The organism is Cryobacterium sp. Hz7, assembly GCF_004402815.1.
GTDB lineage: Bacteria > Actinomycetota > Actinomycetes > Actinomycetales > Microbacteriaceae > Cryobacterium > Cryobacterium sandaracinum.
Genome location: NZ_SOFB01000053.1, coordinates 1 through 114,304, shown reverse-complemented (window position 1 = coordinate 114,304; position 114,304 = coordinate 1). Strand labels below are relative to the sequence as shown.

Here is a 114,304-nt window from a genome sequence, read left to right as displayed (position 1 = left end):
ATGAAGTGGCGCAGCAACAGAAGCAACAGCCCGGCGAGGATCAGGGGAACGGTGAACGTCATTCGCGCCCGACAGTGATGCGGGGGCGAGGCGAGGACTCCATCCCGCGAGTCTAGGCCGAGGTCTATACTTGAATCGAACACGGGAGTCCGGTCAACCGGGCTGAGAGGAAGCTTCTGAAGCTTCGACCGTCGAACCTGATCTGGATCATGCCAGCGCAGGGAGGCAAATTTTCTCGTTCCCGTGCCCTGGAACCATCTACGGAAAGGGCACGACCAGTGCACGCTACAACAACTCTTCTCACCTCCACCACGTCCCGCCAGCCGCGTAACTTCCGGTGGCGGGTCGTCGACATCGTCATCGCCAGTGTCATCGGCGTGGCCAGCGGGCTCATCTTCGTCGTCTGGAACCAGGCGTACAACCCGCTCAGCGGCCTGCTCACCCCGCTGCTGCCGGGCCTGCAGGCTCTCCTGGGCGGCGGATGGCTGTTCGCCGGCGTGCTCGGCGGCCTCATCATCCGCAAACCCGGCGCCGCGCTCTACACCGAGCTGCTGGCGGCGGTCGTGTCGACTCTGGTCGGCGGCACCGCCTGGGGAGCCACCATCCTGGTCTCCGGCCTGGTGCAGGGTCTCGGCGCGGAGCTGGTCTTCGCGCTGTTCTTCTACGCCAACTACCGCCTCGTCGTGGCCCTGCTCGCCGGCGCGGGTGCCGGCCTTGCCCTCGCCGTCAACGACCTGTTGCTCTGGTACCCCGGATCGGCCGTTCCCTTCATCACCATCTACACCGCCTCCTCGATCGTCTCCGGCATTGTCGTGGCCGGACTGCTGTCCTGGCTGGCCATGCGTGGCCTCGCCCGCACCGGGGCACTGTCGCGGTTCGCCGCCGGGCGATCGAACCGCACCCAGGTCTAGGGGGACGGCGATGACACCGGCAGCAGCGGCATCCGTCTCGGGAGCGTCCGTCGTGGCCCGCGGCTGGGGATGGCGGCATGCCGGGCGGCGGGGCTGGGCCGTCAACGGCCTCGACCTGAGAATCGAGCCGGGCGAGCGCGTGCTGCTGCTCGGCGCCTCCGGGGCCGGCAAATCCACTCTGCTGCACGCCCTCGCCGGGGTTCTCGGCGGCGACGAGGAGGGCGAGCAGCGCGGTCAGCTGCTTGTAAACGGCGCCGAGCCGACCGCAGCGCGCGGCCAGGCCGGGCTGCTGCTGCAGGACCCTGACTCCCAGGTGATCCTGGCGCGGGTGGGCGACGACGTCGCCTTCGGCTGCGAGAACCTGGGGGTGCCCCGCGAAGAGATCTGGCGCCGGGTGAGCGACGCCCTGGACATGGTCGGCCTGAACCTGCCGCTCAGCCATCCGACGTCGTCGCTGTCGGGTGGACAGAAGCAGCGCCTCGCCCTCGCTGGGGTGCTGGCGATGCGGCCGGGGCTGCTGCTGCTCGACGAACCCACAGCGAATCTCGACCCTGGAGGCGTGCTGGATGTGCGCGATTCCGTTGCCCGCGTGCTCGAGAACTCCGCGGCGACGTTCATCGTGATCGAACATCGGGTCGCCGTCTGGCAGAACCTTGTGAACCGGGTGATCGTGCTCGACGCGGCCGGGGGAGTGCTGGCCGACGGCCATCCCGACGACGTGCTGACCAGGCAGGGGGAACGGCTCGCGGCCGCGGGTGTCTGGGTGCCCGGGCGGGGCAACGGCCTGACTGCATCGCGGCGCGAGACCAGCTCGGCGTCGGCGCCCGGCTCGGTCCCTCTGCTCCGCACGCCCGGCCTCGCGGTCGCGCGCACGCGCGCCGACGTGCTCGCCCGGGACATCGACCTCACGGTGCACGCCGGCACCGCTCTGGCAGTCACCGGACCGAACGGCGCCGGCAAATCGACCCTGATGCTCACCCTCGCCGGCCTGCTAAAACCGGCCGGGGGAGCGGTTCTCGCGAGCCCGGAGTTCGCCGGCGGGGCCGACGAGGAACCGATCCGCTGGAAGTCCCGCCAGCTGCTCACCCGCATCGGCACTGTGTTCCAGAGCCCGGAGCACCAGTTCGTGGCCGCCACCGTGCGGGCCGAACTCGCCGTAGGGCCGCGCGCCCTCAAACGGCCGGAGGCGAACATCAATGCCCGGGTCGACGAGGTGCTGCAGCGCCTGCGCCTGGATCACCTGGCCGAGGCGAACCCGTTCACCCTCTCCGGCGGAGAGAAACGTCGGCTGTCGGTGGGCACCGTGCTGGCCACCCAGCCACGACTGCTCATGCTCGACGAGCCCACCTTCGGCCAGGACCTGCGCACCTGGCGGGAGATCGTGGCCCTGCTCGACGAACTCCTGCGGGAGGGCACCGCGGTGGTCGCCGTCTCGCACGACACCGACTTCGTGGTCGCCCTGGCTGACCGGGAGTACCATCTGGCCGGGCGGGCCGGCCGCAGCGTCACGCCGCGGGCGGCGGTGTCCCGGTGAGCGTGCTGACGCCTGCCCGGGGAACCCAGGCCATCTTCCGGATCAACCCGGTCGCGAAGCTGGCCGCCGCGCTGCTGCTGGCGGGCGTGCTCATCCTCACCATCGACTGGGTCTCCGCAGTCGTCGCCCTCGCCTGCGAGTTCGTGCTCTTCTTCTGGGCCGGGCTGTCCCTGAAGGCCTTCGCGGTGCGCACCCTGCCGGTCTGGATCGCCGCACCCACCGCCGGCGTCACCACCCTGCTCTACGGGCAGGCGGCCGGGGCGGTCTATTGGTCTTTCGGGCTGGTGAACGTGACCGAGGGATCACTCGAGCTGGCCATCGCCACGACCCTGCGCATCCTCGCCATCGGACTGCCGTCGGTCGTGCTCTTCGTGACCGTCGACCCCACCGACCTGGCCGACGGCCTCGGCCAAGTCGTGAAACTGCCGGCCCGCTTCGTGCTTGGCGGTCTGGCCGGGCTGCGCCTGGTCGGCCTGTTCCTCGAGGACTGGCGCGCCCTCGAATTGGCCCGGCGGGCCCGCGGCATCGCGGACCGCGGCGTCCTGCGCCGGCTGCTCAGCCAGGCCTTCGCCCTGCTGGTGCTGTCGATCCGGCGCGGCAGCAAACTCGCGACGGCGATGGAGGCCCGCGGGTTCGGCGCCTCGGTGCGGCGCACCTGGGCCCGCCCCTCCAGCTTCCGGGGGCGCGAGGTGGCCCTGGTCGGCATCGGTCTGGCCGTGGCCCTGCTCTCGGTGAGCGTCTCCGTGGCGACGGGAAGCTGGAACTTTGTCCTCACCTGATCTGCCCACGGCCGCCCTCGAACCGGCCGCCCCCGATCCGGTCGGTGACCGACGGATGCTGCTGGCCCCCGTGCTCCGCGACCTTGCCGCCGCCGGGGTGGCGCCCGTCGTTCTCATCGACGGGCCGAGCGGCGCCGGCAAGAGCACCCTCGCCGACGCGCTTGTCGTCGCCTGGCCGGGACCGCTCCGGCCCACCCTGGTGCGGCTGGATGACATCTACCCCGGCTGGCAGGGGCTGGACGCCGCCGTCACGCACCTGCGCGAACAGGTGCTCGCCCCGAGAAGACTGGGCCGGCCCGCCGCCTGGCGGCGCTATGACTGGGAGCGGCGCGAGTTGGCAGAATGGCACCCGGTCGACCCGGCCCGCCCGCTGATCGTGGAGGGCTGCGGAACCCTGGCGGCCGCCCACGCGCCACTCAGCGACATCCGGGTCTGGCTGGCCGCCGACGACCGCATCCGCAAGCAGCGGGCCCTCGCCCGGGACGGCGAACTGTTCCGGTCGCACTGGGACCAGTGGGAAGCGGGCTGGGACGCTTACCGAGAGCGGGAGGCGCCCGAGCGGCAGGCGACGATCCGGCTGGCCGGGACCCCGGACATCCGTCGCCCGTAAGTCGGTGCCCGGGACTAGGTTGGAGGCATGGCTGATCAAGGTGCTGAAAATGTCGTTTACACCGCGGAATTCATTGACGGTCCCCTCGCGGGCCAGGTCGACACCCGGGTGCTGATCCAGGGCAAACATGACGCCCGGGTCAGCATGATGGCCGCCGTCGAGGGGGTCGAAACGCTGTTCTGGTACGACGAGGAGGACGTGCGCGATGTGCAGGGCCGCGTGCACGTGCGCTACCGGTTCGACGCGGGCGAGAGCGACCCGTTCCTGCCGACCGGCGAGCGCGAGTAGCCGCAGACCAGTAGCCGGCGGGCGGTCGCGGCAGCCTTTCGCCGCTAGCGGTCCGCGGCGATCAGCGCCGAGATCATCGGCACGGGGTGCAGGAGCCGCCAACCGAGGCCCGGCGCGCTGATCGTGCGGTCGAGCACCAGCGTCGACGTCACCTCGGTGCCCCCGGTCTCCACCGTGACCCGGCCGACGGTCTTGCCCGCCCGGCCGGTCGACACCGTCTCCAGGATCACCTCCGCGTCGCCCGGCGCCTGGGCCTGCCAGCCGTACGTCGTCGTGGCCGTGCGCACGGTTCCGGAGGCCTCGGCCCCCCACGGTGTGCTGAACTCCACGTAGGCGTCACCCTGGGCGAGGGTTGGCAGCTCGCGTACCCCGGCGCGGGCGCTCTCCATCAGGGCGGTGACGTCACTGGTCAGGGTGTCGTAATCGGGTTCGCCGAGCAGGGCACCGGCAAAGGTGTAGGTCGAGTCCGGGCCCTGCACCTGACCGGTGAAGAGAAAACAGACGCCCGCCCCGTCCGTGTAGCTGCGGGTGATGCCGGTGACGCCCTCCTCGGCCAGGAACGCCGTGGTGTTGTCCACGCCGCGCTGGCCCACCAGGGCGGAGGCCGGCTGGGAGAGGATGGCACCGATCACCGGGTCGGCGGCGGCCAGGCCGGCCAGCCGGGCAAGGTCGGTGGCCGTTCCGACGCTTTCGTCGTTGAGCCCGGTGGCGTCGGCGACACGAGTGCCGTCGAGGCCCTGCTTGCCCAGCCAGGCGTTGGCGGCGGCGCTGTAGGCGTCGAGGGAGCCGAAGGCCCAACGCGCCAGCGTGTCGGCGTGATTGTTGCTGGAGCCGAGGATCATCGCCTGGAGCAGCTCGGTCTCGGTCCACAGTTCGCCCGGGAAGACCACGACGGTGCGGGCACCGGAATTGCCGTAGTCGATGTAGTCCTGGTAATCCGCGGCCGTGATCGGGATCTGAGGCCCCGTCTCACCAAGGGTCAGCGGTTTCGCGTCGAGCACGACCAGGGCGGTCACGATCTTCGTCGCCGCGGCCATCGGCAGCGGTTCGGCCGTGCCGGCCACGGCGAGAGGCAGGGTGGTGGCGAGAGCGTCGGCGTCCAGCGCCGTCGTCTCCGGGAAGGCCGGATCGGGTGTGACCGTGGCCAGGCCGATGACGGCGCTGCCGCCGGTGGCCGGCAGCGCGGGCGGGAACGGAACCGACTCGCCGGCCGCCGGCGTGACCAGCGTGGCGGTGGCCTCAGGCAACGGCCCCAGTAGGGTGGCCGGCCCGTAGACGCCGACGGACAGGATGACGAGGGCGCCGACCGTGGCGCCGATGACGCGGGCAGGCCGGGATCTACTCATGACGCAAGGCTAACGGTGGTTGGTCATCCCCAGCCGAGGTCGTGCAGCCTGTCGTCGTCGATGCCGTAGAAATGGGCGATCTCATGCACCAGAGTGATGTGCACCTGGTCGCGCAACTCCCCGAGATCCGCGCAGAGCTCCAGCAGCGGCTCCCGGTAGAGCACGATCCGGTCCGGCATCTCACCGAAGCCGTACTGCCCGCGCTCGGTCAGGGCAACCCCGTCATAGAGCCCGAGGGTGTCCATCGTGCCGTCTTCGGGTCGGTCCTCGACCACGAAGATCACGTTGTCCAGGCCGTCGACCATGTCGTCGGGCAGGAGGTCGAGCTCGTCGACGACGAGACGCTCGAACTCCTCGTGAGTCAGCTGCGGCATCCGTTCAGCATCTCACATTCGTTCAGCCTCTCAGGGAGCCGGTCAGCCGTTGATCGTGATGGTGCTCAGGCCGCCGTCGGTGACGCCCCAGGTCTTGAGGATCTCGCCGTAGGAGCCGTCGTCGACCATGGACTGCAGGGCAGCCTGCACGGCCGCTGCCATCCCGGAGTCCTTCGCCACGGCCATGCCGTACGGTGCCTCGTCGAAGGAGGTGCCGGCCTTCTGCAGCTTGCCCGCGGTCTGCTGGATCGCGTAGAGGGTGACCGGGGAGTCTGCGCTGAAGGCGTCGGCCTGGCCGAGCACAGTGGCGTTCGTGGCCAGGTCCTGGGTGTCGAACTTGAGCTTGTCGATCGGGGGCTTTCCGGCGGCGACGCATGCGGCGCTCTTGGCCGGGATTTCGTCGGTGTCCTCGTAGGTGGTGGACTGCACGGCGATCTTCAGGCCGCAGGCGTCGTCGGGGTCGACGGTGGTGCCGGTGGCGGAGGCCCACTGGATGCCGGCCGTGTAGTAGTTGACGAAGTCGACCTGCTCCTGGCGCTTCAGGTTGACGGTGAAGGACGAGTTTCCCAGGTCCATCTCGCCGCCGATGATGCTCGGGATTATGGTGTCGAAATTCGCGACCTTGTAGTCGGCGGTCAGACCCAACTTCGCGGCAACCGCGGCGCCGAGTTCGACTCCCCAGCCGATCGGGTTGCCGGAATCGTCCTTGAACTCGTTGGGGGAGTAATTCGGGCTCGTGCCGATCACGAGCGTGTCGGAGGCGCGGACCTTCTCCGGGAGCAGCGCCGAGGCGGCGGCATCTTCGGTCACGGTCTTGGCGGGCGCGGTGGCGTCGGCTCCGGGAACCGGCACAGTGTTGTCGACGCAGCCGGTGAGCAGGGAGGCGGCCACCGCAGCGACGGCGGGGAGGGCGAAACGAGCACGCATGGAGAGATCCCTTTCAGCTGTCCCGGACGCCGTTGGATCGGCGGGGAGGCCGAGGCGAGGACACCATTTCGGTGAGGCGTTTCGATGCCGGAAATGCGAACGCGCGGCCGGATCCGAGGGCCCGGTCGCGCGTTCGATGGACTGTTTCTGCGTGTTTCAATTGGGGTGAGTAACGGGGCTTGAACCCGCGGCCTTCCGGACCACAACCGGATGCTCTACCAGCTGAGCTATACCCACCATGCGCTGCTTTCTCATAGAGAAGGCAACTTGACAAGTGTATTACATGTTCGCAGCGAAAATGTTCACGGCTTCGGCCGCGCTGTTCTTCGCCTGTTGGCTGGACGGCCCGGGGTCGGCCACGAACACGGTTTGGCGGTAGTACGCCAGTTCGCGGATGGATTCGAGGATGTCAGCCAGGGCGCGGTGTCCGCCGTCTTTCGCGGGGGCGTTGAAGTACACCCGAGGGTACCAGCGGCGTGCGAGTTCCTTGATCGAGGACACGTCGACGTTGCGGTAGTGCAGCTGGGCGTCGAGGCGAGGCATGAATTTCATCAGGAAGGCCCGGTCGGTGCCGATGGAATTTCCCGCCAGCGGAGCCCTCTGCTCGGCCGGGATGAACTGCAGTACGTATTCCAGCACCAGGGTCTCGGCCTCGGCGGCGCTGATTCCGTTCGGGATCTCGTTGATCAGCCCGCTGGTCTCGTGCATGTTGCGCACGAAGTCGTTCATGTTCTCCAGCGACGCCTGATTCGGCTTGATGATGAGGTCGAGTCCCGGGTCGATGATGTTCAGGTCGTAATCGGTGATCACTACAGCGATCTCCACCAACTCGTCGGAATCAATGTCCAAACCGGTCATCTCGCAGTCAATCCACACCAACCGGTCACTACTTTTTTTCATGTGCCGAGTCTAACGGCGGACGCCGACCGGCCCTGTTGCGCTGATCCCGGCAGCGGTGCGACTGAGACGTTCGCTCCGTAGACTACCTCGCATGGAATTGACGTACTTCTCCTCCGCCTTCTGTGAGCCCTGCATGCAGACCCGGGCAGTCCTGGCCGAGGTCGAACGCCTCGTGCCCCAGGCGACCGTGCGTGAGCTCGACGTGGTGCGGGACGTCGCGGAAGCCGAGGCCGACGGCATCCGGATCACCCCCACGGTGATCATCCGGGACGCGGCCGGGATCGAGGCCTTCCGGGCCACGGGTGTGCCGACACTCGCCCAGGTGCTCGTGGCGGCCGCGAAGGCCGTTTGAGCGCCGGCGGGCCGGGTCTGCGGTATTGTTGATCGTTCTTCGCCCCCGTAGCTCAGTGGATAGAGCAGCGGCCTTCTAATCCGCTTGTCGTAGGTTCGATTCCTACCGGGGGCACCGCACAACACCCGTGAATCCTGTTGCTCTACCCTCGGTTTGGTAGATTCGGGAAATGCGAGAACTACAGGCGCGAATCATCGCGGAGCTGAACGTGTCCCCCCATATCGATGCATCCTCCGAGGTTCGCCGCAGAGTGCAGTTCCTCGCGGACTACCTGCTCCGAACGGGGGCACAGGGCCTCGTGCTCGGCATCAGCGGGGGTCAGGATTCCAGCCTGGCCGGCCGTCTGTGCCAGCTGGCCGTGGAGCAGCTCGCCGAGGCGGGACATTCGGCCATCTTCCAGGCCGTGCGCCTGCCGTACCGGGTGCAGCGGGACGAGGAGGACGCGCAGCTCGCCCTGGAATTCATTCGTCCTGCGTCGACCGTCACCTTCGACATCAAGCGCGCCGTCGACGGCATCGAAGCGGAATTCGCCGATGCGACGGGCCGCCCGCTGCCGGACTTCGACAAGGGAAACGTCAAGGCCCGGGTGCGCATGGTCGCCCAGTATGCCCTCGCCGGCTCGGCCGGCCTGCTGGTCGTGGGCACCGACCACGCCGCCGAGGCGGTCACGGGATTCTTCACCAAGTACGGCGACGGCGGCACGGACATCCTGCCGCTGACCGGACTGACCAAGCGTCAGGGGCGAGCGCTTCTGGTCGAGCTGGGGGCGCCGGACCGGTTATACCTCAAGGCGCCGACTGCCGACCTTCTCGACGACAACCCCGGCCAGACCGACGAGGCCAACCTGGGGTTGCGGTACGAGCAGATCGACGACTTCCTGGAAGGGCTGCCCGTCGACGATCTCGTCGCCGAGACGATCGAGAACCGCTACCTCGGCACCGAGCACAAGCGCCAGGTCCCGGCATCGATGTTCGACGAGTGGTGGCGCTGACTCGTGAGAGCTGTGAGCCGCCGCCGCCTCGCTCGGGAGCGCGGCGGCGGCTCACGGACGTCTAGCTCTGGAGCGGGGTGGGGCGCACTTCCAGTGCCTGCACGTCGTCGAGGAGGCGCTGGGTCTCCGTCGACGCCGAGGCCGTTCCAGACGCATATTGTAGCGGGGCAGGCACGGGCGCGGCCGGCGCGGCGGTGAACTGGTCGTGGTGCTGCTGGGCGGTCCAGGCATCCTGCTCGGCGAGGAGGTTCTTCTCGGTGCTGTTCTTGGAGACCTTCCACCGGTCGAGGTCGCTCTGGAAGATCTTGCGGGTGCGGCCCGGCTTGTCCTGCCATTCGACCAGGCGGTCGCGGAACTCGAGCAGCGCGGGCTCGAGCTGGTACCCGAACGTGGCCGAGGTGCGCTTGAGCTCAGCGAGTTGATGCGCGGCCCAGTTCGCGGCGACGCCCGAACCCTTGATCGGCAGGAGGCGTAGCTGCACGTCGGCCTGGCCCACCGCGCGGTCCGCCATGACCTGCTCCTGCGGCGTGAGCGAGTTCCAGACGGATGCCTCGGTCGCGGCATCCACGAGGGTGCCGATCACGGCCGCCTTGAGAGCCCGGTCGTTCTGCGCCAAGAGGCGTTTGATCGCCCCGCGGGAGATCACCGCCGCCAGAAGGCTGGCGACGACGATCGAGACGATGAGCACCACGGCGCTGAAAACCATGGACTGATTGCTGGCTGCCGTGAGCCAGGATACGAAACTATTCCACCACTGCATGAGCGCACTTTACCGGCGTCTCGTCCCGATCTCCGGGAGCGGCGCGGCGTGCCCTGCGGAGAGGTGCGTGCAGTCAGCGGAAGCAGTCGGCCGCGTCGTCAATGCGCCAGAACGAACCGACGTTCATTGTGCGGGTGGCGGCGAGCAGGCGCCGCGCGGCGAAGTGGTCGCCGTCGACCTCGGTGCGCCGCTCGATGTGCCCGAGCACCATGCCGGACCGGTTCGAGACCCGCCAGAGGCCGTCTTTCACGGGAACAAACTGCAGACCGCGGATGACCGGCAGTCGGGGAAGTGGGGACGCTGGTGTGGACATGGAATTCTCCGAGATCGACCGTACGCGGGTGAGGGTCCCCTCAGGCTACGGAGAGCCACCGACAGTGGTTTCGGCGCTACCGCAGAGGTCCGTTCAGCAAAACCATGTCCTGGCTGGCCAGGTCGAGGTCCACAACCCGGTTCGGACGTGCGGTCTGGGCGACGACGATGCCCGCGAGCACAAGGACCACCCCCGCCATCTGCAGCCCGTCGAGGGACTCGCCGAGCCAGAGGAACGCGAACGCGAAGGCGAAGATCACCTCTGAGGCAGACACGATGCCGGCCGCCGTGGCAGTCAGTCGGCCGAGCGCCATGTACGAGAACAGATACGGGGCGAAGGAGCCGAACACGCCGTTCCACAGCGTCAGCAGCCACAGCGGGAGAGACACCGCCCCGAGGTTGCCGTTCAACGCGACATCCTGAACCAGGGTCTGCGGCTCGACCTGCCACCAGGCGCTGAACACGAGCCAGAACGCGCTGGCGAAAAGCATGGACCAGAACGACACGGCCAGTGGCGAGGTCGCGGCGACCTGCCGCTCCCCGACCAGGAAATACACTGCCAGGCAGATTGCGGCGAGGATTCCCGCCAGCACACCCAGTTCAGAGAGGGTGCTGGCCCAGATCTGGGCGACGACGGCCATGCCGATCAGAACGCAGCCGATGGCCAGCCAGATGCGGGATTTGACCCGCTCCTTGAAGACGAACCGGGCGACCAGGGCGACGATCAGCACCCCGGTGTACTCGAGCATGAGCGCGATGCCCACCGGCAGCAGACTGATCGCCACTGCGTAGAACCACTGGATCAGGGCGACCCCGGCCACCCCCAGGATGGCCATTACCGCGAGCTGGCGCAGGCTGATGCGGAACGCCCGCCGGTTGGTCACGAGCAACAGACCGCCGGCCAGGAGGGCGACGACCGTGACCCGGAAGAAGGTCAGCTGGGCCGGGGACAGGCCCGCATCCACGATCACCTTGGTGGTGCTGCCGTTGAGGCCGAAGAGCAGCGACGCGAGGAGAGCGTAGAGGTAGCCCACTTCGCTCAGCCCAGACCGGTGCCGTGCACGGCGTACGGTTCGATCTCGTCGATTTCGATCTGGGTGAGAGGCGGGGCATCCAAGGCCGCCACGGTCTGCTCGAGCTGGTTCAGGCTGCTCGCGCCGACCAGCACACTGGTCACCGACGGCTGGCGCAGGATCCAGGTGACCGCCAGCTGGGCCAGCGTCTGGCCGCGCGCGGCGGCAATCTCGTTCAGGGCGCGGGCACGGCCCTGGTAGGTGTCGGTGAGAACGTCCTCCGACAGGAAATCGCTCGTCGCGACCCGCGAGCCTGCCGGAACGGTGCCGTCCAGGTAGCGGTCGGTGAGAAGTCCCTGTGCGAGCGGCGAGAAGACGATGCTGCCCATGCCGAGCTCGTCGAGCACGGGGAAGAGCCCGTCTTCGATGTGGCGGTCGAACATCGAGTAACGCGGCTGGTGGATCAGGAGGGGGATCTTGTGCTCGGCCAGCGCCGCCGCCGCGGCCCGCGTCTGCTCGGGGGTGTAGCTGGAGATGCCGACATAGAGGGCCTTTCCCTGCTGCACCGCCGACGCCAGCGCGCCCATGGTCTCCTCGATGGGAGTCTCCGGGTCCGGCCGGTGGGAGTAGAAGATGTCGACGTAGTCGACGCCGAGCCGGCCCAGGCTCGCGTCGAGGGAGGAGAGCAGGTACTTGCGAGAACCGAAGTCGCCGTAGGGGCCCGGCCACATGTCGTAGCCGGCCTTGCTGGAAATGATCATCTCGTCGCGGTAGGCCCGGAAATCTTCGGCGCAGATGCGGCCGAAGTTGGTCTCGGCGGCTCCGGGAGGAGGACCGTAGTTGTTGGCCAGGTCGAAGTGGGTGACCCCCAGGTCGAAGGCACGGCGCAGGATGGCGCGTTGGGTCTCGATCGGGCGCTCGTGGCCGAAGTTGTGCCAGAGGCCGAGAGACAGCGCCGGCAGTTTGAGGCCGCTCCGTCCGACGCGTCGGTAGGTCATGTCGGCATAGCGGTTCGGAGCTGGCACGAAGGTCATGCCGTTACTCTAGGGGTGTGCAAACTTTTGTGGTCGCAGGTGGATGTTTCTGGTGTCTCGATGCCGTGTATCGGGTGTTGCGTGGCGTGAGCGAGGTGGTTTCCGGGTATACCGGGGGAGGGGCTCAACGGCCAACGTATGAGTCGGTGTGCACGGGCCGTACCGGCCACGCCGAGGCCATCGCCGTGACGTTCGACCCGGAGGTCATCCCGGCCAGCGTCATCCTCGACGTGTTCTTCTCGCTGCACGACCCGACCCAGCTGAACCGCCAGGGCGCCGACGTGGGCACCCAGTACCGGTCGGCGATGTTCTATGCCGACGACGCGCAGAAGCGGCTCTTCGAAACCGCTCGCACTCGCGCCGCCGAATGGTGGGGCGGCGGCGTCGTCACCACGATCGATCCGCTCGGCGAATACTTCGTAGCCGAGGACCACCACCAGGACTTCTTCGCCAAAAACCCAGGTCAGGGCTACTGCATGGCCGTCGCGCTGCCCAAGGTGAACAAGATCCGCAAGTCCTACGCCGAATACCTCCTCTAGCAGCGCGAGTTCGTGTACTCGTAGGCGGCGAGTATCGCCGAGCGCGGCGAAATGAACGGGTTTTCTAGCTGCCGTGCCAGCGCCGCCGAGACCGCCGTGCGGAAACCCGGAGCCAAACGAATTCGACGGAGATTTTGCCCAAAGCGGCACTAGAAACTGGGAAAGAGCGCTTTCACAGGAGAATCTCCGTCGAATTGGTTCGGCATCGACCGCGGCGCGCACCCGGACCCTCTCCGTCAGAAGCGAGCCCAGCCCTCCCCAGCTGCGGGGGGCGGTCATTCGGCACAGGTTCCGGATGCCGCGGCCGCGCGTCGTCCTGCCGCCGCACACTCGGAGTACGCGATCTGGGGCGGCGGAGACGGGCACGAGCCGTCGCTCCAGGTCGCGTGTTCCGGGCATTCGTCCGGGGCTCACAGGATGAGGGAGACCGTAATGAGCGACAGCATCACCGTGACCGGAATCGTGGCCACCACGCCCCGTCACCTCGTGACCAGTTCGGGGCTGGCCATCACGTCGTTTCGGCTGGCATCAAGCCAGCGTCGCTTCGACCGTGTGAAACAGACCTGGGTTGACGCCGAGACCAACTGGTACACGGTGTCCTCCTTCCGGCAGCTCGCCCACAACGTGGAGCGCTCGGTGCAGAAGGGTGAGCACGTAGTCGTGGCGGGGCGGTTGCGCATCCGGCCGTGGGAAAATGCCGACCGCAACGGTACCTCGGTCGAGGTCGAGGCAGAGACCGTCGGGCACGACCTGGCCTGGTGCAGCACCGTCTACACGCGCTCGCCGCCGCCCGGCGCAGCGTCGGCGCCACATCCGACCGAGCCCACGGACGGCTTCCTACCTGCCGATACTGACGACGCACCCCCGATGCGCGACGAGGCAGAGTCCGCGGCGCTAGTCGGGGTCGATTCCTGATGGCGGCAACTCGGCACAGTGTCCGGCACAGTCACCGGGACAGTGACCGGAATAGACTCTCGGGGACACGGGGCATCTGGCAGACTCAGAGGTCTGACCGCACCGCGGTCGCGGAAGGACCACGTGCCGGCACCATCAGATCGGGAAACCCGTAGTCGTCGAACCGGCATCCGTTCCCCACGCACCGGTAGCGCGTTGCTGCTCGGGCTGGCCGTCACGGTCAGCCTCGCGGCCTGCTCGGCGGCACCGGCCGCGACTTCCTCGAGCACGGCCACGGCGTCGGCGTCGGCGTCGGCTCGTCCGACCGCGAGCGCGGCGCCCATACCCGCGCCGCAGCTACAGCCGGAGAAGGATGCCGCGGCGAACCTGGCCTACTTCGACAGCGTCGCCACGGCGGTCGTCACCGCCGACGAGAATGCCGGCGGGCGGGCATTCGTGGACGCGCTGGGGGCCTCCGGCTTCGACCGGGCCCAAATGGAGGTTACCTTCGACGAGACCAACATCGACCTCCCAGCGGACTCTATCCAGTTCTCCGTTCGGTTCAACGGCGAATGCCTGATCGGGCAGAACGGACCGGCCACGGGCGGGTACCACAGCGCGGTCACGGCGATCCTCGCATCCGGAACGTGTCTGGTCGGGGCCACGCGGCAAATAGACTGGTAAGCACTATGGCTGAATTTATCTACACGATGGTCCGCGCTCGCAAGGCGGTCGGCGACAAACTGATCCTCGACGACGTCACCATGTCGTTCTTCCCCGGCGCCAAAATCGGTATCGTGGGGCCGAACGGCGCCGGAAAATCCACGATCCTGAAGATCATGGCCGGGCTGGACACCCCCAGCAACGGCGAGGCGAAGCTCTCGCCCGGCTACTCGGTCGGCATCCTGATGCAGGAGCCCGAACTCGACGAGGCCAAGACGGTCCTCGAGAATGTGCAGGAGGGCGTCGGCCCGATCAAGGCCAAGGTCGACCGGTTCAACGAGATCAGCCTCGCGCTCGGCGAACCCGACGCGGACTTCGACGCACTGCTGGCCGAAATGGGCACGCTGCAGGAGGCCATCGACGCCGCCGACGCCTGGGACCTCGATTCCCAGCTGGAGCAGGCCATGGACGCCCTCCGCACCCCGCCGGGCGATTACTCCGTCGCCGACCTCTCCGGCGGTGAGAAGCGCCGCGTGGCGCTGACCAAGCTGCTGCTGCAGAAGCCCGACCTGCTCCTCCTTGACGAGCCCACCAACCACCTCGACGCCGAAAGCGTGCTCTGGCTCGAGCAGCACCTGGCCCAGTACCCCGGCGCCGTTCTCGCCGTCACCCACGACCGGTACTTCCTCGACCACGTGGCCGAGTGGATCGCCGAAGTCGACCGCGGCCACCTGTACCCCTACGAGGGCAACTACTCGACCTACCTCGAGAAGAAGCAGGAACGGTTGCTCATCGCGGGCAAGAAGGACGCGAAGATGGCCAAGCGCCTCGCGGACGAGCTCGAATGGGTGCGCTCGAATGCGAAGGGCCGCCAGGCAAAGTCGAAGGCGCGTCTCGCCCGCTACGAAGAGATGGCGGCAGCGGCCGAGAGCACCCGCAAGCTTGACTTCGAAGAGATCCAGATTCCCGTCGGCCCGCGCCTCGGTGCCCAGGTCATCGACGCCAAGAAGGTCAAGAAGGGCTTCGGCGACCGGGTCCTCATCGAGGATCTCTCCTTCACCCTCCCGCGCAACGGCATCGTCGGCATCATCGGCCCCAACGGCGTGGGCAAGACCACGCTGTTCAAGACGATTGTCGGACTCGAGCCACTGGACCTGGGTGAACTGAAGATCGGCGAGACGGTCGACATCTCCTACGTCGACCAGAGCCGCGCGGGCATCGACCCGAACAAGTCGCTTTGGGAGGTCGTCTCCGACGGCCAGGACTATATCCAGGTCGGCAAGACCGAGATCCCGTCGCGGGCCTACGTGTCCACATTCGGCTTCAAGGGTCCCGACCAGCAGAAGAAGGCCGGCGTGCTCTCCGGTGGTGAGCGCAACCGCCTCAACCTGGCGCTCACCCTCAAGCAGGGCGGCAACCTGCTGCTGCTCGACGAGCCCACCAACGACCTGGACGTCGAAACCCTCGGCTCGCTCGAGAACGCGCTCCTTGAATTCCCCGGCTGCGCCGTGGTCATCACCCACGACCGGTGGTTCCTTGACCGAATCGCCACGCACATCCTCTCCTATGAGGGCACCGACGAAGACCCGGCGAACTGGTACTGGTTCGAGGGCAACTTCGAGTCGTACGAGCAGAACAAGATCGAACGCCTTGGCCCGGATGCCGCGAAACCGCACCGGTCCGCGTACCGCAAGCTGACCCGCGACTAGGACCCGCGGTGAAGCTGCGCGTGCCGGTGAAGTTGCGCTGGTCGGATCTGGACGCCTACGGCCACGTCAACAACGCCGAGTTGTTGCGTGTGCTCGAGGATGCGCGCATCCAGGCGTTCTGGCCGGATGAAGACGGCGACGGCCCCGGGGCGTTCGCCGGCACCGCCGTGCTGGACGGGCGCCCGGGCGCGGCGACGCTGACCCTGATCGCGCGGATGGAGGCCGAGTATCTGGCTCCGATTCCGTATCTGAGGCAGCCTCTGGACATCCGTCTCTGGCTCGGCAAGCTCGGCGGCGCCAGCCTCGAGGTCTGCTACGAGGTCTGGACTCCGATCGGCCTGGAGCCAGCGGTTCTCTTCGCGCAGGCGAGCACCACAATCGTGTTGGTGGATGCCGCGACCGAGCGGCCGCGCAAGATCAACGAGGTCGAGCGCGCCGCTTGGGCTCCATACGTAGACGAACCCATCCGATTCACCCGGCGCGCGTCCCTGCCGGCTGAGTAGGCCGGCCCGGACGCAGTCCGCCTCAGCCGGCGGTGACGGCGTCGCCGGTGACGGTGACCTTCACCGACGCCAGCGGTTCGGTCGCCGGTCCGGCGAGGGCCTCGCCGGTGGCACGGTCGAACTTCGAGCCGTGGCAGGGGCAGTCGAACTCGTCCTTTACCGCTTTGACCACGCAGCCCTGGTGGGTGCAGATCGCGCTGAACGCCACCACGGTGCCGGCCGCGGGCTGGCTGATCAGGATGGGCTTGCCATCGAGGGAGGCCTCGATCGAACCGCCCACGGGGATGTCGGCGAGCTTGGCTAACTCCACCGGGCCAATGTTGCCGGTGCCGGTGCCGGAGTCTGCGGCGCCGTCGGTGCTGCAGCCGACCAGCGCGACGGCGGTGCCAGCGGTGCCGAGCAGGAGCGCGGTGCGGCGGGAGATGTCGGTGGCGTTCGTCATGGTTCTCCTCGATCGGGCGGGCGTATAGAGATGCTCAGAGACGCTCAGAGCATGTGAGAGAGGCTACTCTGCGTTCGTGGGCACGCGCAGCATGCCCTCCTGCGCGACCGTGGCGAGAAGCAGGCCCGCCCGGCTGTAGATGCTGCCGGTGGAGAGCCCGCGTCCACCCTGGGCGGTCGGGGAATCCTGTACGTAGAGCATCCACTCGTCGACCCGGCCGAAGCGGTGGAACCACATGGCGTGGTCCAGGCTCGCAACCTTGAGCCCGGGTGTGGCCCAGGCCACGCCGTGGCGACGCATGACAGGCTCCATGATCGAGTAGTCGCTGGCGTATGCCAGCGCGGCGCGGTGCAGGTCAGGGTCGTCGGGCAACGGGCCCATGGTCTTCATCCACACGGCCTGGCGAGAGGTGTGCTCGCCGTCCACCTTGAGGTAGATCGGCGACGGCAGGTGCCGCATGTCGAACGGACGCTCGTTCGCCCAGTAGCGGGCGATGGAGTGGTCGACCTGGGCCAAAGCATCCGCCGCCGTCGGCAAGGACTCCGGGTCGGGCATATCGGTTGGCATCTCGATCTGGTGCTCGAGGCCTTCATCACCGTCCTGGAACGAGGCGATCATCGACAGGATCGGATGCCCGTCCTGATAGGCCTGCGTGCGGCGGGTGGAGAAGGAGCGGCCGTCGTGGATGCGATCGACGGAGAAGGTGATCGGCTGGCCCACGTCGCCGGGGCGCAGGAAATAGCCGTGCATCGAGTGCACATGGCGGTCGTCGGGAACCGTGCGCATCGCGGCGACCAGTGACTGGGCGAGCACCTGCCCGCCGAAAACGCGGCCGAGCGGCATCCACTGCGACGGCCCGGTGAAGATGTCCTCGCTGGTGCGGGCGCCCGTGTCGGTGAGGTCCAGGGCGGTTAGAAGGCCCTCCATCGGCAAGTCCATGTGGCCTCCTCAGGCGCGTGGCGGAGCAGACGCGCGCACCGGTGTGACGCGCGCCGTACCTTGGTAGTTTAGGAGCAGATGAGTAAGTCATTTTCTCTCCCAGAGTCCCTGTCCCTTCGCGACCTCCAGGTCTACCTCTCCCGCGCTAGCCGGGTGGAGGACGGTTCCGTGCGCCTCATTCAGGCCGCGGGGGTGCTCGCTGTCTACACCGCGATCCTCTACCCGCGCGGTCTCCTCGACTCCAGCCCGACCGTGCTGGGCCTGCGCACCTTCGCGCTCACCGCACCGGTCGAGCTCGACGCGGTCGTTCCCGTGCGCTCCCTGCTGGACCGCCTCGCCCGCCTCACCGCGGCCGTGCTGGAGGACGAGGCGACAGTGACCGTAACCGTGCCGCTGGAAGTGACCACCGTGACCTGGGCCGGTATCTCGCCGCCCCAAGGCGGCTGGACCCTGCTCGGTGAAACGGATGCCGCCCTGCTCGACGGTGCGGCGCAGGCCGGCATTGAGGAAGTCGCCGCCGTCATCCCGGCGGGAACCGGCGGGCAGATCGTGCAGCGGGTGCGCTCCGAAGTCTGGAGCCGCCCGATCCCCGGCCTGGAAATCGTGCCGGCCGGCGCCGCCTTCGCGGCCGTCAGCCTCGGTTTCCTGCCGAAAAACGAGCCCGTGCGCCTGTTCGAGACGGGCCTGTGGACCCGGCTGAGCACGAGCCGCGGCCACATCCTCGTGCGTCGCAAGCCCTGGTCGCTGAGCCGCTGACTATTCGCTGGGTGTTCGCACCGTGCCCCGAACGAATTCGACGGAGATTTTGCCCGGATCGGCCTTAAACTGGCCGAGAATCGGCTCAAACATCAAAATCTCCGTCGAATTGGTTCGACACCGGTCGCTGACTCGGCGACACGCGGGCGTCCTGCCACAGCCGGGTGAGCACGTCGGCCGCCGGTTCTGCGCGGGCAGAGCGGAAGCCGGTGCCCGCCCAGAGGGCGAGTCCGTCGGCGTCGCCGCGTCGACCCGCATCCGCCCTGAGGCCACTGGTGAGATGGTTCACCTGAGGATAAGCCCGGGGCGCGGTGGCGTCGTGCTCGATGATGAACGCGTTGCGCAGCCCCCGTGCCGGACGCCCGGAGAACGCGCGCGTGACCACGGTGCGATCAAAGTTCGGGTCGACGAGCGCGTCCTTGTGCGCCTGCTGGGCGCCGGACTCCGCGGTGCGGAGGAACGCCGTGCCCAGTTGCACGGCGTCCGCGCCGGCCGCCAGGAGCGTCGCGATCCCGGCACCGGAGTGGATGCCCCCGGCCGCGATGAGCGGCAGAACCACCAGGTCCGAAATGGCGCGGACCAGTACGATCAGGGGAGTGGTCTCCGGTTCTTCGGCCGTCGTGAAGGTCGCCCGGTGTCCGCCTGCTTCCGGGCCCTGCACGCAGAGCACATCGACTCCGCGTTCCTCCGCGAGAACCGCCTCCCGAACCGAGGTGACCGTGGCGATCACGCACGCGTCGACGGCGTGCAAACCGTCCACGGCCTCGGCCGGCGGTAACCCGAAGGTGAACGACACCACGGGGACTCGGTGCCCGATGAGAAGGGACACCTTGGCGGAGAACCAGTCATCGTCCGCGGCCAGTGTCGGGGGCAATTCCACGCCGTGTTCCAGCGCGGTCGCTGCCAGGCTCCGGCGGTAGGCATCGACTCCGGCCTGGTCGGTCAGTGGTGGCCCGGGAACGAATACGTTCACGCCGTACGGCGGCCGCGAGCCCTGGTGCACGTCGGCGATCTGCCGGGCCAGCGCATCCGGGGTCTTGTACCCGGCGGCCAGGAACCCGAGGCCGCCCCCCGCGCTGAGGCTGCGCACCAGGGCTGGGGTGGACGCGCCACCGGCCATGGGTGCCGCGATGATCGGAATGCGAAGGTCCTTCAGACTGAACATTGTCTCTTTCCGGTGTGTGGTTGCTTGCGTCACAGTGTGCGAGCCGCCTCGTGCGTGCGGTGTTTCCGGCCTATCCCGCCGACGCCAGCAGCGCCGCCCAGAGGTCGGCGCGGGCGTGGAAGGCGCCGAGGTCCCGCCCGAGCAACTGCTCGGCGTGGCTGATCCGGCCGCGCACGGTGTGTCGGTGCACGCCGAGCTCCGTCGCGGCCGGGCCGAACTGGCCGTTGCGCTCGAGCCACACCCGCAGGGTGGGGAGCAGCGCCGTGCCGTGGGCGGCATCGTGGTCGGAGAGCGGCCGGAGGGTGGCGCGGCCGACCTCCGAGGCATCCGTTCGGGCCAGGAACGCGAGCACGCCCTGCCGTGAGATCACCTCGAATTCGACGATGCCCGCCGCGCCTTCGTGGGCGCGCTCGAGCGCCTGTCGGGCCTGGGCCGCCGCGTGCGGCAGGGCACGATAGGCGCTCCGGTCGGAGACGCCCACGTGCAGCCCGAGGCCCACCAGCTCGGCGAGCACCGGATCGGCGGCGACATCGAGGATGAGCAGCACCTGGCCGCCGTCGCGGGCGAAGAACAGGTACCCGGAACGTTCCTCGACCCGCAGTTCGAGCAGCTCGGCCAGAGCGTCCAAGCGTTCGGGCGGCGGGGAGACGACGGCGACCCGTACCGGCTCGGCCGGGAGGGCACCCCAGAGCTCCCGGGAGATGCTCTGCACCAGCGGGAGGTCGCCGCCGAGCAGCGCCTGCAGCAGCCCGGACCGCAGGTGGCCGCGGGCGCGACCCTGGGCGCTGTTCTGCTCGAGCGCGAGCCCGGCGAGGGCGATGACGCTGGTCACCACCTGCTGGCTGGCCTGGTCGAGCAGGGTGCCGCCCCCGAGGGCCAGCACCCCGCGCAGCTGGCCCTGCCTCCCCAGGGTCTGCAGGGTCAAAGTCTCGCCGCCCTCGTCGAGGGTGGTGCCGGCCCGCTGCCCGCGGCGGAGCAGCCGGCCGGCCTCCGCCTGCACCTGCGGCAGGGCGGTGGAGGAGGCGGAACCGGAGAACGCGTCGCGGGGGAAGACCCGGTCGAGCGTGCCGCTCGCGTCGAAGAGCGCGACCCAGTGGCCCAGCTGCCGGGACAGCTCGCTAAGAATGTTGCTCAGGCCGTCGGGTCGGAGGGCCGCGTGCGAGATGGCCCGCTGGGCGTCCAGCGCCCAGGTGTTGCGGGCATAGCGCAACTCGGCGACCAGGTCGCCGGCCGCGCGGGCCACCGCGATGAACGGAGTGTCATAGGGCACCTCGATCAGGGGCAGCCCCTCGGCAAGGCAGGCCGCAACGAGGGCCTCCGGCGTGCCGGCGCGCACGACCTCCGTGCCGAAGCCGAGACAGGCGATGCCGCGGGCCGTGAGCCGGCGCACGTAGTCGCGGTAGTAGGCATCCGTCATCGGGTCGGCGAACTGGGTGCCGGTGGTGAGGAGCACCTGGCTGGCGGAGAGAAACGGCGTCGGGTCGGCCAGGTCGGAGCCGTGCACCCACTCCACGGGCTGGTCGAGCGCGTGTGCCGGCAGCTGCGGCTCGGCCGTGAGCAGGCGCAGCTGGAGGCCGGGCTGGGCCAGCAGGCGGCGCACGGTGGGCAGGAGCGGCGGGGCCAGGTTCGGAGCCATGCGACGAGTGTACAACGTGGCGAAAGTTCACCCGCGCGTTGTACACGGTGCCAGATGTTGCGGGTGGCCGCCCTGCGTAGCCTTCTGGAATCGGTATCGTCGCCGGCCCCGCGCCGATGCAACAGCCAGCGAACTGGAGCAGCAATGACCCTCGTAGACGCCCTTTCTGTGATCCCGGTCGGCGGGCCGTCCCTTCCCCAGGAACGCCGCCTCGTCACCGCCATCCCCGGCCCGAAGTCCCAGGAGCTCGGACGTCGCAAGATCGAGGCCGTCTCCGCCGGGGTGGGAGTGACCCTGCCTGCCTATATCGTCGCGGCCGGCGGCGGTGTGCTTGTCGACGTCGACGGCAACTTCCTGATCGACCTCGGCAGCGGCATCGCCGTGACCGGCATCGGAAACAGCGCCCCCGAGGTCGTGGCCGCCGTGGCCGCCCAGCTGGCCCAGTTCACGCACACGTGCTTCACCGTGACGCCCTACGACTCGTACATCGAGGTAGCCGAGATGCTCAACCGGCTCACCCCGGGCGACCACGCCAAGCGCAGCGCCCTGTTCAACTCCGGCGCCGAGGCCGTGGAGAACGCCGTCAAGATCGCCCGGCACTACACCGGCAAGCAGGCCGTCGTCGCCTTCGACCACGCTTACCACGGCCGCACCACCCTGACCATGGGCCTCACCGCGAAGAACCAGCCGTACAAGAATGGCTTCGGCCCCTTCGCCGCGGAGATCTACCGGGCACCCATGTCGTACCCCTACCGCGACGCCGGACTCGACGGGGTAGGGGCCGCCCGGCGCGCCATTTCCCAGATCGAGAAGCAGGTCGGCGCCGACAACCTGGCCGCCCTGATCATTGAGCCGATCCAGGGTGAGGGCGGCTTCATCGTGCCCGCACCCGGCTTCCTTCCCACCCTGGTGGACTGGTGCCGCGCGAACGAGGTCGTCTTCATTGCCGACGAGGTGCAGACCGGATTCGCCCGCACCGGCGACCTCTTCGCCAGCAACCACGAGGGCATCGTGCCTGACCTGATGGTGATGGCCAAGGGCATCGCCGGCGGCCTGCCGCTCTCCGCCGTCACCGGCCGCGCCGAGATCATGGACGCACCGCAGGTCGGTGGCATCGGCGGCACCTATGGCGGCAACCCGCTCGCCTGCGCCGCGGCCCTGGCCACCATGCGCAGCTATGAGACCGAGAACCTGGCCCAGCGCGCCCGTGAAATCGGCGCCATCCTGACCGAGCGGCTGAACGCCATCCGTGCCGTCGACAAGCGTGTGGGCGATGTGCGCGGCCGCGGCGCCATGATCGCCATCGAACTGGTCGACCCGGTGACCGGAGACCCGGATGCCGCCCTCACCGGCCGCGTCGTGGCTGCCGCCCACGCCATGGGCGTCGTGCTGCTCACCTGCGGCACCTACGGCAACGTGATCCGCTTCCTGCCGCCTCTGAGCATCTCCGACGACCTCCTCGTCGAGGGCCTGCAGGTGCTGGTGAGCGTGCTCGCCGCCGCATGAGCCCTGGCTCCGCGGTCTCCTGCCCGAAGCCGACGGGGGCACAGGGCGATCAGTCATACTGGGGGAACGCCGCGGGGAGGGTGGCGGAAACGCCCGTTCTGCACGGCCTCCACCCCTGATCAAAACTTCATTCGCATTTCCCGTATCGCATCGGAAAGAGTCTCATCGTGTCCACTCGTGAAACCGAACTGCTCGCCCGCGTCCCGGACGGCCTCTACATCAACGGCACCTGGCAGCAGGGTGGCGGTAAGGCCATCGAGGTCACCGACCCGGCGACCGGTGCTGTGCTCAAACGGATCGCGAACGCGGATGCCGCCGACGGCATCCGTGCCCTCGATGCGGCCGTCGAGGCGGCCGAGTCGTGGGCGGCTACCGCGCCGCGTACGCGGGCCGAGATCCTGCGCCGGGCCTTCGACTTGCTGCAGGAGCGCCGCGATGATTTTGCGCTGCTGATGACCATGGAGATGGGCAAACCTCTCGCCGAGGCTAATGGAGAGGTCACCTACGGCGGCGAGTTCCTGCGCTGGTTCAGCGAGGAGGCCGTGCGCATCAGCGGTCGCTTCGGGCTGAACCCGGAGGGAACCGGCACGATGGTTGTCTCTCAGTATCCGGTCGGACCGTGCCTGCTGATCACTCCGTGGAACTTCCCGCTGGCCATGGCCACCCGCAAGATCGCCCCCGCGCTCGCCGCCGGCTGCACGGTCGTCGTGAAGCCCGCCGAGCTGACCCCGCTGACCACCCTCTTCTTCGTGCAGCTGCTCGAAGACGCCGGGGTACCGGCCGGCGTCGTCAACGTGATCACCACGTCGACCTCTTCCGCCGTTGCCGGGCCGATCATCGCCGACCCCAGGCTGCGGAAACTCAGCTTCACCGGGTCGACCCCCGTGGGCCGCAAGCTCATTCAGCAGGCGGCCCAGGGTGTGCTGCGCACCTCGATGGAGCTCGGCGGCAACGCCCCGTTCGTCGTCTTCGAAGACGCCGACCTGGACAAGGCCGTCGAGGGCGCGATGCTCGCCAAGTTCCGCAACATCGGGCAGGCCTGCACCGCGGCCAACCGTTTCATCGTGCACGAGTCCGTCGCCGCCGAGTTCGCCCGCCGCCTGACCGAGCGTGTCGGCGCGCTGAAGATCGGCCGCGGCACCGAAGCCGGCGTCACCATCGGCCCGCTCGTCAGCGAGGCTGCCGTCGCCGGCACCGATGCCCTCGTGCAGGACGCGCTGGCCCACGGCGCCACCCTGCTCGCCGGCGGCAAGCGCCCCGAAGGCGCCGGCTCCTTCTACGAGCCCACCGTGCTGACGGACGTGGCCCCGGCCAGCGCCCTCCTGACCGAGGAGATCTTCGGCCCGGTCGTTGGCATCGTCACCTTCGCCGACGAGGCCGAGGGCGTGCGTCTGGCGAACTCCACCGAGTACGGCTTGATCAGCTACGTGTACACCCAGGACCTCGCCCGCGGGCAGCGGATGATCGCCAAGCTTGAAACCGGAATGATGGGTCTGAACACGGGCCTGGTCTCCAACGCGGCGGCACCGTTCGGCGGTGTCAAGCAATCCGGTCTGGGCCGCGAAGGCGGGCTCGAGGGCATCCAGGAGTACCTGTCCACCAAGTACACGCTCATCCCGGTCTCCTGACCGGCGACGTACCTGTTTTTCACCTGCTTCCCCACCACCAGAACGCAATGGAGCACTTCTTGAGCATCATCGAACGTGACATCGTCATTATCGGCGCGGGGGCATCCGGCCTGACCGCCGCGACCGAGCTGCGGAAGGCCGGCCTCACCGTGGCCGTGCTCGAAGCGCGAGACCGCGTCGGCGGCCGCCTCCACACCGACGACATCAACGGTGCCATGCTCGAGATCGGCGGCCAGTGGGTTTCGCCCGATCAGGACGCACTCAAGGAGACCATCGCCGAGCTGGGCCTCGAGACCTTTGCGCGGTACCGCGAGGGCGAAAGCGTCTACATCAACGCCGCGGGGGAGCGAACCCGGTTCGAGGGCGAGATCTTCCCGGTCTCGGCCGACACCGAGCGCGAGATGGTGGCCCTGATCGCCACTCTCGACGAGCTCGTGGACCAGATGGACCCCGACCGTCCCTGGGCACACCCGCGTGCGGTGGAGCTCGACCAGATCTCCTTCCGGCGCTGGCTGGAGCAGGAGACCGACGACCAGGAGGCCCGCGACAACATTAGCCTCTTCATCGCCGGGGCCATGCTGACCAAGCCGGCGCACGCTTTTTCCACGCTGCAGGCCCTCCTGATGGCGGCCAGCGCCGGCAGTTTCAGCAACCTCGTCGACGCCGACTTCATCCTCGACGAACGGGTCGTGGGCGGGCTGCAGCGGGTGCCGATCCTGCTGGCCGAGAACCTCGGTGACGACGTATTCCTCGGGCAGGCCGCCCGCACCGTGCGCTGGGGCGACGCCGGCGTGAGTGTGCTCACCGACGACCTCGAGGTGCGTGCGCGTCGCGTGATCGTTGCCGTTCCTCCCGTGCTCTACACCCGGATCTCCTTCGATCCGCCGCTGCCACGCCGCCAGCAGATGATGCACCAGCACCTCTCGATGGGCTTCGTGATCAAGGTGCACGCGGTCTACGAGACCCCGTTCTGGCGGGAGGACGGCCTCTCCGGCACGGCCTTCAGCCCCTACGAGCTCTCCCACGAGGCCTACGACAACACCAATTTCAACGACCCGCGCGGCACTTTGGTCGGCTTCGTCTCCGACGAGGCCGCCGATGGCGTGTTCACCGTCTCGGCGGAGGAGCGCAAGCAGCGCATCCTCACCTCGCTCTCGCACTACTTCGGCCAGAAGGCACTGACGCCCGTCGTCTACTACGAGAGCGACTGGGGCACGGAAGAGTGGACCCGCGGCGCCTACGCGGCGAGCTTCGACCTGGGCGGGCTGGCTCGCTTCGGCGCGGACCTGCGCACACCGGTTGGCCCGATCCTGTTCTCCTGCAGCGACCTCGCCGGAAAGGGCTACCAACACGTCGACGGCGCAATTCGGATGGGACGCGCAACGGCCGCGGAGATCGTCGCCGAGCTCGACTTGTAAAGCAGGCGCGGCGGCATCCGTCGGCCGGCCTGGTTCGGTCGGCCTGTGTCTCGCGGCGCAGATTGCAGAAGCGGGCGCACGGTAGAACGTGCGCCTGCGTCCCAAGGGTGCGCCGAGAGCGGGTGCGCTGCTACTCGTCGAAGGTATTGAGCATTGCGAAGGCCGCGCGCTCGAGGTAGTCCCAGAGCTGGTCGCGCTGCAGCGGTGCAAGAGCGGCCTTGTCGACGGCGGCGCGCATGTGGTTCAGCCAGCGGTCGCGGGAATCCGGGTTCACCTTGAAGGGCTGGTGCCGTTGGCGCAGCCGCGGGTGGCCGCGCTGCTCGCTGTAGGTGGTCGGGCCACCCCAGAACTGCTCGAGGAACATGGTCAGACGCTCGGCGGCCGGGGCCAGGTCGTCCTCGGGGTACATCGGCTTCAGTACCGGGTCGGTGGCGACGCCGCGATAGAACTCGTTCACCAGATTCTCGAAGAACGGCCTACCGCCGACCTGCTCGTAGAACGTGGCGCCGATCGCGGTGCCGTTCTCGCCCGCGCGCAGGTGGACCGCACCGGGCGTGGCAGGAGTGGGGGCGCCGGCGTCATTCGTCATCGTGAGTCTCCGGATCTGGTGCCGTGTGCGTGGGTGCCTCGGTCTTGGGTGTCGGGGCCGTGGGCACAGCCGGGTCTGTACCGGAAACATCCGCTGACGCTGCGCGTGGGTGGGCCTCCTGGGGCAGCGCGGTCGCGGCGTTCTTGGGTCGGCGGGGTGCGCGGGGAGCCTTTTTCTTCCGCACCGGGATCGGGGCCGTGAACGGGCCGGTGGTGAGGTCCGGCATGGCCGCGGCTGCTTCCGCGGCCGCGTCGGGCGTTCCCTCGGAGCCGGGGTCGGAGCCGGCGGCGACCGTGCCATCCGTGCCGGCCATGACCACGCTGTTGAGCGGAGTCAGACCGATGCCGAGCCCGTCCAGCGCCTTCTTCAGGTGCAGGCGCAGGTCGCGGGCGAAGTCCCACTTCGCCGCCACCCGGGTCTTGACGACGAGGCGCACGACGAGGGCCTCGGCGGAGATCGACTCGAGTCCCCAGATCTCCGGCTTCTCCAATATCACCGACCGCCACTTGCGGCTGGAGGCGAGCGCCTTCGCGACGCGCAGCAACTCGTTCTGCACCGCCTCGACATCGGACGAGTAGGGGATGGCGAGGTCGATGATCACGCGCGCCCAGCCCTGGGACATGTTGCCGACGCGCAGGATCTCACCGTTGCGCACGAACCACAGAGTGCCGTCGATGTCACGCACCTGGGTGACACGGATGCCGACGGTCTCCACGACCCCGGAAGCGAAGCCCACGTCGACGATGTCGCCCACGCCGATCTGGTCCTCCACGACCATGAACAGCCCGTTCAGGATGTCCTTGACGATGTTCTGCGCGCCGAAACCGAGACCGGCGCCGAGCGCGGCCGTCAGCAGGGCGAAAGAGCCCAGGATTTCATTGTTGATGATGTTGACGATCAGCAGGATAGTCACGATCAACAGGGTCACGTTGATGATATTCGAGAGCACCGAACCGAGGGTGCGGGTGCGCTGCACGACGCGCACGGCGGCTAGCGGCGAAACGCTCAGCGCCTGCGTGTCCTCCACGTTCTGTGTCTTCTTGACCCCCGTGACGATCTGTTGCACGACGCGGTCGATCACGAAGCGCAACACCCACCGGATGACCAGCGCGGCCACAATGATGACGACGATATTGATGACCCTGAGCCACAGGTCGATTTTGAAAAATTGAATCAGTTCAAGCCAGATTGCGTCAAAGTCCATAACGATCCGAGTCTACAGAGCCGCGTCCTGTCCAAGTCCTGAGTCCGCGGCTCCGCACCCAGCCGCACCCTGTTGACCCCTGCCACCCGCCCGAACGAATTCGACGGAGATTTCTACCCAGGTGACGAGCTGAACCGGTTTTGTGCGGCTCGGGGAGCAGAATCTTTGTCGAATTTATTAGGGGCGAGGGCGAGGGTGGGAGCGAGAGCGAGAGCGGGGGTGGGGACGGGGGCGAGGGCGAGGGCGGATGCGGCGTGGGGCACGAACGGCGCGGGCGGGCGGATGCCTCGGCGCGGCTACTCCGCGTCGCGCGCCTGGGCGGCGAGGGCGCGTTCGACCCCGGCCAGGTTCTCGATCACCAGGCGACGCAGTGCGAGCGGCTCCGGGTTGGCGTCGAGCCACTTTCGCGTCGCGGTGACGAGCGCCCGGTCAGCCAACGGCGCCGGGTATAGGCCGAGCACCAGCTTTTCCGCGATGGAGAAGCTGCGGGCGGCCCAAACCGGCTGCAACATGGCGAAGTACTGCTCGACGAACGGCTCCAGCAACGTGGTGTCGTTGGCCCGTAGGAAACCGGCTGCCGTGACCCGCACGATGGTGTTCGGCGCGGTGTCCACGTCGATCAGAGACGACCAGGCGGACTGCTTGCCCTCCAGGGTGGGGATGGCGGCGCGGGCCTGCGCGGCCGACTGGGCGCCGGTCGCGGTGTTGTCCGCGGCCAGTGCTGCGTCGATCTCGACCGCGTCGGCCTTGCCGCCGGCTACGAGGGCGATGAGCAGCTCCCAGGAGAGGTCGGTGTCGATCTCGAGGCCGTCGAGCGGCGCCGTGCCACCACGCAGCGCGGCAACGGATGCCAGCTGGCTGTCGGTGGTCGCGATGGCGGCGAAGAACTTCACGAACTGGAACTGCTCGTCGCTGCCGGCGTCGGCGTGGCGGGCGAGGGACCAGAGCGCGTCACCGACCTCCTTGACTGTACTCGTACGGAATTCCTCGGCGACGTAGTACGAGGCGGCGAGCACAACCTGGCCGAGCACGGTGCGCAGCGTGGTGGACTCGGATTCCGTCGCGACGTTGCCGAGCACAAGCGTGATGAAGTCGCGCGCCGAGGTCTCGGCGTCGCGGGTGGCGTCCCAGACCGCGCCCCAGATGATGGCGCGGGCGAGGGGGCTCTCGATCGCGGAGAGGTTCTCGAGGGCCACCTCCTGCGATTCCGGGTCGAGGCGGATCTTGGCGTAGGCCAGGTCATCGTCATTGAGCAGAACGAGGTCGGGTTGTTGGCGGCCGAGCAGTGACGGGACATCCGTCTGCTCGCCGTCGACGTCGATCTCGATCCGGTGAGTGCGCACCAGGGCGCCGTCCACCCGGTCGTAAAAGCCGATGGCGAGGCGGTGCGGGCGGATGGTGGGGTAGTCGGCCGCGGCGGTCTGCAGCACCGTGAAGCCGGTGATGGCGCCGGACTTGTCCACGACGATCTCGGGACGCAGCGTGTTCACGCCCGCGGTCTCGAGCCACAGCTTCGTCCACTCGGTGAGATCGCGGCCGCTGGAGGCTTCGAGCAGGGCCATCAGGTCGGTCAGCTCGGTGTTGCCCCACTGGTGCTTCTGGAAGTACGCGGCGACGCCGGCGAAGAATTCATCGCGGCCGACCCAGGCCACGAGCTGCTTGAGCACGGAGCCGCCCTTGGCGTAGGTGATGCCATCGAAGTTGACCTGCACGTCTTCGAGGTCGTTGATCGTGGCGGTGATCGGGTGGGTGGAGGGCAGCTGGTCCTGCTTGTAGGCCCAGCTCTTCTCCATCACGGCGAAGGTGGTCCACGCTTCGGTCCACTCGGTGGCCTCGGCGGTTGCCATGGTCGACGCCCACTCGGCGAACGACTCGTTCAGCCACAGGTCGTTCCACCACTTCATGGTGACGAGGTCGCCGAACCACATGTGCGCCAGTTCGTGCAGCACGGTGACGACGCGGCGTTCCTTGATGGCGTCGGTGACCTTGGACCGGAACACGTACGTCTCCGTGAAGGTGACCGCGCCGGCGTTCTCCATGGCGCCCGCGTTGAATTCCGGCACGAACATCTGGTCGTACTTGTCGAACGGGTACGGGTAGTTGAACTTGCCCTCGAAGTATGCGAAGCCCTGGCGGGTCTTCTCGAACAGGTAATCCGCGTCGAGGAACTCGAACAGGCTTTTACGGCAGAAGAGCCCGAGCGGGATGACGCGGGCGTCGTTGGAGGTCAGCTCGCTGCGCACGACTGCGTAAGGGCCGGCGACGAGGGCAGTGATGTAGCTGGAGATGGTGTGGGTGGGGGCGAACGCCCAGGTCTTGTGGCCGCTGCCGGCATCCGTCGGCTCGGGCGTGACGGAGTTGGAGATGACTTCCCAGGCGCCGGGGGCGGTGACGGTGAAGGCGAACGTGGCCTTGAGGTCGGGCTGCTCGAACACGGCGAAGACGCGGCGGGAGTCGGGCACCTCGAACTGGCTGTACAGGTAGACCTCGTTGTCGACCGGGTCGACGAAGCGGTGCAGGCCCTCGCCGGTGTTCGTGTACTCGGCGTCGGCGACGACGGTGAGCGTATTCTCGGCGGCTAGGCCGTCGAGCTGAATCCGGATGCCGTCACTGACGAGTGAGGGGTCGAGCGCGGCGCCGTTCAGCGTCACCGAGTGCACGGTGCGGGTGATCGCGTCGATGAAGGTGGACGCGCCGGGCGTCGCGGTGAAGTGCACCGTGGTCTCGCTGCCGAACGTTTCCGGTCCGGTCGTGAGGTCGAGGGTGACCTCGTAGCTCTGAACGGTGATGAGCGCGGCGCGCTCCTGGGCTTCGATCCTGGTGAGGTTCTCTCCGGGCAACGGTTTCTCCATCTCGGTTTCGCGGTCTGCACGCGCGCCGACGCTTGTGGCGCCGCGCACCGACAATCAGCCTAGCCAAGGAATATGGTGTCTGCACGAGGGTAAGCACCGACCCGTGGGCCGCGACGGACGACCGGTACCGTGAGTTTGCTGACATGGGAGCGCGCGGCATGAGCGCCTGCTAAGAGGCGTGGGCGCACAAAGTGTCGGATGACCCGGCGACCTCCGCTCCGATCGCCGGTTCTCGGCTCTGAAACGGCTTCGTGCTCGCGCCCGATGCCGAACTCCTCGCAGTCCCCCGGCCGCATAGGCGGGCGCTGCACTGGCGGTGAGCAGGGACCGTCGCCCCGGCAGGTGAGCGGAGGCGTCGCCCGGTCGTGCGCGTGCGCTCACCCGTCATCCGGTGTCTGGTGTCCCGCGTCCGGTGTCGGGCGTGGAGTCAATTCGACGGAGATTCTGCGGAAAAGGGCGGATTAAGGCCTCCGTGGAGCCGTTTCGCGCAAAATCTCCGTCGAATTCGTTCTGGGCGGCTCTAGGGTTATCCACAATGACAACCCGAGACGCGCTCCGTGATGCCTACGACGCACAGCTTCGGCTCTGGGTTCCGACCGACCGGCCCACGGGCATCCGTTACGAACTGTCGGGCCCGGTTCTGCGGATCTTGGGACGGCACCAGGGGCTCGTCGAGACCGCTCGCGACGTGGGTGCGACCGGCGCGGCGCTCGACGCCCTGATCGCGGAGCACCGCGATTTCTTCGCTGCCCGCGGCGAGGCCTTCGAGTGGAAGACCCGCGGCCACGACCTGCCAGCCGATCTGCCGGACCGCCTGCTTGCGGCCGGCTTCGTGGCCGAGGAGCTGGAGACGGTCGTCGTCGCCGAGACCGAACGCCTGAACGCCGTGCCGGTGCTGCCGGTCGGCGTCACGATCAGGCAGGTCGACACCCGGGCCGACTTCGAGCGCATCGCCGCGCTGCAGTCGCAGGTCTGGGACGAGGACTACGCCTGGCTGGCCGACCAGCTGGAGGCCGGTGTGCGTGATGCCCCGGGCGACGTGCTCGTGTTCGTCGCCGAGGCCGGCGGCGTGCACGGCGGCGAGCTCGTCTCCTCGTGCCGGCTCGAGTTCACCCGCGGCACTGATTTCGCGGGACTCTGGGGTGGGTCGACCCTGGCCGCCTGGCGGGGCCGCGGCATCTACCGGGCGCTGGTGGCATACCGCGCGCGGCTCGCGCACCAACGCGGTGTGCGCTACCTGCAAGTGGATGCCTCCGACGATAGCAAACCGATCCTGCTGCGGCTGGGCTTTCAGGCCATCACGACGACGACCCCCTGGGTCTGGACCCCGCCGGCTCCTGACTGAGGTGCGGTTCGGCGGGGCGCGATCCCGGTGCCGGCACCCAGCGGCATCCGCTCGCCGCACCAAAATGGCCCGCACCATGTCGCCCGCCCGAACCAATTCGACGGAGATTCTGCCGAAACCAGGCCGCAACCGGCCGCCCGGGTGCGCAAACCTCAAAATCTCCGTCGAATTGGTGAGGGGCCTGCCGGCTGTCCTGCTGCCTGTCCAGCGCGCCGACGTGACTCGCCGACTCGACTCGCCGACTCGACCCGCCGACTCGCCGACTCGACCCGCCGACTCGCCGACTCGACTCGCCGACTCGACCCGCCGACTTGCAGGCCGACCCCGCCGACTTGACCCGCCGACTCGCAGGCCGACCCCGCCGACGACCTGCCCCGGCTACCAGGCGCCGGGCTTGTAGTCCTTGAGGAAGACGCCGCAGAGGTCCTCGCCGCCCTCGCCGCGCACAATCGGGTCGTAGACCCTCGCCGCGCCGTCGACCAGGTCGAGTGGGGCGTGGAAGCCCTCCTCGGCGAGGCGGATCTTGGTGGGGTGCGGCCGCTCGTCGGTGATCCAGCCGGTGTCGACGCTGGTCATCAGGATACCGTCGGACAGCATTTCCTTCGCGCTCGTGCGGGTGAGCATGTTCAGCGCGGCTTTGGCCATGTTCGTGTGCGGGTGGCCGGGCCCCTTGTAGCCGCGGCCGAACACGCCCTCCATCGCCGACACGTTCACAATGTAGGTGCGGCGGGCGTCGGATGCCGCGAGCGAGCCACGCAGACGGCTCACCAGCAGGAACGGGGCCGTGGTGTTGCACAGCTGCACCTCCAGCATCTCCAGCGGGTCGACGTCTTCCACGTTCGCGGTCCAGCTGTTTCGGGAGTGCAGGTCGGGCACGAGCCCGCCGGCGTCGATCGCGGTGCCGGCGGCGAGACGCGCGAGAGACGAGGAGCCCGGTGCGAGCGCCAGGGCGGTCAGGTCGTCGGCCGTGAGTGCGCCACTCGCTCCGGCTGCTGCGGCCAGGATCGGGTGGCTGGTGACGGATGCCGCGAGCGCGGTCGGGTGCGCGTCACTGGTGTGCCCGAACGTGACGATCTCCGGGATGACGCCCTCCGGCAGCGGCGACTGCTCGGCCTCGACCAGCATCGAGTAGGAGCCGGGGGAGCGGCGCACGGTCTGGGCGGCGTTGTTGATCAGGATGTCCAGCGGCCCGGCCGCGGCGACGGAGTCGGCCAGGCCGATCACCTGGGCCGGGTCGCGCAGGTCGATCCCGACGATGCGGAGACGGTGCAACCAGTCGGCCGAGTCCGGCATGGCGCTGAAGCGGCGCACCGCGTCGCGCGGGAACCGGGTGGTGATGGTGGTGTGGGCGCCGTCGCGCAGCAGGCGCAGGGCGATGTACATGCCGATCTTGGCGCGGCCGCCCGTGAGTAGGGCGCGCCTGCCGGTCAGGTCGGTGCGGGCATCCCGCTTCTCATGGCTCATCGCCGCGCAGGCAGGGCAGAGCTGGTGGTAGAAGGCGTCGACGAGGGTGTACTTCTGTTTGCAGATGTAGCAGGCCCGCGGCACGAGCAACTCGCCGGCCGACGCCCGGTCGGTGCCCAGGCGCAGCTGGGCGCCAATGGTCTCGTCGTCGATGCGGGTGGCGGCGCCGGTCGCGGTCGCGGCGATGACCTCCCGGTCGGCATCCGCAATCGCCTGCCGCTTCTCGCCGCGTCGCACCATCTTGACGGACTTGAACATCTTGGCGGTGGCCTGCCGCACGGTGACGAAATCGGGGTCTTCGGGGTCGATCTCGCTGAGCGAGGCGAGCACGCGCAGGGCGATCGCCATCTCGGCAGGGTCGATGCTGAGGGTGGACACGGCCCCGGGAGCGGGCTCGGTCGGAGGCGTCGTGGTCATCGAACAATTCTACGATGGCCCCCGCGATGGCCCGGCCCGGTGCACACAGCACACAGACCGGTGGCCCGGCGCGCCGAGACCAGGGTCTCCGCACGCCGGGCCACCGGTCGATGCAGCAGGGTGTCGCTAGACCTTCAGCGGCTCCGGCTCGGTTTCCGGCTCCGTCGCGAGCGATGAGAGATCCATCGACGAGGTCGGCGGCTCATAGGTCTCGTCGAACGGCATCTCGTCGGTGTCCAGGGCAGGGTTGTCATCCTGCGTGGCTACCAGTTCACGGGCCTCGAAAACCGAGTCCACGCTGGGCATCGAGCCGATCAGCGGACGCCCGGCAGACTCGCGCAGGAAGAAGATCGCGATTCCACCGATGACGGATGTCCCCATCAGGTAGTAAGCCGGCATCATGTCGTTCTCGGTCGTGGCGATCAGCGCCGCGATGATGAAAGGCGTCGTGCCACCGAAGATGGCCACCGAGAAGTTGTATGCGATGCCCATGGCACCGTAACGGCTTTCGGTCGGGAACAGCGCCGGCAGGGCCGAGGCGAGGTTGGAGACGTAGAACGTGACGGGCAGGGCGATCAGAGCCAGGCCGAGCAGCGTCGTCCAGATCTCGCCGACGCCGATCAGCATGAAGGCGGGGATGGAGAGCACTACGGCGCTGAGCGAACCCATCCAGAGCACGGGACGACGACCGATCTTGTCGGACAGGCGGCCGGCCAGGGGGATGCAGAGCGCCATGATAACGAGGATCGGGATGGTGAGCAGTGTCCCGTGCAGCTCGTCGTAGCCCTTGGTGGCGGTGAGGTAGGTCGGCATGTATGAGGTGAGCGCGTAGCCGAGCGTGTTGGCCGCGGCGACGAGGATCATGGCGACGATGATGCCGCGCCAGTGGTTCTTGAAAATGCTGACCGGGCTGTTGGACGGGGCGGACTCGTCGGAGAACGACGGGTCGGTCGCGGCCAGTTCCTTCGCGTCCAGGGTGGCCTGGAAGGTGGGGGATTCCTCGATCTTCAGACGGAACCAGATGGCGATCAGGCCGAGCGGTCCGGCGATCAGGAATGGGATGCGCCAACCCCAGTCTTCCATGACGGGCTGCCCGAGGGTGACCTGCAGGATGGACACGAGCGCGGCGCCGATGGCGAAGCCGAGGTAGCTGCCCATATCGAGCAGGCTGGCGAAGAAGCCGCGGTGCTTGTCGGGCGAGTGCTCGCTCACGAAGGTGGTCGCACCGGCGTACTCACCGCCGGTGGAGAAGCCCTGCACGAGTTTGGTGAAGACCAGCAGCGCGGCGGCGAGCATGCCCACCTGGGCGTAGCCGGGCAGCAGGCCCACGGCGAAAGTGGATGCCGCCATCAGGATCAGGGTCATCGACAGCACCTTCTGGCGGCCGATCTTGTCCCCGAGCCAGCCGAAGAACACACCACCCAGCGGACGGGCGATGAACGTCGCGGCGAAGGTGCCGAGCAGGAACAGGGTCTGCACGGTCGGGTCGGACTCGGGCAGGAACACCGGACCCATGGTCGTGATGAGGTAGCCGAACACGCCGACGTCGTACCACTCCATCGTGTTTCCCACGATGGTTCCGCCGAGGGCTTTCTTCAGCCTTGACTGATCGACCACGTTCACGTGCGACACCTTCAAGCGGCGCTGCAGGAGCGGATTCTTGGTCTTCACCGCCGTGCCGTCGGCACCGGAAAGTGAGCTGGTTCTGGGCATGGGAACTTCTCTCGTAGAGATCATGTTGCTGCGAAAAAAAGGGGCCCGCTTTCGGGCATAACGAACAATTTTAGTCGGAAATGGGCAACAACCAGACATTTTGCCGAGGATACCCTCTCTGGACAGGGGTTTACGTTCGGTCTCCGTCGGCGCTTTCCCAGCCGGGAGACACTTAGGCTGGGCCCCATGGCTGACTCTGTGAAGTTCTGGTTCGACCCCTCCTGCCCCTGGGCCTGGATGACCTCCCGCTGGGTGGAGGAGGTCTCCGCCCTGCGCGGTTTCGACGTCGAGTGGAAGGTGATGAGCCTCGCCGTCCTGAACGAGGACCAGGACGTGTCCGAGGAGTACCGCGCGTTCTTCCCCCGGGCTCTCAAGTACACCCGCCTGGTTGCTGCCGCACAGGAACTGCACGGCCAGAAAACGGTCAAGGCGCTCTACGATGCCCTGGGCGCCCGCATCCACCTCGGTGGCAGCACAAACCCCGACGAGGTCATTCCCGCCGCGCTCGCCGAGGTGGGCCTGCCGGCATCGTTCGCGGAGTGGGCCGACAGCGACCACTACGACGTGCAGATGCGCGCCAGCCACTTCGACGCCATGGAGCGGGTGGGCCAGGATGTCGGCACCCCCGTCATCGCCGTGAACGACGTGGCCTTCTTCGGCCCGGTCATCTCGCCCGCGCCGAGCGGAGATGCGGCGCTCAAGCTTTGGGACGGTGTGGTGGCCGTTGCCGGGTACGACGGTTTCTTCGAGCTGAAGCGCTCCCGCACCCGCGAGCCGATCTTCGCCGCGGCTGCGACGGTACCAGCCGAGTAAGCCGAGTAAATATAATCGGTTGCATGCGCATCCACATCGCCACTGACCACGCCGGCCTCGACTTCAGCCACCAGCTGGTCACGCACCTCGCCCTTGCCGGTCACGAAGTCGTGGACCACGGGCCGGAGGTCTACGACGCCCTCGACGACTACCCCGGTTTCTGCATCCGGGCGGCCGAGGCCGTCGTCGCCGACCTGTCCGTCGGCGTCGACGCGCTCGGCGTCGTCTTCGGCGGCTCGGGCAACGGCGAGCAGATGGCCGCTAACAAAGTGAAGGGCGTGCGCGCCGCGCTGGTCTGGAGCCTCAGTACCGCCAGGCTCGCCCGCGAGCACAACGACGCGAACGTCATCTCCATCGGTGCCAGGCAGCACAGCATCGAGGACGCCATCGACTTCATCGACGCCTTTATCTCGGAGCCGTTCCCCGGCGACGAACGCCACTGCCGCCGCATCCTGCAGCTGGCGGAGTACGAGGCGCACTGCACCATCAACGGCACGCGTCTCGCCGACTAGCCGTGCCTGAGGGTCATTCCGTCCACCGCATTGCGCGCCAGTTCGCCCGCAACTTCGTGGGTAAAAGCATCCGACTGTCGTCGCCGCAGGGCCGCTTCGTGGACGGCGCGGCGATGCTCGACGGCCACATCATGACGGATGCCCGTGCCGTCGGCAAGCAGATGTTCCTCGAATTCGACAACGGGCTCTGGCTGCGCGTGCACCTGGGGCTCTACGGCGCCTGGGACTTTGCCGGGGACATCCAAGCGCACGGTACGGACGCCGCCATCAAGGGTCGCAGGCGCCGGACCGTCAGGCGCGACGCGGGTGACGTCATGCAGGGCCTGGCGGGGGAGGACTCGCTGCAGAGCATCGGCGCGCCCCGGCTGACCCGGCTGCGGATGGCGGAAGACGAGAAGGTCAGCGTCGAGCCCGACGGCTTCCCGCCCGCACCCATCGGCCAGGTGCGGGTGCGTCTGCTGGCCGACGACGTCGTTGCGGACCTGCGCGGGCCCACGGCTTGCGTGGTGCTCGACTCTCAGGAGGTGCACGTGGCGATGGACCGTCTCGGGCCGGACCCGATGCTCGACGACAGCCGCGCCGCCGAGGACCGCTTCGTCACGGTGGTGCGGAAGAAGCCCACCCCGATCGGGCGCCTTTTGATGGACCAGTTGGTGGTCAGCGGCATCGGCAACGTCTACCGGGCCGAGTTGCTCTTCCGTGCGCGCCTGAACCCGTATGCGCCGGGCAAGTCGCTCAGCGACGAGCAGTCCCGTGCGCTCTGGCGAGACTGGGCGCACCTGCTGAAGATCGGCGTGTCGACCGGGCAGATGATGACCATGGACGGCCTCGGCGACGCGGCTTATGGGCGAGCCCTGAGGCGACGGGCCGACCGGCACTGGGTGTACAAGCGCGAGGGGCTGCCCTGCCGGGTCTGCGGCACCCACATCACCGTTGAGGAGATGGCCGCACGCAAGCTCTACTGGTGCCCGAAATGCCAGGCCTGACCTGCTCGCCCTGATCTGCTTCACCTGATCTGAACCCACGACCAGAACGGGACACCGATGAGACACAACCCCATTTTTGAGCAGGGCGACCCGGCCGAGATCCGCCGTCTCATCCGGGAGAACCCATGGGCCACGCTGATCAGCCACACCGAGTCCGGTCTGGTGGCCTCGCACTACCCGGTACTGCTCGACGAGGAGGCCGACGAGACCGACGGAATCGTGCTGGTCAGCCACGTCGGACGCCCCGACGAGGCCCTGCACGAACTCGGCCGGCACGAGCTGCTGGTGATCATCCAGGGACCCCACGGCTACATCTCGCCCGGCTGGTACGACGCGGCGCCCGCCGTTCCCACCTGGAACTTCGTCGCCGCGCACCTGAACGGCACACCCGAACTACTCAGCGACGAGGAGAACCTGCGGGTGCTGGACCGCCTGGTCGACCACTTCGAGGAGCGGATGCCTGAACCGCGTCGCCTGTCCGGCACCGAGGCCAACGCCGCCTACGCCGCCCGTATTGCGGCCGGTACGGTCGGCTTCCGGCTCAGGGTGAACCGCCTCACCGCCAAGAGCAAGCTCAGCCAGAACAAGCCGGCCGAGACCGTGGCGCGCATTCTGGGTGAACTCGAGGGAGACGGTCCCTATGCGAGCCCGGGCCTGGCAGCCGAAATGCGCCGGGTGCACGGGGTCGACCGGTGAGCGTGTCCACGCCCGCTCCGGCAACAGCGTCGGCCCCTCCGCTCGTCTTGCGGAACGGCCGGCTGCCGGGAAGCGACGAGATCGTCGACACGCTGATCGTCGACGGCCGGGTGCGCCGGCTCGGGTATCTGAGTCAGTCGGCTGCGGGCATCCGTTCGGTCGATCTGGAAGAACGCTGGCTGATTCCGGGCCTCTGGGACAACCACGTGCACTTCAGCCAGTGGGCGCAGACGAATCAGCGGCTGGATCTGTCCGGCACCGACAGTGCCGCCGCCGCGGCCGACCTGGTGGCCGAACGGGTGCCCGGCGTTTCGAGGGGGGAGACCCTGGTCGGGTTCGGGTTTCGCGACGCTCTGTGGCCGGATGCCCCGAGCCGGCCCCTGCTGGACGCCGCCGCCGGCACCGTTCCGACCGTGTTGATCAGCGGTGACCTACACTCATGCTGGCTGAACTCGGCCGCGCTCGCCCGCCACGGCCACACGGAGCACCCGACCGGGCTGCTCCGTGAGGAGGACTGCTTCGCCGTGGTGCGCACGCTCGCCGAGGTGCCCGATGTCGTGATGGACGGCTGGGCCGACAGCGCGGCCCGGACCGCGGCGGCTCGCGGGGTCGTGGGCATCGTCGACATGGAGATGGACTGGAACCTCGCCACCTGGCTGCGGCGCATCCAGGGCGGCACCGACTCGCTGCGGGTGGAGTTCGGTATCTACACCCAGCATTTGGAGCGCGCCATCGCACTCGGTCTGCGGAGTGGGGCCGGCATCGACGGCACCGGCGGGCTGCTCACGGTGGGATCCTGCAAGGTGATCACCGACGGCTCGCTGAACACCCGCACCGCGTACTGCGTCGACGAGTACCCCGGCCTGGAGGGCCAGCCCGGGTCACGCGGGATGCTCACCGTGCCGCCGGAGGAGCTGCTCGCGCACCTGGGCCGGGCCGTGGCCGCGGGCATCCGCCCCGCCGTGCACGCCATCGGCGACCGGGCCAACGCGCTGGCCCTCGACGCCTTCGAGCAGCTCGGCTGCGCCGGCAGCATCGAGCACGCGCAGCTGCTCACGAGGGAGGACGTCGCCCGTTTCGCCCGGCTCGGCGTGGTAGCGAGCGTGCAGCCCGAGCACGCCCTCGACGACCGGGACGTCGCCGACCGCTACTGGGTGGGACGCACCGACCGGGCCTTCGTGCTGAAGAGCCTGCTGAACGCCGGGGTCACGCTCGCGCTCGGGTCCGACGCCCCGGTCGCTCCGCTGGACCCGTGGGTGAGCATCGCCGCCGCCGTCGGGCGCACTCGCGGCAGCCGCGAACCCTGGCACGCCGAGCAAGCCATCTCCCGGCAGGCCGCGCTCGCCGCGTCCGCGCGCGGCCGGCACCGCGTTCTGGCGGGAGACGTCGCCGACCTCGCGGTGTGCGAGATCGACCCGTTCGTCGCCTCAGTGCCCGACCTGCGACGGATGCCCGTGGCCGCCACCCTGCTCGCCGGCCGCTTCACCCACACCACCCTCTGACCTGGGGGGTTACCCCCGGCGAGATCCGGTTGGCAGCGGGATGTCGTCAACTCGACCCAGCGATCAGGCTGAGTACCGACAGACTTACTGGAGGACACCATGACCGCACCGACCGAAACCCCCGCACGCGCCGGCTATCGCGCGCTCTGGCGGCGCGTGCCGCAGGAGCTGCTCTTTCTACTGCTGACCCTGCCGGTGGTCGTGATCGCCCTCACCGTTCTGAGCACCGTATTCTTCACCGGCATCGGCCTGCTCGCCGCCGTCGTTGGGATCGTCGTCGTCGTGGCGTCCCTCTACCTCGCCCGCGGCATCGGTCTGGTCGAACTCGCCCGCCTGCGCTGGGCCGGCCAGCCTGCCATCACCCCGCCGCGGTGGGCGACGCCGGGGGAGCCGGCCACCACCCTCCGCGCCCTGCTCGGCCCGCTCGTCAACGGGCACTACTGGCTCTACCTGCTGCACGGCATGGTCGTGAACTTCGTGGTCGGGCTTGTCAGCTGGATCGTCACCGTAGTCTGGCTGTCGGTGGGCCTCGGCGGCGTCAGCTACTGGATCTGGGGCCGCTTCCTCCCCGAGGACCGGAACGACGACCTGCACGCGATCATCCTGAACTGGATTCTGCCGGGCACCACGCTCCCGATCGACCCGCTCCTGGCCGAAAGCCTCCTGCAGCTCGTCCTGGGCATCCTCTTTCTGCTGACTCTGCCGTACATCACCCACGCGTTCACCCGGCTGCACCAGTTCGCGGCCCGCGGCATGCTGGGCGCCTGGCGGTCCGAGGCCCTGCAGCGTGAGGTCGCCGACCTCAGCGCGTCGCGCGGGGCGGCCGTCGCCGCGGAAGACCAGTCCCTGCGGCGCCTGGAACGGGACATCCACGATGGTCCGCAGCAGCGCCTGGTGCGCCTGCAGATGGACCTCGCCAGCGCCGAGCGCAAGCTCGATACCGACCCGGATGCCGCGCGCACCCTGATCGTGGAGGCCCGGGAGCAGGCTCACGACACCCTCGAGGAGCTGCGGGCGCTGTCCCGCGGTTTGGTGCCGCCCCTCCTGCAGGACCGCGGTCTCCTCGCCGGCCTCGAGTCCCTGGCCGCCCGTAGCACCATCCCTGTGCGGCTCGAGCTGCAGGTCGACCCGGCGCTGCGGCTGCCCAGCGAAATCGAGCGGAGCGCGTATTTCGTCGGCGCGGAGTTGCTCACCAACGCCGCCAAGCACTCGCGGGCCACGGACATCCGTCTGCACCTGGCCCTGCGCGCCGTCCCCGACGATGGGAGCACCGGCAGCCCTGCCAGCACGGGGGCCGCCGGCGTCATCTGGCTCGACCTCTGGGTGATCGACGACGGCATCGGCGGGGCCCGGCTGACCGATGCCCATGGCCTGCACGGACTCGACGAACGCCTGCACGGCCTTCGCGGGGTGTTGTCGGTGCGGAGCCCCGAGGGTGGCCCGACCGCGATCGGGGCACACATCCCACTGCCCGCGGCCCGGCCGGCGCGAGCGGTCGCCGTATCCTGAACGGATGACCGACCTCGCTTCAGCCATTCTCGCCGCTCCCTCCGCCCCACCCCTGAGGCTCGTGCTGGCCGAGGACTCGGTGCTGCTCAGAGAGGGCCTGATCCGCCTGTTCGACGAGGCCGGGTTTGTGACCGTCGCGTCCTACGGCGACGCGGATTCCCTCCTGGCCGAGGTAGACGCGCTGCGGCCCGACATCGCCGTGCTGGATGTGCGGATGCCGCCCACCTTCCGGGACGAGGGCGTGCGCGCCGCGCTGGAACTGCGCCGCAGGCTGCCGTCGGTGGGCATCCTGCTGCTCAGCCAGTATGTGGAGGGCACCTACGCGCATGAACTTCTCGCCGCCGGCAACGGGGGACTGGGCTACCTGCTCAAGGACCGGGTGGCGTCGCTCGACGAGCTGCGGGACGCCGTGACCCGGATCAGCGCGGGCGGCACCGTGCTCGACCCGCAGGTCGTGCGCGAGTTGCTGGCCCGCCGCACCGACCCGGTCGCGGCCCTCACCCCGCGTGAGCGTGACGTGCTCGGGCTGATGGCGGAGGGGCGCACCAACGCCGGCATCGCCGCGAAGCTCGTGATCGGCGTCGGCGCGGTCGAGAAGAACGTCACCTCGATCTTCCAGAAGCTCGGCCTCGACGACTCGGGCTCCGACCACCGCCGGGTGCTGGCCGTGCTCACCTACCTGCGGCACTGACCCTGCGGCACTGACTCAGCCACGGATATCCGGATACTCGGATCCGGCCCGGTCAGGGGTGCAGAATGAGCTTATGAGCGAGATCGCGAATTCCAAGCTGGCCATCATCGGAGCCGGGGCCGTCGGGTCGTCCCTGGCCTACGCCGCACTGATCCGGCAGTCCGCGCGGGAAGTCGTGCTCTACGACATCAACGGGCCCAAGGTGGAGGCCGAGGTTCTCGACCTGGCCCACGGCACCCAGTTCACGGGTGCTTCCTGCGTGGCCGGCGGCAGCGACCTCGACGCCATCGCGGGGGCGAACATGGTCGTGATCACGGCCGGGGCCAGACAGCACCCCGGTCAGTCCCGGCTCGAGATGGCCGGCGTCAATGTCGGGATCCTGCGGGAGCTGATGCCCCAGCTGGTCGAGCGAGCCCCGGACGCCGTCTATATGCTCGTCACCAACCCCTGCGACGTGCTTGCCTATGCTGCCCGCCAGTTCAGCGGGCTGCCGGCCACGCGCGTCTTCGGGTCGGGCACGGTGCTCGACTCCTCCCGGCTGCGCTGGATGCTCGCGCACCGGGTCGGCGTCGCGATCGCCAATGTGCACGCCGTGATCGTCGGAGAGCACGGCGACTCGGAGTTCCCGCTCTGGTCCCAGGCCCGGATCGGCCCGATCTCCCTGGCCGAGTGGGTGCAGGACGACATCTCGCCTAAGGGTCTGGTGCCGTTCTCGGAGGCGGAATTCGACGCGATCACCGAGAGCGTGAAGACCGCGGCGTACACGGTCATCGCCGGCAAGGGCGCCACGAACTACGCGATCGGGCTTTCGGGCGCCCGGATCGTCGAGGCCGTGCTGCGCGACGAGGGCGCCGTGCTTCCGGTCAGCTCGGTGCTCACCGACTACCGGGGCGTCAGCGACGTGGCGCTGTCGGTGCCGAGCGTGATCAACGCCGAGGGCGTCTCGCGCGTGATCGAGGTTCCCTTCAGCGAGAAGGAGCAGGAGCTGTTCGAGCACTCGGCGGCGACGTTGCGCACGACGCTGAACGGGCTCGGACTCGACTGAGCCGTGTGAGACGATCCGTCCAGGATGTTGGGTGGAGGGGATGACGGGAATCGAACCCGCGCCATCAGTTTGGAAAACTGAGGCTCTACCATTGAGCTACATCCCCCGGGCGCAGTTCCCCGCGCACACACCCAGCGTAGTACACGTCGACGGTCGCCAGCTGCACGCCTCGACCCGCGGCATCCGGACCGTGCAGTAGACTTATCGAGGTCATTCCGCGAATTGCGCGAACTCTGCGCCCCAAGCGGATGCCATCACCGGGTTGAGAAATTGTCCGGGGCGTAGCTCAGCTTGGTAGAGCGCTCGGTTTGGGGCCGAGAGGTCGCAGGTTCGAATCCTGTCGCCCCGACCAACACCCCCTAAATACATCGGTCGAACACAGGAGATTGCCACGTGAAGTCCACGGTAGAACAACTGAGCCCCACTCGCGCGAAGGTCACCATCTCGGTGGCTCCCGAGGAGCTGAAGCCCAGCATCACCCACGCCTACGGCCACATCGCCGAGGACATCAACATCCCCGGCTTCCGCAAGGGCAAGGTCCCGCCGGCCATCATCGACCAGCGTGTCGGCAAGTCCGCCGTGCTCGAGCATGCGGTCAACGAGAGCCTCGACGGTTTCTACCGCTCGGCCGTGACCGAGCACAAGCTGCGCCCTTTGGGCCGCCCCGAGGCAGACATCGTCGCCTGGCCCAGCGACAAGGACTTCTCCGGAGACCTGGAACTGGCCATCGAGGTCGACGTGCGCCCCGAGATCGACCTGCCGAACTACTCCGGGCTGAAGCTCACTGTCGACGCCGTCGAGGTGTCCGATGAAGAGGTCACCGAGGAACTCGACAACCTGCGCAGCCGCTTCGGCACTCTCGTCACCGTCGATCGTCCCGCCACCACGGGCGACTTCGTGCAGATCGACCTGATCGCCGCCATCAACAGCGTCGAGGTCGACAACGCCACCGGCATCTCCTACGAGGTCGGATCCGGCGACCTCATCGACGGCATCGACGAGGCGCTCGACTCTCTCAGCGCCGGTGAGACCACCACCTTCAATTCCAACCTCATGGGTGGGGACCACGAGGGCGAGACCGCCGAGATCACCGTCACCGTCGGCGCCGTCAAGGAGCGCGAGCTTCCCACCGCCGACGACGACTTCGCGCAGATCGCCAGCGAGTTCGACACCATCGCCGAACTGACCGAGAGCCTCAAGGGCCAGGTCGAGCGCTCCAAGGTCTTCGGCCAAGGCACCCAGGCCCGCGAGAAGCTCGTCGAGCAGCTGCTCGAGTCGGTCGAGGTTCCGATTCCGACCGCGATCATCGAGGACGAGGTGCGTCGCCACCTCGAGGGCGAGAACCGCCTCGAAGACGCCGAGCACCGCGCCGAGGTCACCGAGGCCAGCGAGAAGACCTTCCGTCAGCAGATCCTGCTCGACACCATCGCCGAGGCCGAGAAGGTCCAGGTCAGCCAGGACGAGCTCACTCAGTACCTGATCCAGGGCGCAGCCCAGTACGGCATGGACCCGAGCGAATTCGTCCAGGCGCTGAGCGGCAACGGTCAGATCCCGTCGATGGTGGCCGAGGTTGCCCGCAACAAGGCCCTCGCCATCGCGCTGGGCAAGGCCGAGGTCGTTGACTCCAACGGTAACGCCGTCGACCTGTCCGAGTTCGTCGCGGTCGCCGACGAGGCGTCCGGCGAGGACGAGGAAGAAGAGATCGAGGAGGACGACTCCGACGCCGCCGAGGTCGAGGCCGAGGTCGACGCCGAGGTCGAGGCCATCAAGGCCGCCAAGGCCACGGCAGCGAAGGCAGCCAAGGCCAAGGCCACCGCGGCGAAGAAGAAGGCCGCCGCCAAGAAGTAGCACGACGACCGCTCACGCGGGCGTTCGGGTCGGATGTCACAGACATCCGACCCGTTCCGCGTTTCTGCCCTGCCGCCCCCGCTCTCGTCCCTTGCCCTCAGCTCTCCCGCACTGGACCAATTCGACGGAGATTTTCGGGTTAAGGGCCGTTATGCACGATTTTCGGGGCCAGGAGAGCAGAATCTCCGTCGAATTGGTTCGGAGCGACTGATGCGTGGGCGGCGCGTTATCTGCCGAGGGCGAACACAGCCGTTCCGGAGCGTTGGCTCCTATAGATTCAATCTGAAGCGACAAGTGAAACGGAGCGCGACATGGCCGATATGACACCTACACCGGGCGTTTTTGACCGACTGCTGAAAGACCGCATCATCTGGCTGGGTTCAGAGGTCCGGGATGAGAACGCCAACGAGATTTGTGCCAAAATCCTGCTGCTGGCCGCAGAGGACTCGGAGCGGGATATCTTCCTGTACATCAACTCGCCCGGCGGCTCAATCACGGCGGGCATGGCCATTTACGACACGATGAGGTTCGTTCCGAACGACATCGTCACCGTCGGCATCGGACTCGCTGCCTCGATGGGGCAGTTCCTGTTGTCCTCTGGAACCAAGGGCAAGCGCTACATCACACCCAACGCCCGGGTCCTGTTGCACCAGCCGTCCGGCGGATTCGGTGGCACGGCCGCCGACATCCAGACGCAGGCGAAGGTCATCCTGGATATGAAGAAGCGGATGGCCGAACTCACGGCAGAGCAGACCGGCAAGTCGGTCGAGCAGATCCTCATTGACAACGACCGCGACAACTGGTTCACCGCTCACGAGGCCGTGGCCTATGGTTTTGTCGACCACCTGCGCGGCTCCGCGTCGGAAGTGGTCGGCGGCGGCGGCACCGACGACTCAGTGAACAAGAAGTAGGACGGGCGAGACGACATGGAATTCACGAATTTTGGTCACCAGGCCGGGGGCCGCGCTTCGCAGGCTCCCGAGGCCCGATACATCCTTCCCACGTTTGAAGAGCGCACGGCCTACGGCTACAAGCGCCAGGACCCCTACGCGAAGCTCTTCGAGGACCGCATCATCTTTCTCGGCGTGCAGGTGGACGACGCGTCCGCCGATGACGTCATGGCCCAGCTCCTGGTGCTCGAGAGCCAGGACCCGGACCGGGACATCGTGATGTACATCAACTCACCGGGTGGCTCCTTCACCGCGATGACGGCGATCTACGACACGATGCAGTACATTCGTCCGCACATCCAGACGGTCTGCCTCGGCCAGGCGGCATCCGCTGCGGCCGTGCTGCTTGCCGGCGGCACACCCGGGAAGCGCCTCGCCCTTCCCAACGCCCGCATCCTCATCCACCAGCCCTCGGCCGGCGGACAGGGCGGAGGTCAGGCCTCCGACATCGAGATCCAGGCAGCTGAGATTCAGCGGATGCGGGAGTGGCTCGAATTCACCATCGCTCACCACTCCAACCGCAGCGCGGAGCAGGTTCACAAGGATATCGACCGCGACAAGATCCTCGGCTCGGCCGAGGCCCTCGAGTACGGCCTGATCGACCAGATCCTGACCAGCCGCAAAAACGTGCCCACGCTCGTCAAGTAGAAGAGCGAAACCGTGAACGCGACGGATGTCCGGCTCAACGGAGCCGGGCATCCGTCGCGTTTCGCATATCGGAGAGTTCGGGCAGAACGGTGCCTGAACGTTATTCGACAGATGCGGTCAGCCTGCACCCGTGCCGCACAGGCACAGGCTAGGCTCGATGCAGTTGTCAATGGAGGAGGCTGACGGATGGCCCGAATAGGCGAAAGCGCTGACCTGTTGAAATGCTCTTTCTGCGGAAAGAGCCAGAAGCAGGTGCAGCAGCTCATTGCGGGCCCCGGTGTCTACATCTGCGACGAGTGCGTCGAGTTGTGCAACGAGATCATCGAGGAGCGTTTGGCCGAAGCCACCGCTGAAGACGGTGCCGGCGAATTCGAATTGCCCAAGCCGAAGGAGATCTTCGGCTTCCTCGAGGAATACGTCATCGGGCAGGAAGCCGCAAAGCGCGCCCTCGCCGTTGCCGTCTACAACCATTACAAGCGCGTACGCTCCCGCGCCACCCTCACCGCCGCCGACGCCATCCACGACGACGTGGAAATCGCCAAGTCCAATATTCTGTTGATCGGCCCTACCGGCTGCGGCAAGACCTACCTCGCCCAGACACTGGCAAAACGCCTCAACGTTCCCTTCGCCGTGGCGGATGCGACGGCCCTCACCGAGGCCGGCTATGTCGGTGAAGACGTGGAGAACATCCTCCTCAAGTTGATCCAGGCCGCCGACTACGACGTCAAGCGCGCCGAGACCGGCATCATCTACATCGACGAGATCGACAAGATCGCGCGCAAGGCCGAGAATCCCTCGATCACCCGCGACGTGTCCGGCGAGGGTGTGCAGCAGGCCCTGTTGAAGATTCTCGAGGGCACTGTGGCCTCGGTTCCGCCGCAGGGTGGGCGCAAGCATCCGCACCAGGAATTCATTCAGATCGACACCACGAATGTACTGTTCATCGTGGCCGGCGCGTTCGCGGGCCTGGATGACATCATTTCGACCCGGGCCGGCAAGAAGGGCATCGGGTTCGGCGCTCCGCTTCACAGCAAGGGTGACGACGTCAACCTGTTCAGTGAGGTGCTCCCCGAAGACCTGCACAAATTCGGCCTGATCCCCGAGTTCATCGGCCGTCTGCCCGTGGTCACCACCGTCACCCAGCTCGACCAGGTGGCCCTGATGCAGATTTTGACCGTCCCGAAGAACGCCCTCGTGCGGCAGTACCAGCGCATGTTCCAGCTCGACGGCGTCGAGCTCGAGTTCGAACAGCCGGCGTTGGAGGCCATCGCCGACCTCGCGGTCCTGCGCAAGACCGGTGCGCGTGGCCTGCGAGCGATCATGGAAGAAGTGCTCGGACCGATCATGTTCGAGGTGCCGTCGAGCTCCGAGGTGGCGCGCGTCGTGGTCACCCGGGCCGCCGTGCTCGATAACGCCGAGCCCACGATCGTGCTGCACAAGGCCCGCCGCGTCGACAAGTCCGCCTAGGTTCAGCGTCCGGCCTCACCTCGCTTCGGCACCCGACCGAACTGGGCCCGGGGGCCGCCGTGTACCAGCCCGCTTTCGTCGGCGTCGTTGCGGCGGTCACCGGATTCGCGGGTTCATTCGTGCTCGTCATCGCCGGGCTGCAGGTCGTGGGCGCGACCGATTCGCAGACGGCATCCGTGCTGTTGGCGCCCTGCCTGCTGGTCGGCATCGACGGCGTGCTGTATCCCGAAGCCGATCGCCAGTGCGATGCTTGCCGGCATCCTGTTCCCGATCTGCCCGGCCCCGGTGACGGCAGCCGTGCAGCAGCCGCTGCTCGCGGTGCCGGTTGTTCTGGTCTGGCTCGCCGCGGGCAAGCCGGCGCGCGCGTGGATGGTGCCGGCGACCATGGCCGTGGCCGCGATCATCGACGTTCGGCTACCAGCCTCCGCCCTGCGCGATCTGGTCGGCTCCGGTCTGGCGAACGCGGTCGGATCGGTCGTCGGCGCGCTCGGCATCACCCTGACGGCAATCACGACCGCGCCGATGGCCGGCCCCGACGCGCATCCTGACGGCCCGAAGCGGTGGATCGCCACGGCTGCCTCCGGGGCGGCTTGCCTCGTCCTGGTCACCGCGTCGGGCGTTTCGGTGTTGGGCATCGGCTCCGCGTTCGGGGGCTGGTCATCGGCGGCGTGGTCATGCTCTGGCTCGGCTGGATGCCCCCCGGCCGCTCTCACCCACTGCCGTCGCTGCCCCCTAACGAATTCGACGGAGATTTTGCCGAAATCGGGCCTACACGGGCCGAAAGCGGCCGGTTTCCGTAAAATCTCCGTCGAATTGGTTCAGGGGCGGGGCGTTAGGGCGCCGGGCAGGGCCGGGCAGGGCCGGGCAGGGCCGGGCAGTGCCGGACGGTGCTAGTTCAGGCCGCGACGGTCGAGCAGCGGCTGAATGTCGGCGTCACGACCGCGGAAATGGCGGTAGGCGGCGAGCGGGTCTGTGCTGCCGCCCACGCTCAGCAGCCGCGACCGGAAACGGTCTCCGTTGGCCCGGGTGAGCCCGCCGTTCTCTGCGAACCACTCGCCGGTGTCGGCGTCCAGCACCTCGCTCCAGATGTAGGAGTAGTAGCCGGCGTCGTAGCCGCCGGCAAAGGTGTGCGCGAAGTAGGTGCTGGAATAGCGGGTCGGCACGGCAGGATTGTCGAGCCCCACGGCGGCGAGGGCGGATGCCTCGAACGCGGCGACATCCGTCACCCTGTCGTCGGCTTCGATGCGGTGCCAGGCCTGGTCGAGCAGGGCCGCCGCAAGGTACTCGCTGGTGGAGAAGCCCTCGTTGAAGGTGGACGAGGCGTGGATGCGGTCGACGAGGTCCTGGGGCATGGGCTCCCCGGTCTCGTGGTGACGAGCATAGTTCGCGAGCACGTCGGGCCACAGCATCCACATCTCGTTGACCTGGCTGGGGAACTCCACAAAGTCGCGGTACACATTGGTGCCGGCGAATTTCGGGTAGGTGACCCGCGCGAACAGGCCGTGCAGGGCGTGCCCGAACTCGTGGAACAGGGTGACGACCTCGTCGAAACTGAGCAGGGTGGGCTCGCCCGTCGCCGGCCGGGGAACGTTCAGGTTGTTGCAGACGATCGTGGGGGTACCTATAAGCGTCGACTGGGAGCCCAGGGCGTTCATCCAGGCGCCGCCCCGCTTGGAGTCGCGGGTGTAGACGTCGATGATGTACAGGCCCACGGGCGAGCCGTCGGCCTCGGCGACCTCGAACACACGCGCGCCGGGGTGCCAGGCGACGAGGTCGGGTCGCTCGGTGAAGGTGACGCCGTAGAGCCGATTGGCCGCGTAGAACACGCCGTCCTGCAGCACCCGTTCGAACTCGAAGTAGGGGCGCATGGCCGCGGTGTCCACGTCGTAGCGGGCTCGCCGCACCCTCTCCGTGTAGAAGGCCCAGTCCCAGGCGGCGAGCTCGAAGTCCCCGCCGTCCGCATCGATCTGCTCCTGCAGGTCGGCCTGCTCGACGCGCGCATTCCGGGCTGCCGCCGGCGCGAGGCGCCCGAGCATGTCGGCGACCGCCTCCGGGGTCTTCGCCGTCTGGTCCGCGGTCACGCCGGCCGCGTGGCTGTCGAATCCGAGCAGCCGGGCCCGCTCGGCACGCAGCCGCGAGATCTCCAGCACGAGGGCGCGGTTGTCGAACTGCCCGCCACGGATGCCCCGGGACCGTGAGGCGGCCAGCAGCCGTTCCCGCACACCCCGGTTCGTCAGCTGTGCCAAGTAGGGGTGCGAGGTAGCCAGCACCAGAGTGATCACGTAACGCCCGGTCAGGCCGCGCTCGTGGGCGGCCTCGGCCGCGGCGGAGATCTGACCGGGGGTGAGGCCATCCAGCTCGCTCACGTCGTCGAGCACGAGTGCCAGATCGATGGTGTCGGCGAGCAGGTTCTTCTCGAACCGGGTGGTGACCGTGGAGAGCCGCTTATTGTAGTTACGCAGCCGGGCCTTGTCGTCGTCGCCGAGGCCCGCGCCCGCGAGCGTGAACTCGGTGAAGTACCGCTCGATCAGGTAGCGCTCCTCCGGCTCCAGGTCCAACCGGTCCCGCTGCTCCTGCAGAGCGGCGATCCGGGTGAACAGGCCAGGGTCCAGACGGATGGCGTCCGCGTGCGCCGCGAGGAGCGGGGCCAGTTCCTCCTCGAGGGCGTTGGTGAAGTCGCTGGAGTCCGACGAACTCCGGTTGAAGAACACCTCGGCCACCCGGGTCAGCAACGGTCCGCTGCGCTCGAGCGGAACCATCGTGTTGTCGAAGGTGGGGGCATCCGCGCTCGCGCAGATCGCCGCAATCTCGGCCAACTGCTCGGACATACCGTCCAGGAACGCCGGCCGGTAGTGCTCCTCCGCAATCAGCGCGAACGGGGGCAGCTCGAACGGAAGCGTGCTGATGCTGGCGAAGGGGTTCATTTGTTTACCCTGTCACATCCACATTTCGTCTGTCGGAGTATTCCCCCGCACGCCTAGGATCGGTTCATGATCGACGAGCCGGCACGCCCCGAGACCGCGCCCCGGGAGCAGTACACGCACGGGCATCACGAGAGCGTGCTGCGCTCGCATACCTGGCGCACGGTGGCCAACTCGGCGGCCTACCTGATCCCACACCTGGATGCCGGGCTGACCCTGCTCGACGTGGGCTGCGGTCCGGGCACGGTCACGGTCGACCTGGCACGCCGGCTGTATCCCGGTCAGGTCACCGGCATCGATGCGTCGGAGCAGATTGTGCTGCGCGCAGCCGGGCTGGCCTTCGATGAGGGGGTGCGGAACGTGTCGTTCCGGGTGGGTGACGCCTACGCGCTCGGCTTCGCCGACGCGAGCTTCGACATCGTGCACGCGCACCAGGTGCTCCAGCACCTCGCCAACCCCGTCGCCGCGCTGCGGGAGTTCCGGCGCGTGCTGAGACCGGGCGGAATCCTCGCCGCCCGCGACGTCGATTCCGGGGGAGTGATGTACTACCCGAAGCTTCAGGGCCTGCAGCTGTGGGAGAGCGCCTTCCGCGACGTGCAGTACTGGAACGGCGGCGACCCCGACGCCGGGCGCGCTCTCAAAGCCTGGGCGCGCAAGGCCGGGTTCACCGACGTGGCGAGTTCGGCATCCCTTTGGTGCTTCGCCTCGGATGTCGAACGCGAGTGGTGGGGGCAATCCTGGGCCGAGCGGGTGATCGAGTCCGACTTCGCGGCACACGCCATCGAGGTGGGCGCGGCCGACCTCGCCGACCTTCGGATGATGCAAGCCGCATGGCTGCAGTGGGCCGGCGACCCCGATGGCTGGTGCGGTATCCCACACGGCGAGATCGTCGCCAGGAAGTAGCCCGTGCCGTTCCTCGACCGACTCCAACACTGGGCCCAGGTTCAGCCCGACGCCACCGCCGTCGCGGTCGGCGCCGACCGAATCAGCTTCGCCGAGCTCCGCGATGCGGCGGCGGCGATCCTGCCCGCGACGCCCCGGATCTCCAGCGTCTGCCTGCCCCACGGCACCGCGTTCGCCGTTGCCTTCGCCGCGGGCGTCGCCGAAGGCCGCTGCTCTGCGATTCTCAACCCTGACTGGCCGGAGGCGCAGCGCAGGGTGGTCGAGAGCAGCCTGGCGAGGACCGCCGGGTTGGACGGACGGGTCGCCGCCGGCGCGCCCCTGCTCGGCACGGAGCTGCGCGACGGTCCACCCGACAGGGACTTCCTCTACGGGTTCACCTCCGGCACGACCTCCGTACCCAAGGCATTCACGCGCAGCCGAGCCTCCTGGCAGCGCTCGTTCGCGCTGGGCACCGAGTTCTTCGGCCTGACTCGGCACGACCGCACACTGGCGCCCGGCCCGCTCTCTGCCAGCCTCAGCCTCTACGCTTTCGCCGAATCGCTGCACACCGGCTCCGCCTTCTTCGCTCTGCCCCGCTTCTCCGCCGCCGCCGCTGTCGCCTGTGTCACTGTCGAGCAGATCACCCGGATCGTGGCGGCGCCGACCGTGCTGCGTGTGATCGCCGCGCACGCGCTGTCCGTCGGCACGGACGGCAGGCCCCCCACCGGCAGGGGGCTCACCGGCATCGTGAGTGCGGGGGCCAAACTCGACCCGGGAACCCTGTCGATGCTGCGCCTCTGGGCGCCGGACGCCAGCGTGTTCGAGTACTACGGGGCGGCCGAACTGAGCTTCGTGACGGCATCCGTGCTGCGTCCCGGCGAGGTGTCGCCGATCTCGGCGACCGCCGTCGGGCGGGCTCTGCCCGGCGTGGAGGTGCGCATCCAGGACGACGCGGGACGCGCCCTGCCGACCGGCACCCCGGGCACCATCTTCGTGCGCAGCCTTCTGGTGGGCGGCGGGTACGCCTGGGGCGACGACGGCGAGGCGTTCCGCCGCGAGGTCGACTGGTGCACGGTCGGCGACATCGGCTTCCTCGACCCGGCGGCCGTGCTGCACCACCTCGGCCGCCGCGCCGACTTCATCGTCACGTCCGGGCACAACGTCTACCCGCAGCAGGTCGAAGCGGCTTTGCGCGGCCTTCCCGGCGTGGAGGCGGCCGTCGTCACCGGTCTGCCGGACCCCGTTCGCGGGACCCGCGTGGTGGCCGCCGTGATCGCGGGCTCCGAGACGGATGCCGCGCGCATCCGGTCATACGTCGCGGCTCTGCTCGCCGCGCCCCACCGGCCCCGCGCCTACTACGCCCTGGCGGAGCTGCCGCTCACCTCGGCCGGTAAACTCAGCCGGGTGATGCTGCGCCGCTGGATCGAGGAGGGTGACCGTCGTGTGCGCCCGCTCCGCTGACCCAATCCGGCCGGACGCGGTCGGTGCCGACGGCTCCGCTGCTCCCAGCGCCGACACCGTCGATTCGCACGCCGGCCCGCCAACCGACGCTGCCCGGGAACCCGTGATCGTTCTTGCCCGCCGCACCGCCTTCGGCCGCCGCAACGGGGTGTTCGCGCACACCCGTGCCGAAGACCTGCTGGCCCCCGTGCTGAACGCCGTGGTGTCCGGCGGCGGGGTGTCCCCGGCTGCCATCGACGACGTCATCATCGGCAACGCGGCGGGCGGCGGCGGCAATGTTGCCCGCCTCGCCGCGCTGACGGCCGGTCTGCCGGATTCCGTTCCCGGCCTCACGATCGACCGGCAGTGCGGCTCCGGCCTTGAGGCCATCGTGCTGGCCTGCCGGTTGGTTGCCGCCGGCGCTGGCGACCTCTACCTTGCCGGGGGAGTCGAGAGTTGCAGCACGGCCCCGCTGCGTGCGCACCGGCTCACCTCGAGCGCCGGGCAGCCGGACTTCTTCGATCGCGTGCGTTTCGCCCCCGATTCGATCGGCGACCCCGACATGGGCGTCGCCGCCGAGAACGTGGCCGACCGCTACGGCATCTCCCGGCAGCGGCAGGACGCCTTCGCCCTCCGCAGTCACCGGCTGGCCGCCACGGCTGCCGCCGTGCCAGCCCCCGAGATCGTGCCGCTGCCGACAGAGGCCGGCCCGGTTTTCGTCGACGAGGGTCCCCGCCCGGGTCTGACTGAGGCCCTGCTGGCCCGGTTCGCGCCGGTCTTCCGGCCGGGAGGAACGGTCACCGCCGGCAACTCCTGCGCGGATGCCGATGGCGCCGTCGTGGTCCTGGTCACCAGCCGCCGGCGGGCACGCGAACTCGGACTGACCGGCTGGTTATCCTTCGTCGACGCCGCGGTCACCGGCACGGACCCGAACTTCCTCGGCATCGCCGGCGCCGAGGCCGCGCGCCTCGTGCTGCTCCGGCAGGGCCTGACCGGGGCCGACCTGGCTCGGATCGAGTTCAACGAGGCGTTCGCGGCGCAGGTGCTCGCATCCCTCGATCTGCTCGGCGTTGCGGAGGAGCACGCCAACCGCGAGGGCGGAGCGCTGGCCCTCGGGCATCCGTTCGGCGCCAGCGGAGCCCTGCTGGTACTGGGGCTGCTGCGGCAGTGTCGCGCCGCGGCAACGCCGGGGGACGCCGCCCTCGCGGCGGTCAGCATCGCCGGCGGCCTGGGGGTCGCCGCCCTGTTCCGCTGGGAGCAGTCCCTGTCATCGGAGGCAGCAGGCGTCGAACGACTCTCACGCTGACGCACGACCACGGGGTGCGGAGTGGCCCCGCGGAGTACCGGAATGCCGGTCAGCAGAGGTTAGATCCAGTCGTCTTCGTCGTCGAGCACGATCGACGGCTGCGTGATCGTGGCACTGTCCTCGCCCGGGTCATAGCGGATGATCGTGCCGTCGTCGAGCTCGAGCACGGGGTTGCCCTCGAGCCAGGTCAGTGTCCAGCGCCAGGCGCTGGAGTCCTCCGCCAGCGCGGTGAGGTCCTCTTCGACCGCACGGATGGCGATTTCCACCACATGAGGCAGCCCGGCCGGCGCCGGGTGACCCAGAGGCCAGCGGGTTCCCATCTTCACTTACAGCTCGATCTCGTAGGTGACCCAGTCCGTGCGGGTGGCCACATCGTCGTACAGGCGCTGCGCGGTCTCGTTGTCGGCGGCGGTCAGCCACTGCACGGTCGTGAGACGGTCCGCCGCGGCGCACTCCTTGGCGAACTCGATCAAGGCCCGGCCGACGCCCGTGCTGCGGGAGTCCGGCGACACGAACAGGTCGTCCAGGAACAGTCCGCGAGTGGCGGTCAGGGTGCTCGGGACCTCGCGGTAATGGGCGAAGCCGACGAACTCGCCGTCCTCGTCGACAGCCACGGCACCGGCGAGAGACTCGTTCTTGTCGATGATCCAGCTCCAGACCTGGAGCGCTTTCTGATCAGTCAGTTCGCTCTTGTAGAACTCGCTGTAGCCCTCGAAGAGTCCCAGCCATGAGAAGAAGTCCTTGTCGCCGAGCGCGCGTACCTTGATTGACATTCGGTTCTCCTAGTTCTCCAGCACCGTGGCGAGCACGATGTCAGTGACAGCCAATTCGCTGCCCTCAATAAAAACCAACTCCGAGATGCGGCCAACGGCCCTCAGATCGGCTGCAGCCTGCCTGAGCAGGGCAATCTCTGCAGCCGTACCGCTAATTACAGCAGAAACAACGGCGGATTTCTGGGATGCCTTGGCATCCGTTTTCGCGCGGCGGATGCCGGTCAGCGCCCGGCTGCACAGGTCCAGCAGGGCCACGTTGCCGCCCTGCCCTCCGCCGAGCTCGGTCTGAACGGGCCAGGGGGTACGGTGGATGGACCCCTCGTTGGACCAGGACCAGGCTTCCTCGGTCGCGAACGGCACGAACGGGGCGAAGAGGCGCAGCTGGGTGGCCAGGGCGGTGCGCAGGGCGGCGACGGCCGAAGCCTGGCCGGCTCCCGCTTCGCCGTACGCGCGCTCTTTGACCAGTTCGAGGTAGTCGTCGCAGAACGTCCAGAAGAAGCTCTCGGTGAGTTCCAGCGCACGGGCGTGGTCGTAGCCCTCGATCGCGGCGGTGGCGTGGCCGACGACGACGCTGAGCCGAGCGAGCATGCTCTGGTCGAGCGGCTCGGTCACGGGGGCGTCGGCGGCGCCGTCGAAGGCAAGGATGAACTTTGACGCGTTCAGGATCTTGATCGCCAGGCGACGCCCGATTTTGATCTGGGTCGGGTTCTTGGGGTCAAAGGCGGCGTCGGTGCCGAGGCGCGACGACGCGGCCCAGTAGCGCACGGCATCCGAACCGTGCTGCTCGAGCATGTCTGCCGGGGTGACCACATTGCCCTTGGACTTGGACATCTTCTTACGGTCGGGGTCGACGATGAAGCCGGACAGGGCTGCGTGCTGCCACGGCGAGACGCCGTGTTCCAGCTCGGAGCGCAGCAGGGTGGAGAACAGCCAGGTGCGGATGATGTCCTGGCCCTGCGGGCGCAGCGAGTACGGGTAGACGAGATCGAACAGTGCGGGGTCGCGCTCCCAGCCGCCCGCCAGCTGCGGGGTCAGGGAGGAGGTCGCCCAGGTGTCCATCACGTCGACCTCGCCGACGAAGCCGTTCGCCTGGCCGCGCTGCTCGGCAGCAAAGCCCGGGGCGGTGTCGGAGGACGGGTCGACCGGGAGCGTCTCGCGGGTGGCGACGATGGGCTGGTCGAAGAGCGGGTTCGCGTCGGCATCCAGCGGGTACCAGATCGGCAGCGGAACGCCGAAGAAGCGCTGGCGGGAGACGAGCCAGTCGCCGGTGAGGCCGTTGACCCAGTTCTCGTAGCGCACACGCATGAACTCCGGGTGCCACTGCAGGTCGGTGCCGTGCGTGAACAGGCGGGCGCGCAGCTCCTCGTCCCGAGCGCCGTTGCGGATATACCACTGACGGGTCGACACGATCTCGAGCGGTTTGTCGCCCTTCTCGAAGAACTTGACCGGGTGCACGATCGCGCGGGGCTCGCCGATCAGGTCGCCGCCGATGCGGAGCAAGTCGACCACGGCTGCCTTGGCGGAGAAGACGGTCTTGCCGGCCAGCTGCGCGTACGCGGCCTGTCCGGCCTCGCTTGTGATCGCCTCGGGCGCCTCGGCGATGATGCGGCCGTCAAAGCCCATGATGGCGCGGTTCGGAAGGTCGAGTTCACGCCACCAGATCACATCGGTGACGTCGCCGAACGTGCAGATCATGGCGATGCCACTGCCCTTGTCCTTCTGCGCGAGGTGGTGGGCCAGGATCGGCACTTCCACGTCGAAGAGGGGGGTGCGCACGGTCGTGCCGAACAGCGCCTGGTAGCGCTCGTCGTCCGGATGCGCCACGAGCGCCACACAGGCCGGCAGCAGTTCCGGGCGGGTGGTCTCGATCTCGATGGCGCCGCCATCGGGCTTGGCGAAGGCGACCCGGTGGTAGAACGCCGGCATCTCCTTGTCTTCGAGCTCGGCCTGGGCGACCGCGGTGCGGAAGGTGACGTCCCAGAGGGTGGGGGCCATGGCCTGGTAGGCCTCACCGCGCTCGACGTTACCGATGAAGGCGGACTGGGAGGTGACAAGGGAGTCATTGCCGATCGTGCGGTAGGTCTGGGCCCAGTCGACGCTCAGGCCCAGCATGCGCCAAACGGCCTCGAACTGCTTCTCGTCCTCGATGGTGAGGCGCTCGCACAGCTCGATGAAGTTGCGGCGGCTGATCGGCAGCTGGTCGGCGGCTTTGGTGCTTTTGCCGTCTCCGCCCTCGAACGGGGCGGTGAACTCGGTGGCGTAGGGCAGCGACGGATCGCAGCGCACGCCGTAGTAGTTTTGCACGCGCCGCTCGGTGGGCAGGCCGTTGTCGTCCCAGCCCATCGGGTAGAAGACGCTCTTGCCGCGCATCCGCTGGAAGCGGGCGATGACATCCGTGTGGGTGTAAGAGAAGACGTGGCCGATGTGCAGGGAGCCGGAAGCGGTCGGCGGCGGGGTATCGATGGAGAAGATACGCTCCCGCGTGGCCGAGTCACGGTCGAAACGGTAGGTGCCGGCCTCTTCCCACGAGCCGCCCCACTTGGTTTCGAGGCCTTCAAGGGCCGGTTTTTCCGGAACGTTGGCGGCGGTCATGTTTCTCCGATTCGATCTGTGCGGCACCGTGTCGTTGGTGAAGTGCCTGAGTATTGGGCCTTATCCAACTTACCGGATGCCCCGTCGTCCGCCGACTCCGGCCGTCACCAGGCTGCCGGAGCGCCTGCAGCGCCCGGCCGGGCCTCGCCATGAGTGGCAGGATTGGAGCGGGAAGGGGTGCCATGGATGACCCGGGAACACTGTCCGAGGCCCGTCGCACGGTGCTGCGCCGCACGGTGCGCTGGATCGTGGGTTTCACGATCGGCTACAACGTGCTCGAGGCCGTCGCCTCGATCGTGGCGGGCGCCGCGGCATCCTCGACCGCCCTGATCGCCTTCGGCCTGGACTCCGTCATCGAGGTGCTCTCCGCCGCGGTCATCGCGTGGCAGTTCTCCCGTCGCGATCCTGAGCGCTGGCAGAAACCGGCCCTCCGCGCCATCGCGATCGCGTTCTTCACCCTCGCCGGGTACGTGATCCTGGCCGCCGGCCTGAGCTTCGCCGGGGTTGTCGAGGCGGCGCCCAGCCCACTGGGCATCGTCATCGCGTGCCTCAGCCTCGTGATCATGCCCGGGGTGGCAGGCGTGGAGCGCCGGACCGGCGCGGAGCTCGGCAGTGCCAGCGTGATCGCCGACGCCCGGCAGCTGCTGCTCTGCGCGTGGCTGTCCGGGTCGATGCTGCTCGGGCTGGCGGCCAACGCGCTCCTCGGCTGGGCCTGGGCGGACTCGCTCGCCGCCCTCGTGATCGCCGGGTTCGCGATCAAGGAGGGCATCGAGGCATGGCGCGGCGAGGTCGAGCCGCCGGTGGTGCTGCACGTCAACTAAAGGGGTGAGCCCCCGTATCAGGCGGTGGTCTAACCAATTCGACGGAGATTTTGCTCTGGGAGCCGGTTCTCGGGTTCAAACAAGGCGTTTCGGGCAAAATCTCCGTCGAATTCGTTCGGTACGGAGTTGCTCGAGGGTCAGAACCCGATCCGGGGGACCGCGCCGAGCAGGGTCTGCGTGTACGGATGCTCCGGCGCGGCGAAGACCCGGGCCGTTGCGCCGGTTTCGACGATACGGCCGTCCAGCATTACGGCGACCTGGTCGCTGACGTGCTGGATCACCCCGAGGTCGTGGGAGATGAACAGCAGGCTGAGGCCCAGGTTCCGCTGCAGCTCGTCGAGGAGGTCGAGCACCTGGGCCTGCACGGTCACGTCGAGGGACGACACGGGCTCGTCGCAGATCAGGATCTGCGGCCCCGACGCCAGCGCCCGGGCGATGCTCACCCGCTGCCGCTGCCCGCCGGAGAGGGACAGCGGCCGCCGGCCAAGCAGCCCCTGCGGCAGACCCACCGCGTCGAGCAGCGCCAGCACGCGCAGCCGGTCGGCAGCCGAGGCAGTGGCCGCAGTGGCGGCAGTGGCGGCAGTGGCAGCAGTGGCAGCCGAGGCGGATGCCGCGCCGCGCCCGGTGCGCCCGCCGCCGACCGCGTCCCGGAGCACCTGCTCGACGCTCAGCCGCGGGTCGAAGGAGCTGAGCGCATCCTGATAGACCGCACCAAGCCGGGGCCGCAGGAGCCGCCGTTCCTTCTCCGAGGCGGCGCTGAACGGCTGCCCGAGCACCCGCACCTCGCCGGCGTCCGGCCGGGTCAGCGCCAGCGCGAGGCGGGCCGTCGTTGTTTTGCCGGAGCCGGACTCGCCGACGATGCCGAGCGTCGTGCCGCGTTCGAGCCGGAACGAGACCCCGTCGACCGCGAGCTGCTCGGTGCCGTCGGGCCGGGTGAAGCGCTTGACCAGGCCGGTGGCCTCCAGCACCGTGTTGCGGGGAGCGACAGGGTCGGCACGATCTGAGAGAGCGAGAAAGGGCGCGGCGGCGGGCGACACCGGGGCCGCGGCCCGCGGGCTGAGGCGCAGCCCGCGCGGCTTGTCGACCGGGATCGCGGCGAGCATCTGCCGGGTGACCGGATGCTCCGGCCGGGTCAGAATCGCGTGCGCCGGTCCCTGTTCCACGATCCGTCCCTCGCTCAGCACAGCGATCCGGTCGGCGATGCGGCCGACGACGGCCAGGTCGTGGCTGATCAGCAGGATGCCGGTGCCGGCGCGTTTCAGACCCGTCAGCAGCTCCAGGATTTGTGCCTGCACCGTGACGTCGAGCGCCGTCGTGGGCTCGTCGGCGATCAGCAGTGGCGGGTCCAGGGCGATCGCGGCCGCGATCAGGGCGCGCTGGCGCTGGCCGCCGGAGAGTTCGCCCGCGCGCTTCCGCACAGAGTTGCCGGCGTCGGACAGGCCCACCCGGGCCAGCACCTCGAGCACCCGGGCGTGGCGCGCCGCTGCACCGAGGCGGGTGTGCAGTCGCAGCGAGTCGGCGATCTCCCGGCCCACCGGGCGCAGCGGGTCCAGCGACACCAGGGCATCCTGCAGCACCAGGCCCACGTCGCGGCCGCGCCGCCGGCGCCAGCTCTGCTCGGAGAGTCCGCGCACGTCGGAGCCTGCGAGGCTCAGCTCGTCGGCGCGCACCCAGGCGTTGCCGCCGACCAGGCCGAGCAGGCTGCGCGCGGTGACGCTCTTGCCCGAGCCTGACTCTCCCACCAGGGCCAGGCATTCCCCGGGGGCCACCTCGAACGAGACGCCGTTCAGCACCGGGTCGGTATCATTTTGCGGTCCGAAGCCCACGACGAGGTTCTGCACCCGCACGGCCGGGGCAACCCCGCCGTCACCCTCGCCTGGCGCGCCCACCGAAGCGCCCACGCCGCTCTCGTCACTCACGCGCGCCTCACCCGTCGCTCGATGCCGCGACCGAGCGCCGTGGCAGACACCGCCGTCAGCACGATGAACAGCCCGGGGAAGAAGCTCATCCACCAGGCCGAGCCGATGTAGGTGCGCCCGGCGGAGAGCATCGCGCCCCACTCCGCGGCGGGCGGCGCCGAGCCCAGGCCGAGGTAGCTCAGCGCCGACGCCCAGACGATGGCCTGACCGATGCCGAGGGTGCCGAGCACGAACAGCGGCGCGAGCGTGTTCGGCAGGATGTGGCGCATCAGGATCTGGACGGGGCTGCGCCCGAGCACGGTCGCCGCCTCGACGAAGGCCGATGACCGCACCGACAAGAGCTGGCCGCGGATGATGCGGGCGTAGCCGGGAGCGGTCGCCAGGCCCACGGCGATGGTCGCCGTGGCAACGCCCGGCCCGAAGATCAGGATGAAGAGCAGGGCCAGCAGCAGGCCGGGGAACGCGAACAGCACCTCGAGGAACCGGTTCACGGTGAAGTCCACGACCGGGCCGAGCATACCGGCCAGGGTGCCGAGCACGAGGCCCAGGCCGAGGCCGATCACGGTGGCGAGGGTGCCGATCAGCAGGGAGCTGCCGGTGCCGTGGCTGACCCGGGTATAGATGTCCCGGCCGGACTCGTCGGTGCCGAACCAGTGCGCGGGTGAGGGGGTCTGAAACGCGGACAGCGGGTCGATCCCGAGCGGGTCGCCGGGCGCTACGAGCGCGGGGAACAATGCCGCCGTGACCAGGAACAGCGCGAACAGGCCCGCCAGGACCTCGGCCACGCCGAACCGGCGAATGCGGGGCGCGCGCGGCGACTGGGGCGCGCCGGTGCGCGGCGACCGGCCCAGCCCGGCCTGGATCTCGAGGTCGCTCATCGTGCCCGCAGCCTCGGGTCGGCGATGCGCTGGGCCAAATCGGTGAACAGGGTCATCAGGATGTACCCGACGGCCACGATCAGCACAGCACCAACCACGACCGGCACGTCGCGCACGGTCACCGCGTTCAGAAGCGTGCGGCCGAGGCCCGGCCGGGCGAAGATGGTCTCGACCACCACTGCCCCGCTGATCAGGGAGCCGAATGCCCAGCCGGAGAGGCTGATCGCTGGCAGTGACGCGTGCCGGATCACGTGCACCCAGCGCACCCCGCGTTCGCTCTCGCCCCGGGCGCGGGCGGAGAGCACGAATGGGGATTCCAGCGCGGTGAGCAGGGACTCCCGCATGATCTGGCCAAGGAACCCGGCCAGCGGCACGGCGAGGGTGAGCACCGGCAGCACCAGCCCGGAAACCCCGGAGGTACTGATCGGCGGCAGCCAGCCCAGCCAGACGCTGAACAACACGATCAGCGCTGTCGCGAGCCAGAAGTGAGGGAGCGCGGCAGCCACGATCTCCAGACCGGAGCCCAGGTACCAGGCGACGCGCCCGCCGCGGGTCGACCAGGTGGCCAGCCCGAGGGCGAGCAGCCAGGCCACAGCGAGGGCGAGCACGGCCAGCAGCAGGGTGCCGCCGAGCTGGCCGACCAGGAGCGGGGCGACGTCCTGGTCCAGTGAGTAGGAGCGGCCAAGATCCCCGGTGGCCAGGCGAGCCAACTGTGCCAGGTACTGCACGAGCACGGGCTGGTCGAGCCCGTATTCCGCCCGCACCGCGGCGAGCGCCTCCGGGGAGGTCTGCGAGCCGGGGCCACCCAGGATGGCCTCGGCCGGGTCTCCGGGAATCAGACGGATGGCGAAAAAGGTGAGCGTGGCCACCATCCAGAGCACCAGCACCGCCCCTCCCAGGCGGGCCAGGACGACCCGGGCTGCCCGCGCTACTTCAGCCACGCATCGTAGAACGTGGGCGTCGACACGGTCGGCAGCGCCCGCGCGCCCACCACATCGGTGCCGAGCAGGTAGTGGTTCTGCTGGTCGAAGAGCGGCAGGATGTAGAAGCCCGCGAGCACCTGGTTCTGCGCGTCGGCGTAGAGGGCGGCGCGTTCATCGGCATCCGTCACCTGGCCGGCCTGGGTGAGTAGGGCGTCGATGGCCGGGTCGTTCACCTGGGCGTGATTGGCGAAGTAGCCGCTGGGTGCCGGGGTGATCCCGTCGGAGTGGAAGAGGATGCGCAGAACGTCGGGTCCGACCTTCGTGTACGGCGCGCTGACGGCGTCGTAGTCGTTCTCGCCCAGCGCGGTGTACCAACTGGAGAGGTCCATCGGGCTGAGCAGAACCTCGAAGCCGGTCTTCTTCGCGGTGGCCTGGATCTGCTCGAACAGGGACTGCTCCGCCGGAATGGACTGGTTCGTACTCACCGGGAAGTCGACCGTGAGGCGCACGCCGTCTTTCACCCGGTAACCGTTGGAATCACGCTCGGTCCAGCCGGCGGAATCGAGGAGGTCCGAGGCAGCCTCAGGGTCGTACGCGAACAGGTCCGGGCCCGACACGGCGAGGGGTTCGACGCTGGAGAGGGCGGAGTAGGAGCGCTCGGCCGTGCCCCGGAAGAGGCTGGTGACGGCGTCGTCGACATTCGCCGAGCGGATGAACGCCTCCCGCACGAGCGGGTCGTTGAAGGGCGCGCGGCCGGAGTTCAGTTCGATTCGGTTCGAGGCACCCGGGCGAGGGGCGTCGAGGTGCACGATGGTGTCGCTCTTCTCGGCCTGCACGATGGTGTCGGGCTGGGCGTTGTCGATCACGTCGGCGTCGCCGGACTGCAGAGCCGCGTAGCGGGACGCGGAGTCGGGGATGAAGCGCCAGACGATGGAGTCGAGGTAGGCAGGCCCGGTGTGCGCGGCATCCGCGGGCGGGGAGTTGTACTTCTCGTTCCGCACCAGGGTGATCGATTCCTGCTGTACCCACTTCTCGACCTGGAAGGGGCCGGTGCCGACCGGGGAGGCGCAGTTCTCGTCCTGGCTCCGGGCCAGCGCGGTGGGCGATTCGATCGCCAGCCACGGCTGTGACAGGGATTCGAGCAGGGCGCTGTCGGGTTCGCTGAGCGTAAGGCGCACAACGTTGGTGGAGACCGCGTCGGTGCCGGTGACCTTCCCCAGAGCGAGGTAGCCGGTCGACGAGGCCGTTTCCGGGTCTTGGATGTGCGCGATATTCGCCTGCACGGCGGCGGCGTCGAGCGGGGTGCCGTCGGTGAAACTCACGCCGGCGGCGAGCGTGAAGTCCCAGGCCAGCCCGTCGGCGCTCTCGGTCCACGAATCTGCCAGCCAGGGGATGATCTCACCGTCCGCGTTGCGGGACACAAGCGACTCAAGGTACTGCGTGCTGACCAGGGCCTGCGGGTAGTTGCCGCCCACGTGCGGGTCCAGGCAGGTGGGCTCGGCGTCGCCGGATGCGTAGGTCAACGTGCCGCCGGTGAGAGGCCGGGTGGCTTCGGGGGACTCAGCGGTGGCGCAGCCGGTGAGCAGGATGCCGGTGGCGGCGAGGCCGACCAGCCCGGTCAGGGTGCGCGCTGTGCGATGGGTGTACCCCGAAGTGTGCATTATGGGTCTCTTTCCGCGGCGCCCGATGGGCCGAGTGTGCACCTGCTGGACCCGCAAGATTAGGGGCCTCGGGCACGTGTTGGACGGGGTCCACAAATAAAATGATTGAGGACCATCGTAGAACACAGGAGAGCTGTTCGCTGAGCAGACGTGTGCGGGCACCGCGCGCTGTACACCCGGGGGTAGGCGCAGGGTAGACTTTTCAAGTAGGACTGTGATCCGGCTATCACCGGTGAGTCTTCGGAAGAACGGCAACCACCCTCGCGGTGGTTCTCAGTAGAACCGAACGGGTCGGGCCCGTCACAGCCTCAGAACAAGCGGTTTTCCGAAGCCTCGGCTCCGGGAGACAAGCGAGGTGGTACCGCGGCGAATCCCGTTCGGAGTCGGCGTCCTCGTGGAACAGGGGCAGATCTGTGAATGACACAACCTGCCCGACTCGTCCAGGAGAGACATGACGTACCCCAAAGGCCAGCAGTCCGCTTCTCCCGCCCAACCCGGCGGCATCGTGCCCTCACCGAACTTTCCCCAGATCGAAACCGAGGTGCTCGCGTTCTGGAAAGCCGACGGCACCTTCCAGGCGTCGATCGACAACCGTGCGGATGCCCCCGAGTGGGTCTTCTATGACGGCCCGCCGTTCGCCAACGGGCTGCCGCACTACGGCCACCTGCTGACCGGGTACGCGAAGGACCTCTTCCCGCGCTTCCAGACCATGCGCGGCAAGCAGGTGCACCGCCGGTTCGGCTGGGACACGCACGGCTTGCCGGCCGAGCTCGAAGCCGAACGCGAGCTCGGCATCACCGACAAGAGCGAGATCGAGAAGATGGGCATCGGGGCCTTCAACGCCGTCGCCCGCAGCTCCGTGCTCAAGTACACCAAGGTGTGGGAGGAGTACGTCACCCGCCAGGCGCGCTGGGTCGACTTCGAGAACGACTACAAGACGCTCGACATCACCTTCATGGAGTCCGTGATCTGGGCCTTTAAGCGCCTGCACGACAAGGGCCTGGCCTACGAGGGCTACCGGGTGCTGCCGTACTGTTGGCGCGACCAGACACCGCTGTCCAACCACGAACTGCGCATGGACGACGACGTCTACAAGATGCGCCAGGACCAGACCGTCACGGTCACCTTCCCGCTGGTCGGCGCCAAGGCCGAAGCCCTCGGGCTGACCGCCGTGCGCGCCCTGGCCTGGACGACCACCCCCTGGACCCTCCCGACGAACCTGGCGCTCGCCGTGGGCCCGGAGATCGTCTATGCCGTCGTGCCGGCCGGGCCGAACGGCACCCCGGACGCCACCGTGCTGCGGGAGGCCGTTTCCGGGGCGGATGCCGCGGCATGCGTCGCAACCACCGAGGTTTTCGGCGCCGAATACCTGATCGCGATCGACCTGGTCGGCAACTACGCCAAGGACCTCGGCTACGACTCGGCGGCAGAGGCGACCGCGGCGATCTCCCGCACGGTTCTCGGCAGCGCCCTGGAGGGCGTCAGCTACGACCGCCTCTTCGACTACTACGCCGACACCGCGGTCTGGGGCACCGAGAACGCCTGGACCGTCGTCGTGGCCGACTACGTCACCACCGCCGACGGAACCGGCATCGTGCACCAGGCGCCCGCCTACGGCGAGGAGGACCAGAAGATCTCCATGGCCGCCGGCATCCCGGTGATCATCTCCCTCGACGCGGGCGGCAAGTTCCTCTCCGACGTGCCCGAGGTCGCCGGCCAGCTCTGGAGCGACGCGAACAAGCCGCTCACCCAGCTGATCAAGAATGAGGGGCGCCTGCTGCGCCAGGCCAGCTACGAGCACTCCTACCCGCACTGCTGGCGCTGCCGCAACCCGCTGATCTACAAGGCCGTGTCGAGCTGGTTCGTGCGCGTCACGGACTTCCGCGAGCGTCTGGTGGACCTGAACCAGGACATCAATTGGGTGCCGGAGAACGTCAAGGACGGCCAGTTCGGCAAGTGGATCGGCAACGCCCGCGACTGGTCGATCAGCCGCAACCGGTACTGGGGTTCGCCCATCCCAGTCTGGAAGAGCGACAATCCCGACTATCCGCGCGTCGACGTCTACGGCTCGCTCGACGAGCTCGAGGCGGACTTCGGCGTGCGCCCCACCGACCTTCACCGCCCCTATATCGACGCGCTCACCCGACCCAACCCCGACGACCCCACCGGGCGGTCCACCATGCGGCGCATCACGGATGTGCTCGACGTCTGGTTCGACTCCGGCTCGATGCCGTTCGCGCAGGTGCACTACCCGTTCGAGAACGCCGACTGGTTCGACAGCCACAACCCGGCCGACTTCATCGTGGAGTACATCGGCCAGACCCGCGGCTGGTTCTACATGCTGCACACGCTCTCCACCGCCCTGTTCGACCGTCCGGCCTTCAAGAACGTGGTCAGCCACGGCATCGTGCTCGGCAACGACGGCCAGAAGATGTCCAAGTCGCTGCGCAACTATCCCGACGTGAACGAGGTGTTCGACCGGGACGGCTCGGATGCCATGCGTTGGTTCCTGATGAGCTCCTCCGTGCTGCGCGGTGGCAACCTGATCGTCACCGAGGAGGGCATCCGCGAGGGTACCCGCCAGGTTATGCTCCCGCTCTGGAGCACCTGGTACTTCTTCTCCCTCTACGCCAACGCGTCCGGCGAGAACGGCTACGACGCCACCTGGCGCACCGACTCGACCGACGTGCTCGACCGCTACCTGCTGGCCAAGACCCGCGATCTGATCGTGGAGGTCACTGCCGACCTCGAGAACCTCGACAGCACCCAGGCGACCGCTCGAATCCGGGACTTCGCCGACGTGCTCACCAACTGGTACGTTCGCCGCTCGCGCGACCGGTTCTGGGCCGGCGCCGGGGCCTCTGTCTCGGTCTCGACGGTCTCATCCACCGGAAACGAGGCTTTCGACACGCTCTACACCGTGCTCGAAACGGTGACGCGGGTGGCCGCCCCGATGCTCCCGCTCGTCACCGAGCGTATCTGGCAGGGCCTCACCGGCGGTCGCAGCGTGCACCTGACCGACTGGCCCGACGCCGAATTGTTCCCGGCCGATGCCGTTCTCGTCACCGCGATGGACCAGGTGCGCACCATCAGCTCCACCGTGCTGTCACTGCGCAAGCAGTCCGGGCTGCGCGTGCGTCTGCCGCTGGCCACTCTGACCGTGGTCACCACCGACACGGCGGCCCTGGCCCCGTTCGAGGGCATCCTGCGCGACGAGCTGAATGTGAAGAGCGTGCGTTTGGTCGAACTGGCCGACGACAGCGCGAGCGCCTACGGCATCACCTCCCGGCTCACCGTGAACGCCCGGGCAGCCGGCCCGCGACTCGGCAAGCAGGTGCAGCAGGTCATCAAGGCCGCCCGCGCCGGCGACTGGAGCGAAACCGACGGCGTAGTCACCGCCGGCGGTACCCCGCTCGCCGCGGGGGAGTACGAACTCGTGCTGCAGACCGGTCCGGCCGACGGTTCCGCCGTCGCTGACGACACGGCGGCGGATGCCCCGGCTCTGGCGCTCCTGGCGGGCGGCGGTTTCGTGCTGCTGGAGACGCAGACCACCCCGGAACTCGAGGCGGAGGGCTTCGCCCGCGACCTGATCCGCGCCGTGCAGGACACCCGCAAGTCGGCCGGATTCGAAGTGAGCGACCGCATCCGTCTCGACCTCGTCTTCTACTCCGCCGAGGACGCCGCGACCTTCGCCCTTGCGGCCGGCGTCGACGTCGCTGCGGAGACCCTGACCCTCCGGTTCGCCACCCATGTGGCCACCGAGGTGTCCGATGACAGCCTGGCGCACGGTCTGCCGGCCGAATGGCTGCAGAGCCTGGTCGGCTTCCCCGTCGAGCACTACGTGCTTTACGAGGCTGGTCACTATGCCAACCGGGGGACCGTCCTGGTCGCCGTCGCCCGAGAGAACGGACTCGTCCATGTCTGAACCCAAGAAGCCCGGATCGAAGAAGCCCGGATCGAAGGAGCCCGGATCGAAGAGGCCGCGCCAGTCCTCCGACGCCGGCCGTGAGGCCGGGGACGCCGTCTTCGCCGCCCTCCTCGCCCGCGTGGGCGAGGGTGCGCCGAAGCCGCGTCTGGCCCCGACCCGGCGGGCGCTCGAACTGCTGGGTGACCCTCAGACCGTCTACCCGGTGATCCATATCACCGGCACCAACGGCAAGACCAGCACGAGCCGCATCACCGAGAGCATCGTGCGCGCCTACGGGCTGCGCACCGGACTGATGACGAGCCCGCACCTGGTGCGGCTCAACGAGCGCATCGTGATCGACGGGGAGTTCATCACCGATGAGGCCCTGGCCGCGAACTGGGCCGACATCGAACCCTTCCTGGCCATGGTCGACGCGGAGCTCGAGGCGGCAGGCGACGACGTGCTCACCTTCTTCGAGGCGCTCACCGTGCTGGCCTTCGCCTGCTTCGCCGACGCCCCCGTCGACGTCGCCGTGATCGAGGTCGGCATGGGCGGCGAGTGGGATTCCACCAACGTCGCCGACGGGCAGGTGGCCGTGTTCACGCCCATCGCCCTCGACCACACGCTCCGCCTCGGCAACACGATCGCCGAGATCGCCCGCACCAAGGCCGGCATCATCAAGCCGTCCGCCGCCGTGGTCTCCGCCCGGCAGGGCGAGGCGGCGCAGGCCGAACTCGAGCGGGCCGCCGAGCTGACCGAATCGACCCTGGCCAGTGAGGGCGAGGATTTCGTCCTGCTCAAAAACCAGGTCGCCGTGGGCGGGCAGCTCATCTCGGTGCGCGGCCTCGCCGGCACCTACTCGGACCTGTTCCTGCCGCTGTACGGCACGCACCAGGCGCAGAATGCGGCCGTCGCGATCGCCGCCGTCGAGTCCTTCCTCGGGGCCGGCACCACGGCGCTCTCGCATGACCTGGTCGAGGAGGGCCTCGCGCAGGTCACCTCGCCCGGACGCCTGCAACTGATCGGAATCGCACCGACCGTCCTGGTGGATGCCGCGCACAATCCGCACGGAGCGGCCGCCCTCAGCACTGCACTGGCCGACTACTTCGACTTCGACGAGATTGTGGCCGTGGTGGGCATCCTCACCGACAAGGATGCGACCGGCATCATCACCGCGCTGCAGTCCAAGGTGGTGCGGTTCCACGTCACACAGTCGCAGTCCGAGCGCGCGATCGGCGTCGACGACCTCGCCGATCTGATCGCCGACCTCGGCAGCGAGGAGACAACCGTCCGGTTCGACGACCTCGCGCAGGCCCTCGACTCCGCCAGGGACTGGGCCCTCGAGTCGCCCAAGCGGGCTGTGATCGTGACCGGGTCGATCACCCTCGTCGGCGAAGCCATCATTCTGGCCGACGCACGGGAATGGCTGGCGAAATGACGTCCGCTCCCCGCTCGGTGAAGCGCACGCTCGCGACGATCGTGCTCGGCTTCGAGGTCATCGTGGTTGCCCTCGCCGCCCTGGTGATCTTCGGTCTGCAGGCGTTGCCGCCGTGGCTCGCCCTCGGCGGCGGAGCCGTGCTGGGGCTGGCCATGGTCGCCGTGCTCGCGCTGCTCCGTTACGAGTGGGCCTACGTGGTCGGCTGGATCCTCCAGCTGATCATGGTGGCCGCCGGCTTCCTCAATCCGGCCATGTTCTTCGTCGGCGGCATGTTCGCCGCCATGTGGACGTACTGCATGATCGCCGGCTCCCGGATCGACAACCAGAACCAGAACTTTCCCAACAACGAGAACAACGAGAAGGAGAACTCATGAGCACCCAGGTCCAGGAAACGCTCGTATTGGTCAAACCGGATGGCGTTGCCCGCAACCTCTCCGGCGAGATCCTGCGTCGCATTGAGCAGAAGGGGTACTCCCTCGTCGACGCGAAGCTCGTGCAGGCCGACAGGTCCCTGCTGGCCGAGCATTACGCCGAGCACCAGGGCAAGCCGTTCTTCGAACCTCTCGTGGAGTTCATGGAAAGCGGTCCGATCCTCGTGCTGCGCATCGCCGGCGAACGCGTGATCGAGGGCTTCCGCTCCCTGGCCGGCACAACCGACCCGACCACCGCGGCTCCCGGCACCATCCGCGGCGACTTCGGCCGAGACTGGGGCACCAAGGAGCAGCAGAACCTCGTGCACGGCTCCGACTCGCCCGAGTCGGCCGACCGCGAACTGGCCCTCTGGTTCGACTGACCCGTACCGACCGGGGAACAGCCACTGACCGGATGCTTGGAGGCGGCTGTTCTCGTCGGTACCAGATGTCGTTGCTTTGTGCACCAAGCGCACCGCTGTCGCAGAATGGCCGATGATGGCAGAGCCCCGCTGAGCATGTGCCGACATCCTCTTTGATTCGTCTGACTAGAAAGCCTCACCATGCCGCATGCCCGGAACCCCTGGTTCAATCTGGTCTGGGCAATCCCGCTGGCGATCATCCTGCTGGTCGCCGTCGTGCTCGCCGCCCGGGGCATCCGTTCCCTGCCGATGGCGCAGGAGTTCCTGGTCGACTTCCCGGGGGCCTCGCCGTTGCCGTCGTGGGCCCCCGTCGGCTTCCCCGCGTGGCTGGCGTGGCAGCACGGCCTGAATGTTTTCTTCCTGCTCTTCATCGTGCGTTCGGGTTGGCAGATCCGCACGGCCGGGCGCCCGAGCATGTTCTGGACCCGGCGCAACACCGGCCTTTTTCGAACCCGACGTGCCCCCCGCCGGTTGGGCATCAACCTCTGGCTGCACCTCGCGGTGGATGCCCTTTGGGTACTCAACGGGATCGTCTTCTACGTGCTGCTGTTCGTCACCGGTCAGTGGGTGCGCATCGTGCCGGTCAGCTGGGACATCATTCCGAACGCACTCTCGGCCGCCCTCCAGTACGCCTCACTGGACTGGCCGATCACCGACGGCTGGGTGAACTACAACGCGCTACAAACTCTGAGCTACTTCAGCATCGTGTTCGTGGCCGCGCCGCTCGCCTTGGCCTCGGGCATCCGTCTGTCACCGCTCTGCACGTCGCGCCGGCTTGGAGAACTGATCCCGCTGCGCCCGACCAGGGCCGTGCACGTGGGCGTGATGGTCTTTTTCCTTGCATTCATCGTGATCCACGTCACGCTGGTGTTCGCCACCGGTGCCCTGCGCAACCTGAACCACATGTACGCGGCGCAGAGCGACGACGGCTGGACCGGATTCTGGATCTTCGCCGCATCCCTGGTCGTGATGCTCGTGGCCTGGGTCGCCGAGGGTCCCCGACTGCTGCGGGCGGTCGCCTCTCTCGGCGGAACCGTAACCACGCGCTGAGCCGCGGTGCTGGCTGAGCCGGCCGATGGCTCTGCCGGTCGAAACCCGGTGGTTGTGTACCCCCCCTTCCCCCCTCGGCCGGGGTCCCTCCCTGGCCTTGTCTACGGCTGCCTGGGCCGCGTCGCGGGCCAGGGCTTCGGCGAACCGGCGGGCCTGATCGACCTGTTCGGCCAGGTGGGCGTCGACCCAGGGCGGCGTCCGCCTGGGTCTCCCGGATGGCGTCGAAGTGACGACCCAGGCGTTCTAGCTGCTCACTGTATGAGGACTTCATGAGACAAACGCTACGGGCAGCCACTGACATTCCATGCCCCAGATCGGCACCTGTCAGCGCCCTGTGGATAACCTGATCAAACGCGTATTGTGGTGGAAAGGGAACAGCCGTCGCGGGGCGCGCAGCACGCATCCGTCGTCGCATAAAAGCGGAGATTTTCGGGAAACGCCGGTTGTGGCGCCGTGAGCGGCGTGTCGCAAAAATTTCCGAGGTTAGCAACCGCAACGGATGCCCGGAGCGGCAACCTCCGGCCGCCACGTCACCGGAGCTCGACCACCGGGTCTCAACCGGACGGGGGCAGGGTCGCCATTACAGGCGGTTCAGGAAGTCCATCTCGACCTGGGCGATGACGGCGGCGATCAGATAGCAGACGATCGTGATCACAATGATCCAGGAGGAGGCGACGGATGCCAGGCGCCGCACGCGCGGCCCCGCTGGGAGGTTGCCCGACGTGAGGTTGTGCAGCGTCACGGCTAGGAACATTGGGATCGTGACCGTCCAGGTCACCATGCACCACGGGCAGAGCACGTCGAGCTCGAAGAAGCTCTGCGCCATCAGCCAGATCACGAACGCGAGGGCGCCGGTGACGCCCACGTTCAGCGCGATCCAGAACCAGCGGGCTAACCGCGCCCCGGCCAGGATCGCGGCGCCGATCGCGATGACGACCGGCCAGGCCATCAAGCCGATCACCGGGTTGGGGAAACCGAGGATGGCACCCTGCCACGATCCCAGGTTGGTGCTGCAGCCCACCAGCACACTGAAGTTGCAGGAAAGCTGGGCCTGCGGGTCCTCGAGGATCGCGAACTTGTCGACGGTCAGGAGGAAAGCCGCGGTGAGGGCGATCAAACCACCGATGATGAAGAAGATGGCGAGCCCGATGGGGCGCTTGACGGGCGGGTTGTGGGGCACGTTTGGATTATGTCATGTGCCTCGCATGTGTTCCTGAGAATGCATGCGATAATCGGAACAGTCGCTTGGGCCGCGCTCAAGTTGACGCCATACAAGTCTTAATGGGCCGTAAAGGCCCAGATTCATTGGTCCCACGACCAAAGGTATTAGCAGCCAGAGCCAAGAGCCGGTTGCGAACGACGAGGATTTCCGAGGGTTTCGCGCAAGCGTGATCCTCGCACGAGAGAGTAGCCGGATGGGTGGCGCGGTCGCCCACACTGGTCAAGGAGCGCGCCAGTGATGGTGGAAGACAACGAAAACATCAAAAAACGCAAGGGTTTATTCGGCACCCGCCGCACCTCGCGGAGGGCTGCCACCCCGGTGGCCGTTCCGGAGGCCGCGCCTGAGAACAACAGTGCGCAGCACAATGACGCCGCACAGAACGTCGCTGCGGCGACGCGCGAGCCGCTTTCAGCAGCGCAGACACCCCGCGTCCACACCGACGACGCCGTGACCGAGCCGGCAGCCGCCGCTCCGTTCGGCGAAACCCCCGACTCAGAACAGGACGCTGCCGTGGAACCGACGCCGCCGCCCACCCCGACCGCCGATGTGGTTCGCCGCCCGTCCACCTCGCTGGTGTTCCAGGCCCCGGTCATCGTGCCGCAACCGGCCCGCACCGGAGCGCGCCGCGACACCGCGCGCCAGGACCAGCGCCAGGACACCGGCCAGGACATCCGTCAGGACCATGACGACGAGGGCGACGAGTCGTCGACCGTTCGTCGTCGCGCCCGTCGGCGCACCGGCGACGAGAACCGGTCCGGATCCGACGACCCCGCGAACACCGTTGTTCGCGTGCGTACGCCCCGCGAACCCGAACTCATCACCGAACCCCAGCGGATCAAGGGGTCGACCCGCCTCGAGGCCAAGAAGCAGCGCCGCCGTGACGGCCGCGATGCCGGGCGCCGTCGCCCGGTGATCACCGAGGCCGAGTTCCTCGCCCGCCGCGAATCCGTCGACCGGGTCATGGTCGTGCGGGCCAAGCAGAATAAGATTCAGATCGGGGTGCTGGAAGACGGTGTGCTGGTCGAGCACTACGTCGCCAAGAATCAGGATGCCTCGCTGATCGGAAACGTCTACCTGGGCAAGGTGCAGAACGTGCTGCCGAGCATGGAAGCAGCCTTCGTCGACATCGGACGCGGCCGCAACGCCGTGCTGTACTCGGGTGAGGTCGACTGGGAGGCTGCCGCCGAGAACTCCGGCAACAGCAGCCAGGCTCGGCGCATCGAGCTCGCGCTCAAGCCGGGCGACAAGGTGCTCGTGCAGGTCACGAAGGACCCGATCGGGCACAAGGGTGCGCGACTCACCAGCCAGGTGTCACTGCCCGGCCGCTACCTCGTCTACGTGCCGAACGGCTCGATGAACGGGATCAGCCGCAAGTTGCCCGACACCGAGCGGGCGCGCTTGAAGAAGATCCTCAAGGAGGTTCTTCCCGAGAACGTGGGAGTCATCGTGCGCACCGCGGCCGAGGGTGCCACCGACGAGCAGCTCACGCTCGACGTCAACCGGCTCACCTCGCAGTGGGCGTCCATCGCCAAGCAGGTCGACACGGTGCAGGCACCGGCCCTGCTGCACAGCGAACCGGACCTTCTGATCAAGATCGTGCGGGATGTCTTCAACGAGGACTTTCAGAAGATGGTCATCTCCGGCGAGGAATCCCGGGAGGTCATCGAGGCCTACCTGCGCCAGGTCGCACCGGACCTGGTGGAGCGCGTGGAGCGCTACGAGGGCGAGAACGACGCCTTCGACGAGCACCGCATTTCGGAGCAGATCGAGAAGGCCCTCGACCGCAAGGTCTGGCTACCGTCCGGTGGCTCCCTCGTGATCGACCGCACCGAGGCCATGACCGTCGTCGATGTCAACACCGGCAAGTTCGTCGGCTCTGGTGGAAACCTCGAGGAGACCGTCACGAAGAACAACCTCGAGGCTGCCGAAGAGATCGTTCGCCAGCTGCGTCTGCGCGACATCGGCGGCATCATCGTCGTCGACTTCATTGACATGGTCCTCGAAACCAACCGCGACCTCGTGCTGCGCCGCATGCTCGAATGCCTGAGCCGCGACCGCACCAAGCATCAGGTCGCCGAGGTCACCTCGCTCGGGCTTGTGCAGATGACCCGCAAAAAGCTCGGTCTCGGACTCCTGGAATCATTTAGCGAGAACTGTGAAGCCTGCGCCGGCCGAGGCATCGTCATCCACCACGACCCGGTGCTCAAGCACCGCCAGACGGCTCAGCCGGCCATGGAGCGTCGCCCGCGCAGCAAGTCGGGCACCAATTCCGGCGGCGACAACGGGCACCGCGGCGGAAACGGAAACGGAAACGGAAACGGTACCAACTCCGCAGCCGTGCACGCGTCTCAGGCCGATGCCGGCAAGTCCGGACACGGCACCCACGGCATCACCGAGGATGCCAAGCACGCCCTCGCCCTGATCGCCGCCCGCACCATCCCGCGCGCCCTGACCGGCTCGATCCCGATCATTGCCCCGCCTGAGGCGATGCCGGAATCGGTTCCCGCGGAGAAGGCGGCCGCCCCCGCGGCCTCAGCCGACGGGTCATCTGTCGACGCGGCGACCGCCGCATCAGTCAACCCGGCCGACGAGGCCAACCCGATCGAGGAGGCCGTGAATGAGGCAGTCGCGGCCGAGACGTCTGCACCGTCGGCACGCCGCAGCCGTAGGGCGTCCTCCACGCCCCGCCAGCGGGACGCAGCGCCCATCGTGACCCCGGAAACCCCGGTGCAGGACGCGCAGCAGACCCCGGTCGAGGCGCCTGCCGCGCACGAGGCCGCAGCGCCCGACGACGACGAGCCCGTCGCCATCCTGGACATCCCGGTCAAGAAGTCCTCCCGTAGCCGCCGCACGGTCAGCAAGCAGGTCACCGACCAGCTGCTGGACTCGGTGCTGGACGCCCTGCCCGAGCCCAAGCAGCCGGGCCAGGGGCGTTCGCGCAGCCGGCGGGTGACGACGGCCGGCGGATCCACCGGGTCGGCCCAGCCGATCATGACCACGGCCCCGGATTCCCAGCAGTAACGAGAATCCCTGCAGGAACGAATCGAGTCGATCGGGAGACCGGCGGCGCACAGCCCACGGGGCTGGGCGTCGCCGGTCTCCCGATCTCTTTCAACCGGCGAGGCAGCGCTTCGGGCCCCGATCAGGACTCTGGGAGAGAGCCGCTGCCCGATCGGTCCCGCCCGCGCACACGCAGGCCGCTTGCGCGGAGCCGGAGAACCAGTTCCCGATTGTCCACCGGATGCGCCCCCGAGGCCACGAGGGCGTCATAGCGGTGGGCGGGTACGTCGTAGTGGTCCAGGTCGAAGCCGCGGCGGGGGATTCCGTTGCGGGCCGCGAAAGCGTGCAGTTCGGCCAGTGACGAATCGCTGACAAGATGGGACCAGACGGTGCCATGCGCGGGCCACATCGGCTTGTCGATCAAGACGGTCATTACCCGATTCTATGATCCGGCCTCGGTTTGACCGTCGCAGCAGGATCGGCTAACGTTGACTTTTGGTGTGCGACGGGCCTTTGCCCCCGCGATCACCGTGGTTTTCTGAGAGCGACGGGCCGACTTGGCGTGTTTAAGGCAGTAACTTTCCATCACGGGGCCTCACGGCTCCCCAGAGATAGGTACGTAACGTGGTTTACGCAGTTGTGCGCGCCGGTGGGCGGCAGGAAAAGGTAGAGGTCGGGACCATCGTCACGATGGACCGAATCAAAGCCAATAAGGACGGCAACGTCGAGCTGGCCGCAGTGCTTCTCGTCGACGGCGACACGATCACCTCTGACTCCCAGTCACTGGCCAAGATAACGGTCACGGCCGAGGTTTTGAACGATCTCCGCGGTCCGAAGATCGTCATCCAGAAGTTCAAGAACAAGACCGGGTACAAGAAGCGTCAGGGGCACCGTCAGGAGCTCACTCGCGTTCAGGTTACCGGCATCGCCTAGGCCCTGAGGAGCAGAACAGATGGCACATAAAAAAGGCGCGAGTTCCACTCGCAACGGTCGCGACTCCAACGCCCAGCGCCTCGGCGTGAAGCGCTTCGGCGGTCAGGTTGTCAGCGCGGGCGAGATCATCGTCCGTCAGCGCGGCACCCACTTCCACCCCGGCGTCAACGTCGGTCGTGGTGGCGACGACACGCTCTTCGCTCTCGAGCCCGGCTCGGTTGAGTTCGGCGCCAAGGGCGGCCGCAAGGTCGTCAACATCGTGGTGGCTGCCGCTTAGGCATTTCACATCGGTAAGCGTGAGGGCGGGCTTCGGCTCGCCCTTTGCGTGTTTCACGGCACCCGCACGACAAGATGCATAGCACCAATGATTTACGCACCACTGAGCTTTTTGCCACCTGGAAGGGGCACCCCCATGGCCACGTTTGTTGACCACGTCACTCTCCACCTGCGAGCAGGCAACGGAGGGAACGGCTGTGTCTCCGTCAAGCGTGAGAAGTTCAAGCCGCTCGCCGGCCCTGACGGCGGCAACGGCGGAAGCGGTGGTGACATCGTGCTCGTCGCTGACCCGAACGTGACGACCCTCCTCGGTTACCATCGGTCCCCGCACCGCAGTTCCGCGAACGGCGGCCCCGGCATGGGTGACCACCGCGCCGGCTTCGGCAGCGAGCTGATGGAGCTGGCCGTCCCGCTCGGCACCGTGGTCAAAGACGCCGAGGGCAACGAACTCGCCGACATGACCGAGCCGGGTTTCCGCATCGTCGTGGCGCCTGGCGGTCAGGGCGGGCTCGGCAACGCGGCCCTGGCCTCGCTCAAACGCAAAGCCCCCGGCTTCGCCCTGCTCGGCACCTACGGTTGGGAAGGCGACATCCAGCTTGAACTCAAGACCGTGGCGGATGTCGCGCTTGTCGGCTACCCCTCGGCCGGCAAGTCCAGCCTGATCGCGGCCATCTCGGCGGCCCGGCCCAAGATTGCGGATTACCCATTCACGACCCTGCACCCCAACCTCGGCGTCGTGGATGCCGGCGAGGTGCGCTTCACCGTCGCCGACGTGCCCGGACTGATCGAGGGCGCCAGCGAGGGAAAGGGCCTCGGCCTCGAATTCCTTCGTCACGTGGAACGGTGTACGGCGTTGCTGCACATCCTCGACTGCGCCACACTCGACCCTGACCGTGACCCGCTCAGCGACCTCGACGTCATTCTCGGCGAACTGGCCGCCTACCCGGTGCCCGACGGGCAGAAGCCGCTCCTCGACCGCCCCCAGCTGATCGCCCTGAACAAGATCGACGTTCCCGAGGGCCGGGAGCTCGCGGAGTTCGTCAAGCCCGACCTCGAGGCGCGCGGTTACCGCGTGTTCGAGATCTCGACCGTCAGCCATGAGGGTCTCAAGCAGCTCAACTACGCGCTGGCCGAGACCGTCGAGGCCGGCCGAGTCGAGGCCGCCGCGGCGCAGGCCGTCAAGCCGCGCATCGTGATCCGCCCGAAGGCCGTCGACGACAGCGGCTTCGTCGTCAAGGTCGAGGGTGGGTCGTTCGGCAACATCTACCGCATCATCGGCACCAAGCCCGAGCGCTGGGTGCAGCAGACGGACTTCAAGAACGACGAGGCCGTCGGCTTCCTGGCCGACCGCCTGGCCAAGCTCGGCATCGAGAACGAACTGTTCAAGGCCGGCGCGATCGCCGGCTCGACGGTCATCATCGGGCCCGGCAACGGCGTGGTCTTCGACTGGGAGCCCACCCTCACCTCCACGGCCGAACTGATCACGGCACCGCGTGGCACCGACACCCGCCTTGACGACTCCAAGCGACGCACCAGCAACGAGCGCCGAGAGGAGTACTTCGGCCGGATGGACGCCAAGGCAGCCGCACGCGCCGAACTGATCCGAGAGCGCGAGGCCGGCATGTGGTCGACCGGCGAGGAAGAGTACAACGGCGACACTCTCACGGGCGACGGTTCAGTCCCGGTGTCGCCCCGTAAGGAGAGCGGGGCCGAATGAGTCACCGCTCCCGCGCCCAGGTAGCCGCCGCCCGGCGCATCGTCGTGAAGGTCGGCTCCTCGTCGATCAGCGGCGACAACTCCGAGCAGATCGCACCTCTGATCGAGGTCCTGGCCCAGGCCCACAATCGCGGCGTGGAGGTCGTCCTGGTGTCGAGCGGCGCCGTCGCCAGCGGCATGGACTACCTCAACCTCGACGAGCGGCCGGCCGACCTAGCCACCCAGCAGGCCGCGGCATCCGTGGGTCAGAACGTGCTCACGGCCCGTTACCAGGAGACTCTGGACCGCTATGGCATTGCCGCGGGGCAGGTGCTGCTGACAGAGGGTGACCTACTCAACGAGCCGCACCGCAGCAATACCCGCCGCGCGGTGAACCGGCTGCTGGACCTGCGCATCATACCCGTCGTGAACGAGAACGACACGGTCGCGACCTACGGGCTGCGATTCGGCGACAACGACCGGCTCGCCGCCATGCTCTCGGTGCTCATCCGCGCCGACCTACTGCTCTTGCTCAGCGACGTCGACGCGCTCTACACCAAGCCCCCGCACCTGCCCGGTGCGGAACCGATCGACTTTATCGGGTTCGACCAGGAACTGGACGGCATGGAGTTCGGGGCGAACAAGGGTGCCGGCACCGTGGGCACCGGCGGGGCGGACACCAAGGTGAAGGCGGCCCGCCTGGCCGCCTCCGCCGGAACGGCCGTTCTCGTCACTGAGACGAGCCTGGCCGCAGAGGCCCTCCGCGGCGGCTCCCGTGGCACCTGGTTCGAGCCGATGCCCACCGCGCCCGGCCGAGCGCTTCTGTGAGCGCACTCGGCCGACACGAGGTCGCGTCGGCCGCGCGCATCGTTGTGAAGGTCGGCTCCTCCTCGATCAGCGGCGCGAACATCGCACAGATCATCCCGCTCGTCGATGCCCTTGCCGAAGCGCACGGGCGCGGAGTGGAGATCGTCCTCGTCTCCTCCGGGGCCATCGCCACAGGCATGCCCTACCTGCAACTCGACGAGCGCCCCACCGACCTGGCCACCCAGCAGGCCGCGGCATCCGTGGGCCAGAACCTGCTCATTTTCCGCTACCAGGACAGCCTCGACCGGTACGACATCGTCGCCGGCCAGGTGCTGCTCACTGCCGGTGACCTGGAAAACCCCTCGCATCGAGGCAACGCGCACCGGGCGATGGATCGCCTGCTCGGTCTGCGCATCCTGCCGATCGTCAACGAGAACGACACGGTCGCCACCCACGAGATCCGGTTCGGCGACAACGACCGGTTGGCCGCCCTGGTCGCCACGCTCATCCACGCCGACCTGCTGGTCCTGCTCAGCGACGTCGACGCCCTCTATACGCGCGCGCCGCACCTGCCGGGCGCGGAACGCATCGATCACGTCCCCTGCGGCGATCCCATGCTCGGTGTCGAGCTCAGCGGCAGCCGCTCCGGCGTGGGTACCGGGGGTGCCGACACCAAGGTGTCGGCCGCACGGATCGCGGCGGAGGCCGGCACTGCCGTGCTGCTCACATCGACTGGTCTGGTTGCCGAGGCACTCCGCGGCGACCCGGTCGGAACCTGGTTCGAACCCGCTCTGGCCTAAACTACCGGGATGCTGCAGACCGACTCACCTCAGATCACTCCGATCCTCGAAGCCGCCCGAACCGCCGCCCGAACTCTGGCCACGACGTCGACCGGGTTGAAGAACCAGGCGTTGCACGGGATCGCCGCCGCCCTGCGGGGGAGCGCTGCGGAGATTCTGGCCGCCAACACCCTGGATCTGGCCGCCGGCACGCGCAATGGCCTCTCCGAGGGCATGCTCGACCGCCTCAGCCTCGACGAGGCGCGCATTAACGCCCTCGCCGACGCCGTGCTCGAGATCAGCCTGCTCACCGATCCCGTTGGGGAGGTTGTGCGCGGCTCCAGCCTGCCCAACGGCGTACGAATCAGCCAGGTGCGTGTACCCTTCGGTGTCGTCGGCGTCATCTACGAGGCCCGCCCGAACGTCACCGTGGACATAGCCGCCATCGCTCTGAAGAGTGGCAACGCCGTCGTCCTGCGGGGCGGATCGGCCGCCGAGAACACCAACCGGGTGCTCGTCACCCTACTCCAGGCGGCGATCAGGCAGGTCGGCCTGCCCGAGGCGTGCGTGCAGACCATCGACCCGTTCGGCCGTACCGGTGCCACCGAACTGATGCAGGCCCGCGGCCTTGTCGACGTGCTGATCCCGCGGGGGAGCGCTGGCCTGATTCGGGCCGTCGTCACCCAGTCGACCGTGCCCGTGATCGAGACCGGGGCCGGCGTCGTGCACATCTTCGTCGACGAGTCGGCGAATCCGGAGTGGGCGGTCGACATCGTGCACAACTCGAAGGTGCACCGGCCCAGTGTCTGCAACGCCCTCGAGACTCTGCTCGTGCACGAGGCCGCGGCCGCGCGGCTCCTGCCGGCCGTTCTGGCGAAGCTGACGGAGTCCGGCGTTACCCTGCACGGCGACGACCGCGTGCGCGAGATCTTCCCCGCGGCGGTGCCGGCCACGGAGGAGGATTGGTCCACCGAGTACATGGGCCTCGAACTGGCCGTGGCGGTCGTCGACTCCCTCGACGACGCCATTGCGCACATCCGTCGCTACTCGACCGGGCACACGGAGTCGATCATCACAAACGACATCGTGAACGCCGACCGGTTCCTCGGAGAAGTGGATTCCGCGGCGGTCATGGTCAATGCCTCGACCCGGTTCACCGATGGCGGCGAGTTCGGTTTCGGAGCCGAGGTGGGCATTTCCACTCAGAAACTGCACGCTCGCGGGCCGATGGGTCTGCCCGAGCTCACCAGCACCAAGTGGATCGTGCGTGGCTCCGGCCAGGTGCGCGCATAGCCCCCGCTAGACTGTTGGCCATGGCGTAGCGCTGTGCCTTGTTAGTCCCTGAATGGAGAATCCCATGTCGTTCCTGACCGTTGTGCTGGCTGAGGCCGGGCTCGTCGATTTGCCGATGCCGATCTTCCTCTACGGAGTAATCGCCCTCGTGGTCTTCGCCGCGCTCGGCTTCGTCGTCTGGTCCTACCGGGATGTCGCCAACCGCCACCAGGCCAAGGCGAAGGCTTACTCCGACGCCCACGGCGGCGCGCGCAGCGACCACTAATCGGAAGCGTCACCATCGATAATCCCGGGGCCCGCCCACCGCGCATCGGCGTGATGGGCGGCACGTTCGACCCCATTCACCACGGGCACCTTGTGGCCGCCAGCGAGGTGGCTCAGAGCTTCGACCTTGATACGGTCATTTTCGTTCCCACCGGTCAGCCGTGGCAGAAGGCAGATGTGACCGAGAGCGAGCATCGGTATCTCATGACGGTCATCGCCACCGCCTCCAATCCTCGGTTCACCGTCAGCCGGGTCGACATCGACCGAACCGGGCCCACTTACACGATTGACACCCTGCGGGATCTGCACGCCGAACGCCCGGACGCGGAGCTCTTCTTCATCACGGGTGCCGACGCGATGGGGCAGATCCTGGGCTGGAAAGATGTTCAGGAGCTCTGGGACCTGGCCCATTTCGTGGCTGTGAGTCGTCCGGGACACGAGCTCAGTATTTCGGGATTGCCCAACCAGGACGTAAGCTTATTGGAGGTTCCGGCTCTGGCCATCTCGTCCACGGACTGCCGGGAACGTGTGAATCGGGGATTCCCGGTCTGGTATCTGGTCCCCGATGGGGTTGTCCAGTACATCTCAAAGCATCATCTGTATCGGAGTGTGGCATGACGTTGGGTAATGACCCACAGCCACTGACGCGGCGACAAGCCCGCGAATTGGCTGGTCGGAACGAGCAGGTCGTCGCCGGCGAATCCGCCGTTCCGGCGCCGCTCGAACCGGCACCGGTGGATCAGGCACCGGTTCCTTCGACGGATGCCCTTTCCGCAAAGCTGCATGCCGCCCAGCAGTGTCCCGCCGCACCGACCGCGTTCGCGCCTCGCGCCGTCGACGGCGCGCGTAGCGTTCTCCACGCACAGGACCACAACACCCTGACCCGTCGTGAGCTGCGCGCGCTTCAGACCACGCAGACCGGCGATTCCGGCGAATTCCTGCTGAAGCACAACTCCCACACCGAGTCGGCGCTCCCCGCTGCCCCGATCGCACCCGCACCTGTGCCCGAGACGGCTGCGCACCCCTTCGCCATCGACGCGCTGCACGTTCCGGTGGCCCCCGCCAAGGTGGCGCCGCCCGTCGAGTTCCTGATTGAGGCCTCCCCGCGCACGAAGGTCAAGTCCCGACCCGGAGTGCTCCACCCGCCGGTCGGACACTGGTCGCTGGCCCGCGACGAGGTTGACGACCACGTTCCCGGCGTGACACAGCTCGAACCGTTCGACCAGATCGTGGCTCGCGGCATCAGCGCCGGCGGCATTCCGACCACGACCAACGCCCTGATCCTGCCGTCCATCCCGCACCACGGATCTTCGTCGGGCCCGCTCATGCGCACCGGCGAGATTATGGTCACCGGGTCGATCGATCTACCCCGCAGCCTCGGTTCCACCGGAGCCCTGCCGAACGTCTTCGACTCGTCGGACATGGACCAGATGCTCGACCAGCTCGACGAGGGTGGACACCATAGCGACGTCGCCCCGGTCAGTGCGAGCCGCGCCGTCAGCACGCACGCTTCGACCCGGGGTGTCATGGCTCCACCGAGAAAGCGCGGGTTGACCGTCCCGGCCGTCCTGACCGTTACCGCAGGCGTGCTCGCTTTCGGCGTGCTGGCCCTGATCGTGGCCGGCTACGTCCTCAAGATTTTCTAATGCCATCCATTTCGCCTTCACTAACTCAGGGATTCATTCGATGACCGCTTCTGCCCATGCTCTCGAGCTCCTCCAGGTGGCCGCCGCCGCCGCAGACTCGAAAGCGGGGGAGGACCTCGTCGCAATCGACGTATCCAATCCCCTGCCTCTCACCGACATCTTCCTGATCGTCACGGGCCGCTCCGAGCGCAACGTGGTGGCCATCGCCGGTGAGATCGAAGACAAGATGACCGAGGCCGGCCACAAACCGTTGCGTCGCGAAGGCCGTGCCGAGGGGCGCTGGGTCCTCGTCGACTTCGGCGATCTCGTCGTGCACATTTTCCACGAGGAAGAGCGCGTGTACTACTCGCTCGAACGTCTGTGGAAAGACTGCCCCGTCATTCCCATCGCACTGCCTGCCCACAAGGCCGCCGAGTAGCGGTGGTCAGCAGCAGGCTAATCATGTAGTAGCCTAGAGAAGTTGTTTCGGGCAAGTTGCGAAACACATTCTGGGTCCGTGGCGCAGCTGGTAGCGCACCTGCATGGCATGCAGGGGGTCAGGGGTTCGAATCCCCTCGGATCCACCGAGTAGCACAACGTACCGAAAATATGGAACAGGCCTCGATTTCGGTCGGGGCCAACTCTGGTTATGTGGGGCAGAAAAGCTCATCAATTTTCGCATGAAATGTATCGATCAGATGGATCCTCGCGGAGGCCCTCTGACGCGACTGCGGGGGCTGGTATTCACGCGCCGTCGATCAGGGCGAAGCGTGGAACGGCTGCGCCGTCGACGCGGACGGTTCCCGTGAACATGGCCAGGGGGCGCACCCACAGCCCGCGTTCTCCGTACAGGGCGGTGTAGACCACCAGCTGTTCCTCGGTCTCCGAGTGCCGGGCCACGCCGAGAACCTCGTAGAGGTGACCTTTGTAGTGCTTGTATCTGCCGATCGCAATGTCATTCATGGTGGGCTGACTCTAGGCTCCTTCGCCCGACATTCCCAAACCGTCATCTCCCCACCCGAGCCGGACCGGCAGGTACCGGGCCGTACCCTGTTGCCCGGCGCCACACACCTGTTCGAGGAGCCGAAACCCTGGCGGCGGCCGCCGACCTGGCCCGGGACCGGGTCGGCGACCACCTCGCCCAGACCGTCCCGCCACCGGTTGCCCGCACCGCGAGTATCGCTCCGAGTCCTGCCGACACCCGAGCGACGGGAGCCACAGAACGAACCCGGCACGGGGGGAGGTGACCGCGACGCTGCGATGGAACAGGTCGGCAGAACGCGAGTACGAGACCGAGCCGACCGGGTTCCGGCGGCCCGAACGCTGCCCGATACTGGAGGGGTGCCCGAGACTTCGATTCCTGCAGAGCGCCCGCAGCGCCCTCGACCGTGCCCCTGCCTGAGCGGCAACCCCTATTCCGCGTGCTGTGGTCGGTTCCACCGCGGGGACGCGTTTGCGCCCACCGCGGAGGCGCTGATGCGGTCCCGGTACGCGGCCTTCGCGGTGGGGGAGCCGGACTACCTGCTCACGACGTGGCATCCGCTCACCCGCCCGGAGGTGCTGGAACTCGACGCCGACGTGCGTTGGCTCCGCCTCGAGATCGAACGGACCGCGCAGGGCGGCCCGTTCGACACCGAAGGGGTGGTGGAGTTCACGGCGCACAGCCGGTCCGGCGGCGTCTCCTCGCAGCAGCACGAGATCAGCCGGTTCGTGCGCCTGAACCGACGGTGGGTCTACCGGGACGCTGTCTAGCCCAGCTGCTTCAGGTGGGCTTTCAGCCGCGCCGCGAACGCGGGGCGGGCACCTTCGGCCCGCACAGTCTGCAGCACGTGTTCCCGCACGCCCAGGGCGGTGAGCGTGGCGCTGAGCCCCTGACGTCTGGGGGGGGGGGGGGGCATGATCATCGGTTCGACGGTCGTGCGTGCCGGGTGGGCTCCCCACCCGAGAAGACCACGCCGTCGAGCAGGCCGTGACGCTTGGCCAGCAGCCAGTCGCAGGTGGACAGTGCCACAAGTCCCGCGATCTGCAGATCGTTCGCACTCGCCCTTCTTGCCGATGCTGAACGAGCTGACCGGGCAGAAGTGGCCCATCACGATGGTCCACACCTCACAGACGCCGCCGCAGACCGTGCAGGTCGGGTGCTCGCCGGCCAGGTAGCCGTGGTCGGGGGCAGATTGAGAACGACGGCGTAACCGTGATGTACGGCAGCCGGTGCGTCGTCAGGGAGCGCTGGACGAGCTCGCGGCAGGCCGCGGCCGTGCAGAGCTTCTCCGACATGTACAGGTGCAGCACGGTGCCGCCGGTGTGGCCTCCAGGTTGTACATGTTTCCGGTGGTCTCCTGGAATGAAGTTCTGGAAATAAGGAGTGCCAAACACCGCGGTCATCACGTCGATAGACGCCCGCTTGATCACGGCCATCTCCTCGGCCAGGTCGTCGTGGTTGAAGTCCAGCTCGACCTCGCCGATCACGGTCACCTGCTCGCGCAGGTCCTCCAGGCAGACCCAATCGAACGTGAGGTTGGTGAACGGCGCCCTGTAGGAGTCGAAGGAGCTGCACTCCTGCGCTCCGGCCCACTCGTTCTGCATGGTGCCGAGGAAATTGACGATCTGCGCGATGGCCGAGGAGAAATGCCTCGGGGAGTGGACTCGACCTTGTCGAGAAAGCCAATCAGTCCCTCGTCGAGGAACACCCGGAGCGACCAGCCGGCGCAATAGCCAACCAGCATGTCAAGGTCGTGGATGTGTAGCTCGCCCTCGCGGTGCGCCTTGCCGATCTCGGCGCTGGAGACGGCAACACGGATCCGCACTGCGTCGGAAGGAGCGTTAGCGCCAGTGCGCGTGATGGCCCGAAATTTCGGGTTTGTGCATTCGACCTCACACCCGGTGCCTCAACGTCACCACATCTTGGGGTCCACATTCCGATACTGACGACATGTGGTGGTGAGTGGCTAAGCGAACGGTCGGAACAGGGCCGCCAAGATGGCGATATAGACGACCACGAAGACTGCGGGGGTCAGGAAGCGCACGACGTTGATCCACGGCGCGGAGGCGATGACGCCGCGCCCGAGGGCGCTGCTCGCGGGCAGCGCGCAGAGGTCAGCCACGATGGCGAGCCCTTCGTTCGCGGACGCGATTTGAGCGAGCGCGCCGAGAATGCCTGAGGCCAGCAGGATGCCCGCGGCCGCGATGCGCACGCTCAGCTCGGCCTCCGCAAGGCCGAGGGACAGGAAGGCCACGAGCGCCGTGAGCAGGAAGGTCGGAGCGAACTGGGACACGATGATGTGCCAGCGGGCCCGGGTCCAGAGCGAAATGAGTTCGTGTTCGGTCATGGGAAATCTCCTGTCGCCGGGGCGACCGGATGGTGGCGCCTGACCCCATTCTGCCCCCTCGCGCCGGCTCGCCGGCGGCCCCCATCCCTAGCGGAGCGCCCCGAACCTCAGGTCGGGCTCGGAATATTCTCGGGACGGCCGCGGTTTTTTCCTTTGAATGCATTTGCATAGAGTTTGTCGAACGTACCGACCACGGCGAGGAGCACGCACCAGATGAAAAAGAAGTTCGAACTCGGGCTGGATACCTTCGGTGACGTTACCTTTGACGCCTTCGGGGCCCGGTTGTCCCAGGCGGCGACGCTGCGCAACGTGGTGGCCGAGGGTGTGCTGGCCGATCAGGTCGGCCTGGACTTTTTCGGGATCGGTGAGCACCACCGGGAAGATTTCGCCGTTTCCGCCCCCGAGGTTGTTCTGGCCGCGATCGCCGGACAGACCACCAGCATCCGTCTCGGGTCGGCGGTCACCGTTCTCAGCTCCGACGACCCGGTGCGCGTCTTCCAGCGCTTCTCCACCCTCGACGCGGTCTCCAGCGGGCGTGCCGAGGTCATCCTGGGTCGCGGCTCCTTCACCGAGTCGTTCCCGCTTTTCGGGCTGGAGCTGGAGCAATATGAGCTTCTGTTCGAGGAAAAGCTCAACCTCTTCACCGAGTTGCTCAAGGAGGAGCCCATCACCTGGTCGGGCGAAACCCGTGCCGGCCTGCGTAACCAGCGGGTGTTCCCGCCCACCGAATCCGGATCCCTCACCACCTGGATCGGCGTGGGCGGCAGCCCCCAGTCCGTCGTGCGCGCCGCGCACTACGGCCTGCCGCTGATGCTGGCCATCATCGGCGGCTCGCCGCTGGCCTTCGTGCCACTGGTTCAGCTCTATCACCGTGCGCTGGCCCAGTTCGAGAAGCCGACCCGCCCGATCGGCGAGCACTCCCCGGGATATGTGGCCGTGACGGATGCCCGGGCGCGCGAGAAAATGTGGCCGCACTATGCCGCCATGCAGGACCGGATCGGCCGCGAGCGCGGTTGGGGTCCGGTCACCCGGGAGCGCTTCGAACACGACGCCGGCCCGGACGGCGCCCTGTTCGTGGGCTCACCCGAGACCGTGGCCACGAAGATCGCCGCCACGGCGGTGAGGCTGGGGCTCGCCCGCTTCGACCTCAAATACAGCCTCGGCACGCTCTCCCACGAGAAGCTGATGACCAGCATCGAGCTTTACGGCACTGAGGTGGCACCGCTCGTGCGCGAGCTGGTGGCTGCCGACCGCGCCGACGACGTGAGCGGGTGATCGCGGAACGCCAGAATACGAGGCCCGTCACAGCGCACGGAACGAATTCGACGGAGATTTTGCACAATACGGCTCGAAATACTCCGGAAACCCGCTCTTGTGCCAAAATCTCCGTCGAATTGGTTCGACACCGGGCACGGTGCTCCGCCTCTAGAGCTCGGCCACCGTGCCGGCGCCCTCCTCCTGCAGGGCGTACCTGGCGGGGACGAGCTGCTCGAGGCTGCGGTAGACATCCGCCGGCACCACGTCTTCGCCGGCCAGTGCGCTGAGGATGATGACGTCTGTCCCCAGGCCGGCCCGGAGGGTGAGGTCGTAGAGCTCGTCGAGATCGTGCCGGGACAACACATCGCCCTGAGCCTCGGCGAGATGTACGCGTTCGCCGCCACGCCGAGCGTGCAGGTACGCAGTACCTCGGCCGGGGCGTCGCACCGCGAGCCTGAACCATCCGGGCCTGCAAAACTCCCTGGCCACCGGCGTGCAGAGGCACATCGGTGGCGTCCTCGCGGCCCTCGACGGTGACCGTGAGAACCGGGGACGGAGCGAAGACCACGACCGCATTCACAGCGGCTTGATACCCAGAGCGGTCACCCGCGAAAACGGATCGGGCGTCGACGGGGCCCGGCAGACTGTAGCGTACTTGTGGGCATACCGGCGCGATCGGTGTGTCGACAGCACGAGACCCGTAGCACGAGGAGCACCCCTTTGGAAACCTGGCCCGGTACTGCGTACCCGCTCGGAGCAACGTACGACGGCAGCGGCACGAACTTTGCCCTGTTCAGCGGAGCCGCCCACCGCGTTGAGCTCTGCCTTTTCGACGAACAGGGCGTGGAGACCCGCATCGACGTGGTCGAATCCAGCGCGTTCATCTGGCACTGCTACCTGCCCCTGATCCAACCGGGACAGCGCTACGGCTACCGCGTGCACGGCGACTACAACCCCGCCGCGGGCAGCAGGGCGAACCCCAACAAGCTCCTGCTCGACCCCTATGCCAAGGCCACCTGCGGCACGATCGACTGGGACCAGTCCCTGTTCTCCTACAACTTCGGTGACCCGGATTCGCGTAACGACGAGGACTCCGCCCCGCACATGATGCTCGGCGTCGTCGTCAACCCGTTCTTCGACTGGGTGGGAGACCGGCCCCTGCGTACGCCCTACAGCGCCTCCCTGATCTACGAGGCCCACGTGAAGGGCCTCACCAAGCTGCAGGATGCGGTACCGGAGAGCCAGCGCGGCACGTACGCCGGCGTGGCGCATCCGTCGGTCATTGACCACCTGCAGAAACTCGGCGTGACCGCGATCGAGCTGATGCCGGTGCACCAGTTCGTCAACGACGGCACCCTCGAGGAAAAGGGTCTGAACAACTACTGGGGTTACAACACCATCGGGTTCTTCGCCCCGCACAACGCGTATTCCTCCTCCGGTGACCTCGGCAACCAGGTGCAGGAATTCAAGGGGATGGTTCGTTCTCTGCACGACGCTGGTATCGAGGTCATCCTCGACGTGGTCTATAACCACACCGCGGAGGGCAACCACCTCGGCCCGACGATCTCGTTCAAGGGCATCGACAATGAGGCGTACTACCGGCTCATGGACGACGACAAGCGGTACTACATGGACTACACGGGCACCGGCAACACCCTGAACGTTCGTCACCCGCACTCGCTGCAGCTGATCATGGACTCGCTGCGCTACTGGGTTCTCGAGATGCACGTCGACGGCTTCCGGTTCGACCTGGCCTCGGCTCTGGCCCGGGACCTCTACGACGTCGACAAGCTCTCCACCTTTTTTGAACTGGTGCAGCAGGACCCGGTGGTGTCCCAGGTCAAGCTCATCGCCGAGCCGTGGGACGTCGGCCCCGGTGGGTACCAGGTCGGCAACTTCCCGGCTCAGTGGACGGAATGGAACGGAAAGTACCGCGACACCGTGCGTGACTTCTGGCGCGGCGAACCGTCGACGCTGGGCGAGTTCGCGTCGCGAATCACCGGTTCCGCCGACCTCTACGAGCACTCGGGCCGCCGCCCCGTCGCCTCGATCAACTTCGTCACCGCGCACGACGGGTTCAGCCTCTCCGACCTGGTCTCTTACAACGAGAAGCACAACGACGCCAACGGCGAGAACGGCCAGGACGGCGAATCGCACAACCGGTCCTGGAACTCCGGGGTCGAGGGGCCGACGGATGACCCGGAGGTCCTGGCATTACGGGCCCGGCAGCAACGCAACTACGTTGCCACCCTGCTCCTGTCGCAGGGTGTGCCGATGATCCTGCACGGCGATGAGCTCGGCCGAACGCAGAACGGCAACAACAACACCTACGCCCAGGACAATGAACTGAGCTGGATCCACTGGTCGGAGGCGGACCAGCCGCTGATCGAGTTCACGGCTGCCGTTTCCCGGCTGCGCCGCGAACACCCGACGTTCCGCCGCAGCAGCTTCTTCAACGGCCACCCCGGTCACCGCGCCGCGGGCGACCCGATGAGCGACCTTGTCTGGCTGACCCCCGACGGGCAGGAAATGCAGCCCCAGGACTGGGACGAGCACCTGACGCGCACGGTCGCCATGTTCCTCAGCGGCGACGGCATCCGGGAGCGCGACGTCCGTGGCCAAATGGTGACCGACGTGAATTTCCTGGTCTGCTTCAACGCAGACGCCGAGGATGTCGAGTTCACCCTGCCCCCGGCCGAATACGCCCCGGCGTGGGAGATCGTCGTCGACACGGCGGGCGAAGGCGCCGACGCGGTTCCGCGGCCCGCCGGGTCCCTGCACACGGTGACGTCGCGTTCCCTCGTCGTGCTGCGGGCGTATCACGCTCCGGAAACCACGCCGGACCACTCCGTCGCGGCCTCCCTGGCCGGGCTGATGACGGGGACGATCCCCGTGATCGACCCGGCGCACCTGGTCCAGCCGTGAAAATTCCGCTCACCACCTACCGTCTGCAGATCACGGCCGCGTTCGACCTGGCGGCCGCGGAAGGGGTGCTCGACTACCTGACCGAGTTGGGAGCGGACTGGCTCTACCTGTCCCCGCTGCTCGCTGCGGAAGAGGGCTCCGACCACGGCTACGACGTCGTCGACCACTCACGCATCGACCCGGTGCGGGGCGGAGCCGAGGCGCTCACCCGCTTGGCGGCGGCCGCGACGGATGCCGGGCGCGGCATCTTGGTGGACATCGTGCCCAACCACATGGGCGTCGCGACCCCGCACCGCAACCTCTGGTGGTGGAACCTGCTCCAGCACGGCCCCGCCTCGCGCTACGCGGAGGCCTTCGACGTGGACTGGGCCGCGAACGGCGACCGAATCCTGCTGCCCGTGCTCGGCGACGACGCGGACGGAATGAGCGAACTCGACCGCCTCCAGGTGGTCGGCGACGAGCTGCACTACTACGACAACCGGTTCCCGCTCGCCCCGGGCAGCGCCGACGGCGGCGCAGACGCCCGCGTCGTGCACGCCCGGCAGCACTACGAACTCGTCAACTGGGGCCGCGCGGACGCGCAGCTGAACTACCGTCGGTTCTTCTCCGTGAACACCCTGGCCGGCCTCCGGGTCGAGGTGCCGTGGGTCTTCGACGAATCCCACCGGGAGATCGTGCGCTGGGTGCAGGACGGCCTCGTGCACGGGCTGCGGGTCGACCACCCCGACGGTCTCGCCGACCCGGGCGGCTACCTCGACCGGTTGCGGGATGCCACCGACGGAGCCTACGTGCTCGTCGAGAAGATCCTCGAGGGTGACGAACAGCTGCCGACCAGCTGGGCCACCGCCGGCACGACCGGGTACGACGCCCTCGCCGACTTTGACCGGCTGCTCGTCGACCCGGCCGGGCAGGGCGCGCTCGACGCACTCGAGGCCCGGCTGCAGGCCGAGGCCGCGGCGCTGACCGGTGACGCGCCTCCGGCGGACTGGGCCGACCTGGTGCACGCGCGGAAGCGCGTCATCGCGGACCGCACCCTCCAGGCCGAGGTCGTGCGCCTGGCCCGACTGGTCCCCGGCGGCGACGCCACCACCGAACTGACCACGGTCGACGCCCTGGCCGAACTCCTGGCCTGCTTCCCGGTCTACCGCTCCTACCTCCCGGTGGGCATCGACGAGCTGCGCCACGCTGGCGTCGAGGCGGCTCGCCACCGGCCCGACCTCGGCCCCGCGATTGAGGCTCTGCTTCCGTTGCTCGGCGACCCGGGGCATCCGCTGGCCGTGCGCTTCCAGCAGACCTCGGGCATGGTGATGGCCAAGGGTGTCGAGGACACCGCCTACTACCGCTTCAGCCGGCTCACCTCGCTGAACGAGGTCGGCGCCGACCCGGGGGAGTTCGCGGTCGACCTAGCCGAGTTCCACCGTCGCCAGCAGACCCGTCAGGCCACCTTCCCGGCCTCGTTGACGACCCTTTCCACCCACGACACCAAGCGCAGTGAGGATGTGCGCGCCCGGATCTCGGTGCTGGCCGAGATCCCGGCCGAATGGGAGAGCACCCTGCGCACCCTGCGCGCGACCGCGCCCCTCGGCGACGCCCCGTTCGAAAACCTGCTCTGGCAGGCCATCGTCGGATCGTGGCCGGCCACACCGGAACGCCTCATCGCCTACGCGGAGAAGGCGGCTCGGGAAGCCGGAACGTCGACCACCTGGACCAGCCAGAACGCGGAGTTCGAGACGGCGATGCGCGGCCTCGTGACCGCCTCCTTCAACGACCCGGCAGTCACGCAGACGCTCACCGCGTTCGTCGACAGGGTGCGCCAGGCGGGCTGGAGCAACGCGCTCTCGAACAAGCTCGTGCAGCTGACGGCCCCCGGAGTGCCCGACGTCTACCAGGGCAGCGAGCTATGGGACACCTCCCTCGTCGACCCCGACAACCGCCGCCCGGTCGACTACGACCTGCGGCGCGGCTACCTGGCCCGGGTGCAGGACGGCTGGCTGCCGCCCGTCGACGAGACCGGCGCCGCGAAACTTCTGGTCACCACGCGCGCCCTCCGGCTGCGCCGCGACCAGCCCGAACGTTTCTACCGGCACAGTCCGGTCCCCGCGTTCGGCGCCGCCGCCGACCACGTGATCGCTTTCGACCGCGGCGGCGCGGTCACCATCGCCACCCGGCTGCCGCTCGGGCTCGCGGCCGCGGGCGGCTGGGGAGATACGATCGTGGTCTTGGCCGGCGGGCCGGTCGTCGATCTGCTGACCGGGGAACGCCACCCCGGCGCATCCGTCAGCGTGGCCGCCCTGCTGGGGCGCTACCCGGTGGCCCTGCTGGTGCCGGCCGACGACGCCGACCCGACCCGCACGACCGACCTGGAAGGTGCCGACCATGCCCGCTGAATTCAAAGTCTGGGCTCCCAACGCATCGGCCCTGGCGGTCGAACTCGCCGACCAGACCGTGCCGATGACCCCGCGGGGCGACGGATGGTGGCACGCACCCCGTCCGCTGACCGAGCCCGCCGAGGGCCGTGCCGATCAGCCCGTCGACTACGGCTTTTTGATCGACGGTCAGGGGCCCTTCCCCGACCCCTGCTCCCGGCACCAGCCGAACGGCGTGCACGCGAAGAGCCGCACGTTCGATCCCGGCGCGCACGTCTGGCAGGACAGCGCCTGGACCGGCCGCCAGCTGGCCGGCAGCACGATCTATGAGCTGCACCTCGGCACCTTCACTACGGAGGGCACCCTCGACGCCGCGGCGGGCCGACTGGCCCACCTGGCCTCGATCGGCGTCGACTTCGTGGAGCTGCTCCCGGTCAATGCCTTCAACGGCACCCACAACTGGGGCTACGACGGGGTGCTCTGGTACGCCGTGCACGAGGGCTACGGCGGACCGGCTGCCTACCAACGGTTCGTGGACGCCTGTCACCAGGCCGGAATCGGCGTCATCCAGGACGTGGTCTACAACCACCTCGGCCCGAGCGGCAACTACCTGCCGCAGTTCGGTCCGTACCTGAACGAGAGGGGCGACACGGGCTGGGGCTCCTCTCTCAACCTCGACGGCGCCGACTCCGACCCGGTGCGCCGCTACATCATCGACAACGCCCTGATGTGGCTGGGCGACTACCACGTCGACGGACTCAGGCTGGATGCGGTGCACGCCCTGCGGGACGACCACGCCCTGCACCTGCTCGAGGAACTCGCCGCCGACGTCGATGTGTTGAGCGCCACCCGCGGGCGTCCGCTCACCCTGATCGCCGAATCGGACCTCAACGACCCGCGTCTGATCACGCCGCGGGACGCCGGCGGCTACGGGCTCACCGGCCAGTGGAGCGACGACTTCCACCACGCCGTGCACGTGGCGGTCACCGGCGAGACCACCGGCTACTACGCCGACTTCGAGCCGCTCAGCGCCCTCGCGAAGGTGCTCACCCACGGGTTCTTCCACGACGGCACCTTCTCCAGCTTCCGCGGGCGCACCCACGGTCGGCCGATCGACACCGCACGGATGCCGGCCTGGCGCCTCGTCGTCAACAACCAGAACCACGACCAGATCGGCAACCGGGCCACGGGCGACCGCCTCAGTGCGACCCTCGACGCCGGGCAGCTGGCGATCGCCGCCACCCTGACCCTGCTCGGCCCGTTCACGCCCATGCTGTTCATGGGCGAGGAGTGGGGGGCGAGCACACCCTGGCAGTTCTTCACGTCGCATCCGGAACCCGAACTCGGCGAGGCCGTCCGCACGGGCCGGATCGGCGAGTTCGCGCGCATGGGCTGGGACCCGGCCGTGGTGCCCGACCCGCAGGACCCGGCCACGTTCGAGCGGTCGGTGCTGGACTGGGCTGAGGTGTCCCAACCGGCCCACGCGCGCCTGCTCGATTTCTACCGGGCTCTGGGCTGGCTGCGGCGTTCCCGTCCGGACATCACGGACCCGCGCTTCGGCCGGGTCGCGGTCGACGTCGACGATAACGAGCGGTGGCTGCGGCTCTGCCGCGGCGACACCGAAATCCTGGTCAACCTGGGCACGGAGGCTCGTGACGTGCCGACGGATGCCCCGGCGCTACTGGCATCCTTCGCCGCCGTCGGCGACGCGGTCCAGTCTCGCACGCCCACCGCGGTCACCCTCGCACCGCACTCCGTCGCCGTGTTCGGCGCCTCCGAGTAGCCCGCAGTCAACGGTCCTCGGGGCCTCGTGCCTCGCGGCGCACCCTACGGAAACTGGCGCACGTTACACCGTGCGCCAGTTTCTCCAACCTGCGCCGCGAGTGGGCAGAGCTCAGACGGCGCCCGACTATGCCAGGTGGGATGCGGCGGCGTCCGGATCGTCGGCGTCGGGCCGCGTCACCTCTTCCAGCAGCTCGAGCACGTGGCGGTATTCCTTGCCGGTGGCCCGGGTCAGCCCGAGCTCACAGGTGCGGTTGCACGACGCGAATGCCGTGGCGTCCATCGTCGCGACATCGGCCGCCTGCGCCCGGGTGGCGGATTCTGTCAGCTCGGGATGCAGCATGCCGCGGTCCCCGGCGAAGCCGCAGCAGCCCCAGTTATCCGGCACCTGCACCCTCTCGGCCACCCCGCCGGCCAGGGTCTGCAGGGAGTCGTTGATGCCCATCCGAGTGGAAGAACACGTGGGGTGCAGCGCGAGCGAATCGATCTTCTGGTACTCGGGCAGTGACGGCAGGATGCGTTCGGCCGCGAACTGCACGGCGTCGACCACCCGCAGGCGCGGCTCGTTCTGGTCACCCTCGATGGTCGTCCGCAGCCCCTCGGTGCAGGAGGAGGCGTCGCAGATGATGGCGAGCTCGCCGTTCCGGGTCGCCGTGCGCAGCGCCGCGAGGGTTTTGGCCCGCATGGTCGCTTCGCCGGTCTTCAGCCCCTTCGACGACCACGGCGTGCCGCAGCAGAGCCCGTCGATGCCCGCGGGCACGACGAGGGTGATGCCGGCCCGGTCGCAGAGCTGCTCGAAGCTGACCTGCACCCCGGGCGTGCCCGCGGTGGCCGGACCGAACATGGTCTGCACGCAGGCCGGGAAGTAGACGGCTTCCGGCGCCAGGGCCGGCACCGGGCGGGAGCGTCCGCCGCCGCCGCCAGGCAGCTCGCTCGAGTAGAGCGGCAGCGTGTCGGTGCCGAGCACGGCTCGGCCGAGCTTGTTGGGCACCATCAGTACCGGGGCCGGGATCTTGCGCACCACAGTGAGGGCCAGCCCGGCGCCGCGGGTGACCGCACCCCAGTTCTTGGCCGCGGTGTTCCAGACGCCGTTGATCAGCGGTCCGGTCTCGCCGCGCCGGATCTGCTTCATCATGGTGCCGGTGTTGATGTTGACCGGGCAGGCGGTCTGGCACATGCCGTCGACCGCGCAGGTCTCCACGCCGTCGTAGACGAAGTCCTTCTCCAGCTCGGCGGCCAGAGCCAGGTCGCCGCTCCGGCGGGCCTGTTCGATGGCGCGCAGGGTGACGATCCGCTGGCGGGGGGTCAGGGTCAGGTCCCGGCTGGGGCAGACGGGTTCGCAGTAGCCGCAGGAGACGCAGCTGTCGACCACCTCGGCGACGGGCGGCACCAGCTTGATGTCACGAAGGTGAACCTCAGGGTCGTCATTCATCAGCACGCCGGGGTTGAGCATCCCGGCGGGGTCGAACAGCACCTTGAGCTGCCGCATGACTTCGTAGAGCTCGTCGCCGTACTGGCGCCGCACATACGGAGCCATCACCCGGCCGGTGCCGTGCTCGGCCTTGAGCGAGCCGCCCTCGCCGAGCACCAGGTCCACCATGTCCTCGGTGAAGGCGCTGTAGCGCTCTAGCTCGGTTGTGCCGGTGAACCCGTCGGTGAGCATGAAGTGGATGTTGCCGTCCTTGGCATGGCCGAAGATCACGCTGTTGCGGTAGCTGTACTTGTCGAACAGACGGATCAGCTCCACGCAGGTGCGGCCGAGCGCGGCCACCGGCACGACGACGTCCTCGAGCAGCGCCGTGGTGCCCTGCGGGCGGGCGCCGGCGACGGATGCGTAGAGCCCCTTCCGCAGATGCCACAGCTGGGCACGGGTCGCAGAGTCCGCGCTGAACTTCACCGGGGCGCTGAGCCCGAGCCCCGGCATAATGGTCAGGCCCGCGCGCTGGAGCTCCTGCAGCGATTCGGGGTTGTCGGTCTGGTACTCCATCAGGAGGGCGGCGTGGTCGCGCACCGCGAGGTCGCGCACGACCGGGGGTACGTCGTCCAGGCCCTGGCCGACCTTGAGCGACAGGGCGTCCATCAGCTCCAGGGTGGCCGCCCCGGTGCCCACCAGGGCAGGCAGGGCCGCGTTGGCGGTCTCCAGGTCCGGGAAGACCAGCAGGCCGGTGACCGTCTGGGTCGGCCGCGGGACGGTGCGGAAGACCGCCTCCGCGACGAACCCGAGGGTGCCCTCGCTGCCCACGATCAGGTGCGCCAGGATGTCGACGGGCCGGTCGAAGTCCAGCAGGGAGTTCAGGCCGTAGCCCATGGTGTTTTTCATCGAGAACTGGTGACGGATGGTCGAGACGGAGGCCGGGTTGCCGGCAACCCGCTTGGCGAGGCGCAGCAGGCCCTCGTGCAGCTCGGGTTCGAGGGCGCGGAGGCGCGCGTCGGCATCCGCCGCCCCGGTGTCGACGACGGTGCCGCTGGGCAGCACCACCGTGATCGATTCCAGGGTCTGGTAGGCGTTGTCGACGGTGCCGCAGGCCATACCGGAGGAGTTGTTGGCCACGACGCCGCCGATGGTGCAGGCGGATTCGCTCGCCGGGTCCGGGCCGAATTTGCGGCCGTACTGCGCCAGGCGGGCGTTCAGGGCGCGCACGGTGACGCCGGGCTGAACCCGCACCCGGGCGCCGTTGTCCTGCACCTCGATCTGTTTGAAGTTGCGGCGCACGTCGACGAGCACGCCGTCGGTGAGTGCCTGGCCGCTCAGGCTGGTACCGCCGGAGCGGAACGTGAGCGGCACACCCTGCGCCCGACTGGCGCGCAGCAGCTTGCCGACCTCGTCCGCGTTGGCGGCCACGACGACCGCCTGCGGCACCAGCAGGAAGTGCGAGGCGTCGTGGGCGTTGGCGTGCAGGTCGATCGCCCGGGTCTTCACCTGGGCCGGGTCGGACACCGCGGCCCGGAGGGCACCCAGCATCCCGGCGGATGCAGGCACCGCTGTGGGACCGGAGACGAACGCCGAGGGGGTGACCACCGTGCCACGGCGGGCCATTACGGCACCATCCAGCCGAGGACCGGGGTGGATTGCAGCACGATCAGGACCGTGATCAGCACGAGGAGCCCCAGGCTCCATCCGACGAGCTTGCGGAAGAGCAGGCTCTCCGCACCCACCAGGCCGACGGCGGCGGCCGCCACGGCCAGGTTCTGCAGCGAGAGCATCTTGCCGAGCACACCGGCCGACGAGTTGGCGGCGGCCATCAGCACAGGCGACAGGCCGGTCGCGTTGGCGGCGGTGACCTGCAGCTGCCCGAAGAGCGCGTTGGACGAGGTGTCGGAGCCGGTCAGGGCCACGCCGATCCATCCGATCAGGGGGGAGATCACGGCGAAGAATACGCCGGCGGTGGCCAGGTAGGCGCCGAGGGAGGCGGTCTGGCCGGACAGGTTCATCACGAACGAGAGGGCGAGCACGGCGGTAACGGTGACGATGGTCCAGCGCAGCTGCACGAGGGTGTCGCCGTAGATCTTGAGGCCCTGGCGGAACGAGACCTTGTAGAGCGCCATGGTGAGCAGGCCGGAGAAAAGCAGCAGGGTGCCGGTGGCCTTGAAGTGGTCGAGCTTGAACATCGTGGCCGGAACCGGGTCGCCGGCGGCGTCGGTCACGTTCAGTCCGGGCCAGGCGAAGGTGACGCTGCCCACGACGCTGAGCCAGGCCTTGATGGCCGGGATCTGCGCGATCGAGAAGATGCCCATGATGATCAGGTACGGGGCGATGGCCTTCCACACCTGGCGCGGTTCCGGGCGGGTGTTGTCGTTCAGGTCAGGGCTGTCGGCAGAGCGTCGCGCCGACTTGAGCGCGGTGGTGGGGGTGCTGCGCATGGCGGATGCGGGGACCGCGGCGCCCACGGTCGTGCTCACCAGGTTCTCGGCACCGGACAGTTCGACGTCGTCGTTCAGTCCCATGGATTCGGCCGGCTGCCAGAAGCGCAGCATGACCAGGACGGCGGCCACGGTGGCGACGGCGGCCACGACATCCGTCAGTTCGACGGCGAAGAAGTTGGCGGTGACGAACTGGGCCAGTCCGAAGACGAGTCCGGCGACCACGGCCACCGGCCAGGTCTGCTTGACGCCGCGCTTGCCGTCGACGATGAAAACGAGGATCAGCGGAACGATCACGGCGATGAACGGCGTCTGGCGGCCGGCCATCGACGCGAGGTCCTGGATCGGCAGGCCGGTGACGCCGTTGAGGGCGATGATCGGGGCGGCCATGGCACCGAACGCCACCGGGGCCGTGTTGGCCAGCAGCGACACCATGGCGGATTTGAGGGGTTTCATGCCCGCGGCCATCAGCATGGCGGCGGAAATGGCAACCGGGGCGCCGAATCCGGCGAGGGACTCGAGTAGTGCGCCGAAGCAGAAGGCGATCAGGATGGCCAGGATACGCAGGTCGTTGGAGATGGAGCGGATGGTGCGGCCCAGCACCTCGAACCAGGGGGTGGCCACGGTGAGCTTGTAGATCCACAACGCGTTGACCAGAATCCAGAGAATCGGGAAGAGGCCGTAGAAGACGCCGGCGGCCGTGGCGCTCAGCGCTTGGCCGACCGGCATCTGCCAGCCGACGACGGCGAGCACGACCGAGAGGAGCAGGCTGACCAGCGCCGCCTTGTGCGCCTTGACCCGGAACACGCCGAGAAGGACGAACAGGAGAATCAGCGGCAATGCGGCGCAGATGGCCGACAGGACGAGGGATCCAAGAATCGGATCGAGTATCTGTTGAAAGATTGGGTCTCCACACTGAGGTCGTGGTCACGCCGTCGTGACACTTCATCAGTTGTATAGCAAGTATGCAAGTAAGTCAATATATATTGTGTTTTTGTCTGTCAAGATGAGAACACAATTTAGGAAAGGCAGGTCCCGTGACAGCGCGCGTAACGGCAACGTCGATCGTGGATGCCATCGCGAACGACCTGCGAACCCGAATCCTTGAAGGGGAATTGACCTCCGCCACGGCCCTGACCGAGACCGATATGGCCGCGAGCTACGACGTCGCCCGCCCCACGGCGAAGGCGGCGATCGAGAAACTCGTCGCTGAGGGACTGCTGGTGCGCGGGGCGCACAAGAGCGCCCGCGTCGCCGAGCTCGGACCGGACTCCGTGCGCGACATCTACCAGGCCCGCGCCTACCTCGAAAGCGAGGTGCTGCGCCGCCTGGCCCTCACCTGCACCGTCCCCGAGGAGGCCGTGCAGGCCAACCTCGACATCGCAGCCGTGGCTGGCGGCTCCGCCCTCGACGTCGTGGAACCCGATATGCGTTTCCACACCAGTCTGATCGACGCCGTCGGCAACGAGCGGATCAGCAGGATGTACCGTTCCCTGGTTAGCGAGGTACGCCTCTGCATGGTGCGGGTGCAGTCGCTGAACCTGCTCGACACCGCGTTGATCCAGGCCGAACACCAGCGCCTGCTCGAGCTGATCGGGGAGGGCGATGGCGCCGCGGCTGCCGAGTTGCTCGACGAACACCTCGCCCGTGCCCGCGAACGCCTCGCCGCGGCAATCGGCGGCGAAGCCGGCCCGGAGGCACACCTCCCATCATCCCTGCACCGGGTCTGAGTCCCCCAGACGCCATGGGCTACTTTCTCGCACCATCCACCCGGGTTGCCCTGTCGCGCCTGGTGACCCTCGACACGGCCCCGGGCTCGGCGCCGCTCGAGCGGTTGCGGGCCATCCGTTCCCTGCTCTTCGAGCTCGACGCCGACCCAGCCACCCTGGTAGGTGTGCGCGACGCCCTCAGCGGGGGAGCGGACTGGGACGAGATCGCCGACGCCGCCGGTTTGAAACCGGCCGCCGCGAAGTGGCGCTGGAGCGGCACCGATTCGGAGATCGCCGCCCGGCAGGCGGCCGGACGCAAGCGGTCCGCACGTCCCAGCGCCGTGCCCACCGATCTGCCTGGGCTGTCCGTGTCCGAGGCTGCTGCGCAGCTGGGGGTCACCGCCCAGGCGATCTACCTGAAGCTGAGCCGCGGCAAGCTCGCCGGCCGAACCGTCGAACTCCCCGACGGGCGAAGCTACAAACGGGTCTTTCTCAACGAAGACCCGGATGCCCGCCTTGACCGCGCCGAATCGGCAGCAGACAATGACCCCACCGCTTCCCCCCGATGCACTTTGACGACGGAGCCCTCACCATGACTGATTTCTCCTCGACCAGCACGCCCACCCGGTCGATGCCCCTGTCCGATCAGACCGAGACGCTCAAGCCCATTGAAGAGCCCCAGACGACCGAGGCCCAGCCCGCGCCCAGGCGCGTAGCGCACCTCACGACCACGTCCGGCCAGCGCACCGCGCTGGTCGTCCTGGTCGGAATCATAGCCCTTGCCGTGGCCTTCATCGTGATGCTTTTGGTGGGGGTGTCGAGCGAGAGCATCAACGCCCTCGCCGTATTCGCCACGCCCATTGCCTCGATGGTGGCCGCCTATTACGGCATCACCTTGAGCATCCAGCAGGTGCGCAGCGAACGCGCCGAGAAGGAAAAGGCTATCGCCCGAGCGGATGCCGCCGACGCCGCCAGCCGCGAGACCGAGGTCTGGGCCGCCCAGATGGAATCCGGCCTGCGCGTCGCGATGGCCCAGCTCGGCGCCGCGCGTATCGGCACCGAGGCGGTCGAGAAGGCTGCAGGCACCCCCGACGGCTTCTTCTGACCGGGGTTCGATCACTCGAAGCCTCCCAGTTTCGGCTAGCCGGCCTCCTTCTCGGCGGTGCCGTTCCGCACGCGCACGATGGTCCCCCAGCAGGCGACGGTCGTCAGCATGAGCGCTCCCAGCGCTCCTAACGCGAGCGGCGAGAGGGCGAAGGCGAGGGGCAGCGCCAGCAGCAGTAGTGCGATTCCCGTGACATGGGAGATCAGCACCTCCCGGGCCACGACGAATCGGAACAACGCCAGCCCCAGCAGGTACAGCAGAGGCCCGCCGGTGATGGCGACGGCCGTCGAAAAAATGACCGGGTCATCCGGATGCGCCAGGATCTCCTTGACGCCGACCGAGCTCAGAACAATGCCGGCGATGAGCATCGCATGTACATAGGTATACGCGAGCCGGGCGAGCCGGCCGGGGTCGGCGGCATCGGCGAGGGCTTTGCTGCCCGCGTACTCGCTGTGGTCGAAGTACAGCCACCACATGGCCGCTCCACTCACGAAGGCCAGTAGCAGGCCGAGCACACCCGGCACCGACACGTCCTGATCGACGAAGGCGAAGCCCGTCACCAGAAATGATTCGCCGAGTGCGATGATGACGAACAGGGCGCTGCGCTCCGCGATGTGCGGACCGGAGAGCTCGCCGTCGCCGGGAGTGGCCCGGCCGAGGCCCGGCACCGGGAAACCGAGCTTCGCGGAAACGAACTCGATCCCGAGTGCGGTGGCCCAGAGCAGCAACCGGTAGTCGGCCGGGAGCAGGCCGCCGAGAATCCAGAAGAGCCCGGCCACGGCGAGCCAGAGGAAGATCCGCACGAAGGCGCGGAAGAGGGCGCGATCGTGGAGCGCGAGGGCGAGCGCCATGAAGGCCGTTCGGCCCAGCTGCAGGGTGACGTAGGCCGCGGCGAAGAGGAATCCCCGGTCGCCGAATGATTCGTAGATCGAGACGCTCACCACCAGCCCGACCAGGGAGAGGCCGATCACGACCCCGCGCACAGGCAGGCGGGCCGGATCGAGCAGGTTGGTCACCCAGGTGGTGTGCACCCAGATCCACCACAGGGCGAGCACCAGGATGACGGACTCGGCGGCTCCCTGCCAGGACTGGTTCTCGTAGAGGTGGCGCGACAGCTGGGTCAACGCGAACACAAAGATCAGGTCGAAGAACAGCTCGATGTAGGTGACCCGATCCGCCAGGTCGGGCCGATCCGGGCGCATCAGATTGAGTCGGAGGCCAAAACGGCCGGCGGGGCGGCGACCGGTGCCGGGAGCGGAGGGGACGGTGCTGGGCGTTGCGTTCACGCACCCAGTCTGCCTCAGTCCGGCAGATGTGGGGGAGGCGGTATGGCGGCCTCCCGTGTTGCCCTGATGGGACTTTCTATGACATTCTTTTACAAAACGAACGGTCAGTTAGTAAACACGGCGATCAAAGGTGATGAAGCCATGCCCGAAGCATTCCTAGTTGATGGTGTTCGAACTCCTATCGGCCGATACGGCGGGGTGCTGGCCGGCATCCGCCCCGACGACCTGGCCGCCATCGTGCTTGCCTCGGTCGTGTCCCGGTCCGGGCTGGATCCCACCCACCTTGACGAGGTCGTCCTCGGCGCCGCCAACCAGGCCGGCGAGGACAACCGCAACGTCGCCCGCATGGCCGTGCTCCTGGCCGGTCTCCCCGACAGCGTGCCGGGGATCACGGTCAACCGGCTCTGCGCATCCGGCCTGTCCGCCGTGCACCTGGCCGCCAACATGATCAAGGCCGGCGAAGCAGACCTCGTGATCGCCGGCGGCGTCGAATCGATGACCCGCGCACCCTGGGTTCTCGCCAAGCCGGAGAAGGCGTTCGCCAAGCCGGGCGAGATCGTCGACACCTCGATCGGCTGGCGCTTCACGAACCCGCGCCTGCAAGCGCGCGACAAGGCCACCTTCTCCATGTCGGAGACGGCGGAGGAGGTCGCCGCCCTCGACGGCATCAGCCGGGCGGATGCCGACACGTTCGCCCTCCGCTCGCACCGGCTGGCACTCGAGGCGCAACGTGACGGCATCTTCACGCCCGAGATCGTGGGTGTTCCCACCCGCGCCGGACTGATCGAGATCGACGAGGGCCCCCGAGCCGACACCACGCTCGAACGCCTCGCCGGGCTGCGCTCGGTCGTGCGGACGGGCGGCATCGTCACGGCCGGCAACGCCAGCTCCCTGAACGACGGGGCCTCCGCCATCGTTGTGGCGAGCGAGGCGGCCATCGAGCGTCTGGGGCTGACGCCCCGCGCCCGGGTGGTAGGCGGAGCCAGCGCCGGCGTCGCCCCGGAGACCATGGGCCTCGGCCCGGTCCCCGCCACCCAGAAGCTGCTGCACCGCCTGGGACTGACCATCGGTGACGTCGACGCCGTCGAACTCAATGAGGCGTTCGCGACCCAGTCTCTGGCCTGCATCCGCCGGCTCGGCCTCGACCCGGAAATCGTCAACCGGCACGGCGGCGCCATCGCCCTCGGGCACCCGCTCGGGTCGTCCGGGTCCCGTATCCTGATCACCCTGTTGGGGCGCATGGAGCGCGAGGGTGCCCAACGCGGCGTGGCCACCATGTGCGTGGGCGTCGGGCAAGGTTCCTCCCTGCTGGTGGAGCGCGTCTAGATGTCGCGCGAGTTCACGACGCTGCTGGTCGACGAGCGGCCCGACCGGGTGCATGTGCAGCTCGACCGACCGGCCGTGCGCAACGCCATCGACCAGACCATGATCGACGAGTTGCACCTGGTCTGCGCCGACCTCGAGCAGGAACCCCGCATCCTGATCCTGTCTGGCACGAACGGCGTCTTCGCCTCCGGGGCCGATATCGCGCAGTTGCGGGAACGCCGGGCCGAAGACGCCCTGAACGGTATCAACTCGACCCTGTTCGGCCGGATCGCCCGCCTGCCGATGCCCGTGATCGCCGCCATCGACGGCTGGGCGCTCGGCGGCGGGGCCGAGCTGGCCTACGCCGCCGACTTCCGGATCGCCTCCACGACCGCCCGGCTCGGCAATCCGGAGACGGCCCTCGGCATCATCCCGGCGGCCGGAGCGCTGTGGCGGCTGGCCGCGCTGGTCGGCGAACCCGTGGCCAAGGAGATCATCCTGGCCGGGCGCATCCTGAACGCTTCCGAGGCGCTGGCGGTGCACCTGGTCACCGAGGTGCACGAGTCGGACGTCCTGCTCGAGGCAGCGCACGCGCTGGCCGACCGGATCGCCAAGCAGGACCCGTTGGCCACCCAGCTGGCCAAGGAGGTCTTCCATGTTCCCGCCGCGGAGCATCCCGTGGCCGACAACGAGGCCCAGGCGCGCCTGTTCGAGTCCGACCAGAAATTCACCCGAATGACCGCATTCCTGGAGAGGAAGAAGCGATGACGCTCAGCACCGTGTCCGCAAAGGCCCAAGCCGCTCAGTCCGTGCCAGTGCCGCACCAGGTCGGCGTGCTCGGCGGAGGCCGCATGGGCGCCGGCATTGCGCACGCGTTCCTGATGGCCGGGGCCCGTGTCACCGTCGTGGAGCAGGGAGACGACGCGGCTGCCGCCGCCCGCGACCGGGTCCTGACCGCCATCGACAAATCCCTCAGCCGCGGTAGCGTGACCGCGAGCCGCGCCGAGCTCGACGACCGGCTGACCGTGACAACGGATGCCGCCGCGTTCGCCGGCTCCGGCCTCGTCGTCGAGGCCGTTCCCGAGATCGTGGCGCTGAAGACGCAGGCGCTCCGCCTGGTGGAGGCGCACCTCGCCCCCACCGCCTGGCTGGCGTCCAACACCTCCTCGCTGTCGATCACCGATCTGGCCGAGACGCTGGACCGCCCGGACCGGTTCATTGGACTGCACTTCTTCAACCCGGTGCCAGTCTCGACCCTGATCGAGGTCGTCACGGGGGAGCGCACCGACCCGGAGCTCGCCCGGCTCGCCCAGGACTGGGTGTCCTCGCTCGGGAAGACGCCGATCCTGGTGCGGGACTCGCCCGGCTTCGCCAGCTCCCGCCTCGGCGTCGCGATTGCGCTCGAGGCGATCCGCATGGTCGAGGAGGGCGTGGCCAGCCCCGAGGCCATCGACACGGCCATGGTTCTTGGCTACAAGCATCCGGTCGGGCCTCTCCGCACGACCGACATCGTCGGCCTCGACGTTCGCCTCGGCATCGCCGAACACCTGCACGAAACCCTCGGCGACCGGTTCGCCCCGCCGCAACTGCTACGCGACCTTGTCGCACGCGGTGACCTCGGACGCAAAAGCGGCCGCGGCTTCTTCGATTGGAAGGACGCATGATGACACTTCTCAGCAACGGCACCAGCACTGACACCGGCCCCGACACGAGCTCTGACACGGTCGTTCCCAGCTACGTTCTCGACTCCTGGTGGACCCCGGACACCGATGTGGTCGCCCAGCGTGTCCTCGACGCGAGCACCGGGGCCGAGGTCGCCCGGGTCAGCAGCGACGGGCTCGACCTGGCCGCCGTGGTCGAACACGCCCGCACGGTCGGCCAGGCCTCGCTCGGGGAACTGACCTTCCACCAGCGTGCCATCCTGCTCAAGAAGCTGGGACAGTACCTGGGCGGGGTCAAGGAGGAGCTCTACGCGCTCTCCGCCCGCACCGGCGCCACCCGCTACGACTCGATGGTCGACATCGACGGCGGCATCGGAGTGCTGTTCACGCTGTCCTCCAAGGGCCGGCGCGAGATGCCCAACAGTCAGGTTTACATCGACGGCGACGTCGAGGCGCTCTCCCGCGACGGCTCCTTCAGCGGTCAGCACATCTACACCCGCATCCCCGGAGTCGCCTGCCAGATCAACGCCTTCAACTTCCCGGTCTGGGGCATGCTTGAGAAGCTGGCCCCGGCGTTCATCGCCGGCGTGCCGACGATCGTCAAGCCCGCGACGCCCACCGGGTACCTGACCGAGGCGGTCGTGCGTCACATCCTGGCGTCCGGCATCCTGCCCCTGGGCGCCCTGCAGCTGATCTCCGGCAGCGCCAGGGACCTGATCGACCACCTCGACTACCGCGATCTCGTGGCGTTCACCGGGTCGGCCGGCACCGCCCGCACCCTCAAGTCCCACCCGAACGTGGTCGAGGGCGGCGTGCGCTTCACGAGCGAGACCGATTCGCTCAACGCCGCGATCCTGGGCCCGGACGCCGCAGCCGGCACGGCCGAGTTCGACGCCTACGTCGCCTCCGTAGTGACCGAGATGACCAGCAAGGCCGGTCAGAAGTGCACCAGCATCCGCCGGCTGATCGTGCCGGCGGGCCGCCGCGACCAGGTCGTCGCGGCCGTCTCCGAACGGATGGCCCGCCGCGTCACCCTCGGTGACCCGCGCGCCGAGGGGGTCACCATGGGGCCCCTCGCCAGCACAGGGCAGCGCGACGAGGTGCTCGCCAGCGTCGCCCGCCTGATCGACGGCGGCGGACGCATCGTGATGGGCTCGGCGGACGCCCCGACCGGAACCGACCCGGGCGGCGCCTTCGTCGCCCCCATCCTGCTGGCCTTCCACGACCCGGAGAGCCCGGCCGTGCACGAGATCGAAGCCTTCGGCCCGGTGGCCTCCATCATCGAGTACACCGACCTGGACCACGCCATCGCGCTGGCCGCGCGCGGCGGCGGCTCACTGGTGACGACCGTGGCCACTCACCACCCCGATATCGCACGTACGCTCGTGCTCGGGATCGCAGCGCACCACGGCCGGGTGCTGATGCTTGACCGGGTCGATGCGCGCAGCAGCACGGGCCACGGATCGCCCGTTCCGCACCTCGTGCACGGCGGACCCGGGCGGGCCGGCGGCAGTGAGGAGCTCGGCGGCATCCGTTCGGTGCTGCACCACATGCAGCGCACGGCTATCCAGGGCTCGCCCGACATGCTGACCGCCATCACGGGGGAGTGGCACGCCGGTGCCGCGGTGCGAACGGGCATCCACCCGTTCCGAAAGTCCCTGGCCGAGTTGCGGGTGGGCGACCAGACCCAGGGCGGACCGCGCGTGGTCACTCTGGCCGACATCACGGCATTCGCCGAGGCCACCGGCGACAAGTTCTACGCGCACACGGACCCCGAGGCGGCGGCGGCGAACCCGTTCTTCCCCGGGATCGTCGCGCACGGCTACTTGCTGGTGTCCTGGGCGGCCGGGTTGTTCGTGGATGCGGCCCCCGGGCCGGTGCTCGCGAACTCCGGGCTGGAGAAGCTGCGGTTCGTCACCCCGGTGTCGCCCGGCGACAGCATCCGGGTCACCCTGACGGCCAAGCGGATCACCCCGCGCGAGACCGAAGAGTACGGCGAGGTCTGCTGGGACGCCGTGCTGCACAACCAGAACGATGAGGTCGTCGCCACCTACGACGTTCTCACCCTGGTCGCCAAGGAGTAACCCCCGGGCACCAGCTGAGAGCGCCACAGGCGGAGCGCCAGGTCGGGTGTCGAACGAATTCGACGGAGATTTTAAGGAATAAGCCGGTTTCCGGGCTGTTTTGGGCCGTTTCGCGCAAAATCTCCGTCGAACTCGTTCACGCTGCCGGCGGGGCGCGCGTACGGTGCGCGGCCGCTGTCGACGGCACAAGCGCGATCGGGCAGGCCTTCGATGCCGCACCGGACTGCACTTCCCTGACTCGGTAGGTCTGCGGGTGAGCAGAGCATGACACCATGACTACGTGACTTCCGGGACAGATCCAGCGTTGGTGCCTGAACTTCTGGTGCGGGATCTTGAAGCCAGCATCGAGTTCTGGTGCGACTTGTGCGGATTCACGATTCGCTACGACCGCCCCGATGACGGCTTCGCTTACATCATGCGGGGATCCGCGCACGTGATGCTGGAACGGGCGGGAGCCGGCAGGAACTGGATCACGGGTCCCCTCGAGGTGCCGCAGGGTCGCGGCGTGAACTTTCAGGTGGCCGTGCCCGACGTCGATCCGATCCTGTCGGCCTTGCGAGCGGCCGGCGTTTCACTGTTCATGGCGCCCGAGACGAAGTGGTATCGCGTCGACGACGAGGAAGCCGGTGTGCGCCAGTTCCTGGTCACCGATCCGGACGGCTACCTGATTCGGTTCCAAAGCCCACTCGGCCGCCGGCCGGTAGTCCGGTAGTCCGACAGGCCGGTAGTTCGACGGATGTGCGCCCGGCGGCCGCCTCGGCGGACACCGGCAGATTCGCCAATCGCCATTCCAACATCCCCTCGTTTAATCGCGTTGCGCGTCGGCCGCTCCGGCGCAGCACGGCCATGGCCTCGTAGGCAAGCACGCAGTACTTGCCGCGGCAGTAGGCGACAACCTCGCGGTCCGTCGGCAGTTCACTGAGCCGATCGCTGAGTTCCTCGAGGGGGATGGAGAGGGCGCCGGGAATGTGCGCAGCGTTATATTCCTGCCGTGGCCGCACATCCAGCACGGTGATAGTCCCGGCCGTCGCGCGTGCGAGAAGCTCTTCCCTGGTGATTTCCTCGTGCGTATCGTCGCCCGCCGCTTCGGAGTCATCGAGACCCAGATAGGCGATCCGGATGGATTCGACGTCTGCGAGATGGGTCTGCGCGACGCTGCGCACCAGGCTGTAGAGCCCGGCGACGTCATCCCCAGCGAGTCGGTAGTGAATCCGGGTGCCCTCCCGGCGAGTGCTGACCAGACCCGCATGTTTGAGGGTTTGCAGGTGGGCGGATGCGCTTGTCAGACCCAGGCCGGCCGCGTTCGCCAACGATTCCACCGTGCGTTCGCCCTGGGCGAGCAGGTCGACCAGCTCAAGGCGCTTGCCGCTGCCCAGCGCCTTGCCGACGCGGGCAAACTGCTCGAACAGCGCCGATTTCTTTTCTCGATCGCCCATCTTTTTCCTCTCGGTTCCCTTCACACTAGTATCATCTAATAATCAATGGTTTTCTGGAATAGGATTCGGGCCCGTGCAGCGGCTCCCTCGCTGGAGAACGGACTATGAGTCAGACCCCGAACGCCGCAGATCAACCCAAAGACGTGCGCCGCGGCATCGTCCTGGGCCTCCGGCAGAACTTCCCCCAGCTCCTGTTGCTCGTCGCGGTCAACGCGCTGGTCGGCGGCACGCTCGGCCAGGAACGCACTGTGCTGCCGCTGCTGGCGGACGAGGTCTTTCAGCTCGACCGCTATACGGGCGCACTGACCTTCATCCTCGCCTTCGGCTTCGCCAAGGCCGGCACCAACTATTTCGCCGGCACCTTCTCAGACCGCTACGGCCGAAAGCCGGTGCTGGTCGCAGGCTGGCTGATCGCCATCCCCGTTCCGATCCTGCTCATCCTGGGCCCGACCTGGGCCTGGATCGTCGCCGCCAACGTGATCCTCGGGATCAGCCAGGGACTGACCTGATCGACCACCGTGGTCATGAAAATGGACCTCGTCGGCCCGAGCCGCCGCGGCCTGGCCATGGGCTTCAACGAGGCGGCCGGGGACCTCGGAGTCGCCGCGACGGCACCGGCCACCGGCTATATCGCGGGCGAATACGGGCTTCGTCCTGGCCCGTTCCTGCTCGGCGCGGTCTTCATCGCTCTGGGCCTCGGTCTGTCGGTCATCTTCGTGCGCGAAACCCATCAGCACGCCAAAGTCGAGGCCGTCAACCACCTGTCTGTTCACGCCCACGCCGGCTCCCTCAGCAATCGGGAGGTGTTCACCCTCACCAGTTTCCGGGACCGGTCGCTGTCTTCGATCAGCCAGGCCGGGATGGTCAACAACCTCAACGACGGCCTCGCCTGGGGGCTCTTCCCCATTCTGTTCGCCGCCGCCGGACTCAGTATCGAATGCATCGGCATCCTGGCCGCCGTCTACCCGGCGGTTTGGGGAGCCGGGCAGCTCATCACCGGAGGGCTCTCCGATCGGATCGGCCGCAAAGGTCTGGCTGACCGCAGCCATCCTGCTCGGCGCCGGCACCGCCATGGTCTACCCGACGCTGCTCGCCGCAATCGGCGACGTCGCCCACCCCGAGTGGAGGGCCCGCTCGGTGGGTGCGTACCGGCTGTGGCGTGACGGAGGCTTCGCCGTTGGCGCGTTACTTTCCGGGCTGCTCGCCGACGCCTTCGGTATTCCTACGGCGGTCGCCGTGGTCGCGGCGCTGACCGCGGCATCCGGACTCGTCGTGGCCTTGCGCATGCGCGGAGACGACCATCTCCGTACCCGCAGCCGATGAGCCCTGCCCTTCGCTCCTGCGGACGCACCAACGGTGAACCCACGATGAGGCTCGCGGTCTCCTGAGTGCCGAATTGCTCGTTCGTTGACCACAAGAATGTCGATTCCGTCAACGTACTGGCCGATGAACGGTCGTTTTCTGGTCGGTGGAACGAGGATGGTCTACCGCCGGGTTATGTCAGCGGCAGGAAAAAAGGTGGGCAGAAAATTCTCTGCCCACCTTTTGACCTGAGGTGTCTTATTTGGCGGTGACCGTGATGAGAGGGCTTCCGACCTCCACGTGGCCAGACGCTGCCTGGTCGACCGATCCGAACTTCTTGGGGTTCGTCACGAGCACCGGGGTGACCAGCGAGTAGCCGGCATCCTCGATCACCTTGCGGTCGAAGGTCACCAGCGGGGTGCCTGCTTCAACGCGGTCGCCCGCGGCCACCTTGACCTCGAAGCCCTTGCCGCCAAGGTTCACGGTGTCGATACCCACGTGAATGAGCATTTCAACACCGCTGTCGAGTCGCAGCCCGAAGGCGTGACCGGTCGCCTGAGCGACGAGAACCTTGCCTGCTCCAGGGGCGTACACGGTGTCCTCGGTCGGATCGATTCCCACGCCTAGACCGACGATTCCCTTGCTGAACACAGGGTCCGGCACGTCCGTCAGTGGAACGACGATACCGGCGATGGGCGAACCAATCGTGGCCAGGACCGTGGCGGTGGCGGTGGCGGTTGCGGTGGCGGTTCCGGTGCCTGTTCCTGAGCCTGACGCACCGGCAACAACCGGGGTTGCGATGTCAGAGTCGGTTGCAGCATCGTCGCTCGCTACGGTTTCCGCAGCCAGAGCCTCGGCGAATTCCGCCTTCTGCTCCGGCGTCTTATAGCCGGAGAGGATCACGAGGATCATCGCGGTGAAGAACGACGCGGTAATGGCGCCCGCGTACAGGGGAATGTTGTCGAACGCGGGGATCGTCAACAGCGAGGTGAAGACGAATGCGCTGGTCTTCACGCCGCCGCCGAGGCCGAGGATGACGCCGCCGACGAGGCAGCCCACGAGCATCCGTGGGTAGATGCGCTTGAACCGAAGGTGGATGCCATAGAGCGAGGGTTCAGAAATACCACCTAGCAGGCCGGCCGCGAGCGCGCCCGTTGCGGTCTGCTTCATCTGACGGTCCTTTTCGCGGATGGACAGGAACAGCACGCCGGCAGTTGCACCGAAGCACGCGAAGTTCCACGCACCCATGGGGCCCTGGATGAAGTCATAGCCGAGGGACTGGATGTTGAGCAGCATGATTGCGTTCAGCGGCCAGTGCAGGCCGAGCGGAACCATGAACGGGTAGGCCAGCGGGATGACGACAGCGAAGATGAACGGCGAGAAGTCGTTGATCGACTTGAGGAAGTTACCGAGTGCGGCGCCGCCGTACACGCCCATGGGGCCGATCAGGAAGGCGGTCAGCGGGATCATGATGAGCATGCAGAGGAACGGCACGAAGATCAGCTGAACGCTGGACGGAATGATCTTCTTCAGATACTTGGTCAGCAACCCGAGAACGACCGCCATGATCAGCGGCGGGAACACCTGCGAGCTGTAGTCGGTGACGGTCAGAGGCAGTCCGAAGATCTGCACGACTGCAGCCTTGCCGCCGAAGACGGTCTCTGCTCCGTCGGTGAGTCCCAGCGCGTTGAAGCCGGGGAGCATGACGACGGCCATGATGCCGAAGCCGACCCAGGGGTCAGCGCCGAGCCGCTTGGAGGCGTTGTAGGCGACCATCAGCGGAAGGAAGACGAAAACGCCCTGCCACATCAGGTTGATGAACGCCCAGGACGGGTCGAGGGTGACGCCTGGTGCGTTCCACGACGGGATGACCCCGAGGGTTGCCATCAGAGCCATGAACGTGATGAACAGGGATGCGCCGAGCAGCGCACCCAGGATCGGGCGGAAGGAGTCGGACAGGATCTCGAAGAACGTGTCCAGCCCGGAGAACTTTCCGCGCGGGCCCTTCGCGCGTTCCGCGGCCTTCACATTGGCGATGGTATCGCCGGTGCCGTGGTCGCCCGCATGCTTCTTCATTGCGGGAAGCGCCATAATGTCGTTGTATACGGTATCTACGGCTCCGCCGACGACGATCTGGTAGCGATCGCCGGCCTGCGGAACAGCGCCGAGAACCAGAGGCAACGCTTCGACGGCCGCTTGGTCAATCCCCGATGCATCCTTCAGCGTGAAACGTAGCCGGGTGGCACAGTGGGTGAGGCCGACGATGTTTTCGGCCCCTCCGATACTTTCAATAATGTCTGCAGCGGGTTTCGATGCCACCTTGGACTCCTTCTGGTGTTGATGCGGAACTTAATGATTCCGCTTGTTACGGCTCAGCGCGAACCACGCTGGCTGGCTGAAGACCGTAATGGTCTCCACGCATCGTTAGCAACGATAACGGTTTTTTGGACACACTTAAGCATAAGGACAACGCCGGCCGTGCGCGGAAGGAATTATGCCGTCGCGAGTCAGCGATGAGTCGGTACCATCGCGGGATGGGGAATCACGAAACACATCCGCCGTCGCGAGCAGTCTTGTCCACACCAATTGAAGACCTGTGGCCACCTTTCGGGCTGAAAATCACTTGCGGCCCCGTTACGTTGTCTCCCGTTCGCGACGCTGACCTACCCGAACTCGATGCGCTCGCTGCGGCAGGCATCCACGCGCCGACGGAGATGCCGTTCTTCTTCCCGTGGACCGTAGGTTCCCCGGGCGAGATCCGGTTGCGACTCATGCAATACCACTGGGCACAACGAGCCGAGATGTCGCCGGCGGCCTGGTCGCTCGAGACCACGGTTCGCTTCGACGGTGAGATCGTCGGTTGCCAGAGCATCTCAACCAGGGACTACCTCGTCACGAGAACGGGGGAGACGGGCTCCTGGCTCGGCATGAAGCACCACGGCCGCGGGATCGGTACGCTCATGCGTCAGGCTCTCTGCGCATTCATGTTCGATCACCTGGACGCCGCCGAGGTCACCTCAGCGGCATTCGTTGACAATCCCGCGTCCCTCGCGGTGTCGAGAAAGGTCGGTTACCGGGAGAACGGAATCGATCGCCTGAAGAGGCGCGACGGCGAGATGGTCTTGAACCAGAAGCTGGTTCTGACTGCCGACACCCTGAACCGCGCCGAGCCCGAACTGAAAGTCGAGGGCGCACTGCAGCTCCGGGACTTCCTTGGCCTGAATGGTCGCGATCAATGATCAGGGCTTCTTCCTCCACATTGTGGGTGTGATCGGGTTATCCACAGACCGTTTCTTGGTGGGCGGATGCCGCGGGTAATGTCGGTGGGTGCCCGTAGCGTGTGTGTCATGAAGCCCTCATTTGTTGAAGTGCAAGAGGCTCTCGGGGAGCATTTCGAGGCGATCGCGGAGGCCGAATTGGCCATCGCCGTGGCGTTCGCTCGGCGGGCGGAGTTGGTCGAGGCGGGCCGCCGCTTCGGG

101 protein-coding genes, 5 tRNA genes, 2 pseudogenes and 1 riboswitch are annotated in these 114,304 nt (G+C 67.9%); of the genes and pseudogenes, 68 read left to right on the top strand and 40 right to left on the bottom strand.

Annotated elements, in window-relative coordinates; all coding sequences use genetic code 11:
* Nucleotides 1–131 precede the first annotated feature (131 nt).
* Nucleotides 132–241: riboswitch (TPP riboswitch) on the top strand.
* Nucleotides 242–278: 37 nt separating this feature from the next.
* The 5 genes from E3N86_RS13180 to E3N86_RS13160 are packed head-to-tail and all read left to right on the top strand — an operon-like array spanning nt 279 to nt 4,122.
* Nucleotides 279–911: an ECF transporter S component gene (locus tag E3N86_RS13180; protein WP_104103251.1), complete on the top strand. Its 633-nt coding sequence runs from the start codon at nt 279–281 to the stop codon at nt 909–911.
* Between the two features lie 10 nt (nt 912–921).
* On the top strand, nt 922–2,445 hold the full coding sequence (locus E3N86_RS13175; protein ID WP_134420119.1) for an ABC transporter ATP-binding protein: 1,524 nt from the start codon (nt 922–924) through the stop codon (nt 2,443–2,445).
* Entirely contained in the window at nt 2,442–3,224 is a 783-nt protein-coding gene (locus E3N86_RS13170; RefSeq protein WP_134343107.1) for an energy-coupling factor transporter transmembrane protein EcfT, read from the top strand. The genes E3N86_RS13175 and E3N86_RS13170 overlap by 4 nt, the downstream gene beginning before the upstream one ends.
* Nucleotides 3,211–3,834, top strand: coding sequence for an ATP-binding protein (locus tag E3N86_RS13165; protein ID WP_241973344.1), 624 nt, complete (start codon nt 3,211–3,213; stop codon nt 3,832–3,834). The genes E3N86_RS13170 and E3N86_RS13165 overlap by 14 nt, the downstream gene beginning before the upstream one ends.
* 27 nt (nt 3,835–3,861) lie before the next feature.
* Nucleotides 3,862–4,122 (top strand): hypothetical protein, encoded by a 261-nt coding sequence (locus tag E3N86_RS13160; protein ID WP_104103259.1) that lies wholly within the window; start codon nt 3,862–3,864, stop codon nt 4,120–4,122.
* A 44-nt stretch (nt 4,123–4,166) separates the two neighbouring features.
* Here E3N86_RS13160 and E3N86_RS13155 read toward each other — a convergent pair whose 3' ends face one another.
* The 5 genes from E3N86_RS13155 to orn all read right to left on the bottom strand — a co-directional run bounded on the left by E3N86_RS13155 (nt 4,167) and on the right by orn (nt 7,669).
* The gene (locus E3N86_RS13155; protein ID WP_134374222.1) at nt 4,167–5,468 is read right to left on the bottom strand and encodes a D-alanyl-D-alanine carboxypeptidase family protein; all 1,302 of its coding nucleotides are present in this window, start codon (nt 5,466–5,468) and stop codon (nt 4,167–4,169) included.
* 23 nt (nt 5,469–5,491) lie between these two features.
* The gene (locus tag E3N86_RS13150; protein WP_134374220.1) at nt 5,492–5,842 is read right to left on the bottom strand and encodes a metallopeptidase family protein; all 351 of its coding nucleotides are present in this window, start codon (nt 5,840–5,842) and stop codon (nt 5,492–5,494) included.
* A 42-nt stretch (nt 5,843–5,884) separates the two neighbouring features.
* Nucleotides 5,885–6,769 carry an ABC transporter substrate-binding protein gene (locus tag E3N86_RS13145; RefSeq protein ID WP_134374218.1) on the bottom strand — a complete coding sequence of 295 codons (885 nt, stop codon included), beginning with the start codon at nt 6,767–6,769 and terminating at the stop codon, nt 5,885–5,887.
* 161 nt (nt 6,770–6,930) lie between these two features.
* Nucleotides 6,931–7,006: transfer RNA gene (locus E3N86_RS13140), tRNA-His, on the bottom strand.
* Between the two features lie 42 nt (nt 7,007–7,048).
* Nucleotides 7,049–7,669, bottom strand: coding sequence for an oligoribonuclease (gene orn / locus E3N86_RS13135; RefSeq protein WP_104103271.1), 621 nt, complete (start codon nt 7,667–7,669; stop codon nt 7,049–7,051).
* A 91-nt stretch (nt 7,670–7,760) separates the two neighbouring features.
* On the opposite strand from orn, the gene E3N86_RS13130 reads away from it, so the two are divergent.
* From E3N86_RS13130 to nadE, 3 genes are all read left to right on the top strand, one after another.
* The gene (locus E3N86_RS13130) at nt 7,761–8,021 is read left to right on the top strand and encodes a thioredoxin (RefSeq protein WP_134374216.1); all 261 of its coding nucleotides are present in this window, start codon (nt 7,761–7,763) and stop codon (nt 8,019–8,021) included.
* 41 nt (nt 8,022–8,062) lie between these two features.
* Nucleotides 8,063–8,135: transfer RNA gene (locus E3N86_RS13125), tRNA-Arg, on the top strand.
* Between the two features lie 55 nt (nt 8,136–8,190).
* Complete coding sequence (nadE, locus tag E3N86_RS13120; RefSeq protein WP_134374214.1) at nt 8,191–9,012, top strand: ammonia-dependent NAD(+) synthetase; 822 nt, start codon at nt 8,191–8,193, stop codon at nt 9,010–9,012.
* 61 nt (nt 9,013–9,073) lie between these two features.
* Here the strand turns inward: nadE and E3N86_RS13115 are convergent, their stop codons facing one another.
* The 4 genes from E3N86_RS13115 to E3N86_RS13100 form a co-directional block, all read right to left on the bottom strand.
* Nucleotides 9,074–9,772 (bottom strand): hypothetical protein, encoded by a 699-nt coding sequence (locus E3N86_RS13115; protein WP_104103279.1) that lies wholly within the window; start codon nt 9,770–9,772, stop codon nt 9,074–9,076.
* A gap of 73 nt (nt 9,773–9,845) precedes the next feature.
* The gene (locus tag E3N86_RS13110; protein ID WP_104103281.1) at nt 9,846–10,085 is read right to left on the bottom strand and encodes a DNA mismatch repair protein; all 240 of its coding nucleotides are present in this window, start codon (nt 10,083–10,085) and stop codon (nt 9,846–9,848) included.
* Between the two features lie 76 nt (nt 10,086–10,161).
* Nucleotides 10,162–11,118: a DMT family transporter gene (locus E3N86_RS13105; protein ID WP_134343111.1), complete on the bottom strand. Its 957-nt coding sequence runs from the start codon at nt 11,116–11,118 to the stop codon at nt 10,162–10,164.
* A 5-nt stretch (nt 11,119–11,123) separates the two neighbouring features.
* Nucleotides 11,124–12,131: an aldo/keto reductase gene (locus E3N86_RS13100; protein WP_134343112.1), complete on the bottom strand. Its 1,008-nt coding sequence runs from the start codon at nt 12,129–12,131 to the stop codon at nt 11,124–11,126.
* Nucleotides 12,132–12,148: 17 nt separating this feature from the next.
* On the opposite strand from E3N86_RS13100, the gene msrA reads away from it, so the two are divergent.
* The 5 genes from msrA to E3N86_RS13075 all read left to right on the top strand — a co-directional run bounded on the left by msrA (nt 12,149) and on the right by E3N86_RS13075 (nt 16,439).
* Nucleotides 12,149–12,670, top strand: a complete 522-nt coding sequence (gene msrA, locus E3N86_RS13095) for a peptide-methionine (S)-S-oxide reductase MsrA (protein WP_134343113.1) — start codon at nt 12,149–12,151, stop codon at nt 12,668–12,670.
* A 432-nt stretch (nt 12,671–13,102) separates the two neighbouring features.
* Nucleotides 13,103–13,585, top strand: coding sequence for a single-stranded DNA-binding protein (locus E3N86_RS13090; RefSeq protein WP_104103293.1), 483 nt, complete (start codon nt 13,103–13,105; stop codon nt 13,583–13,585).
* A 123-nt stretch (nt 13,586–13,708) separates the two neighbouring features.
* Nucleotides 13,709–14,248, top strand: a complete 540-nt coding sequence (locus E3N86_RS13085) for a hypothetical protein (RefSeq protein WP_241986115.1) — start codon at nt 13,709–13,711, stop codon at nt 14,246–14,248.
* Nucleotides 14,249–14,253: 5 nt separating this feature from the next.
* On the top strand, nt 14,254–15,936 hold the full coding sequence (gene ettA / locus E3N86_RS13080) for an energy-dependent translational throttle protein EttA (RefSeq protein ID WP_134374212.1): 1,683 nt from the start codon (nt 14,254–14,256) through the stop codon (nt 15,934–15,936).
* A gap of 8 nt (nt 15,937–15,944) precedes the next feature.
* Complete coding sequence (locus E3N86_RS13075; protein ID WP_104103299.1) at nt 15,945–16,439, top strand: thioesterase family protein; 495 nt, start codon at nt 15,945–15,947, stop codon at nt 16,437–16,439.
* A 22-nt stretch (nt 16,440–16,461) separates the two neighbouring features.
* Here the strand turns inward: E3N86_RS13075 and E3N86_RS13070 are convergent, their stop codons facing one another.
* Nucleotides 16,462–16,881 carry a ubiquinol-cytochrome c reductase iron-sulfur subunit gene (locus E3N86_RS13070; RefSeq protein ID WP_134374210.1) on the bottom strand — a complete coding sequence of 140 codons (420 nt, stop codon included), beginning with the start codon at nt 16,879–16,881 and terminating at the stop codon, nt 16,462–16,464.
* Between the two features lie 63 nt (nt 16,882–16,944).
* A complete protein-coding gene (locus tag E3N86_RS13065; RefSeq protein ID WP_233191540.1) occupies nt 16,945–17,820 on the bottom strand; it encodes an acyl-CoA thioesterase II in 876 nt (291 codons plus the stop codon).
* A 78-nt stretch (nt 17,821–17,898) separates the two neighbouring features.
* Between E3N86_RS13065 and E3N86_RS13060 the strand changes: the two genes are divergently transcribed.
* A complete protein-coding gene (locus E3N86_RS13060) occupies nt 17,899–18,576 on the top strand; it encodes a hypothetical protein (protein WP_104103304.1) in 678 nt (225 codons plus the stop codon).
* An 85-nt stretch (nt 18,577–18,661) separates the two neighbouring features.
* Here E3N86_RS13060 and E3N86_RS13055 read toward each other — a convergent pair whose 3' ends face one another.
* Both E3N86_RS13055 and E3N86_RS13050 read right to left on the bottom strand, forming a co-directional pair.
* Complete coding sequence (locus tag E3N86_RS13055; protein ID WP_134374208.1) at nt 18,662–19,741, bottom strand: nitronate monooxygenase family protein; 1,080 nt, start codon at nt 19,739–19,741, stop codon at nt 18,662–18,664.
* Nucleotides 19,742–19,811: 70 nt separating this feature from the next.
* The gene (locus tag E3N86_RS13050; protein WP_134512114.1) at nt 19,812–21,377 is read right to left on the bottom strand and encodes a PucR family transcriptional regulator; all 1,566 of its coding nucleotides are present in this window, start codon (nt 21,375–21,377) and stop codon (nt 19,812–19,814) included.
* 144 nt (nt 21,378–21,521) lie between these two features.
* On the opposite strand from E3N86_RS13050, the gene gabT reads away from it, so the two are divergent.
* The 3 genes from gabT (at nt 21,522) to E3N86_RS13035 (ending at nt 25,929) form a co-directional block, all read left to right on the top strand.
* The gene (gene gabT / locus E3N86_RS13045) at nt 21,522–22,883 is read left to right on the top strand and encodes a 4-aminobutyrate--2-oxoglutarate transaminase (protein ID WP_134374204.1); all 1,362 of its coding nucleotides are present in this window, start codon (nt 21,522–21,524) and stop codon (nt 22,881–22,883) included.
* A 164-nt stretch (nt 22,884–23,047) separates the two neighbouring features.
* A complete protein-coding gene (locus tag E3N86_RS13040) occupies nt 23,048–24,511 on the top strand; it encodes an NAD-dependent succinate-semialdehyde dehydrogenase (protein WP_104103314.1) in 1,464 nt (487 codons plus the stop codon).
* A gap of 23 nt (nt 24,512–24,534) precedes the next feature.
* Entirely contained in the window at nt 24,535–25,929 is a 1,395-nt protein-coding gene (locus E3N86_RS13035; protein WP_370247235.1) for a flavin monoamine oxidase family protein, read from the top strand.
* Nucleotides 25,930–26,059: 130 nt separating this feature from the next.
* Here the strand turns inward: E3N86_RS13035 and E3N86_RS13030 are convergent, their stop codons facing one another.
* The 3 genes from E3N86_RS13030 to pepN form a co-directional block, all read right to left on the bottom strand.
* Nucleotides 26,060–26,518, bottom strand: coding sequence for a globin (locus tag E3N86_RS13030; protein ID WP_134374200.1), 459 nt, complete (start codon nt 26,516–26,518; stop codon nt 26,060–26,062).
* Nucleotides 26,508–27,722: a mechanosensitive ion channel family protein gene (locus E3N86_RS13025; RefSeq protein WP_134512113.1), complete on the bottom strand. Its 1,215-nt coding sequence runs from the start codon at nt 27,720–27,722 to the stop codon at nt 26,508–26,510. The genes E3N86_RS13030 and E3N86_RS13025 overlap by 11 nt, the downstream gene beginning before the upstream one ends.
* A 296-nt stretch (nt 27,723–28,018) precedes the next feature.
* Complete coding sequence (pepN, locus tag E3N86_RS13015) at nt 28,019–30,562, bottom strand: aminopeptidase N (RefSeq protein WP_134374284.1); 2,544 nt, start codon at nt 30,560–30,562, stop codon at nt 28,019–28,021.
* 547 nt (nt 30,563–31,109) lie between these two features.
* Here pepN and E3N86_RS13010 point away from each other — a divergent pair.
* Nucleotides 31,110–31,919 carry a GNAT family N-acetyltransferase gene (locus E3N86_RS13010; RefSeq protein WP_134374196.1) on the top strand — a complete coding sequence of 270 codons (810 nt, stop codon included), beginning with the start codon at nt 31,110–31,112 and terminating at the stop codon, nt 31,917–31,919.
* Between the two features lie 378 nt (nt 31,920–32,297).
* Here the strand turns inward: E3N86_RS13010 and E3N86_RS13005 are convergent, their stop codons facing one another.
* Nucleotides 32,298–33,800, bottom strand: a complete 1,503-nt coding sequence (locus E3N86_RS13005; protein WP_134343120.1) for an SDR family NAD(P)-dependent oxidoreductase — start codon at nt 33,798–33,800, stop codon at nt 32,298–32,300.
* Between the two features lie 126 nt (nt 33,801–33,926).
* Nucleotides 33,927–35,513 (bottom strand): MFS transporter, encoded by a 1,587-nt coding sequence (locus E3N86_RS13000; protein ID WP_233191541.1) that lies wholly within the window; start codon nt 35,511–35,513, stop codon nt 33,927–33,929.
* Nucleotides 35,514–35,699: 186 nt separating this feature from the next.
* Between E3N86_RS13000 and E3N86_RS12995 the strand changes: the two genes are divergently transcribed.
* The 8 genes from E3N86_RS12995 (at nt 35,700) to E3N86_RS12960 (ending at nt 43,267) form a co-directional block, all read left to right on the top strand.
* Nucleotides 35,700–36,326 carry a DsbA family protein gene (locus E3N86_RS12995; RefSeq protein WP_134374194.1) on the top strand — a complete coding sequence of 209 codons (627 nt, stop codon included), beginning with the start codon at nt 35,700–35,702 and terminating at the stop codon, nt 36,324–36,326.
* Between the two features lie 23 nt (nt 36,327–36,349).
* Complete coding sequence (locus E3N86_RS12990; RefSeq protein WP_104103334.1) at nt 36,350–36,838, top strand: ribose-5-phosphate isomerase; 489 nt, start codon at nt 36,350–36,352, stop codon at nt 36,836–36,838.
* 2 nt (nt 36,839–36,840) lie between these two features.
* A complete protein-coding gene (locus tag E3N86_RS12985; protein WP_104103336.1) occupies nt 36,841–37,824 on the top strand; it encodes an Fpg/Nei family DNA glycosylase in 984 nt (327 codons plus the stop codon).
* 57 nt (nt 37,825–37,881) lie between these two features.
* Nucleotides 37,882–38,520 (top strand): FMN-binding negative transcriptional regulator, encoded by a 639-nt coding sequence (locus E3N86_RS12980; RefSeq protein WP_134343123.1) that lies wholly within the window; start codon nt 37,882–37,884, stop codon nt 38,518–38,520.
* Nucleotides 38,521–38,522: 2 nt separating this feature from the next.
* Nucleotides 38,523–40,022: an amidohydrolase gene (locus E3N86_RS12975; protein ID WP_134374282.1), complete on the top strand. Its 1,500-nt coding sequence runs from the start codon at nt 38,523–38,525 to the stop codon at nt 40,020–40,022.
* 99 nt (nt 40,023–40,121) lie between these two features.
* The gene (locus E3N86_RS12970; RefSeq protein WP_134374190.1) at nt 40,122–41,531 is read left to right on the top strand and encodes a sensor domain-containing protein; all 1,410 of its coding nucleotides are present in this window, start codon (nt 40,122–40,124) and stop codon (nt 41,529–41,531) included.
* Nucleotides 41,532–41,535: 4 nt separating this feature from the next.
* Complete coding sequence (locus tag E3N86_RS12965) at nt 41,536–42,222, top strand: response regulator transcription factor (protein ID WP_104103347.1); 687 nt, start codon at nt 41,536–41,538, stop codon at nt 42,220–42,222.
* 73 nt (nt 42,223–42,295) lie between these two features.
* Complete coding sequence (locus E3N86_RS12960; RefSeq protein WP_104103349.1) at nt 42,296–43,267, top strand: L-lactate dehydrogenase; 972 nt, start codon at nt 42,296–42,298, stop codon at nt 43,265–43,267.
* 32 nt (nt 43,268–43,299) lie between these two features.
* Here E3N86_RS12960 and E3N86_RS12955 read toward each other — a convergent pair.
* Nucleotides 43,300–43,373 (bottom strand) — tRNA-Gly (locus E3N86_RS12955).
* Nucleotides 43,374–43,542: 169 nt separating this feature from the next.
* Here E3N86_RS12955 and E3N86_RS12950 point away from each other — a divergent pair.
* From E3N86_RS12950 to clpX, 5 genes are all read left to right on the top strand, one after another.
* Nucleotides 43,543–43,619, top strand: a tRNA-Pro gene (locus E3N86_RS12950).
* Nucleotides 43,620–43,660: 41 nt separating this feature from the next.
* Entirely contained in the window at nt 43,661–45,115 is a 1,455-nt protein-coding gene (gene tig, locus E3N86_RS12945; RefSeq protein WP_134343128.1) for a trigger factor, read from the top strand.
* 311 nt (nt 45,116–45,426) lie between these two features.
* Nucleotides 45,427–46,026: an ATP-dependent Clp protease proteolytic subunit gene (locus tag E3N86_RS12940; RefSeq protein ID WP_104103353.1), complete on the top strand. Its 600-nt coding sequence runs from the start codon at nt 45,427–45,429 to the stop codon at nt 46,024–46,026.
* 15 nt (nt 46,027–46,041) lie between these two features.
* The gene (locus E3N86_RS12935; protein ID WP_104103356.1) at nt 46,042–46,713 is read left to right on the top strand and encodes an ATP-dependent Clp protease proteolytic subunit; all 672 of its coding nucleotides are present in this window, start codon (nt 46,042–46,044) and stop codon (nt 46,711–46,713) included.
* Between the two features lie 186 nt (nt 46,714–46,899).
* Nucleotides 46,900–48,180, top strand: a complete 1,281-nt coding sequence (clpX, locus tag E3N86_RS12930; RefSeq protein ID WP_104103359.1) for an ATP-dependent Clp protease ATP-binding subunit ClpX — start codon at nt 46,900–46,902, stop codon at nt 48,178–48,180.
* 113 nt (nt 48,181–48,293) lie between these two features.
* Here clpX and E3N86_RS17165 read toward each other — a convergent pair whose 3' ends face one another.
* On the bottom strand, nt 48,294–48,440 hold the full coding sequence (locus tag E3N86_RS17165) for a hypothetical protein (RefSeq protein WP_166785992.1): 147 nt from the start codon (nt 48,438–48,440) through the stop codon (nt 48,294–48,296).
* Here E3N86_RS17165 and E3N86_RS12920 point away from each other — a divergent pair.
* Complete coding sequence (locus E3N86_RS12920) at nt 48,427–49,074, top strand: benzoate/H(+) symporter BenE family transporter (protein ID WP_134512112.1); 648 nt, start codon at nt 48,427–48,429, stop codon at nt 49,072–49,074. The genes E3N86_RS17165 and E3N86_RS12920 overlap by 14 nt on opposite strands.
* Here the strand turns inward: E3N86_RS12920 and E3N86_RS12915 are convergent.
* The gene (locus E3N86_RS12915) at nt 49,071–51,104 is read right to left on the bottom strand and encodes a M3 family metallopeptidase (RefSeq protein WP_104103364.1); all 2,034 of its coding nucleotides are present in this window, start codon (nt 51,102–51,104) and stop codon (nt 49,071–49,073) included. The genes E3N86_RS12920 and E3N86_RS12915 overlap by 4 nt on opposite strands.
* 66 nt (nt 51,105–51,170) lie before the next feature.
* Here E3N86_RS12915 and E3N86_RS12910 point away from each other — a divergent pair, with 66 nt between their 5' ends.
* From E3N86_RS12910 to E3N86_RS12900, 3 genes are read left to right on the top strand one after another with little or no spacing between them, the layout of a single operon-like run.
* Nucleotides 51,171–52,004, top strand: coding sequence for a methyltransferase domain-containing protein (locus E3N86_RS12910; RefSeq protein WP_134343131.1), 834 nt, complete (start codon nt 51,171–51,173; stop codon nt 52,002–52,004).
* A 3-nt stretch (nt 52,005–52,007) separates the two neighbouring features.
* The gene (locus tag E3N86_RS12905; RefSeq protein WP_134512111.1) at nt 52,008–53,444 is read left to right on the top strand and encodes a class I adenylate-forming enzyme family protein; all 1,437 of its coding nucleotides are present in this window, start codon (nt 52,008–52,010) and stop codon (nt 53,442–53,444) included.
* The gene (locus E3N86_RS12900) at nt 53,425–54,729 is read left to right on the top strand and encodes an acetyl-CoA C-acyltransferase (RefSeq protein ID WP_370295505.1); all 1,305 of its coding nucleotides are present in this window, start codon (nt 53,425–53,427) and stop codon (nt 54,727–54,729) included. Before E3N86_RS12905 ends, E3N86_RS12900 begins: the two co-directional genes overlap by 20 nt.
* A 59-nt stretch (nt 54,730–54,788) precedes the next feature.
* Here the strand turns inward: E3N86_RS12900 and E3N86_RS12895 are convergent, their stop codons facing one another.
* Genes E3N86_RS12895 through valS form a run of 3 tightly spaced genes read right to left on the bottom strand, consistent with a single transcriptional unit; the run spans nt 54,789 to nt 58,094 of the window.
* Nucleotides 54,789–55,049, bottom strand: a complete 261-nt coding sequence (locus tag E3N86_RS12895; protein WP_233191554.1) for a hypothetical protein — start codon at nt 55,047–55,049, stop codon at nt 54,789–54,791.
* 6 nt (nt 55,050–55,055) lie between these two features.
* Nucleotides 55,056–55,502: a GNAT family N-acetyltransferase gene (locus tag E3N86_RS12890; protein WP_104103375.1), complete on the bottom strand. Its 447-nt coding sequence runs from the start codon at nt 55,500–55,502 to the stop codon at nt 55,056–55,058.
* 9 nt (nt 55,503–55,511) lie between these two features.
* A complete protein-coding gene (valS, locus tag E3N86_RS12885; protein WP_104103378.1) occupies nt 55,512–58,094 on the bottom strand; it encodes a valine--tRNA ligase in 2,583 nt (860 codons plus the stop codon).
* 182 nt (nt 58,095–58,276) lie between these two features.
* Between valS and E3N86_RS12880 the strand changes: the two genes are divergently transcribed.
* Nucleotides 58,277–58,915 (top strand): cation transporter, encoded by a 639-nt coding sequence (locus tag E3N86_RS12880; RefSeq protein ID WP_104103381.1) that lies wholly within the window; start codon nt 58,277–58,279, stop codon nt 58,913–58,915.
* A gap of 137 nt (nt 58,916–59,052) precedes the next feature.
* Here E3N86_RS12880 and E3N86_RS12875 read toward each other — a convergent pair whose 3' ends face one another.
* From E3N86_RS12875 to E3N86_RS12860, 4 genes are read right to left on the bottom strand one after another with little or no spacing between them, the layout of a single operon-like run.
* On the bottom strand, nt 59,053–60,834 hold the full coding sequence (locus E3N86_RS12875) for an ABC transporter ATP-binding protein (RefSeq protein WP_241986113.1): 1,782 nt from the start codon (nt 60,832–60,834) through the stop codon (nt 59,053–59,055).
* The gene (locus E3N86_RS12870; protein WP_104103383.1) at nt 60,831–61,712 is read right to left on the bottom strand and encodes an ABC transporter permease; all 882 of its coding nucleotides are present in this window, start codon (nt 61,710–61,712) and stop codon (nt 60,831–60,833) included. The genes E3N86_RS12875 and E3N86_RS12870 overlap by 4 nt, the downstream gene beginning before the upstream one ends.
* A complete protein-coding gene (locus tag E3N86_RS12865) occupies nt 61,709–62,653 on the bottom strand; it encodes an ABC transporter permease (RefSeq protein ID WP_255409047.1) in 945 nt (314 codons plus the stop codon). The genes E3N86_RS12870 and E3N86_RS12865 overlap by 4 nt, the downstream gene beginning before the upstream one ends.
* The gene (locus E3N86_RS12860) at nt 62,641–64,296 is read right to left on the bottom strand and encodes an ABC transporter substrate-binding protein (RefSeq protein WP_134374182.1); all 1,656 of its coding nucleotides are present in this window, start codon (nt 64,294–64,296) and stop codon (nt 62,641–62,643) included. The genes E3N86_RS12865 and E3N86_RS12860 overlap by 13 nt, the downstream gene beginning before the upstream one ends.
* Nucleotides 64,297–64,747: 451 nt before the next feature.
* Here E3N86_RS12860 and ileS point away from each other — a divergent pair, with 451 nt between their 5' ends.
* The 5 genes from ileS (at nt 64,748) to E3N86_RS12835 (ending at nt 71,523) form a co-directional block, all read left to right on the top strand.
* Nucleotides 64,748–68,221 carry an isoleucine--tRNA ligase gene (gene ileS / locus E3N86_RS12855; protein WP_134512110.1) on the top strand — a complete coding sequence of 1,158 codons (3,474 nt, stop codon included), beginning with the start codon at nt 64,748–64,750 and terminating at the stop codon, nt 68,219–68,221.
* Nucleotides 68,214–69,641 (top strand): folylpolyglutamate synthase/dihydrofolate synthase family protein, encoded by a 1,428-nt coding sequence (locus E3N86_RS12850; RefSeq protein ID WP_134374178.1) that lies wholly within the window; start codon nt 68,214–68,216, stop codon nt 69,639–69,641. The genes ileS and E3N86_RS12850 overlap by 8 nt, the downstream gene beginning before the upstream one ends.
* Nucleotides 69,638–70,015 (top strand): DUF4233 domain-containing protein, encoded by a 378-nt coding sequence (locus E3N86_RS12845; protein ID WP_158250313.1) that lies wholly within the window; start codon nt 69,638–69,640, stop codon nt 70,013–70,015. Before E3N86_RS12850 ends, E3N86_RS12845 begins: the two co-directional genes overlap by 4 nt.
* A complete protein-coding gene (ndk, locus tag E3N86_RS12840) occupies nt 70,012–70,434 on the top strand; it encodes a nucleoside-diphosphate kinase (protein ID WP_104103399.1) in 423 nt (140 codons plus the stop codon). The genes E3N86_RS12845 and ndk overlap by 4 nt, the downstream gene beginning before the upstream one ends.
* A gap of 180 nt (nt 70,435–70,614) precedes the next feature.
* Nucleotides 70,615–71,523, top strand: a complete 909-nt coding sequence (locus tag E3N86_RS12835; protein ID WP_134512109.1) for a cytochrome b/b6 domain-containing protein — start codon at nt 70,615–70,617, stop codon at nt 71,521–71,523.
* Between the two features lie 580 nt (nt 71,524–72,103).
* Here the strand turns inward: E3N86_RS12835 and E3N86_RS12830 are convergent.
* Complete coding sequence (locus E3N86_RS12830; protein WP_241973036.1) at nt 72,104–72,703, bottom strand: vitamin K epoxide reductase family protein; 600 nt, start codon at nt 72,701–72,703, stop codon at nt 72,104–72,106.
* Between the two features lie 279 nt (nt 72,704–72,982).
* Between E3N86_RS12830 and E3N86_RS12825 the strand changes: the two genes are divergently transcribed.
* Entirely contained in the window at nt 72,983–75,766 is a 2,784-nt protein-coding gene (locus E3N86_RS12825) for an Rne/Rng family ribonuclease (RefSeq protein ID WP_134374274.1), read from the top strand.
* A 121-nt stretch (nt 75,767–75,887) separates the two neighbouring features.
* On the opposite strand, the gene E3N86_RS12820 is transcribed toward E3N86_RS12825, so the two are convergent.
* On the bottom strand, nt 75,888–76,178 hold the full coding sequence (locus E3N86_RS12820) for a DUF4031 domain-containing protein (protein ID WP_104103409.1): 291 nt from the start codon (nt 76,176–76,178) through the stop codon (nt 75,888–75,890).
* Between the two features lie 191 nt (nt 76,179–76,369).
* Between E3N86_RS12820 and rplU the strand changes: the two genes are divergently transcribed.
* The 11 genes from rplU (at nt 76,370) to E3N86_RS12765 (ending at nt 84,001) form a co-directional block, all read left to right on the top strand.
* Nucleotides 76,370–76,678: a 50S ribosomal protein L21 gene (rplU, locus tag E3N86_RS12815; RefSeq protein ID WP_104103412.1), complete on the top strand. Its 309-nt coding sequence runs from the start codon at nt 76,370–76,372 to the stop codon at nt 76,676–76,678.
* Nucleotides 76,679–76,697: 19 nt separating this feature from the next.
* Nucleotides 76,698–76,955, top strand: coding sequence for a 50S ribosomal protein L27 (rpmA, locus tag E3N86_RS12810; protein ID WP_104169636.1), 258 nt, complete (start codon nt 76,698–76,700; stop codon nt 76,953–76,955).
* A 135-nt stretch (nt 76,956–77,090) separates the two neighbouring features.
* Nucleotides 77,091–78,671: a GTPase ObgE gene (gene obgE / locus E3N86_RS12805; protein WP_134512108.1), complete on the top strand. Its 1,581-nt coding sequence runs from the start codon at nt 77,091–77,093 to the stop codon at nt 78,669–78,671.
* Entirely contained in the window at nt 78,668–79,477 is an 810-nt protein-coding gene (gene proB / locus E3N86_RS12800; protein ID WP_134512107.1) for a glutamate 5-kinase, read from the top strand. The genes obgE and proB (E3N86_RS12800) overlap by 4 nt, the downstream gene beginning before the upstream one ends.
* A complete protein-coding gene (gene proB / locus E3N86_RS12795) occupies nt 79,474–80,256 on the top strand; it encodes a glutamate 5-kinase (protein ID WP_104103424.1) in 783 nt (260 codons plus the stop codon). The genes proB (E3N86_RS12800) and proB (E3N86_RS12795) overlap by 4 nt, the downstream gene beginning before the upstream one ends.
* Nucleotides 80,257–80,265: 9 nt before the next feature.
* Entirely contained in the window at nt 80,266–81,528 is a 1,263-nt protein-coding gene (locus tag E3N86_RS12790; protein WP_134512106.1) for a glutamate-5-semialdehyde dehydrogenase, read from the top strand.
* 64 nt (nt 81,529–81,592) lie between these two features.
* Nucleotides 81,593–81,793, top strand: a complete 201-nt coding sequence (locus tag E3N86_RS12785) for a hypothetical protein (RefSeq protein ID WP_104103428.1) — start codon at nt 81,593–81,595, stop codon at nt 81,791–81,793.
* Between the two features lie 14 nt (nt 81,794–81,807).
* Complete coding sequence (gene nadD / locus E3N86_RS12780; protein WP_255409049.1) at nt 81,808–82,410, top strand: nicotinate-nucleotide adenylyltransferase; 603 nt, start codon at nt 81,808–81,810, stop codon at nt 82,408–82,410.
* 47 nt (nt 82,411–82,457) lie between these two features.
* Nucleotides 82,458–83,438 (top strand): hypothetical protein, encoded by a 981-nt coding sequence (locus E3N86_RS12775; RefSeq protein WP_134512105.1) that lies wholly within the window; start codon nt 82,458–82,460, stop codon nt 83,436–83,438.
* 40 nt (nt 83,439–83,478) lie between these two features.
* On the top strand, nt 83,479–83,856 hold the full coding sequence (rsfS, locus tag E3N86_RS12770; RefSeq protein ID WP_104194944.1) for a ribosome silencing factor: 378 nt from the start codon (nt 83,479–83,481) through the stop codon (nt 83,854–83,856).
* Nucleotides 83,857–83,928: 72 nt separating this feature from the next.
* Nucleotides 83,929–84,001, top strand: a tRNA-Ala gene (locus E3N86_RS12765).
* A 160-nt stretch (nt 84,002–84,161) separates the two neighbouring features.
* Here the strand turns inward: E3N86_RS12765 and E3N86_RS12760 are convergent.
* A complete protein-coding gene (locus E3N86_RS12760) occupies nt 84,162–84,380 on the bottom strand; it encodes a DUF1653 domain-containing protein (RefSeq protein ID WP_134512104.1) in 219 nt (72 codons plus the stop codon).
* Nucleotides 84,381–84,677: 297 nt separating this feature from the next.
* Here E3N86_RS12760 and E3N86_RS12755 point away from each other — a divergent pair, with 297 nt between their 5' ends.
* Nucleotides 84,678–85,169, top strand: a complete 492-nt coding sequence (locus tag E3N86_RS12755; RefSeq protein WP_166785090.1) for a YchJ family protein — start codon at nt 84,678–84,680, stop codon at nt 85,167–85,169.
* Here E3N86_RS12755 and E3N86_RS17465 read toward each other — a convergent pair.
* The 3 genes and pseudogenes from E3N86_RS17465 to E3N86_RS12745 form a co-directional block, all read right to left on the bottom strand.
* Nucleotides 85,166–85,315 (bottom strand): hypothetical protein, encoded by a 150-nt coding sequence (locus E3N86_RS17465; RefSeq protein WP_241986104.1) that lies wholly within the window; start codon nt 85,313–85,315, stop codon nt 85,166–85,168. The genes E3N86_RS12755 and E3N86_RS17465 overlap by 4 nt on opposite strands.
* Nucleotides 85,316–85,523: 208 nt before the next feature.
* A pseudogene (gene nrdD, locus E3N86_RS17905) lies at nt 85,524–86,224 on the bottom strand (anaerobic ribonucleoside-triphosphate reductase).
* A 141-nt stretch (nt 86,225–86,365) separates the two neighbouring features.
* The gene (locus E3N86_RS12745) at nt 86,366–86,746 is read right to left on the bottom strand and encodes a hypothetical protein (protein WP_134374166.1); all 381 of its coding nucleotides are present in this window, start codon (nt 86,744–86,746) and stop codon (nt 86,366–86,368) included.
* A gap of 213 nt (nt 86,747–86,959) precedes the next feature.
* Between E3N86_RS12745 and E3N86_RS12740 the strand changes: the two genes are divergently transcribed.
* On the top strand, nt 86,960–88,021 hold the full coding sequence (locus tag E3N86_RS12740) for an LLM class flavin-dependent oxidoreductase (protein WP_134512103.1): 1,062 nt from the start codon (nt 86,960–86,962) through the stop codon (nt 88,019–88,021).
* Between the two features lie 150 nt (nt 88,022–88,171).
* Here E3N86_RS12740 and E3N86_RS12735 read toward each other — a convergent pair whose 3' ends face one another.
* A complete protein-coding gene (locus E3N86_RS12735) occupies nt 88,172–88,363 on the bottom strand; it encodes a hypothetical protein (protein ID WP_134343145.1) in 192 nt (63 codons plus the stop codon).
* Nucleotides 88,364–88,723: 360 nt separating this feature from the next.
* Here E3N86_RS12735 and glgX point away from each other — a divergent pair, with 360 nt between their 5' ends.
* From glgX to treZ, 3 genes are read left to right on the top strand one after another with little or no spacing between them, the layout of a single operon-like run.
* Complete coding sequence (gene glgX / locus E3N86_RS12730; RefSeq protein ID WP_134374162.1) at nt 88,724–90,928, top strand: glycogen debranching protein GlgX; 2,205 nt, start codon at nt 88,724–88,726, stop codon at nt 90,926–90,928.
* Nucleotides 90,925–93,315, top strand: a complete 2,391-nt coding sequence (gene treY, locus E3N86_RS12725; protein ID WP_104103456.1) for a malto-oligosyltrehalose synthase — start codon at nt 90,925–90,927, stop codon at nt 93,313–93,315. The genes glgX and treY overlap by 4 nt, the downstream gene beginning before the upstream one ends.
* Nucleotides 93,305–95,077 (top strand): malto-oligosyltrehalose trehalohydrolase, encoded by a 1,773-nt coding sequence (gene treZ / locus E3N86_RS12720; RefSeq protein ID WP_134374158.1) that lies wholly within the window; start codon nt 93,305–93,307, stop codon nt 95,075–95,077. Before treY ends, treZ begins: the two co-directional genes overlap by 11 nt.
* 126 nt (nt 95,078–95,203) lie before the next feature.
* Here the strand turns inward: treZ and E3N86_RS12715 are convergent, their stop codons facing one another.
* Both E3N86_RS12715 and E3N86_RS12710 read right to left on the bottom strand, forming a co-directional pair.
* On the bottom strand, nt 95,204–98,038 hold the full coding sequence (locus E3N86_RS12715; RefSeq protein ID WP_134512184.1) for an FAD-binding and (Fe-S)-binding domain-containing protein: 2,835 nt from the start codon (nt 98,036–98,038) through the stop codon (nt 95,204–95,206).
* 74 nt (nt 98,039–98,112) lie between these two features.
* Nucleotides 98,113–99,840 carry an L-lactate permease gene (locus tag E3N86_RS12710; protein WP_104103462.1) on the bottom strand — a complete coding sequence of 576 codons (1,728 nt, stop codon included), beginning with the start codon at nt 99,838–99,840 and terminating at the stop codon, nt 98,113–98,115.
* Between the two features lie 134 nt (nt 99,841–99,974).
* Here E3N86_RS12710 and E3N86_RS12705 point away from each other — a divergent pair, with 134 nt between their 5' ends.
* From E3N86_RS12705 to E3N86_RS12695, 3 genes are read left to right on the top strand one after another with little or no spacing between them, the layout of a single operon-like run.
* A complete protein-coding gene (locus tag E3N86_RS12705; protein WP_104103465.1) occupies nt 99,975–100,667 on the top strand; it encodes a GntR family transcriptional regulator in 693 nt (230 codons plus the stop codon).
* 14 nt (nt 100,668–100,681) lie between these two features.
* On the top strand, nt 100,682–101,242 hold the full coding sequence (locus tag E3N86_RS12700) for a hypothetical protein (protein WP_104103468.1): 561 nt from the start codon (nt 100,682–100,684) through the stop codon (nt 101,240–101,242).
* Complete coding sequence (locus E3N86_RS12695; protein ID WP_134374156.1) at nt 101,239–101,751, top strand: hypothetical protein; 513 nt, start codon at nt 101,239–101,241, stop codon at nt 101,749–101,751. Before E3N86_RS12700 ends, E3N86_RS12695 begins: the two co-directional genes overlap by 4 nt.
* 35 nt (nt 101,752–101,786) lie before the next feature.
* On the opposite strand, the gene E3N86_RS12690 is transcribed toward E3N86_RS12695, so the two are convergent.
* On the bottom strand, nt 101,787–103,037 hold the full coding sequence (locus E3N86_RS12690; protein WP_134374154.1) for a low temperature requirement protein A: 1,251 nt from the start codon (nt 103,035–103,037) through the stop codon (nt 101,787–101,789).
* Between the two features lie 141 nt (nt 103,038–103,178).
* On the opposite strand from E3N86_RS12690, the gene E3N86_RS17025 reads away from it, so the two are divergent.
* The 5 genes from E3N86_RS17025 to E3N86_RS12670 all read left to right on the top strand — a co-directional run bounded on the left by E3N86_RS17025 (nt 103,179) and on the right by E3N86_RS12670 (nt 108,799).
* On the top strand, nt 103,179–104,363 hold the full coding sequence (locus tag E3N86_RS17025) for an acetyl-CoA C-acyltransferase (RefSeq protein ID WP_174843021.1): 1,185 nt from the start codon (nt 103,179–103,181) through the stop codon (nt 104,361–104,363).
* Nucleotides 104,364–105,110 carry an enoyl-CoA hydratase/isomerase family protein gene (locus E3N86_RS17020; RefSeq protein WP_104103479.1) on the top strand — a complete coding sequence of 249 codons (747 nt, stop codon included), beginning with the start codon at nt 104,364–104,366 and terminating at the stop codon, nt 105,108–105,110. It begins immediately after the preceding gene.
* Entirely contained in the window at nt 105,107–106,006 is a 900-nt protein-coding gene (locus E3N86_RS12680) for a 3-hydroxyacyl-CoA dehydrogenase family protein (protein ID WP_134374152.1), read from the top strand. The genes E3N86_RS17020 and E3N86_RS12680 overlap by 4 nt, the downstream gene beginning before the upstream one ends.
* Nucleotides 106,006–108,087, top strand: coding sequence for a phenylacetic acid degradation bifunctional protein PaaZ (gene paaZ, locus E3N86_RS12675; RefSeq protein WP_104103585.1), 2,082 nt, complete (start codon nt 106,006–106,008; stop codon nt 108,085–108,087). Before E3N86_RS12680 ends, paaZ begins: the two co-directional genes overlap by 1 nt.
* A gap of 307 nt (nt 108,088–108,394) precedes the next feature.
* Entirely contained in the window at nt 108,395–108,799 is a 405-nt protein-coding gene (locus tag E3N86_RS12670) for a VOC family protein (RefSeq protein ID WP_198411424.1), read from the top strand.
* Here E3N86_RS12670 and E3N86_RS12665 read toward each other — a convergent pair.
* Nucleotides 108,732–109,523, bottom strand: coding sequence for a metalloregulator ArsR/SmtB family transcription factor (locus E3N86_RS12665; RefSeq protein ID WP_134512102.1), 792 nt, complete (start codon nt 109,521–109,523; stop codon nt 108,732–108,734). The genes E3N86_RS12670 and E3N86_RS12665 overlap by 68 nt on opposite strands.
* A gap of 104 nt (nt 109,524–109,627) precedes the next feature.
* Here E3N86_RS12665 and E3N86_RS12660 point away from each other — a divergent pair.
* Nucleotides 109,628–110,846 (top strand): annotated as a pseudogene (locus tag E3N86_RS12660) (MFS transporter).
* Nucleotides 110,847–111,083: 237 nt separating this feature from the next.
* Here the strand turns inward: E3N86_RS12660 and E3N86_RS12655 are convergent.
* Nucleotides 111,084–113,144 (bottom strand): glucose PTS transporter subunit IIA, encoded by a 2,061-nt coding sequence (locus E3N86_RS12655; RefSeq protein ID WP_104103490.1) that lies wholly within the window; start codon nt 113,142–113,144, stop codon nt 111,084–111,086.
* A 320-nt stretch (nt 113,145–113,464) separates the two neighbouring features.
* Between E3N86_RS12655 and E3N86_RS12650 the strand changes: the two genes are divergently transcribed.
* Nucleotides 113,465–114,064, top strand: a complete 600-nt coding sequence (locus E3N86_RS12650) for a GNAT family N-acetyltransferase (protein WP_198412916.1) — start codon at nt 113,465–113,467, stop codon at nt 114,062–114,064.
* The last annotated feature ends 240 nt before the right edge of the window (nt 114,065–114,304 follow it).

What these genes read in the sequence shown, in the direction of transcription:
- E3N86_RS13175 (WP_134420119.1), top strand. Translation starts at nt 922, where the DNA reads ATGACACCGGCAGCAGCGGCATCCGTCTCGGGAGCGTCCGTCGTGGCC.
- E3N86_RS13160 (WP_104103259.1), top strand. Translation starts at nt 3,862, where the DNA reads ATGGCTGATCAAGGTGCTGAAAATGTCGTTTACACCGCGGAATTCATT.
- E3N86_RS13155 (WP_134374222.1), bottom strand. Translation starts at nt 5,468, where the DNA reads ATGAGTAGATCCCGGCCTGCCCGCGTCATCGGCGCCACGGTCGGCGCC.
- E3N86_RS13150 (WP_134374220.1), bottom strand. Translation starts at nt 5,842, where the DNA reads ATGCCGCAGCTGACTCACGAGGAGTTCGAGCGTCTCGTCGTCGACGAG.
- E3N86_RS13145 (WP_134374218.1), bottom strand. Translation starts at nt 6,769, where the DNA reads ATGCGTGCTCGTTTCGCCCTCCCCGCCGTCGCTGCGGTGGCCGCCTCC.
- orn (WP_104103271.1), bottom strand. Translation starts at nt 7,669, where the DNA reads ATGAAAAAAAGTAGTGACCGGTTGGTGTGGATTGACTGCGAGATGACC.
- E3N86_RS13130 (WP_134374216.1), top strand. Translation starts at nt 7,761, where the DNA reads ATGGAATTGACGTACTTCTCCTCCGCCTTCTGTGAGCCCTGCATGCAG.
- nadE (WP_134374214.1), top strand. Translation starts at nt 8,191, where the DNA reads ATGCGAGAACTACAGGCGCGAATCATCGCGGAGCTGAACGTGTCCCCC.
- E3N86_RS13115 (WP_104103279.1), bottom strand. Translation starts at nt 9,772, where the DNA reads ATGCAGTGGTGGAATAGTTTCGTATCCTGGCTCACGGCAGCCAGCAAT.
- E3N86_RS13110 (WP_104103281.1), bottom strand. Translation starts at nt 10,085, where the DNA reads ATGTCCACACCAGCGTCCCCACTTCCCCGACTGCCGGTCATCCGCGGT.
- E3N86_RS13100 (WP_134343112.1), bottom strand. Translation starts at nt 12,131, where the DNA reads ATGACCTTCGTGCCAGCTCCGAACCGCTATGCCGACATGACCTACCGA.
- E3N86_RS13090 (WP_104103293.1), top strand. Translation starts at nt 13,103, where the DNA reads ATGAGCGACAGCATCACCGTGACCGGAATCGTGGCCACCACGCCCCGT.
- ettA (WP_134374212.1), top strand. Translation starts at nt 14,254, where the DNA reads ATGGCTGAATTTATCTACACGATGGTCCGCGCTCGCAAGGCGGTCGGC.
- E3N86_RS13070 (WP_134374210.1), bottom strand. Translation starts at nt 16,881, where the DNA reads ATGACGAACGCCACCGACATCTCCCGCCGCACCGCGCTCCTGCTCGGC.
- E3N86_RS13065 (WP_233191540.1), bottom strand. Translation starts at nt 17,820, where the DNA reads ATGGACTTGCCGATGGAGGGCCTTCTAACCGCCCTGGACCTCACCGAC.
- E3N86_RS13060 (WP_104103304.1), top strand. Translation starts at nt 17,899, where the DNA reads ATGAGTAAGTCATTTTCTCTCCCAGAGTCCCTGTCCCTTCGCGACCTC.
- E3N86_RS13055 (WP_134374208.1), bottom strand. Translation starts at nt 19,741, where the DNA reads ATGTTCAGTCTGAAGGACCTTCGCATTCCGATCATCGCGGCACCCATG.
- E3N86_RS13050 (WP_134512114.1), bottom strand. Translation starts at nt 21,377, where the DNA reads ATGGCTCCGAACCTGGCCCCGCCGCTCCTGCCCACCGTGCGCCGCCTG.
- gabT (WP_134374204.1), top strand. Translation starts at nt 21,522, where the DNA reads ATGACCCTCGTAGACGCCCTTTCTGTGATCCCGGTCGGCGGGCCGTCC.
- E3N86_RS13030 (WP_134374200.1), bottom strand. Translation starts at nt 26,518, where the DNA reads ATGACGAATGACGCCGGCGCCCCCACTCCTGCCACGCCCGGTGCGGTC.
- E3N86_RS13025 (WP_134512113.1), bottom strand. Translation starts at nt 27,722, where the DNA reads ATGGACTTTGACGCAATCTGGCTTGAACTGATTCAATTTTTCAAAATC.
- E3N86_RS13010 (WP_134374196.1), top strand. Translation starts at nt 31,110, where the DNA reads ATGACAACCCGAGACGCGCTCCGTGATGCCTACGACGCACAGCTTCGG.
- E3N86_RS13005 (WP_134343120.1), bottom strand. Translation starts at nt 33,800, where the DNA reads ATGACCACGACGCCTCCGACCGAGCCCGCTCCCGGGGCCGTGTCCACC.
- E3N86_RS13000 (WP_233191541.1), bottom strand. Translation starts at nt 35,513, where the DNA reads ATGCCCAGAACCAGCTCACTTTCCGGTGCCGACGGCACGGCGGTGAAG.
- E3N86_RS12995 (WP_134374194.1), top strand. Translation starts at nt 35,700, where the DNA reads ATGGCTGACTCTGTGAAGTTCTGGTTCGACCCCTCCTGCCCCTGGGCC.
- E3N86_RS12990 (WP_104103334.1), top strand. Translation starts at nt 36,350, where the DNA reads ATGCGCATCCACATCGCCACTGACCACGCCGGCCTCGACTTCAGCCAC.
- E3N86_RS12980 (WP_134343123.1), top strand. Translation starts at nt 37,882, where the DNA reads ATGAGACACAACCCCATTTTTGAGCAGGGCGACCCGGCCGAGATCCGC.
- E3N86_RS12970 (WP_134374190.1), top strand. Translation starts at nt 40,122, where the DNA reads ATGACCGCACCGACCGAAACCCCCGCACGCGCCGGCTATCGCGCGCTC.
- E3N86_RS12965 (WP_104103347.1), top strand. Translation starts at nt 41,536, where the DNA reads ATGACCGACCTCGCTTCAGCCATTCTCGCCGCTCCCTCCGCCCCACCC.
- E3N86_RS12960 (WP_104103349.1), top strand. Translation starts at nt 42,296, where the DNA reads ATGAGCGAGATCGCGAATTCCAAGCTGGCCATCATCGGAGCCGGGGCC.
- E3N86_RS12940 (WP_104103353.1), top strand. Translation starts at nt 45,427, where the DNA reads ATGGCCGATATGACACCTACACCGGGCGTTTTTGACCGACTGCTGAAA.
- E3N86_RS12935 (WP_104103356.1), top strand. Translation starts at nt 46,042, where the DNA reads ATGGAATTCACGAATTTTGGTCACCAGGCCGGGGGCCGCGCTTCGCAG.
- clpX (WP_104103359.1), top strand. Translation starts at nt 46,900, where the DNA reads ATGGCCCGAATAGGCGAAAGCGCTGACCTGTTGAAATGCTCTTTCTGC.
- E3N86_RS12920 (WP_134512112.1), top strand. Translation starts at nt 48,427, where the DNA reads ATGCTTGCCGGCATCCTGTTCCCGATCTGCCCGGCCCCGGTGACGGCA.
- E3N86_RS17165 (WP_166785992.1), bottom strand. Translation starts at nt 48,440, where the DNA reads ATGCCGGCAAGCATCGCACTGGCGATCGGCTTCGGGATACAGCACGCC.
- E3N86_RS12915 (WP_104103364.1), bottom strand. Translation starts at nt 51,104, where the DNA reads ATGAACCCCTTCGCCAGCATCAGCACGCTTCCGTTCGAGCTGCCCCCG.
- E3N86_RS12910 (WP_134343131.1), top strand. Translation starts at nt 51,171, where the DNA reads ATGATCGACGAGCCGGCACGCCCCGAGACCGCGCCCCGGGAGCAGTAC.
- E3N86_RS12895 (WP_233191554.1), bottom strand. Translation starts at nt 55,049, where the DNA reads ATGGGAACCCGCTGGCCTCTGGGTCACCCGGCGCCGGCCGGGCTGCCT.
- E3N86_RS12890 (WP_104103375.1), bottom strand. Translation starts at nt 55,502, where the DNA reads ATGTCAATCAAGGTACGCGCGCTCGGCGACAAGGACTTCTTCTCATGG.
- valS (WP_104103378.1), bottom strand. Translation starts at nt 58,094, where the DNA reads ATGACCGCCGCCAACGTTCCGGAAAAACCGGCCCTTGAAGGCCTCGAA.
- E3N86_RS12880 (WP_104103381.1), top strand. Translation starts at nt 58,277, where the DNA reads ATGGATGACCCGGGAACACTGTCCGAGGCCCGTCGCACGGTGCTGCGC.
- E3N86_RS12870 (WP_104103383.1), bottom strand. Translation starts at nt 61,712, where the DNA reads ATGAGCGACCTCGAGATCCAGGCCGGGCTGGGCCGGTCGCCGCGCACC.
- E3N86_RS12860 (WP_134374182.1), bottom strand. Translation starts at nt 64,296, where the DNA reads ATGCACACTTCGGGGTACACCCATCGCACAGCGCGCACCCTGACCGGG.
- ileS (WP_134512110.1), top strand. Translation starts at nt 64,748, where the DNA reads ATGACGTACCCCAAAGGCCAGCAGTCCGCTTCTCCCGCCCAACCCGGC.
- E3N86_RS12850 (WP_134374178.1), top strand. Translation starts at nt 68,214, where the DNA reads ATGTCTGAACCCAAGAAGCCCGGATCGAAGAAGCCCGGATCGAAGGAG.
- E3N86_RS12845 (WP_158250313.1), top strand. Translation starts at nt 69,638, where the DNA reads ATGACGTCCGCTCCCCGCTCGGTGAAGCGCACGCTCGCGACGATCGTG.
- ndk (WP_104103399.1), top strand. Translation starts at nt 70,012, where the DNA reads ATGAGCACCCAGGTCCAGGAAACGCTCGTATTGGTCAAACCGGATGGC.
- E3N86_RS12835 (WP_134512109.1), top strand. Translation starts at nt 70,615, where the DNA reads ATGCCGCATGCCCGGAACCCCTGGTTCAATCTGGTCTGGGCAATCCCG.
- E3N86_RS12825 (WP_134374274.1), top strand. Translation starts at nt 72,983, where the DNA reads ATGGTGGAAGACAACGAAAACATCAAAAAACGCAAGGGTTTATTCGGC.
- E3N86_RS12820 (WP_104103409.1), bottom strand. Translation starts at nt 76,178, where the DNA reads ATGACCGTCTTGATCGACAAGCCGATGTGGCCCGCGCATGGCACCGTC.
- rpmA (WP_104169636.1), top strand. Translation starts at nt 76,698, where the DNA reads ATGGCACATAAAAAAGGCGCGAGTTCCACTCGCAACGGTCGCGACTCC.
- obgE (WP_134512108.1), top strand. Translation starts at nt 77,091, where the DNA reads ATGGCCACGTTTGTTGACCACGTCACTCTCCACCTGCGAGCAGGCAAC.
- proB (WP_134512107.1), top strand. Translation starts at nt 78,668, where the DNA reads ATGAGTCACCGCTCCCGCGCCCAGGTAGCCGCCGCCCGGCGCATCGTC.
- E3N86_RS12790 (WP_134512106.1), top strand. Translation starts at nt 80,266, where the DNA reads ATGCTGCAGACCGACTCACCTCAGATCACTCCGATCCTCGAAGCCGCC.
- E3N86_RS12785 (WP_104103428.1), top strand. Translation starts at nt 81,593, where the DNA reads ATGTCGTTCCTGACCGTTGTGCTGGCTGAGGCCGGGCTCGTCGATTTG.
- rsfS (WP_104194944.1), top strand. Translation starts at nt 83,479, where the DNA reads ATGACCGCTTCTGCCCATGCTCTCGAGCTCCTCCAGGTGGCCGCCGCC.
- E3N86_RS12760 (WP_134512104.1), bottom strand. Translation starts at nt 84,380, where the DNA reads ATGAATGACATTGCGATCGGCAGATACAAGCACTACAAAGGTCACCTC.
- E3N86_RS12755 (WP_166785090.1), top strand. Translation starts at nt 84,678, where the DNA reads ATGGAACAGGTCGGCAGAACGCGAGTACGAGACCGAGCCGACCGGGTT.
- E3N86_RS17465 (WP_241986104.1), bottom strand. Translation starts at nt 85,315, where the DNA reads ATGCCCCCCCCCCCCCCCAGACGTCAGGGGCTCAGCGCCACGCTCACC.
- E3N86_RS12745 (WP_134374166.1), bottom strand. Translation starts at nt 86,746, where the DNA reads ATGACCGAACACGAACTCATTTCGCTCTGGACCCGGGCCCGCTGGCAC.
- E3N86_RS12740 (WP_134512103.1), top strand. Translation starts at nt 86,960, where the DNA reads ATGAAAAAGAAGTTCGAACTCGGGCTGGATACCTTCGGTGACGTTACC.
- treZ (WP_134374158.1), top strand. Translation starts at nt 93,305, where the DNA reads ATGCCCGCTGAATTCAAAGTCTGGGCTCCCAACGCATCGGCCCTGGCG.
- E3N86_RS12715 (WP_134512184.1), bottom strand. Translation starts at nt 98,038, where the DNA reads ATGCTGGGTGCCCTCCGGGCCGCGGTGTCCGACCCGGCCCAGGTGAAG.
- E3N86_RS12700 (WP_104103468.1), top strand. Translation starts at nt 100,682, where the DNA reads ATGGGCTACTTTCTCGCACCATCCACCCGGGTTGCCCTGTCGCGCCTG.
- E3N86_RS12695 (WP_134374156.1), top strand. Translation starts at nt 101,239, where the DNA reads ATGACTGATTTCTCCTCGACCAGCACGCCCACCCGGTCGATGCCCCTG.
- E3N86_RS17025 (WP_174843021.1), top strand. Translation starts at nt 103,179, where the DNA reads ATGCCCGAAGCATTCCTAGTTGATGGTGTTCGAACTCCTATCGGCCGA.
- E3N86_RS17020 (WP_104103479.1), top strand. Translation starts at nt 104,364, where the DNA reads ATGTCGCGCGAGTTCACGACGCTGCTGGTCGACGAGCGGCCCGACCGG.
- E3N86_RS12680 (WP_134374152.1), top strand. Translation starts at nt 105,107, where the DNA reads ATGACGCTCAGCACCGTGTCCGCAAAGGCCCAAGCCGCTCAGTCCGTG.
- paaZ (WP_104103585.1), top strand. Translation starts at nt 106,006, where the DNA reads ATGACACTTCTCAGCAACGGCACCAGCACTGACACCGGCCCCGACACG.
- E3N86_RS12665 (WP_134512102.1), bottom strand. Translation starts at nt 109,523, where the DNA reads ATGGGCGATCGAGAAAAGAAATCGGCGCTGTTCGAGCAGTTTGCCCGC.